The organism is Anabaena sp. TISTR 8404, assembly GCF_056847745.1.
In genome coordinates this window covers 5,904,804-6,020,146 of sequence record NZ_CP180578.1, presented here as the reverse complement: position 1 = coordinate 6,020,146, position 115,343 = coordinate 5,904,804, and the positions used below count along the sequence as shown (strand labels likewise).

Here is a 115,343-nt window from a genome sequence, read left to right as displayed (position 1 = left end):
GTGGTGGTACTGTAGGTTATGGTGATTTAACTAGTGATTACTTTACTAATAACGGCAAAGACAAAACATTCAACCTGAATGAAATCGCTTCAGGAAAATATCTCACTGGTATCTCTTTCTTGACACAAGGAGCAATCACAACACAGCTGTTGAATACTGGCTATGATGCAAGTAAATTCACAGGTTCCCAAACTATTGCCTTTAAATTCAGTAAATCTGCGATCGTGAAAGATGTTCCTGAACCTTCTACCTTGGCTGGCTTAACAATTGTTGGTTTAGCTATAACTGGTAGCCAAATTCGTAAGAAGTCTCAGAATAGTTCCAAGCAAGAATTAGCATAATTACATTTCCCTGCAATAAAATGATTTTTACTAATGCATCTACCTTCTAATGCCCGATATTGTGTTTGCAAAAACAATATTGGGCAAATTTTTTTGTTTCATATTCTAAATTTTATGTGAGGTCAACTCGTCTATATCTACTGAAAGACCAAATATTTCAAACTAGGGGAGGATGTAAGTGATACTCTAGTTTTATAGTGTCTTAAGTAGTGTTGCGTAAAATAGGAGCATATACTCATGCATATATTAATGCAAGCAGCAGATTCAGTAGCAACAGGCGGAGGACATTTTCCCTTTGCTTTTACATTGGTGTATGTAGTTGGCTTTATTGCTGCTGTCACCATTGGTTCTATTGCTTGGTACAATTCTAAACGCCCAGTTGGTTGGGAAAGCAAAGAACGGCCAGATTTTGTACCTAAGGTAGAAAAAGAAGAAACTCCGGGTCTAGGTGAACCGAAGTCATAAGTGGTCAATAGTCAATGGTCAATAGTCAATGGTGAGTCAGTGACGGGTACGTAGGGAGTTTTCCTATGAGCAACTGATGTTAGCGTTAGCGAAGTTAGGAGTGTCACCCGAATGGTCAAAGTTATAGAACTGAGAATCTAAACTTTTGACTTTTGACTCTGGACTTTTGACTATAGACTATATTTCTAATTTTGAACCTCGACCCAACGACGATAAAGCTTTTGAATTTGTTTAAGCAACGCATTATGAACTGGCTGTTGAGCGCAATCATCGTGTTGGGCTAAATCCTGAAGTTTTGTCAGGAGTCTGGCTTCTTCGGTTGCTACTTCACCGTCGCTATAAATTAAGCCGCTAATGGCTTCAATGAGACTTTCGCATTCTTCCAAACTAGGGCGATCGCCCAGATATTCCTTCACCCATGCATAGCACTCTTTTGGTTGCACAGGTACCAATTCGTAAAGCCAAGGCTTAATCTCTGGATCGGTAGCTAAACCTTTTGCTTGCGCAATTTCGCGGAGATATTGTCGTTCTTCTGGCTGAATTATCCCATCAATCCAAGCGGCTCCAATCAGGATTTTAACTAAGTTCTTTACATTGGAATCAGTAACCATTGCTGCCTCCTGTGGTAGATTGGGGCTTCCATCAAATCGTACAATCCCTGGTAGTAATCACCCGGAATCATTAGTTTTTCTTAAGCGCACCATAAAAAAGCCGTCCATATCCCAACGATGAGGCCAGACTTTGAGCCAGCCTTGAGGTGTGGAATAAATAGAATAAGGTGAACTAGCTTCCAGAGGCTCAATTTGCCATTCAGGATTCTCAGCCAAAAATCCCGAAATTACCTCTTCATTTTCTGCTAGATGCAGTGTACAGGTAGCATAAACCAGTACACCACCATTTTTGACAAAATTTGATGTATGTGACAGTAATTGCTTTTGTAGCAGTGAGAGTTCTTGAATAGATTCTGGTGTTTGTCGCCAACGTGCATCAGCGTGGCGATGCAAAGTTCCCAAACCTGAACATGGTGCATCCAACAACACGCGGTCAGCTGCATTGTAAAATTGCGGTAAGTTACGGCTATCGCCAGTACAAATTTCAATTGATTTTAAATTCAGCCGTCGAGCATTTTCCTGGAGTTTACGCAACCGTGAAGGAGTGCGATCGCACGCCCAAACTTTACCTTGATCCTGCATCAATTCTGCAATGTGTGTTGTTTTTCCTCCTGGTGCTGCACAGGTATCAATCACCACCTCACCCGGTTGCGGATCGAGTAAATGACTCACCAGTTGGGCGCTACTATCTTGGACAACCCACCACCCTTCACTAAATCCAGGTAAATTTTGCATCGCCCCGGTACTGCTAATTAATCGTAAAGCTTGGGGTAAATGAGGCATTTTTTGAGCTAAAATCCCCGCAGATTGTAGTGCTGTCTCTACTTGCTCTAGATTAGTGCGTAAGGGATTGATGCGGAGGTCGATTGTCGGTGTTTGGTTCATCCATTCACAGAGTTGTTCCGTTTCTGCAAAACCAATTTGGTCTAACCAAACCTGAATAATCCAGTCGGGGAAACTATATAAAATCCCCAAACGTTCTACTGGGTTTTCTGGTAATTTCAGAGGTTCAGCAGAGTTTTCTGTTAGACGAATGTACTGACGTAACAAACCATTCACAAAACCTGTGAGTCCAGAAAAATGATTTGCTTTGGCGAGTTCCACCGTAGTATTCACCGCCGCCGAGGGGGGAATTCGTTCTTGGTAGCGCAGTTGGTACAAACCTAAATGTAGGATGGTACGCAAATCTGGTGGTTGTTGGTGAGATTTTTTCGTAGCCAGTTGGTTAATTAGTGCGTCTAGAGTGCGTTGTCTTCTGACACTGCCATAAACTAATTCTGTTGCTAGACGGCGATCGCTATCTGGCAATTTAAATTTTTGCAACACTCTGTCTAGGGCTACGTCTGCATAAGCCCCTTTATGAACATCTCGCAAGGCGATAAAAGCTACTTGGCGGGGGTTAGTCATGAAAGCATTTAAACTACGAATATTTATCTACCCCCTATACCTGGGGACACAAAAAATCAGATTTTGAAATTCTAAAAGAATTTATACCCCTTTCCAAAAAGAATGCGACAAATATATAACTAGCGGTGCAAAGCATTGCTCTCTTATAACAATTCAAGATGAATTTTTTAGCTTGGAGTTATCGAATGCTTTTTGGCGAACTACCAGCAGGTTCCCTCATTTTTCCTGGGGTAGCGGTGGATGCAGACGAAGCTTTTCTCTTCCATCAGACAATCGACCAGGGTATTGTCAAACGAACACTGGACTCTGGCAAACTGCTGTGGAATGTCCAAAATCCGGGAGTACCTTTGGCGGTAATTGGACAAAATCTCTGGCTGATAGAAGGGTCAAGTGATCAATTTCGCATCTTGGCGCTGAACACTGAAACTGGCACAACAGTTCATACCTCGACTTGGTTCAATATGTTAGGTTTACCAGCCATCTTTGACTATAACGTTTATCAAGGTCTATCTGTCAATGTGGAAGCTGGCTGGGCTGCTGCAACACAAACCCTGTGGATATTGGTTAATGCTTCAACCCAATACGCTGGCGGAGCCGTTCCTAGCCCAGATATAGAAGCTGCAAGTTACAATGCAGTTTCTATGCTGGTAAAAGTTATTCCCGCAACTGCCAATATCTCGTTAACAAAAACAAATCACATCAATGGCTTCACCAAGTTCATAGAGAAACAGCAAGACAACGAACTGCCAATTGCTTTTCCCAGTGAATGTATTCCTACGCAAGTAAAAGTTAATTCGCGTTTTATTTCCTCCCAGAAACATTGGGTGCTGCGTTCGGCACAACTCTCTAACTACGTTGTGTTGCTGCAAATTTTACCTGTCGATAACTTTAGTTCGTCTTTATTGCTGCTGCGAGTATTTTCGTCAGACCCACAGTACTTGGTTTGGCAGCAGTGCATTGGTAATTATTACGTGGAACCAGCTCGCTGCTAAGGAACTTCCAACTAAAAAGATATAGTATCACTGTGTAGGCAGGGGGAAAAATAAAAATATCCTATCTTGAAAATTGGATATTTTATTTTCTGCAAGTCCCTAACTTTCTTTTGTCACTCTAGGCAGAGGAAAAAGAGAAAAACTCTGACCAAAGGGATAAAAATAGATGATTATGCAAGGTATTCATGATGCTAATCAAGTAAGAAAATCCTGTAGAAAGTTGAGGAATAGGAAATACCTTGAGCCAAGGTTTAATCAAATTGAAAAGGATGAAAGGTTGAACAATCAGACGTAAATTATTTAAAATATTCTTCCAACCATAATTTTCATCCCACAAGGGATGCTCCGCAAATATTTTGAGGATATAGCTATGAGATTCATGGAAGACACTTGAATGAAGGCTGACCATGAGATAGGTACTACAAACTATTTCCCACCACTTTTGAATGTCAGAATAATGGGTCAGCCGAAAATCTGCCCATCCGAGTTCATTTTTACTTTGTTTAAGTCCATATTCTACCCATGTTCGTAAACCGTAAAGATTACCAACTTCTGAATACTTAATATCTGGAACATGGGTCATTAAAAACCACGTTGAATTTTCAGGTAGCTTCTCCGTGTCCGTCGTGACTTGCCAATAACGAATATCGCGCCGCTTGCCGAAGATAATCTCTCTAATATATCGAACTTCTTGTTTACCATTCGAGAAAACACGGTTAAACTTTCGCCATCTGTTATACCTAATTCTTTGCCCTTTTGGCAGCCAAACTCCGTGATTACTACGTATAGCTACAACAAAATTGAGTTGTAATTGATTCAAAACACTAATAAAATTTCCATCACTTTCTCCATACAGGCTATCTGCCAAAACTAATTCAAATTTAAACCCCATTCCTTGCAGTTCTCTGATTAATTCTGCTGCGATTTCTGGCTTGGTTTTATATTTATCTCCTGGCTGCAATCTCTCTCTTGGTTTATAGATTTGAAATGTTAAAGGAAAGGTCATATCCTCAATTATGCCATAGGCTGTTACTACAACTATGCCATTTTCTATTTTGCCTAAGTTCCCAATATACTGCCTTTTCACATAGTCTGTAGTATGACCTTGTTTTTTGTCTCCAGTTTCATCAATTATTAGAATTAATGATCGCCCATTTAATACTCGTAGTATTAGTTCTAATCTTTGCTTCTTTAATGATTCTACTGACCACGGTGATTCTGTTAAAAAATGATGTAATGATTGCTGATTTTCTAATCCCACCACAAGAGCTATTTCTGGTAAAGATTTTCTTTTTATCTCCGATATCATTCCTAAATGTAGGTTTCGGAAATTTTCAAAACTTCTCACTTCTGGAAATAGGTTTTGGTAGATTGCACAATATTCGTCCACAAATTTTATGCTTGGTTTGGGGCTTCTTGGCTGTGTCATAGTCCCCTCCTGCCTTTCAGACCTCTTTTCTGATTTTACTCTTCCCGGAGTGACAAAAGAAAGCTAATCTGAATTACTGCATAATAGCTGAAAATTACAAATTACAAGTTTGTGCAGTATTTTCTCCAGCAAATTCTGCAAAACAGAATAATTCTAAATAATTAGGGTTACGTATTAATTCTTTAGCCAATAAGAAACCTGTAATTGTCCAGGTTTGATATATTCTGGCTGCCTTACCAATTAACATTCCCCTTGCACCATCATAATATTCTGGCCATTGGTCTTCATAAAGACGGTTTTGAGCTAATTCAATGGACTTTTTCGCAATATCTTTTCTGCCTGTTTTTAGAGCAGATGCTGTTAAGCACCACAACAAAACAGGCCAGTTACCAGCATTATGGTAAGACCAAGGAATATTTTTTGGGTCGCAGCCAGTAAAAATTCTGTATTCTTCTTTTTCTAAGGCTGGGAAACAAATTTTCATCGGCATTGTGCCAATTAAATCTTCCCACTGTGCTTCAATGAGATTCATAATTGCTTGTGCTTGCTGTTCACTAGCCAGAGAAGAAATTATTGCCATCAAGTTTCCTAAAGAAAAGAAACGAGTGTCTAATTGTGAAGGGCCGATATTACCTGCAAGATAACCACCATTTCTCGGCAACCAAAGAGCTAAATTAGCTAATGGAATTGACTCAGCATATATATTGAATAAATTAGTTGCAGTTTGTCCATATTCTTCAACTTTAAACCGATAAATAATATTCAACCGCTGAATATCTATCCAATAATGATGACGAATATGACTTTGCAGCAGAGGTAATCGCTTATCAATACCAACAACAATCTCTTCATCACCAGCACAAATTAATAGCTGACGGGCTGCATGTAAGGCTGCATAAAATAAGGCTTGAATTTCTAAAGGATAACCATAAATACCGAGACGACGATGAATCATACAAGCGCCATCTGGAACTAACAGCGTTGGCGACATATCAAACCGGGTTGCCAAGCAGAGTTCCATAATTAAGGCAATTCCTTGCTGAAACTCTGGTTGTAAGGCAAAGCTTAAATCTTTTGTCGCTTTTACATAAGCGTGTAATATAATTATCCACCAGAGACAAGAATCTACTGGTGTAACTCTAGCGATCGCATGTTCACCAAAATCTGCTTCTAAATACTCTGCATTATTTTTTGCTACAACTTTAAAGCTTGCTGGTATCAAACCTTGAGTTGGTGTGTAAGCATCCAATAGTTGTTTTTTAGGCTGTAATTTTAATGTTTCTTCTAGAAAATTACGGACAATATCATATCTACCTTTAATCAGAAATAATAAGGCAGAGGAAGCAAAATCACGGATAAGACAATGGTCGTAATTCAATGCTGATTGTGATTTATCGTTAGCAGCTACAGTACCTACCGGACGACCTTGAAAGTAAATAATCGCATCTTCTAATAATTGCCATGCTTGCTTTTCAATATCATCTACTATCACTATTTCCTCTCTTTGCATTCCAAAAACTTCCAGTTGATCTAGAATTGGTCGTGAATAATACGTTTATTTAGTTATTTCTGCAAAAATTTTATTGTATCTGAGCATATTGCTACATTTTCCACCTAGCAATATGCAAGTAAGTATTTATTAGTAAAAGCAGTAATTTAGCTTTTACCTTTTCTTATATGATATCGTTTTGAGACTTTGGCTGTTAAAAAAATAGAAAATAAAAAGCCCTCTATTATTTATAAAGGGCTTGCCAAATATTGTTAATTCCGAACAATTATGGAAATGTACAAGCAGTATAATTCCATCTCACCCAATAATAACTATCAAGAGCTATAAGGGTCTACACTACTAATTTCAAATTCACATGCTCTCGAAACTAACTCTGGGGGTAATTTATCAAAACTGACTAATGGTAAATGAGAAGAGTCTTTGATTAATTCCTTAGCTAACAAGAAACCGGCAATAGTCCAGGTTTGATATTTTCTAGCTTGTTTACCAATTAGTCTGCCTTTCTTACCATCGTAATATTCAGGCCATTCGTCTTCACCAATCCGTGCTTCAGCAAGTTCAATTGCTTTTCTTGCTAAATTGGTTCTATTAGTTTTGATTGCTGCTGCTGCCAACATCCACATTAAAACAGGCCAGCTGCCAGCATTATGATAAGACCAAGGTATATTTTTGGGGTCACATCCGGTAACAATTCTGTACTCTTCATCTTCTAAAGCTGGGAAACAAATTTTCATCGGCATATCTCCCACTAAATCGTCCCATCTTTCCTCAATGAGAGTCATGATTGCTTGTGATTGTTCTTCTGTGGCTAAATCTGAAATAATTGCCATTAAATTACCCAAGGCAAAAAAGCGAGTATCTAACTGTGATGGCCCGACATTACCTGCCAGATAACCACCTTTCCTGGGTAGCCATTTATCTAATTCATAATAAGGAATAGAGTCTACATAAATGTTAAATAGATTAACTGCTGTTTTGCCATACTCTTCACTTTTAAAGCGATAAATGGCATTTAAGCGATTAATGTCTATCCAATAATGTTGTCGAATATGGGCGCATAACAGTGGTAATCGATTATCAATTGCGGCCACAACATCTTGATTACCTTTACAAATTAGTAGTTCACGGGCAGCCCGCATTGCTGTATAGAATAAAACTTGTATTTCCAAAGGATGACCATATATACCCATACGACGGTCAATCATACAAGCACCGTCTGGAACTAATAGAGTCGGGTACATATCAAAACGATTTGCCAAACAAATTTCCATAATCAACCGAATACCGTTTTGAAATTCTGGTTGATAGGCAATAGAAAAATCTTTTGTAGCTACGACATAAGCACGTAATAAAATAATCCACCAGAGACAAGAATCAACCGGTGTGACTCTGGCGATCGCGTGTTCCCCAAAATCTGCTTCTAAATATTCTTCGCCATTATCTAATACAACTTTGAAGCTTGCTGGTATTAAACCTCTCCCAGGTTTATACGCATCTAGTTGCCTTTCTTTTGGCTGTAACTTTAAAGTTTCTTCCAAAAAATTGCGAACAATATCTGTTCTACCTTTAGCCAGAAAAATTAATGCTGAAGAGACAAAATCTCGAATAAAACATTGGTCATAATTGAGAGCTTCTACAGAGTTGTCATAGGCAGCTACTGTGCCAATTGGTCTACCTCGATAGTAGATAATCGATTTTTCTAGCGCTTCCCACGCTGCTTTTTCTGTAATTTCATTTGTAACTAAATTCTCTATTTGCATTGCTTAAAAAACTCCATACAGGGTGTATTTTGGTAGTAAATGCACTTTATTTTTGTAATTTCTGCCATCCTCATCATAACAAAGAGAATTTATGGAACAGCAGAATGAGTTTATTCTAAAAGTCGGTTTTTACTATTTTAATAATTACATGGTTTCAACCAATTTCAAAGTTAATTATTTTGTTGGTTGAAATTAATTATTCTTTTGGTGAATTGCATTGCTCAATTTTTCACCTCCAGAAATAAAATTGTTTTTTAAAATAGTTATACAAGATATATTTTTAGATTAATTAATTTTCTGTTTTGATGTCTAGAACAATTTAAATCAATCCAAATATATCTCATAACCTATTTCAAGGCTATGTAAAGCTAAAATAGCTTTCAGTATAGTTACGTATAAGGATTTAGTATTGGAAACTACAACTTGAATTTTCCCCTATAAACTAATAATTTATAACCTTTCTTGAGAATATGCAATATAAATTGCTATAAACCTTGAGAAGTCAATACGCCAAAAGAAGTATAAACACCTGACTATAGTTAAATTTAAAAAATAAATAAACACATCAAATTAAGGAAAAATACTCAATCTTTCGCCAAATTCATATTATGAGTTCAGTATGGACTTAAAATATTACTACCACTTCAATCCCACCAATAAGTAACAATAACAGCATCGCGATCGCATTGAACATCCTCACCCCATAGCGCTCCTTCTAATCGAGTTCTCAGTCGGCGCTGAAGCCGAAAACCGTAGTTATCATTCGTCCCATCGGTGACTTCTACCGAATCAGCTTGCCACTTTTTGCCTAAGTCCAAAAGTTGAGACACTTTGGTATCTTGGTTTTCGCTGAGGATGTAAAGTGTGTCGGCAGGATAAGCTACAAAATGAATGATACTAGTTTCCGGCATGGGACGATAATTGGCCATTGCTAAGAGTGTATCGACTACGCCACCAAAGCTTAAACCGTTTTCATCTGGTGCAAAGATTGGTTTGGTAAACAGAAAGCTTGACCATAAATTTAAATGCTGTGAAAGGTCAGTAATCACTTGTTCACCATCAAACTGATTGAATCGACGCTGCCAAACCAAGGCAGCAAAGAGTTCTTGAGGGGAATAGGATTGAGCAATAGTTTGGATTTTGGTTAAGTCAAGCATTGCTATTACCTACTTGCTGGTTTTGTTCGCTTTTATCAAATTGTAAAATGTCAAAATCATATCTAGCTTATTAGTAGTTATTTATGCCTTACCCACCAGTTGAACAACAAATTACTTTTTTATATACCCGTGATTTAAACGCTTCAACACATTTCTATGAAGACAAACTTGGTTTAAAGTTGTGGCTTGACCAAGGAACTTGCCGAATTTACAGTGTTTGTGGCAATGCATACTTGGGATTATGTCAAGTAGAGCCAACATCGACTTCTGCACCTCAAAAGCAATCAAATGTCATTTTTACCTTAGTAACTCAGCAGGTAGATGAGTGGTATGAATGCCTGCAACAACAAGGGGTTGAATTTGAAAAACCACCAACATTCAATCCAAATTACAACATTTACCACTGCTTTTTGCGTGACCCGAATGGTTACTTAATTGAAATTCAACGTTTTGAAACTAACAATCATAACTAGTTAACGTGAGTTCGATGAACCTCTCCTCAAAGAGTCTTTGATGCGGAGAGCGGCTTTAATATTCTTGATAAAGAACAAAAAATTAAGGTTTTGAAGCCTCTCCCCTGATAGGAGAGAGGTTTGGAGAGGAGCCTTTTAAATCTATCGAATTCACGTCTAGTTAAATGCCAAGTTAAATATCGTTTTAGCTGCATAACAAAGTACTGAGGATAAACTTAGTATAAAAATTTACTTAAATAATTAACGACTGTTAATAATTGTTATTGTTGCTGCTGGAGATAAGCCAACACAAGCTGCTAATTCTGCCAATGCGATTTGCTCTTGCGCATTAGTGTTAAGCATTTCTGTGGCTGCTGCTACATAATCAGCATTGGCAAGGCTTTTTAAACTTTCGGGAGGTTTAGTTTGATGATTAAGTCCAGCAATGCGATCACTATTGGTCAAATTTTGCATTCGATAAGCTGCAATTTTGACAGCTTGACGCGCTTGGATATAAGCCAAGTAATGACGAATAACAGCTAATCGTTTTTGTTGCTTGGCTTCAGAGAAACGAGCTTGAAATATCGGTTTTTGTTGGAAAGCACTAATTAACTTAATTGGATCAAGAGAAATACTTAAGTAAAAACTACTTTCACTTTCTTCTGATGCAACAGGGGATTTGTAGTTTGTAGTAGTTAAAGAGGGAGATAACTCTATAGATACAACGTCTTGAAAAGCACGCCATCCTGTGGCTAATTTTGCATCTAGTACTTCAGATGAGTTTCGCTCAGCAATAGTGAATAATTGTTCAATAATTTTGATATCATTTTCTGTAATATTCGTTTGTAAAATTTCTAACTCACTAGCTTTGATTTGCTGATTTTCTGAAGCAATTGCAGGCAAAAAATAACCAAAAATAAAGATAGATAATAAATATGCAAAGTAGCAATTTAAAAAATAATTGAGCTTTGTGTTGAATAGTTTTTGAAGATAAAAGTTATACTGGCAACTCATGCAATAGATATTTAGTTAACTAGTCTAATAAAAGAGATTGAGCAGAATGCAGAAAAAACTTTTAGTTTTCTAAAATAAAATAATTGTAGAGAAGTAAAACCTCTCTACAAATAGCAATATCAAACTTATTAAACTATTAATTTTTACTAGATAACTTTTCCATTTGCTTTCTCAAGCTTAGGGGTCTCATATCAGTCCAAACTTCTTTAATATATTCCAAACATTCTGATTTCAGACCAGTTTTACCTGCATCTTTCCAACCAAGAGCATTTTTTCTGTCAGCAGGCCAAATAGAATATTGTTCCTCTTGATTGACTATAACTTTGTAAATTCCTCTATGTTCTGTAGCTTGTTCATTCATAATTGACTATTTCACTGACTTGCGACAAACAAAATAAGCTGTACCTGCTTCTTGAGTATCACCAAAATCATCAGATGCACTGTAAACACTGATTTCTGTAAATCCTACCTCTTCCAGAGCCTCTACAACTTCATTACCGTAGTATCCTTTAACTAACCAAGTATCATCTAAACGCTGCCACGTTTCCCCAATCAATTGAAATATAGTAATATAAATTTCTCCTATTCTTGTATCAGTGTTATAAATGCGTTTTAAAGCCCAAGCATAATTTTCTTGAACATCACCATCTATAGAATTGTTCCAAGCACCTTGGTACCTTTCATTCAGGCTCAAATCGAACATAAAGCATCCATTTGGTAGCAATGCTTCATAGACATTTTTAAAGACAGACTTTAATTCCTCAATCAATAAGACATGATTTAAACCATAATGAGTAGAAACAACACCATTAAAAGTAGCGGGTAATTCAAAAAAACGCGCATCCTCTAACATTAATTTACTATCAGGCGCATTTATTTTCGCATATTTCAGCATTTCTTCTGAACCATCTAGTCCAGTTAACTGATATCCTTTTTCCTGTAATTTCTGTACGAGTTGACCAGAGCCACAACATAAATCAAGAATATGCCCTCCTATTGGTATATTTTTGAGAAGCAATTTCTCTACAATTGGCATTAATAAATTACTAACTGGCACACCCCAAGATTCGTTATTGATGCGTGCGAAATTATTATATACAGAATAACGAGACGCTGAAATCATTATATTTTACTCCTATTTTAGTAGAGTCTAAAGTGACTAGATTTGATAAATAGTTAAATACAATATCTTTAAGGCAAGAAACAACCTGCTCTTAATTCTTGTACGCTATCTTGTAGAGCCACAAGAATCTGCTCAATATCTGCTGGTGTATGAGCAGTAGATAAAAAACCACCGTCACCTCGGAGCATAATCCCTCTAAAAAGTAAGTGATAATACAACAAATCGAAAACTATAGCAGCATCTTGATTTTTTTCAGCCTCACTATTCGTAACGGCAACAGTCCCAAAAATTGAGCCAAAACAAGTCATTTGAATTAGTAGTTTTTCTTGGGTAAAATAATTATTAAGCTTGGCAACAAAATCTGAAGTAAAACCGTTTAGTTTTTCTTGTAAACCAGCACCTTGACTTTTTAAATAACCAAGAACTGCTTTTGCAGCAGCTAATGCTAATGGATGTTTACAAAAAGTACCAGCAAAAAATGTTGTTTTTCCTTGGGGATAGGATGCGTCTCCATAATCCCAAACACCACCATCAATGGCATTCATATACTTAGCTTTACCAGCAATAACACCAATAGGCATACCACCACCAACAATTTTGCCGTAAGTGGCGATATCAGCCTGAACACCAAACCAAGCCTGTGCGCCTCCTGGATGAATGCGGAAACCAGTCACCATTTCATCAAAAATTAATGGTATATCTAAATCTTCAGTTAATTCTCTTAATTTTTGCAAGAATTCTTGGGGTTGGAGAGCAAGGTTTCTTGTTTGTACTGGTTCCACTACAACGGCAGCTAATTCTAGAGCATGAGTTTTAACTAATTCCAATGATTGATCATTACCATAATCTAATACCAAAACATCTTTCACAAAATTTAACGGTGTACCTGAAGATATTGGTAAAGATTGAAGATTACCATTTATCAGCTTACTTTTAGCTAATGTGCCATCAAAATGACCATGATAAGACCCAGCAAATAAAGCGATTTTACTGCGTTCTGTTGCCGTTCTTGCTAAACGAATTGCTGTCATTACAGCTTCTGTACCTGTATTGCTAAAAGCTACTCTTTCCATACCAGTAAATTCGCAAATTAATTGAGCAACTTCTCCTGCAAGTTCGGCTTGTGGCCCAATTTGTACGCCTTTTTCTAGTTGTGCAACTAAAACTTCTTTAATAAATGCTGGATTGTGACCAAACAAATTTACGCCAAATCCCATTGTTAAGTCTATATATTCATTGCCATCTATATCCAAAATTTTGGCACCGGACGAACTTTGAGCAACTATAGGATAAAAAATTTCTTTTAAAGGCAGATTGAAATCAACAAACTTTTTATTATCAGCCAGAAATGGACGATAATCTTGAGCTAATTTTTTTGATGTTTGTGTACGTTGATTGAAGCGTTCAATAAAACTGCTCAAATACTTTTGTTGTTGTAAAGCTATTGGATTAGTAATTTCTAAGCTGGGCATGGTTCTATTTATTTATAGGTAATTGTTCAAGATGATCTGTATCAACCTTTTTGGCTTAATTTTGGCTGGCTGAGGAACCCAGTACGAGTGAGGTAGGTAAAGTATGTTTGTAACAAATGATGGTTAACTGGTGCACAAGTAATACCAGATTCTGCTAACCCAGCTAGGGTATTTTGATGGTGAGAGTTGTATTTCATAGTATTTTGATTGCTGGATTTTTGAGAACTTTCAGTAAATATTCCAATTAATGGATATAAAGCATTATTGTTTTCTATCTCAGAGATTTGCAGCAATTTATCTCGCCAAGTTTCATAGGAAATTTGTTGTATGGGATAACCTAACTCACAAATTAATTTAGCCATCTCACCCCAAGAAATTGATTGAGGGTTCACTATATCAAAGACTTGACCAAAAGATGATTTTTGTTGAGATAAATAAACGATCGCTTGACTGGCATAATCTACAGGAGTTAAATTTACCATCACATCTTGCTTTGGCGCACTTCCTAATTGAATGCAGCCGCGAATCATTCTAAAAGTATGGTCTTCAGGATTACAAACACCTGTTTTACTATCGCCAGAAATCCGTCCTGGTCTATAAATGCTAATTGGGACTCCTCGTTCGCCAGCAATTTTAATGAGTTTCTCAGCCACCCACTTACTTTGAGTATATCCGTTATCACTCTTTACTTCTTTGTCAGGGTTATCTTGAATTTGTGCTACTCCAATTGTGGAGATAAAATGTACTGGCTTAACTTTAATTTGTGTAGCTAATCGTAATATTTCCTGAGTTCCTAATACATTTGCTGCTTTGAGAACCGAATACGGATAAGTGAAATTTACCCATGCTCCGTTGTGATAGATAACATCAATTTGACTAGCTATTGACTGAAATTTATCGTCACTCAGCCCCAACAATGGTTTAGCTAAATCTCCATTCACAGCAATAATTCTATGGCTGAAGTTCTCATCCCACAGTAAATAAGTTTTTAAGCTATTTATCAGTCTTTCTTGTCCAGATATATTGTTTTTAGCACGTACTAAACAATAAATATTTGCTGATGTTTGTTGCAATAGCTCGTAGAGTAGAAAAGTGCCAATAAACCCAGTAGCACCTGTTAATAATATATTTTGAGAATGACTTTGATATTCAACAGCTACGTTGGCTTGAATATTTGGATCTAAGACAGCTTCATCCAACAAATTTACATTTGCAGCGTGAGTAATAATACCAGCATTTTTCTTTTCAATAATGTGAGCTAAATCAGCAATAGTTGGTGCATCAAATAAATCACGTAAATGTAATTCTATCTGGAAAAATTTTCTAACTTTAGCTAATAGTTGCGTAATTAGTAGAGAATGCCCACCCAAATCGAAAAAGTTGTCGTTAATACCTACTTTTTCCAATCCTAAAAGTTGCAGCCAAATTTCAGCTAACTGTTTTTCTATAGGAGTGCGTGCTTCTACATAAACTTGATTGATTTGCGAACGGTTTTTTCCTAGTACTAGTAATTCTTGGATGTCTACTTTACCGTTTGGAGTTAAAGGTAATGCTTTGAGTGGCACAAAGGCTGATGGCACCATATAATCAGGTAATTTTTGCAGACAAAATCTGCGTAAATCATTGATAAATTTTATCTGCTGATTTTGGTTACAATTTGCTTCAGAGTTCAGAACTATATATGCTACTAAATGCTGATTTTCTTCAGCAATAACCACAGATGCTTGTACCTGAGAATGTTCTTTAAGTGTGGCTTCTATTTCACCTAATTCAATCCGAAAGCCACGAATTTTTATTTGATTGTCAACTCGCCCTAAAAATTCTAAATTGCCATCTGGTAAATAACGAACTAAGTCACCAGTTTTATATATCCGCTGGCTGAATTTTTCTGCTGATAATTGTAAGTTAATCCAGGGATTTTGAATAAACTTCTCCTGTGTTATTTCAGGCCGATGCAGATATCCTCTGGCTAAACAAGCACCCCCGATGTAAAGTTCTCCAGGTACACCCATAGGTACAGGTTGTAATTGTTCATCTAGTACGAACACCTGAGTATTGGGTAGAGGTTTTCCTAAAGGAACTGTTTTAGTTTGAGGATAAGGAAGTTTTACTGGGTAAGTAAGTACACCTACTGTAGTTTCTGTCGGGCCGTAATGGTTGAATATTTGACAGTTGGGAGCTTGTTCTTGAATGGTTTGAATCAAATCCCATGTGCTAACTTCACCTCCTAAAATCAAACAATGGCGGGGTAATATTGACTGGTTGGTAGAAGCAGTTAAAAGTGCAGTTAAATGAGAGGGAACAATTTTCAGACAATCGATAGGATATTGTTGAAAATAATCTGCGATCGCCTGTGCATCAGAAGCTCTTTCTTGAGACAATATATGCAAACATCCTCCCGTACACAAGGCAGCAAACACAACGGTATTACCTAAATCTGCGGCGAAAGTTGAAACAGTGGCAAAACTCGCTGCTGTTGGTAAATTGAGTCTGTCTAAAATGCCATAAAGGTAATTGATAAGTTGTTGATGTTCTATAGCTACAGCTTTGGGTTTACCAGTAGAACCAGAAGTGAAGATGGCATAAACTAAATTTTCTGGTTGTACAGAAATTTCTGGGTTGTCGAAATTTTCTGACGCTATGCTTTCCCAGCCACTATCTAAACAGATAACTTGCGCCGTCGTTTTGGGAAGTTTTTTCACTAACGACTGCTGTGTTAATAAAATGGATGTTTGAGCATCTTGCAGACGAAACTCTAAATTGTCTGCTGGTAATTTTGGATCTAATGGTAAGTAGGCAGCACCAGCTTTGAGAATACCTAAAATACCAACGATAATATCAACAGACCTCTCGACATACAACCCTACTAAAACATCAGCACCAACACCTAACTTTTTGAGGAAATGAGCAAGTTGATTTGCCTTTGCATTTAATTGGGCATAAGTCAAATGTTCACTCTCAAAAACTACAGCAGTATGATCAGGTATCTTTTCAGCTTGCTGTTCAAATAGCTGATGAATACATTGAGAAGTTGGATAATTCTTATGTGTATTATTAGATTCAATTAATAGCTGATGTCGTTCCCGGCTATTGATAATTTCTAATTCACCAACTCTAGTATTAACATTCTTAACCACACTAGAGACTATAGTTAAAAATCTTTCAGTTAAATCATGAATATTTTCAAGAGAAAATAAAGCTTGATTGTATTGTATTTGTAAAACAATTTCTGTGTTTTTCTGTAAACAATTCAGCTTTATTTTAACCGGAGTAAAATAAGAAAAATGATGAAATAAAGAAAATGATACATCACCAACTATAATATCCTCAGGTAACTCCTGGAATTCAAAACCTATGGGTAACCTTTGGTGATTGGCTTCACATTCTACATTGTCTGGCAAAATAAAATATTCTTGCCATTTGTTAATTTGGTGGATATTGTTATTAGTTTGAGTGAGAACTTCTAAAAATTTAAAGTCTTTCTGAAATACACACTGTACAGGTAAGGATTTAGCAGCTAATCCCATGAGGTTTAATAATTCTGTATATTTTCTATCATTCAATATAGTATGAATAACTATATTAGATTGCTGTGTTAGCCGCCAGATCAATGTTTGCCAACAAGTAAGTAAAAAATTAGAAATTGTTGTGTCATACTGAGTAGTAATATTGACGATTCCAGCAGTTAATTCTGAAGAAATTTTTTGATTATAAATTGTAGAAACAATATTACTACCTTCAGATAAATTAGTTTCCCAAGGTAAGATTAAGGGTTGCTGATTTGTCCAATCGTTTTGTTGCCAATACTCTTTTCCTAATTCTGCTTCTTCATCCTCTAATAATTGATTTTGCCATTCAGCAAATTGAATATATTGTATTGCTTCATCTAATAACTGTTTTTTTTCTAAGCATAAAGCATAGGTCTGGCTAATTTCTAAGAATAAATTATTCAGTGTCCAACCATCAGCACATAAGGATGGTAATGTTAGCACCAAAAGATATTGATTTTCAGACAAAACAATTAGATTTAAACTTAAAACATGATCATACTCAGGTTTATTAATAATTTGCGACTCTGTCAACAAATAATTTTCTATTTTTTTGTTTTTTTCATCACTGACATATTTACTAATATCACTGATCTTCCACACATAAATGTTATTGTATTGAATAACTTGCACAGGAATTTTTACACCAGGTAAACATGAAAATTTTGTGCGAAAAATTTCGTGGCGATTAACAACTTCATTTACAGCTTTGTGTAATACTTGAATATTAAGATTACCCGTAATTGAAATTCCAACTTGAGCCACATAATCAGCATTATTTTTTTGCTGTAACCAAAGATGTCTTTGCTGGGGAGATAGACGAAAACCTTCAATAGCTGAAATTGTCATATATTGATTCCTTAATTTTGTTGATGCTGCTAAATTTAATTTTTAACTCTAAGATAACTTCATAGCCTTAGGCTTAATTTGCATTAGCTTTTTGAGTTTACCTTGCTCACTTTTAACTTCGTTAATTAATTGCTGTTGTTTTTGGGTTTCTGTCAGCAATTCTAAATTGCTAATTCTGGCATCTGGGTTAGCTACAATACTGGCAATTATTGCCTCAAAACTTTCCAAAAAGTTAGAAATTTTTTCTGTTTCAAATAAATCTGTTTTGTAATACCAACTGCCTGTAATTCCTGATTCAGTTTCAGCCATGAATAAAGTTAAATCAAACTTAGCTGTTTTAGCTTCTACCGCTATTGGCGACAAAGTTAATCCCGGTAATTGCAAGTTCTGCGTCGGAACATTATCCATCACAAACAACACTTGAAACAATGGTGTATGGCTTAAATGACGTTCTGGTTGTAGTTCTTCGACTAGCTTATCAAACGGTAAATCTTGATGGGCATAAGCCTCTAAACTTACTTGTCGTACTCGTTGCAATAGTTCTCTAAAAGTGGGATAGCCTGATGTATCAGTACGTAATACTAGCAAGTTAACAAAAAAGCCAATTAAATCTTCAGTTTCACCTCGGTTACGATTAGCAACGTCCGTTCCAATTACAATGTCAGCTTGCCCTGTGTAGCGATATAACAATGTTTTTAAAGCAGCTACCATTGTCATAAACAGCGTGACATTTTCTTGATGGCTAAGCGTCTTCAGTGTTTGTGATAATTCTGTTGATAAATTGAAGCCTTGAACACTAGCTTGATTGCTTGGGGTGGCTGCTTTGTTTTGGGTATAGGGTAACTTAAGCACTGGTAAAGCAGCACCTAATTTTTGTTTCCAGTAGGCAAGGTGATTTTCTAATACTTGCCCTTGTAACCATTGTCGCTGCCAAATAGCAAAGTCTGCATATTGAATTGGTAGTTCTGGCAAAGCAAAAGGTTTACCCTCCGCCAAGGCTGGATATATGGCAGCTATCTCTCGAATAATAACAGCCATAGACCAAGCATCAGATATGATGTGATGCATTGTAAATATGACTATATATTCGGTTGAACTTAGTTTGAGAAGAATTACTCTTAATAAGGGTAATTGCTGCAAGTTAAAGGGTTTTTGAGTTTCTTGATTAATAATTTGTTGTACTTGCGTTTCTTGTTCTGGTTTTGAAAGTGCCTGCAAATCAATTTTAGGTAAAGATAATTCTAAATTTGCAGTAACTACCTGGATGGGTAAACCTTCTACTGCAATAAAGCTAGTTCGTAAAGCTTCATGACGTTTAATAATTTGGTTTAAGCTTGCTTCCAGTGCTGGAATATTGAGAGAACCAAGAATACGAACAGCACTAGTCATGTTATATGCAGCATTATTAGGTTGTAATTGTTCTATAAACCACAACCTTTGTTGAGCAAATGATAAAGGCAGATAATTTTCTCTATTAACAGGAATAATAGGAGGAGTTACAAGATTATCCTGTCCTTGTTTGATAGCTTCAACAGCTGTTGCTAAACCTGCTACTGTTGGAATTTCAAAGATTTTCTGGAGAGGTAATTCTATTTGAAAAACTTGGCGTAGTCGAGAAATTAATTGTGTCGCTAATAAAGAATGTCCTCCTAGTTCAAAGAAATTATCGTTCACTCCGATTTGTTCTATACCCAAAACTTTAGTCCAAGTATTAGCGATAATCTCTTCAACAGAATTACGGGGAGGAATATAATTTTGCTCTAAATTTCTATCTGACCAGTCTGGCGTAGGTAAAGCCCGACGGTCTATCTTGCCATTGGGAGTCAATGGAAATGCTTTTAGTAACATAAAAGCTGAAGGTATCATGTAATCTGGCAGCTTTTGTTGCAAAAATTTTCGTAGTTTTGGGGCTAATTCATTGGTAGTTAACTCATTGTGCTTAGGAACAACATAAGCAAGCAAGCGTTTTTCACCTAAATCATCTTCTTTGAGAGCAATTACACTTTCCTGTATCTCTTGATGTTTAGCTAGTAGCGTCTCAATTTCACCAACTTCTACCCGAAAACCACGAATTTTTACCTGATGATCAATACGCCCGAGGTATTCAATTTCTCCATTAGGTAAATAACGGGCTAAATCACCTGTTTTATAAAGTTTTGTACCTGGTTGGCTACTAAATAGGTGAGGAATAAATCTCTCTTTCGTTAAATCAGGACGGTTAAGATATCCTCTAGCAACACCAGCCCCACCAATGTACATTTCTCCAGGTATTCCTACAGGTAGAGGTCGTAAATTTTTATCTAATATGTAAATTTGGGTATTAGCAAATGGTCGTCCGATAGGAACTAGTTGCTCTTTTGGCAAATCTATATTTTTAGATTTAAAATAAGTACTATCAATAGTTGCTTCAGTTACTCCAAAAGAGTTGATCAGCCTTGTTGGAGAACCACATAATTGACAAATTCTTTCATACTCTCTGACGTACCAAATATCAGAGCCACAGACTAGCAAGCTCATAAATTCGAGCCGCTGTTGGCTATCTTCTAGATATTGCATTAAGTTTCGCAATACTACTGGCACAAATTCTGCAAAGTCTACTTTTTCTCGCAGCATGAGACTATAAAGTTTTGCGGGTTCTAGTAAAAAATCACGCGGACATAATACTAGTTTTTTACCTGAACAAAGAGCGCGAACTAAGTCTCCAGAAAAAACATCAAAAGAAAAACTTGCCATTTGTAAGTGACAGGTTGTGCTTGTTCGTAGTTGATAAGCTTCTTCCCAAGCAAAATAAGCATTTACTAGATTGCGATGCTCAATCATTACACCTTTAGCTTGACCTGTAGAACCAGAGGTGTAAATGACATAAGCTAAATTATCTGGTTTAACGTTGTGATTAAGATTGGTATTTATTTGTTGAGAAATTTCGTACCAGTTAGTATCTACACAGAGTATCTGTGCTGAATGATTTGTTAGTTGAGGTAGCAATTTTTTCTGCGTTAGCAGTACTTTAATTTGAGAGTCTGCCAACATATAAGCTAATCTTTGTGAGGGATAATTCGGGTCTAGTGGTACATAAGCACCACCTGCTTTAAGAATGCCAATAATCCCCACTATCATTTCTAAAGAACGTTCAACACAAATTCCTACTAATACTTCTGGTTTTACTCCCAGTTTTTGCAAGTAGTGTGCGAGTTGATTCGCTCTTTGATTGAGTTGTTTATAGGTTAAATATTCATTTCCAAATACTACAGCAATAGCATCAGGTGTTTTCTCTACCTGCGTTTCAAATAATTGATGAATGCACTGGTTTTGCGGATAATCAACTTGCGTATGATTCCACTCTATTAGTAGTTGATGTTTTTCGCTTGTGGTTAATAATTGCAAGTCTGATAGGTGCTGGTGAGGATTTGTGATAATTTCTGCTAACAATACTTGAAAATGCCCTAACATTCGGGTCATTCTATCAGCATCAAATATATCTGTGTTGTATTCTAAATCTCCAGATAATCCTAATTCTGTTTCTTCTAACGAGAGAGTTAAATCAAAGTTTGTAGTATTTTTTTCTGCTTTTAATGGTTCTAGAGTTAATTCTGGCAGAGGTAAAACTTCGGTTGAGGCATTTTGAAGAATGAACATTACCTGAAACAAAGGGCTGTGGCTTAAATTTCGCCCTGGTTGTAGTTCTTCTACTAATTTTTCAAAGGGCAAGTCTTGATGAGTATAAGCGCCTAAGGTGACTTCACGTACCTGCTGTAAAAGTTCTGTAAAAGTAGAGTTATCACTAAGATTTGTACGCAGGACTAAAGTATTGACAAAAAAGCCGATTAATCCTTCTATTTGTGAGCGATTGCGATTAGCAATAGGAGTACCTACGATAATATCTTCCTGATTGGTGTAGCGATATAGCAGCACTTTAAATGCTGCTAGGAGAGTCATAAATAAGGTAACACCTTCCTGCTGTGATAGGTCTTTGAGTTTCTCAGTTAAGGACTTGGATAATTGAAAACGCTGTGTTGCACCGTTATTAGATTGAATAGCGGGTCGAGGCCGATCGCTTGGTAACTCTAAAATAGGTAAATTACCACCCAACTGCTGTTTCCAGTAATTTAATTGAGTTTGCAGCACTTCGCCTTGCAACCATTGTCTCTGCCAAATAGCAAAGTCTGCATACTGAATTGCGAGTTCGGAAAGCGGAGAAGATTGACCCTGAGAAAAGGCTGTATACAGTGCTGTCAGTTCTTTAATGAATATCCCTGTAGACCAACCATCAGAAACTATATGATGCATGGTCAACAACACCACATGGTCTGTTTCTGCTAGTCGGAGTAAACTAGCTCGTATTAGCAGGTCTTGTACTAAGTTAAAGGGTTTTTGTGCTTCTAAAGCAGCCAGATTTAAAACTTCTTGCTGTTTATTCTCTTCCGGAAGTGTCTGCAAGTCTATAACTGGAAAAGTAAAGTTTTCACCTTTGCCAATTACTTGTATTGGTTCGCCATCTACTACAGTAAATGTGGTTCTTAAGATTTCGTGCCGTCTGATAATTTCATGAATACTTTGAGACAATGCAGGCACATTTAGTTTACCTCTCAGTTTGACGGCTACGGGTATGTTGTAAGCACTGCTATTTGGTTCTAGTTGACTAAAAAACCAAAGTCGCTGCTGGGCAAAAGATAAAGGTATATTTCCCTGGCGTGAAACAGTTTGAATCGTTTCTGAGGTAGATTTTAAAGCCTGATTCGCCTGGTTGATAAAAGCTAAAATTTCTGTTTTGCGTGCTGCTAATTCCGCTTTGATATCTGGTGTAAGGGCTTCTTTAGGTGCATTACAACGTAGGCGATCGCCCTCAGCCCATAATTTGATATCCTGGGTGCAAAGGTCAGACAAAAATTCCTCAATTGTTTTCATAGTTCTATTTCCTCTCTGTCTTCTGCCATTTGCATAGGCACAGTTTGCAACTGTTTTACCGCCAGAATTCCCTCTATTCGCTCAACCAGATTTATAACTGTGGGATTTTCAAATAAGCTACGCAAAGGTAAATCAATCTGTAAGACTTCACGTAATCGAGAAATCACTTGCGTAGCTAAAAGTGAATGTCCTCCCAACTCAAAGAAGTTGTCATAAATTCCGATTTTTTCTTGCCCTAAAACCTCAGCCCAGATATTAGCAATTATCTGTTCTGTTGGTGTACGTGGTGCGACAAAATTTATTGCCGTTTCAATTGTTATATCTGGTGCTGGTAAAGCTTTACGGTCTATTTTACCATTGGGATTTAAAGGTAATTTATCTAATATGACAAACACCGTTGGTAGCATATAACTAGGCAGTTTTGCTTGTAAAAATCTGCGAAGTTCAGGAGTATGAATATCTGTCTGTGATTTACGAACTATATAAGCTACCAAGCGTTGATCACCTAGTTTATCTTCACGGACTATCACCACAGAGTTCTGCACAGATGGATATTGACCCAACACAGATTCAATCTCGCCTAGTTCAATGCGAAAGCCTCGCAGTTTGATTTGATTGTCAATCCGACCAACTAATTCAATCTGTCCATTAGGAAGATAACGCCCTAAATCTCCTGTTTTGTAAAGAATATCTCCTGGTTTTTGACTAAATAAATTAGGAATAAATTTTTCAGCAGTTAAATCTGGTCTATGTAAATAACCCCTGGCTACACCTGCCCCACCAATGTAAATTTCGCCATTAACTCCCACAGGTACAGGCTGGAAATAGCTATCGAGGATGTAAATTTGTGTGTTGGTAAAGGGGGAACCAATCGGTACTAATTGCTCAACAGATAAGTCTGTTGTGTGTGTTTCAAAATAGGTACTGTCAATAGTCGTTTCTGTTAACCCAAAGGAATTAATTAAGCGGGTTGACATACCACAAAATTGACGAAATTTTGCATATTCCAGCCCATACCAACTGTCAGAACCACAAATTATTAATCGCATGAAATCTAAACGCTTTTGGTTCTGCTCTAAGTACAGAATTAAATTTCTTAATACTGCTGGTACAAATTCTGCACAATCAATTTCTTCTCGCAGCATTAATTGATAAAGCTTTGCTGGTTCTAGTAATAAATCACGAGGACAAAGTACAAGTTTTCCACCTGAACAAAGGGCGCGAACTAAATCTCCAGTGAACACATCAAAAGAGAAACTAGCCATTTGTAAATGAGAACTAGCAGCAGTTCGCAATTGATAAACTTCTTCCCAGGCTAGATAAGCATTTGTTAGGCTGCGATGTTGAATCATCACACCTTTAGATTGCCCTGTAGAACCAGATGTATAGATTACATAAGCAAGATTTTCTGGGTTGACTTCGGTAGTAAGATTTTCTCTCGATTCTTGAGCTATCAGATTATCTAAACAGATAATTTGGCTTGAGTTTGCTGGTAAATCGGCTACAAGTTTTTGTTGTGTCAATACTACATAAACTTGAGCATCGGTTAACATGAAGGTGATACGCTCTTGGGGATAAGCTGGATCAAGTGGTACATAAGCACCACCAGCTTTGAGAACAGCCAAGAGTCCAACTACCATTTCTAAAGAACATTCTACATATAGCCCTACTAATACTTCTGGTTTAACTCCCAGTTTTTGTAAATAATGTGCTAGTTGGTTAGCTTTTTGGTTTAATTCCTGATAAGTTAATTGTTCATTTCCCCATACTATCGCTACAGAATTAGGTGTTTTCTCCACCTGCGCTTCAAACAATTGGTGAATACACAAACCTTGTTGTAGATGCTCTCCTAATGTCTGATTCTGCCCCCATTCTAGTAATTGGTGTTGCTCATGAGATGTTAATAAAGGTAGATTGTTTAAACGTTGTTCAGCATTTGTAATAATACCTTCTAACAAAGTTTTAAAATGTCCAACTAACCGATTCATTCTTTCTGTATCGAATAGGTCAGTGTTATACTCTAAATCTCCTCTTAAACCTGCCTCTGATTCTTCCATTGTCAGGCACAAATCAAAGCTTGCAGTTTCGCTATTTACATTCAAAACTGACAAATTTAAATCTGGTAGTTCTAAGGTAGTTCTAGGAGCATTTTGCAGCACAAACATAACCTGGAACAAAGGATTATGGCTCAAATTGCGTTCCGGTTGGAGTTCTTCTACTAATTTGTCAAATGGCAAATCTTGATGAGCATACGCCCCTAGCGCTACTTCTCGCACTTGTTTGAGCAAATCACGAAAAGTCGGATTACCAGATAGATTACTACGGAATACTAAGGTATTAACGAAGAAGCCAATCAAATTTTCAATTTCTGCTCTATTACGGTTAGCAATAGGTGAACCAACTAAAATATCAGTCTGATTTGTGTAGCGATATAATAAAGTTTTAAATGCTGCCAATAGCGTCATAAATAAAGTGACACCTTCTTGCTTTGACAGATTTTTTAATTCTTCACTTAAGCTTTTTGGCAATATAAATGATAGAGTTTTCCCTGGGTAAGTCTGAACTGTAGGACGAGAACGGTCAGTAGGTAGTTGTAATATTGGCAGTTCACCAGAGAGTTGCTGCTGCCAATAAGCAAGTTGATTTTTTAATACTTTTCCTTCTAAGCGTTGTCTTTGCCAAAGGGAAAAGTCTGCATATTGTATAGGTAATTGTGGCAAAGGAGAAGGTCTACCACTACATAAATCTGTATACAGTGCAGCTACTTCTCTGATTAATATATCTGTTGACCAAGCATCAGAAACAATATGATGTAGTGTCAATAAAATTACATAATCTTCTGCATCTAATTGCAGCAGTTTAGCCCGTAATAATGGTGCTTTAGTGAGGTCAAATCCTGTTTGTGCTTCTGCTTTGGCTAGATAATATAATTCTGCTTCTCGCTGTTGTTGGGGGATATTTTGTAAATCTACTATTGGTAATTCTAAGTTTATAGAGTCAGAAATTACCTGAATTGGTTGTTTATCATATATGGCAAAACTTGTCCGCAAAATTTCATGTCGTTTAACAATTTCGTTGAGGCTGGCGGAAAGTGCATTGATATTGAGTTTCCCTTGCAAACGTACTGCTCTAGGCAGATTATATGATGGGCTACCTGGTTCAAATTGGTCAAAAAACCATAATCTTTGTTGCGCAAAAGATAGGGGTAAAGTTTGCTTTCTAGAGGCAGAAGTAATGGTTGCAATTTCCTGTTGTTCACCCCGCATTGCAATTTCAATCTGCGCCGCTAGTGCTGCTAAATTGGCAGATTCAAACAGTTGTGGTAAAGGAATTTCTACACCAAAGGTAGTGCGAATGCGAGAAATTACCTGAGTCGCTAATAGGGAGTGTCCACCCAAGTCAAAGAAATTATCATCAATGCTTACCTGTGATACACCCAACAATTGCACCCAAATACTTGCTAATACTTCTTCTGTTGGAGTACGAGGTGCAATAAAGGTTGTATCTCGGCTAACTACATCTTCTGGTGCAGGTAGGGCGTTACGATCTAATTTCCCGTTAGTAGTGAGAGGTAAGGCTTTGAGAATAACAAAGGATGTGGGTATCATGTACTCTGGCAACTTTGCTTTCAGGAAGTTGCAGAAGTCATGATCTGATACTGAATGAGATGTAGGGACTATGTAAGCGACAAGACGCTTTTCTTTTGATATATCTTCCCTGACGATAACTACACTTTCCTTGACTGCTGGGTGTTGATTCAAGGCTGTGGAGATTTCACCTAATTCAATGCGGTAGCCTCTAATTTTTACTTGATCGTCGAAACGACCGAGAAATTCTAGATTACCATCAGACAAATAGCGGACGCGATCGCCTGTTTTGTACAATCGTTGTTCACCATCACTGAAGGGATTAGTAATAAACCTTGTCGCCGTTAACTCAGGTTGATTGAAATATCCCCGCGCTAAAGATTCACCGCCAATATACAGTTCTCCTGTTACCCCTAAAGGAACTGGTTGCAGATTTGCATCTAATACATAAACCTGGGTATTAGCTATTGGTTTACCGATGGGAACTGTTGCGGTTTCCTGAATTTTCTCTCTTACAGAGTAAGTCAGTAAGCCAACGGTTGTTTCTGTGGGGCCATAGTGATTGAGAATTCGACAATTAGGCGCATTCTTTTCTATTGTTTCAATTAGATTCCAATCGGCTGCTTCACCACCGAGAATTAATAACTGACGGGGTAAAATCTCCCAACACTCGGAACTTAACAAAGCAGCTAAATGAGAGGGAACTATTTTCAAGCAGTCGATAGAATGACGACGGAAATAATCAGCTAATGCAGTCGGATCAGATGCGCGTTCCCAAGATACAATATGCAGACATCCACCACTAGACAAACAGGGGAAAATAACGGTATTACCTAAATCTGCGGCGAAGGTGGAAACACTTGCATAATTTGCATTCACAGGAAGTTGTAGTTTTGGCAAAATTCCATATAGGTAATTCAGCAGTTGTTGATGCTCAATTGCAACACCTTTAGGTTTACCAGTAGAACCAGAAGTATAGATTACATAAACTAAATTTTCCGGCTTAGTGTTGTTAATTAGATTGTCTGTACTTTCCTGAGAGATTCTTTCCCAATCAGAATCTAGATTTACTTGTGTAATGTTCAAAAACTGTTCCCTGTTCTCTGTTCCCTGTTCCCTTGTATTTAAAAACTGTTCCCTGTTTCCTGTTCCCTGTTCCCCAATTAATACCGATACTTGCGCATCTTGTAAGCGAAACTGTAACGCCTCTTGAGGTAAGTTGGCATCGAGCGGGAGGTAAGCTCCGCCAGCTTTAATCACAGCTAATAAGGATATGATAAATTTGGGATTTCGCTCTACACAAATTCCTACTACTACTTCTGGTTTAACCCCCAAATTTTGTAAGTAGTGAGCTAATTGATTAGCTTTAAAGTTTAATTTTTGATATGTTATTGCTTCATCATTAAACACCACAGCAACAGCATGAGGTGTTTTTTCTACCTGTTCTTCAAATAACTGATGAATCAATTTCTCTCGCTGGTAATCAGCTTTTGTTTGGTTAAACTCAACTAACAATTGTTGCTGTTCACTGGCGCTGAGTATTCCTAGTTGACTGATAGGTATTTCTGGATTATCGATAATATTTATCAATAAAATTTCAAAATTTTTTGCTAGTTGTTGAATTGTTTTGTCAGAAAAATAATTAATATCATAGTGAAGGTTGGCTATTAAATCCTTGCTTCTTTGTAAACAAGTGAGTTTGATTTTAAAGGGTTCAATAAAGCTGTGAATTTCTTGTAAAGTGAATGTTACTTTTGGATTGTCAAAATTTTCAGAAATATTTGCAAATTCAAAACCAATAGGGAAAGCTATCAAGTTATCTTGCTTTAGAGATTCAAGAACAAAATAATCTTGCCATTCAGCAGCATTTTCTAATGTTTGTGTTACTGATGAAAGGACTTCTTTAAAGTTTAAATTAGGAGTGAACTTAGTTTTGATTGGTAGCCAAGTTGCTAATAATCCTAATGTATCATGAAGCTCTTCATAGTCGCGGCGATCGCTTGCTGTACCAATGACTATTTCTGACTCTCCTGTGAGCCGCCAAATTAGGATTTGCCAACAGGCTAATAAAAAGATATTTGTTGTTTTATTATACTTTTGCGCAAAATAATTAATTTTTCTAAATAATTCTTGGCTAATAATCAACTGATAGCTATCAGTTATAAATTGCTCACCCTTTGTTTGAAGTTCATTAGGTAACTTTAATGCTGATAGTGAGCTAATTTTTTGCTGTTCCCAATATTCTCTAGCTTTTTCTGCATCTTCATCTTCTAGTAATTGATTCTGCCATTCAGAAAATTGTAAATACTGCACATACTCTACACTAAATACCTGACCTAGACAGCATTGAGTGTAGGCTTGATGAATTTGATTACCTAAATTTTTGATTGTTTGAGTATCAGCATACAATGCTGGTAGAGAAATAATTAAAATATGCTGATTTTTGGATAGTTTGATTAAATATAACCTCAGTGGTGAGGCTTGAGAAAGATTTTGCAATGCGAGTTTTGCTTCCCAAAATAATTCTTGAATTTTGCTAGTGATATCTTCTTTTGAGGCATTGCTTAAATCTAAATATTCCCAGTTATATGAAATTTGATCAGCAACAACCATCACTGGATTTTTAACTCCAGGTGGGCGATAAAAATTGGTTCTGAGAATGTCATGACTATTGATAATTTGCTCAATAGCTTTTTGCAGCATCTCTGGTTGGAGATTACCTTCAATCAAAATACTAGCTTGTGAATAGAAAGCTGAACTATTTTGTTGTAAATTCCACAGCCTTTTTTGTTGAGGTGCGAGCCGAAAGCCGCTAATAGTTTCTGTTTGCATATTGAGGGAGGATTTTTTTAACGCAGAGGGGCGCAAAGTCAACGCGGAGTGAACGCAGAGTTTGAGATTTTAGGGAGTCTTGATATCTTTACCGTTAGTCATTTCTCCCATTGCGACAACGATTTTCCGCTGTCCGACAAAGGGGTTTCTGCCGTGAGCAGCCAGCATATTATCTAGCATGATAATGTCGCCTTTTTGCCAAGGGAAACTAATGTGCGATCGCTGATATACTGTATTAATTTCAGCAATTTCGTTTTCTGTAATTGGTGTACTGTCACCAAAGTAAACGTTACGAGGTAATTTTGACTCTCCAAATATAGATAGCAGTGATTCTCTAACGTCTGTATCTAAGTAAGAGATATGGTGTAATTGAATTTGGTTGAAAAATACAGGTTCGCCAGTTTTGGGATGTATTGCTAAAGCTGGGCGAATTTGCCGAGTTACTAAGCCATTATCATCATACCATTCAAACTCCATTCCTGCTTGATGACAGTAATTTTCTACTTCTTTTTTATCTGTAGTTTGGAAGAAGTTTTGCCAGCTTACATCTAAACCTTCAGCAAAATTTCTCACATACATTAACTGTTTGGTAGCTAATTTTTCTCGCAATTGGGAACTGAGTAATTGATAAGCTTTACGACAGTCAACAATTGGTGTTTCTCCACCTTCAGCGGCTGGTTGAACGCAGTAAAACCAAATCTTTAAGGGGAAACAATGTAAATGGGAACTTTCGTTATGGAAAAGTATCGCTTTATCTGCTGGGTAAGGAGTAGAACCATAAACTTTGCCCCCTTCACCTGTGCGGGGTAAATCGCCATATTCAGCAAATAGGTGGTGACAAATTGTTTGAGCAAAATTTTCAAACTCTGAAACTGATTTTACATTAAAATCTCTAAATAAAATTGCTCCATGTTTGAATAATTCTGTGTCTAGATATTCTCGATTATTTTCAGCCCAATAGATTAAATCCAATTCTATGCTATTAGGCTGAATTACAAGCGGAAATTTTGGCTCCTGTTGCAGATAATCTGCTTTAATTAATTTTTCGACTGACAAACTCACTGCTTTAGGAGCAATGCTCATAAATTTTTGTCTTTTTGTAGCTTTACGTTCTTGTTGTTGCATAGTTTTTTGTGATTTCTCTGCTTCTGTGAGCATTTCTAATGTATTGATACGACTTTGAGGTTGAGCCACAATGCTGTTAATTAATGTTTGCCAGTGATTTGTCAAGCAAGTGATAGTTTCTGGGGTAAATAAATCGGCGTTATATTGCCATTTACCTGCTATACTTTGCTCGGTCTCTGTGAGGAATAGGGCTAAATCGAATCTGGTTGTTTTGCTTTCTACTTCTAGTAATTTTAAAGAGATTTCTGGTAATTCTAAGGCGGAGTTTGGTGTATTTTGCAGGACAAATAATACCTGAAATAATGGAACTGTGTTGCTTAAATGGCGTTCTGGTTGTAATTCTCTAACTAACTCGTCAAAGGGTAAATCTTGATGAGCGTAAGCTGCTAATGTTTGAGTGCGAACACGTTGTAATAATTCTTGAAAAGTGGGATTATCACTTAAATCTGTGCGTAAAACTAATAAGTTAACAAAGAACCCTATTAATTGTTCAATTTCTGCTTGATTACGGTTAGCAACATCTGTACCAACAACAATATCATCTTGATTGCTATAACGTTGCAGTAAGATTTTAAAACTTGCCAGCAGCGTCATAAATAAGGTTACACCTGCTTGTTGAGAAATTCCTTTCACTCCCTGCAAAACTGATGCAGGTATAACAAAACTATGACTAGCACCCTGCTTAGTTTTCACCTCAGCACGAGGACGAGTTGTAGGAAGTTGTAAAACAGGTAAGTTTGCTAATTGCTGCTTCCAGTATTTGATTAAAGTTTCTCGTCTTTCACCTTGTAAGTGTTGACGTTGCCAAACTGCAAAATCTGCATACTGGATGGGTAATTCTGGTAAAGGAGAAGGTTCCCCAGCAGCAAAGGCAGTATATAGTGCTGCTATCTCTCTAATTAATACACCCTGTGACCAACCATCAAAAACGATATGGTGGATAGTGAATAGTAAAATGTGTTCATGTTCGCCTAGTTGTAAAAGTGTGCATCTGAGCAATGGTGCTTGGGTAAAATCAAAAGAAAGTTGGAATTCCTTAAAAATCAAATTCTCAATTTCTGCTTTTTGTTCAGTGTTCGACAATTCTTGCAAGTCAACTACAGGTATTCTTAGCTGCACATCGGGAATAATTACCTGTAATGGTTGTCCATTTACAACAGTAAAGGTAGTCCGTAAAACTTCATGACGGCGGATAATATCGTTGATGCTTTGTTCTAATGCTTTGATATTCAATTCGCCCAGAAGACGAACTGCTGCGGGCATATTATAAATATCACTACCAGGATTTAGTTGTTCTAGTAACCATAATCTAGTTTGAGCGAAAGATAAAGGTAAATTTTTATCACGAGGAACAGGTTTAATTGTAGCAGCACCCTGATGACTATTTTGTTGAATATTTTTAGCTAGTTCTGCAATAGTGGGAAATTCAAATAAACGCTGAAGTGATATATCCAAATCTAAAGTTTTACGAATACGAGAAATAACTTGAGTTGCTAATAAAGAATGTCCACCGAGTTCAAAGAAATTGTCATGAATACTAACTTGGGAAATGCCTAAAACTTGAGTCCAAATTTCGGCTAAGGCTTCTTCAAGTGGATAACGAGGTGCAACAAAACTATTAGCTAATTCCCCATTAGTATTTTCGGGTGCGGGTAAAGCACGGTGATTCACTTTACCGTTAGGGGTTAAAGGTAAAGAATTTAAGATGACAAAAGCACTAGGTATCATGTACTGGGGTAGCTTTTGCCTTAAATATTGGCGCAGTTCATCAATAACGGCATTTTCAGCAACTAAATAAGCAACTAAACGCTGATTTCCTGGTACATCTTCCCGCGCCATCACTACACACTGACTTACTGCGGGATGCTGTTCTAGCAATGCTTCAATTTCGCCTAATTCAATGCGAAATCCTCGAAGCTTAACTTGATAGTCAATGCGTCCTAAGTATTCAATGTCACCATTAGCTAAATATCGAGCTAAGTCACCTGTTTTGTAGATGAATGTTTCTGGAATAAATGGGTTAGGAATAAATTTTTCTTGAGTTAATTCTGGCTGGTTAAAATAACCTCGTGCTAACCCCGCGCCACCAATATAAAGTTCTCCAGGAACACCTACGGGAACAAGTTGCAAAGACTTATCTAAAATATAAATTTGAGTATTAGCTATAGGACGACCAATAGGAACTATAGCTTCACGCTCATCTACTAAATGAATCGTAGACCAAATAGTCGTTTCTGTAGGGCCATATAAATTCCAAATACTAGCCGCTCTTTGACGTAACTGTAAAGCTAAATTGTAGGGTAAGGCTTCACCGCCACAAAGAACTTTGAGTTGAGAATTTCCTTCCCAGCCTGCATCTAATAACATTCGCCAAGTTGCAGGTGTAGCTTGCATAATGGTTACAGCCGAATTATTCAGTTTTTGTAATAACTGAATACCATCTGTTGCAACTTCCCGACTGACTAAAATTAATTTAGCCCCTGTTGTTAAGGGAAGGAAGATTTCTAAAACCGCAATATCAAAAGATAGGGTAGTTACTGATAGTAAGCTGTCTATATTTGTTAACTGCAACTTCTGCTGCATCGCAGTCAAGAAATTTACTACACTGTGATGGGTAATTTGTACACCTTTAGGTTTACCTGTAGAACCAGAAGTATAAATTGTATAACTTAAATTACTCGAATTAACATTGCTGTTAACCAAGTTTTGTTGATGTGTGGCGATGCTTTCCCAGTCACTATCTAAACAAATAGCTTGGGCGTAGTGAGATAGAAGAATTTTTAATAAATGTTGTTGAGTTAATAAAATTGAGATTTGTGAGTCTTCCAACATATACGCCAAGCGTTCTTGAGGATATGTAGGATCTAGTGGTATGTATGCACCACCTGCTTTGAGAATTGCTAACAGAGCAATTATCATTTCTAAGCTTCGCTCTACACAAATCCCTACTAATACCTCTGGTTTTACTCCCAGTTTTTGCAAGTGATGAGCAAGTTGATTTGCTTTGGCGTTTAGTTCCCGGTATGTTAATTGCTGATTTTCAAATACCACAGCAACAGCATCAGGGGTTTTCTCAACTTGGGCTTCAAATAGCTGATGAACACATTTGTCTTGGGGATAGTCAACTTGTGTATTATTCCATTCTTCTAATAATTGATAACGCTCACTATCTGTGAGTAAGGGCAATTCACCAATACGCTGTTGTGGATTTGCCACCATACCTAATAGTAGAGTTTGCAAATGTCCCAACATACGAGCGATTTTATCATCGCTAAAGCGAGTGCGATCGCTAAAAATTTCCAGTGTTAATTCAGAATCTACTTCGACTGAAATATTAAGTGGATAGTGAGGATGAATAGAACTATGAATATTAGATATTTGAAGATTATCTATCGACTTTTGTAAGGCAGAATTTATCGGGTAATTTTGAAAATTAAATATACTTTCAAATAAAGGTTGTCCAGATGTAATTTCACTCCATTTTTGAATCTCTATTAATGGAGTATATTCGTATTTCCGTACTTCATTTTGCTGTAATTGTAATTGCTTGAGCCAAGGTAGGAAAAATTCTTGAGGATTTAAATTGATTCTGACTGGCAAAGTGTTGATAAACACTCCCATCATTGATTCTACGCCCGCTAACGTGGTGGGGCGACCAGAAACAACCCCTCCAAAGACAATATCATTCTCACCACTGTAACGACTGAGAAGAATTGCCCATGCTCCCTGCAATATGGTATTTAGTGTTAGTTGTTGTTGCCGAGCAAAAGACTGCAACGTAGCTGTTTTTGCATTTGATAAGCGCAATATGTGTGTAGTGTAATTTTTGTTTTCACTAATTTGGTTACCAAAACTCTGGTCTACACCCAAAGAGGTGACTGTGGTAAAACCTTTGAGATATTTTCTCCAAAAAGCCTCTGATTTTGCTAAATCTTGCTTTTGTAGCCAAGCTATATAGTCTCGATAAGGACGAGGTTTTTGTAATTGTATATCTTTATCTTGTTTTAAAGCTTGATAGTAAGCAAATAATTCTTGAAGTAGTAAGGAAGAAGACCAACCATCCAATAGTAAATGATGATGAGTCCAAATAAATTTGTAGTGATTTTCCGCTAACTGGAGTAGCATTAAGCGCATCAATGGTGCTTGATTAATTTCAAAACCTCGTTCTTTTTGTGTTGCTAAACAAGTCTCGATTCGCTCTTGCTGTGCAGTAAATTCTAAGGTAGATAAATCTTGTTGCTGCCAAGGTAATTGCACTTGTTTATACACTACTTGGACAGGCTCTTTAATTCCTTCCCAAATAAAAGAGGTTCGCAAGATTGCATGTTTGTCAACTAATTGCTGCCATGCTTGTTGAAATAAAGCAATATTTAAATTTCCCTGAATATCACAACTTAATTGCTCAACATATACTCCTGATTTTGGGGCATAAAGTGTATGGAACAGTATGCCCTGCTGCATTGGTGATAGTGGATAGAACTCCTCAATATTCTTCATGATTTTACAATTTTTACCTTTTATTGATGCGTGTCAGAGAGTTGCCGAATTTATTTTTATAGCTTTGTTGGATCATCAATGGCGGGAAATTCTAATTCCAACTCCGCTAATGATTTTATACCTATTTCTTGTAATAATTCAGGTCTTAAAGTGTTATTTTCTACTACATTACCTGGTGCAGTGTTATCTCCTTTGTAAATAAAAATTTGATTGCGGTAAAAATGTATCCCGACAATATGCTTGTCAAAATAATTAGGAGTGTATCCTGGATGAATAAATTCTTGGTGGCTCAAGCAATCAACTAGCCTTTTAAAAAAATTTATCATAGTTTTTTGGTCATATAAATCCAGACTCCCACCATATTCAGCCCAATGATGAGCAACATCATCGCTGCAAAACTTTGACCAATTTTCGTAACTTGGTATATAAGATGTATGGGTATCTTCGACTACATATATACCGCCATTATTCAATTCTGGAAACAAAATTTTAAATGTTTTAATTACATGGTCATTTCGATGACTACCATCATCAATAATAATGTCAAATTTTCCAACTTCAGCTACAATTTTTTTGAGGAATGCTTCATCATCTTGGCTACCTTGGAAAATTTTAATGCGGTCTTCTTCCAAAGCGCATTTGTCTACAATATCCATCCCATAAATCATACTTTTAGGAAAATATTGCTTCCACATTCTCAAGGAATCGCCACCAGAATAAGGGTCTTCGTAACCTCCTACACCAATTTCTAAAATATTCAATTTTTTATTTTTCAGTGGTGCAAAATGCTCTTGGTAATGCTGACCAAATAAATGAGTGTTCCATTTACTGCCATAAAGAGGTAGTAACTTTTTTAAATCATTCCGGTAGAGGAATGACATAAATTGATGGTGCAATTTTTGGAGAAAAGGAGTTGGATTTTTTGCTACTAACATACTATGGTTTTTACGTTCATAATTATTTAACTTGTCACTTGATTAATAGCTGCCAAAATATTGTCAATATCGTCTTGACTCCATTGGCTAGATTCAAATTCAGCAAAGTCTGAAGGTGTGTAGTTTGGTAGTGTAGAAGACTGACTACTAGTGAGTAGAGAAAGTAAAGCTGTTTTAAAATCTTGAGCTAAATTCTCGATTGTCTGCCTTCGATGGACATTTTGGCTGTAAATCCAATCGATTTTGAGTTGGTTTTGCACTATTAAGGCATTAATTTCTATGAGATGGCTGCGTTGCGCACGTGAACTACGGGATAAACCACTAGATTTTGGCGATAACTTGAATAAAGAAGATTCAGGTACAGTTTGCTCATAGTTACCAAGGTAAAGGAAAAGTACTTCTGCTTGTTGTAGCGATCGCAATTTTTCGGTAATAATTTCATCACCACTTAAGTACCGCAAAACACCATACCCCAAACCTTGATTCGGGAAACTACGGATTTGCTCTTTCACTTGCTTTAAAATTTCCCCAGTTTGTTCAGCTTCTCCAATGTCCAATAGCATGGGGGCAATATTAGTAAACCAGCCTACTGTCCGGGATAAATCAATATCATCGAAGATTACATCTCTACCATTGCCTTCTAAATCTACCAGAAGCGATCGCTCTCCCGTCCATTTACTAAATGCTTGCGCTAAAGCAGCAATTAATACATCATCTGTTTGAACTCGATAAGTTGTAGCAATTTCTTCCTGTAATGCTTGCGTTTCCGACACACTCAAGGTTACAGAAATAGTTTCAGCAGACTCTACAGTGTTAGCACCATCCACATAATCAACAGGTAAAGGTAATACCCAGTCACGTTCAGCAGCTAACCAATAAACTTGTTCTCTTTGTAATTCAATCGACTGGGCGTACTCAGTTAATCGCAAAGCCCACTGTTTGAATGAAGTTGTCTTCGGTTGTAGCTTAATTGTTTTTCCTTGATTTATTTGTTGGTATGCAGTTTCTAAATCTTCCAACAAAATTCCCCAAGAACCAACATCAATGGCTAAATGGTGAATTGCTAACAGTATGCGGCTTGGTTGATGTGTTCCAAAATTAAACAAGACAACCCGCACAATTGGGCCAGAAGTAAGATTTAAACTTGCTTGAATTTCTGTACTTAATATTTCAAATTTCTGTTCTTGCTGCTGTGGTGATAGTTTTGATAAATCTATTTCTTCAAATGGTACAACTTCATCAGGACTAGCATTTACCTGCTGCCAACCAGATGCTTCTTCTGTAAAACGCAGACGCAAAGCATCATGATGAATCAGTAAATGTTGAACCGCCTGTTGGAACAGTAGCGTGTTCAGAGATTGTTGCACCTCTAGCACGACTGTTTGATTCCAATGGTGTGCGTCAACTAAATTCTGTTCAAAAAACCAGTGCTGAATTGGAGTTAAAGGTAATTCTCCTTCAACTAATCCCTGTTCGCTCAAAACAGTTTGAGTTCTGCTTGCTATTTCTGCTAATTGTGCAATAGTTGGGTATTCAAATAAATGCTGATTAGTAAACCTCAGTCCGTCTTTGTTGGCTCTAGCAGTAATCTGAATACTGAGAAGTGAATCACCACCTAATTCTAAAAAATTATCTTCAATACCTATCGGTTCAATTCCTAGAATTTCTTGCCATATATTAGCAATATTTTGCTCAATTTCATTTCTGGGAGCAACATAAATATTCTGCAAAAATGGTCTGGAGTGTAATGTTAGTGAATTAGGTTGATTAATGATTTTTGAAGGCTTAATCCACTGTTCAATCCTAGCTTGTAAATCAGTTGTTGAGACAACTACCTGATTGACTTTAGTTAAAGACAAGACTCGGTAAAATACCTCAACACCTTCATGATTACTCATGAAAAACTCAGTTGAGATTTCTGGTTTATTTGCCAATTCTGTAACTAATTGACTAGTTAACCAGTTATCCCAATTCACACTCATCCAAGGTGTAGAGTTTGTCTGGTTATGTTTATAAACAAAGGCATCGGTGAAGTGATGGGCGGCTGGATAAGCTGCCATTCCTAATGCACCTAAAACAGATGATAACGAAGATATTAATACACAGAAATCAAGCTCTATTCCTTGCAATGCTGCTTCTAAAATATACAGTCCATGACCATTGGCTCTCAGTTGTTGTTCGCATTCGCTTTTAGTAATTTCTTGAACTGTTCTAAACAGTTTAATTCCAGCAGCATGAATCACACCATTTATCTGACTAAAACGGTCTACAGCCTGAGTAATAGCTGCTTGCATTTGGTCTGAATTAGCTACATCAGCACTCAGAGTTAGAATCTCTGCACCCAGATTTTCTAGTTTCTGTAATTTTCGGATTTTACTACTGAATTTATCTTCTTCTTCGTGAGTTTTCAGCCATTGCTCCCATTCATCTTTATTAGGAAAAACTGAAGAATTAACCAGTACTAATTTTGCTTTTACTGTCTGCGCTAAATACTCAGCAATTTCTAGACCAATACCACCTAAACCACCAGTAATGAGATATACTCCTTCTTGCCGCAGCTTGGGTGATTGGTTGTTATTTAGCCGTAGTGGCTCATAAGATTGTACCCAGCGATGATGACCACGATAAGCGATCGCACTCTCAAATTCTTGAGCATTTAACTCTGCTAAAAGTTGGTCTAATAATTGACTTTCTGCAACAGTCCCATCTTTAGGAAGCACAATATCAACGCTACGACAAGAAATATTTACATACTCTTGTGGAATAGTTTTACACATTCCTAAAACCGTTGCTTTCTCTGGACATAATTTTTCCAGACCTGTCACATCGTATATATCATTGGTGACAACCAAGATATCTATAAGTTGAGTAATATTTTGCTTACTCAAAGACTGTGCTAAAAATAACAAGCTATAAAAACCTGTGTTTTGGCAACTGTCAAGAAGCTCAATTCCCGATGTTGTTTGTTCAGTAGGTGTGATACTCCATAGGTGTAGAATCGCATCTGGAATTTGCCCGAAAAATTGCAATTCTTCAATTAAAGAATCATAATCATCAGGCTGGTTGGGATTGATAATATATTCTCTTTCACTGAGTTTGCTAAACTGTTCTCCTTGCCAGATAGTAATAACATTGTTACCCTCACCTTCTAGTCGTTTGACTATTTGTGAACCGACTTGACAAGTATCAGCAAATACCAAAACCTGTTTTTCAGATTTTACAGCTTGGGGTGCGTTCGCGAAGCGTCCCCGAAGGGGAATCGCTTGTTTCCAAATTGGTAGATAAAACCAATCTGCTATGTCAGGCTTTTTCTGGTTACCAGCAAGAGATACACTAGATTTTTTCTCAGGTTCTATCCAATAACGTTGACGTTCAAAAGGATATGTCGGTAGAGGAATACGATAACGGCGTTCAGAGGCATAAAAGCTCGACCAATCTACAGAAACTCCGAAAAACCAGAGGCGACCAAGGGTATTTAGCAAGAACACAACATCAGCTTGTTCTTCTTTGGGATGTCGTAACGAAGACAGTATCGGCTGTTGGTTGACTCCAGTTTGTTGTTTGACAAATGTACACAAAGTCCGCCCCGCCCCTACTTCTAGAAGAATTCGGTTTGGCTCTTGCAGTAACACAGACATACCATCTGCAAACCGCACTGTTTGGCGTAAATGATTTGCCCAGTAATGCGGATTTGTTGCTTCTTGTGCCGATATCCAAGTGCCGGTGAGATTGGAAATAAAGGGGATTTGCGGTGAATTTAATGTAACTTTCTTAACTTCCGCAATAAACTCCTGCAAAATCGGTTCCATCATCTGAGAATGGAACGCATGAGAAGTATGCAGACGACGGCTTTGTATTCCTTGGGCTAAGAGTTTCTCAGACAGTGCATCTATCGCTGTATGGGTTCCTGATACGACACAAGAAGACGGTGCATTACTAGCAGCTAGAGATAAGTTGTCGTTTAATAAGGGTTTAACCTCTGCTTCTGAGAGGGGAATCGATAGCATACTCCCACTGGGCAATTGCTGCATTAATCGCCCACGCATCACCACAAGAGTTAATGCGTCTTCTAATGACATAACACCAGCAAGACAAGCTGCCACATATTCTCCAATGCTATGACCAATCGTCGCACTAGGAGAAATGCCCCACGATATCCACAACTGGGCTAAACCATACTCGATGACAAATAATGCTGGCTGGGCAAGGGATGTTTGCGTGAGTTTTTCTTGTGCAGTTTCAATATCAGATTCTTGGGGATAGATGACTGTACGTAAATCTAAATCTAATAATGGTTGAAGTATCGAACAGCAACAGTCTACAGATTCACGAAAAACTGACTCTGTTTGATAGAGTTCTTTGCCCATGTTGACATACTGACTACCCTGCCCAGGAAACATGAAAGTAATCGGGCGATCGCATGGTTCTTGGTAGTGTGTAAGTACTCTTTGAGAAGCTCTGTTTTGCAAGGCATTAATCGCATCTTGAATATCGTCGCACACCAATATGCGACGATAATTAAACTCTTTGCGCCCGACTTGCAGAGTGTAAGCAACATCCGCCAGATGGAGATCAGGATGCTGCATCAGATGTTGTACCAGATTGTCAGTAGCAGTTTCTAATGCAGATTCAGTCTTGGCAGAAATGACTAACAGTTGCCAAGGGCGAGAGTGTAGAGACGCGAAATTTCGCATCTCTACAATCGGGGGTTCTTCTAGAACAACATGAGCATTCGTTCCCCCCATCCCCAAGGAACTAACACCCGCACGACGCGGAGATAGTTCTGATTTCCATTCGGTCAGTTGTGTGTTGACGTAAAAAGGACTATTGGCAAAATCAATCTGGGGGTTGGGCTGTGTAAAATTCAGGCTGGGTGGTATTTGTTGATGTTTGAGGGCTAAAGCTGTCTTGATTAATCCGGTGACTCCGGCTGCTGCATCGAGATGACCGATATTTGTTTTCACAGAACCGATTGCACAGAAACCTTTTTTGTCTGTACTGGCGCGAAAAACTTTGGTTAAAGCTGCAATTTCAATGGGATCGCCCAAAGTTGTACCAGTACCATGCGTTTCAATATAGCTGATGGTTTCTGGTTCAACACCTGCTAACATGATGGCTTCGGCGATCGCTTCGGCTTGTCCATCAATGCTAGGCGCTGTATAACCGACTTTCACTGAACCATCGTTGTTAATTGCCCAACCTTTAATGACTGCATAGATGTGATCATTATCGGCGATCGCATCTTCCAACCGCTTAAGCAAAACAACTCCCACACCATTACCCACAGTTGTACCTTGGGCTTGAGCATCAAAAGCCCGACAATGGCCATCAGGAGATAAAGTTCCGCCTGGTTGATATAAATAACCTGTTTTGTGCGGAACTCGAATCGAAACTCCTCCCGCCAAAGCCATATCACATTGATAATTCATTAAACTTTGGCAAGCCAGAGTGATTGCTACTAATGAAGTAGAACAAGCTGTTTGAACAGTTAGACTTGGCCCAGTTAAATTTAATTTGTAAGAGACACGGGTAGACAGGAAATCTTTATCATTCCCAATTAATTTTTGATAAGACTTTGCCGAACCAACTTGGTCACTATTTAAATCAAAAGATAAATAATTATTTAAACTAGCACCAGCATAAACTCCTATCCGACTCTCACATCTATTAGAGTCATAACCAGCACTTTCTAATGCTTCCCAAGCACACTCTAAAAATAACCGATGTTGTGGATCTGTAATTTCTGCTTCTTTAGGATTAAAGTCAAAAAATGCAGCATCAAATAAATCAATATCTTCTAAAACACCGCTTGCTTTGACATAGTTACTATCATCTAAACAGCTAGAAGTAACACCTGCTGCTAATAAATCTTCATCTGTAAGCTGAGAAATTGATTCGATTCCAGCTTGTAAATTTTGCCAAAATTCTTCAATATTATTGGCTCCAGGGAAACGTCCTGATATGCCAATAATTGCTATGCCTTCTATTGATATGTCAAATTCTGTATTACCCATTTTCTCGTACTTGGGTTAGATAAAAATAATTTTTTTCACGCAGAGAGAGTTTTTGATTATTTCATGTAACTGAGGAGAGAGTAAATTCTGCGTTTTCTATCGGCAAATGACCGACGACCATGTAGAAATCTAGAATTATCAATCATCACCAAATCGCCTGACTGCCAGGGTATAACCTCAGTTAAATTATTCATCACTTGCTGAATTTGGTTGATAACTGTTGATGGAATTGGTGAACCATCTGCAAAAGTTACAACTCCTCTAGGATTTTTGTACTCGGCAATTAAGCTATTAGCAAATGCGTCTTGATGCCCATATTTTGTTTTAACTACAGCCGAACAAACATATTCTATAGAAATAGACTGGTCTTCATTAATTTTGTAGCTTAATCCAGGAATACCGTTGAGGGTGCGGTTGACATCAGCTAAAGTAGCACCTACTCCTAAAAAACGCTTCCAGTCAGCAGCCGGAAATTTCTGAAAGAATTTGATTTTTTTAGCAATGAATAACTGCCTTATTTCTTCATCTAATTCTTGCCATACTCGCACACCATCCCAATATAAAGTTTCTCCACCTTGAGCAGCAGGCACACCACAGCAAAACCAGATGACATCAGGGCGAAAGGGAGAGTTAGCATTCTCACAATGAGGGCTAACGTAGTGCATTCCTGGGTCTACTAAAGTGACATATTTATTGCATGGATCAACTATTGGTCTATCTTTATCTAAGACAAATCTCGAACTGAATTTTTCGGCAAATGTCTTCATCTGTTCATAGTTAACACCAAAATCTCGAAATAGTAAAACACCATATAATTTAAAGCAGTCTAAAGTTTCTTGCACAGGTAATTGCAAAATTGATTGAGAAGTATTGTTGTGAATAATTTTTGCACTGCTAATTAATAATGTATCAGTTTCAACCATTATAGTCTGAAGCTCCTAATTTCACTGCTTGGTATTTTGTGGATTAAGCAAAATATTTAATTATTTATTTCGATTTTTACCACGTTCCATCAAGATTTTCTGTCTGTTTACAGCTTGTCTTTGCTTTTGAATACGGTTGTTTAAAGATTCAAAAGTTGATGTTTCTTTTGAATTGAAATTTATATACTTAGACAAAGATTTAATAGTTGGGTGTTGGAACATCTCTACAACTGAAATGTCGCAGTGCAGGATTTCTCGTAATTTATGATTTACCTGAACCATTAATAATGAATTGCCACCCAGGTCAAAAAAGTTATCATTAATGCCTACTGTTTCTAAGTGTAATATTTCTATCCAAATTTTAGCGATCGCTCTTTCTATTTCAGAGTTTGGTGCTTCATACGCCTCTTTTAAATCCAGGCGTTGAACTTCTGGTAAAGGTAAAGCTCGACGGTCTATTTTACCATTAGGTGAAAGTGGTATTTTATTTAATTCCACAACAACAGAAGGCACCATATAATCAGGTAATTTATCTTTGAGATAATCCCGTAATTCCTGTGCAGAGAATGTTGTTCCTGAATGAAGAACTACATAAGCTACCAAGCGCTGATTTTTGGGGATATCTTCTCTAGCTACTACTACCGTTTCTCTAATTTTTGGGTGCTGTCCTAATACAGCTTCAATTTCTCCTAGTTCAATGCGGAAACCACGAATTTTAACTTGATAGTCAATTCTGCCTAAATATTCAATATTCCCATCAGAACGATATCGTGCTAAATCACCTGTTTTGTATAATAACTTTCCTAATGCAAATGGACTAGAAATAAACTTTTCTTGAGTTAATTCAAGTTTATTCCAATAACCACGCGCTAATCCTACGCCACCGATATGTAACTCACCACTTACCCCAATAGGAACAGGTTGTAAATGTTTATCTAAAATATATATCTGTGTATTGGCAATTGGATGACCAATCGGAACTATTTTCTCATGACTATTGCTTTGACAAGCCCAATAAGTTACATCTATAGCCGCTTCTGTCGGGCCATAAAGGTTATGTAATTGGGCATTTAATCTTTCAAAGAAGCGTTGTTGTAAGTCAAAAGATAGGGCTTCGCCGCTACAAATTACCTGCTTAATACTACCACATTTCTCTAGTTCTGTTTCTTCTAGAAACACTTGCAACATTGAGGGAACAAAGTGAAGTGTAGTAATTTTTTCTTGAGCAATTAGTTGAACTAGATATCTACTATCTTGATGTCCACCTGGTTTGGCTATCACTAAACTTGCACCTGTTAACAAAGGCCAAAAGAATTCCCAAACCGAGACATCAAAACTGAAGGGTGTTTTCTGTAAAACTTTGTCGTCTGCGGTGAGTTGATATGTATCTTGCATCCACAGTAAGCGGTTGCATAAGCCTTTGTGAGTGTTCATTGCACCTTTGGGCTTGCCTGTGGAACCGGAGGTGTAAATCACATAAGCTAGGTTTTCTGCTGTAACTCCACTAGTTAGGTTTTCAGATTTATAAGCAGCAAATTCTTGACACTCAGAGTTAATACATACTACTTGTGCTTGGTGTGGTGGTAGTTCTAGGACTAGATATGGTTGCACTAATAGTACCGATGCTTGAGCATCTGCCAACATAAATGCTAAACGCTCTTTCGGATAGGTAGGATCTAAAGGTACATAAGCACCACCTGCTTTGATAATTGCTAATATCCCAATTACCATTTCTAAAGAGCGTTCCATGCAAATACCAACCAATACATCTGGTTTCACACCCAGAGTTTTGAGATAGTGAGCAACTTTGTTAGCGCGTTCGTTTAACTCTCGGTAGGTAAGTTTTTGATTTCCAAAGATGAGCGCAGTAGCATCTGGCGTGCGTTCTACTTGCTGCTCAAATAATTGGTGGATGCAATGGTTTTGGGGATAGTTCCTCTGAGTATTATTCCATTCAACTAGTAACTGATGTCTTTCAAATTCTGTTAACAACGGCAATTCTACAATATTAGTATTAGGCTCGTTAACTATAGCTTGTAGTAGTGTTTGGAAATGTCCGAGCATCCGATGAATGGTATCGGTATTAAATAGTTCAGTATTGTACTCTAATGTTGCGACTAATCCCTGTTCTCTGTCTTCTATAAACAGAGTTAAATCAAACTTAGCCGAGCCGTTATCACCTTCGCTAAAAGTTAGGGAAATATCTGATAGCTGTGGATTTGGAATTGGCACATTTTGGAGAACAAACATCACCTGAAATAGCGGGTTGTGGCTGAGATCGCGTTCAGGTTGTAATTCTTCTACTAATTTATCGAAAGGTAAGTCTTGGTGAATGTATGCTTCTAAAGCTGTGGATTTGACTCGTGCAAGTAACTTTTTAAAACTAGGTTGCTCAGATAAATCAGTCCGCAAGACTAAAACATTAACAAATAATCCTATCAATGATTCAACTTCAACAGAGTTACGACTAGCAACTGGCGAACCTACTAAGATATCCGTTTGTCCTGTGTAGCGGTACAGCAGAGTTTTGAAGGCTGCTAACAAAGTCATAAATAAAGTAGCGCCTTCTTGATGACTCAGTTGCTTTAATGAGTCTGTAAGATTTTTGGGTAAGGCTAGTTGAACTTTAGCACCATTGAAGGTTTGTACAGGCGATCGCGGATAATCGCAAGGTAAATCCAATACAGGCAGCTTACCACTTAATTTCTGTTTCCAGTATGCAAGTAGCGTTTGAATGCGTTCTGGATGTAAATTCTTTCGTTGCCAATAGGCAAAATCTACATATTGAATTGGTAATTCAGTAAGTGGAGAGGGTTTTTCCTTAGCGAAGGCTTCATATAGTGCTGCCAATTCTCGAATGAACACCCCAATAGACCAACCATCTGCAACTATGTGATGGAAGGTAATTAATAGTTTATATTCATTGTCTGTCAAGTGTAGTAATAAACTACGCAATAGCGGTTGAGAGGACAAATCAAATTTATGTTGAGCTAAATCTTTTGTGAGACGTTCTACTGCAACTTTCGCATTATCTTCTGACAACTCCCGCAAATCTTCTATTGGTAAGCCAAAGTCAACAGTCGGATGAATTACTTGAACAGGTTGTCCATCAACTAATACAAACTGAGTTCGTAAGACCAGATGACGTTGGATAATTTCATTGAAGCTTTGTGTCAGTGCTGCAATATTTATCTGTCCTGTTAAATTAATCACAATAGGAATATTGTAAGCCGAAGTATTAGGTGCTAACTGATGAATAAACCAAAGTCCCTGCTGTGAAAAAGATAAAGGATGATAATCACTGCTGTTCTCAACTTTAGCCAAAGTTAGTAATGGCACATTACCCGCAGTAATTTCTGCTAGGATTTTTACTGCCAATTCTTGAATACTCAAACCTTCAAAAAAGTCTGCTACAGATACCGCAACTTCTAGATAGTTTTCAATGCAGTTTTTTAACTCAAATACTCTTAAAGAATCAAGTCCTAAACTACTTAAAGGCTGTTTATTATCAACTTGCGAGGGTGTGATTTTCAGCACTCGCGCTACTTGCTCTAGTAAATATGCTTCCAATAATAGTTGAGATTCGGTCGGAGATAACGACAAAATAGTTGCGCGATTCAGCTGGAGATTATTTTCTGTTTCTGTAAAATTAGTACTTTCACTAATACTGCTATTTATTACCTGTAATTCACTAGCCAGAAACTCTGCTTTCGTAGCACGGCGTTGAATCTTTCCACTAGAAGTTTTGGGAATAGTACCTGGTTTAATCAGAACCACTCCATAAACCTGCACCTCATGTTCTTGAGTTATTGCTTGACGAATTGCAGCTGTCACCTCTTCTAAATTTGGTTTGGCGCGAAATTCTAATTCTTGCACCACTACTAATTGTTCTTGATGATCAACTTCTACACAGAAAGCTGCATTACCACCAGCACGCAAAGATGGATGAGAGCGTTCTGCGGTGAGTTCAATATCTTGCGGGTAAAGGTTGCGACCCCGAATAATAATTAAATCTTTGGCTCTACCTGTTATAAAAAGTTCGCCATTGTCCAAAAAGCCTAAATCACCTGTGCGGAGAAAAGGGCCTTCTTTTGTATCTTGCAAAAAGGCGTGAAAAGTCTCTTCTGTTTCTGTATGACGATTCCAATAGCCTTTGCCAATGCTAGGGCCAGATACCCATATTTCCCCAACTTCTTGATCCTGACAGCGAGTTAAAGTTTCTGGGTTAGCAATGATAACTTGTTGTTGTGGTACGCTGCGACCACAGCTAACTAATGCTATTGAATTATTCTTGTTTGTAACAGTCTCAATTATATGGTTGCTTTCTAAAGCGTTTTTATCTATATACTTGCTTTTTACTAACGCAGATTTGACGCTACCAGATACCATCAAAGTGGCCTCTGCCATACCATAGCAAGGATAAAAAGCTTCTGGACGAAAACCACATTCAGCAAAGGTGGCGACAAACTTCTCTAGAGTCTCGTGACGAATTGGTTCAGCACCGTTAAAAGCCACACTCCAACTGCTTAAATCTAGGTTTGAGCGTTGTTCGGGGGTAATTTTTTCAATACAAAGTTCATAAGCGAAGTTAGGCGCACCGCTAGTAGTTCCTTTGTAATCAGAAATCGCCTTTAACCAACGGTAAGGACGCTGAAGAAAGGCAGCTGGTGGCATCATAATACAGGGAAAACCGCCATACAAAGGTTGCAGTACGCCGCCAATCAGCCCCATATCATGATAAACAGGTAGCCAAGTGACGAACTTACTACTAGAAGTATGTTCCATATACTGGCGTGTCACCTCAGCATTGTGTAGCAAGTTGCCATGAGTAAGCATGACACCTTTGGGTTTACCAGTAGAACCGGAAGTATACTGCAAAAATGCCAAAGTATCTATATTGATCAAAGGCTCTTGCCAAGCTTTTTCTATACCTGGTGTGAGGTTGTCGGTAGTGAGCCAGTGGATATTATCTATATCAAATTTATCGGCCAGCAAAGACTGCAACTGACTCAGAATTGCTGTTGTTGTCAGGATTACGGCTGTTTGTGCATCTTGTAAAATTGCCAAGATTCTGGGGGTGTTGCGTTGGTTGCGTGGTGGGTAAGCTGGGACTGCTACTACCCCTGCATACAAACACCCAAAGAAGGCGGGTAAGTAATCTATGCCAGGTGGATAGAGAAGTAATGCACGCTCACCGCTTAAACCTAATGTTTGCAGTTGAGATGCGATCGCTCTACTTTGTCTGTCTAACTCTTGATAAGTTAAAGTCGCTGCTTGGGTTTCACCATCGTACAGAAAGGTAAAGGCTTCAGCATTTGCTTTTTCCATAGACCTGAAACGCAGCAGTTCTACCACCGTCGAACACTTACCGACCATTTCTTCTAAATCATTGACATATTGAGTCATTGCACTTTCACAGCCCTGACGCACAGAACGAATTCTTAGAAATAATTAGCAATAGTATCCTTGTTGCAAGCGATCGCACGCGTTTACGCCGTTCCATCGGTATCACATTAATTTTGAGTCTTGAACAAGTCCACTAAGTTATTGCTATTAATTTTCAATTAATTTGTAGCATAAAACAACTTAACTCAGATAGCAAGCAACTATTGGTCTTAATCAAGAAGACTTATCATCCTTTCATCACAATACCAACGTAAATATACATCAAATATACGTCTACAGAGGCATGACAAATTTTAATTTTTTCAACCGCTGTTGCCAAAAATCCTGATAAAACCTTACTAAATGGTTGTTTTACAAGACTTTCATGACACAAGGGTAACTCAGCACTTGCAGTTGGTAAGTTTCATTAAATACTTGCTTGCATAGGAAGTTTATGATAATGTTTCCTGATAGTTTCGCAATTAGCTGCGAATAATTTGCAGCTAATTCTTGAGAAATTTTAAAGATATGATGCCAATCATTATCGCTAAAGTATCGCGTCATTTATTGAGACGTGAAATTTTTGTGTGGATGTGAAGAGTGGAGAGAAGTATCAAGATGCAATTAGAACCGTTAGTTAAAAGCCTGTTATTTAAAGGTTTAGTTTCAGGAGCAATACGAATGAAGTCTGGATTGATGAGTGATATACGTTCGGTAGGGTTGGCATTAGCGGTAATTAGCAGCTTGATACAACCATCTCATGCCGGAACATCAACACCAGAACTATCAACTATTGATGAGCAAAAATCTCACTCTTCCAACTCAGCACAATTGCTAGTGCAAAATACTAGTAGTGCGGTTATTAAAGTTACAGGTGTTAAAGTCAATTCTACAGATAAAGGCATCGAAATTATTTTAGAAAGTGCCAACGCAGAAGCACTTAAACCAACAAATAATACTCAAGGCAATAGTTTTATAGCGGATATACCCAATGCAGTGTTAGCACTGCCCAACGGTGGAAACTTTACCCAAAACAATCCTGCACCAGGCATTGTATCTGTTAGTGTTACTCAAACTGATGCAAATACTGTTCGAGTCACAGTCACGGGTGAAGGAGATTTACCAACAGCAGAGTTATTTGATAGTGATGAAGGTCTAATTTTTGAACTTGCACCTGTTGCTTCCGTCACACAACCATCACAGCCAGAACAACCAACGAGTGAAACACCACCAGAACAACCAACTGCGGAGAGTGAAACACAGCGATCGCAACCAGAACAGCCAACCAGTGAAACCCCACCAGAACAACCAACTGCGGAGAGTAATGAACCAATTGAATTGTTGGTGACAGGTGAACAAGATGGGTATCGTGTACCTACAGCTACTACCGCAACTAAAACAGACACACCCTTACGTGATGTACCCCAAGCAATTCAGGTAATTCCTCGACAAGTACTGCAAGACCAACAAGTCAGACGTTTGAACGAAGCTTTACGAAATGCACCGGGTGTCATATCCGATAACTCAGAACGTTCTGTTTTTGAAGGATTTACTATTCGTGGTTTTAGTAACAGCAATATCATCCGCAACGGTTTGAGAGACGATACTAATAATACGAGTAGCATCAATACTGGCAATATCGAGCAGATAGAAGTTTTGCGAGGGCCAGCCTCAGTTCTATTTGGACAAGGGGGCGCTGGAGGTACGATTAATATCGTTACGAAAAAACCCCAAAGTACTCCTTTTTATTCTATTGAGGGTACTATTGGTAGCTTTGATACCTATGGTGGCTCTATAGATATTACAGGGCCGTTAAATGATGACAGAACTTTTTTATATAGATTAAACGCATCTGCATTCACAACAGACACATTTATTGATTTTTTTGAAACAGAGCGTTACTTTGTTGCGCCAAGCTTTACTTGGCTGATAGGTAAGAACACCGAATTAACGGTAGAAGCCGAATATTCAAACCAAAAACAACCCAATGACCGGGGTTTACCTGCTGTGGGTACAGTCTTACCTAACCCTAATGGTAAATTACCAATTAATCGTTTCATCGGTGAACCTTTTGATGAAATCGACAAAAATAATCGTGAATCTCTGCGGATTGGTTACAATTTTGAACATCGTTTTAATGAAGATTGGAAGTTCCGCAATAACTTTAATTTTTCATACCTGAGTGTGGCACAAAATTCTTTGTTCCCAACAGGACTTTTAGATGATAATCGCACTCTTGAACGAGGTTTGTTTGTTGCTGAATTTGCCCAACAAACTTACAACGTAGATACAAGTGTTGTTGGTAATTTCAAAACAGGTAGCATTGATCACAAACTCTTAATTGGTGTTGACCTATCGAGAAATCTTTCTTATCAAGAAGGAAGAAACTTTTCTCAAGAACTTGGCCCTATAGATATTTTTAATCCTATTTATCGGCGTGAAAGTCTAGGTGTAGCTAGTGAACCAGAGCCAGATGCACCCACAATATCGGAAGGTTTAGGAATTTATTTACAAGACCAAATTGCATTTTCAGACAATTTTAAATTGGTTCTAGGTGGAAGATTTGATATTGTCACCCAAAAAATAGAAGATTCTTTGGGAGAAACAACTGCTTTTCAACAAGATGAAGCATTTAGCCCTCGTGTTGGGATTGTCTATCAACCGAGCCAAGCTATTTCTCTCTACGCTAACTATAGCCGTTCATTTCAACAGGTGACAGGAACAACTTTCGACAACAGACTATTTGAACCAGAACGGGGTACTCAGTATGAAGTGGGTGTGAAAGTAGATTGGACAAATAATCTTTCTTCAACTCTAGCTTTATACCAAATTACTCGCTCAAACGTTCTGACTACTGATTTTAGAGATCCAAGTGGAAATTCTTCTATCCAGACAGGAGAACAAAGAAGTCGGGGTATTGAATTAGATATAGCAGGTGAAATTTTACCAGGATGGAAAATTATTGGTGGCTATGCCTACACCGATGCACAAGTAACTGAGGACAATAGTATTCCAGTTGGAAACCGCATTAACAATGTGCCAGAACACGCTTTTAGTTTGTGGAGTACCTACGAGATTCAAAAAGGTAGTCTACAAGGCTTGGGATTTGGCTTAGGACTGTTTTATGTAGGAGAAAGAGAGGGAGATTTAGAGAATAGCTTTCGCCTACCAAGTTATGTCCGCACTGATGCAGCCTTGTTCTACCGCAGAAATAACTTCCGCGCTGCTTTGAATGTGCAGAACTTGTTTGACAATGAGTACTTTGAAAGTGCTGACAACAGCTTGCGCGTTTTTCCTGGCGCACCGCGCACACTAAGATTTACATTGGGTTGGCAATTGTAATCAAGAAAAGAAGTATTTTTTGATAGATTAGTTAGCCCGATTAGGATTTAAGTACAGCCCTTTATTTCCCGTAGGGCTGCTTTATTTTCAAATTTATCGTTGAATTTCAATATGATAAAGAAAAACTGGTATAAACATATCAATTTATTCTTGATAATCGTCATAAGTGTGATATATTTCAAAGGTTGTTCTAGCTTTTTACCTGCAAATACTGATTTATTCAAAGCAAAGTCAAGAGTATCAGAATGCCGGTTAGTTAAGCATGAATTAGGAGAAAGGTGTATTCCTATCAATCCTCAACGGATAATTGCGACTGATCAAGAAAGTTTAGAAATATTAGTAGCCTTGGGTTTAAAACCAATTGCAGCAACAACAGCCAATAGAGTGGGTAATAAGACGCGTATATTGGAGGGAAAAATTAATGGAATTGTTGATTTAGGCAAGGAAAGCCAGCTAAATATTGAAAAGATTGTTAAATTAAATCCTGATTTAATTATAGGATTCTTTATCAGTCCGCAAAATTATAATTTATTTTCTCAAATAGCCCCAACTGTTTCAGTAGATTATACACAAACTACTTGGAAGAAAACATTACAGCAGCTTGGTGAAATAGTTGGTCAAAGTCAAGAAGTAGAAAAATTACTGGCTCAATATCAACAAAGAATTGAAAAATTCAGATTAGCACTTGCTCAAAAAACAGAAAAACCAGAAATTTCTGTAATGAGATTTTATACAGAAATGAAATTTACGCAGTTTATGAATCAGTTCTCTTTTCCTGTGAGTATTTTAGAGGAATTAAACTTATCTATACCTCTTGTACAACGCCAGATTAATAGTTCAATTTCAGATGCAAGTTATGTCAATGTTAGTTTAGAACGTGTTGATTTACTAGATGCAGATGTAATGTTTATAGCGTTAGATCCAGGTTCAGAGGATAATTTTAAAAAATACCAGAATAGCCCTCTCTGGCAAATGTTAAACGTAGTTAAACAAAATCGAGTATATACTGTTGATTCAAGTTACTGGATTTTTGGAAATATTCTGTCAGCTAATGCGATTTTAGATGATATCTGGAAGTATTTAATTGAAGCATCATAACAATCATATACAGCGTTTTTTATTTGAGTAAAGTACATCTTGATAGAGAGAAAGAGGCTAGTGTGTTGTACTTCATTTAGATAAAAAATGCTGTAAATCTATTCATTTCGCCAGGGAAATAGATCATTTTTTGGGTAAATGAGGTACGAGGGTAAAACCCAAAACTATGTAGAGACGTTACATGTAACGTCTCTACAGTATTCCACGAATATGCAAACTGCTGTAATATTTTGAATACCATGATTATTTCAACTGGCTATACTCTGTATCATGGTCTGGCACAATAGTTTCTACATTCCGCAGTATACGTACAGAAAACCCAATCACACCAACCAATAACATCCACACGGCACAAATCACATACAAAAGGGATATCCCTGCACCAGTACCAGTCCCGAATAATCCTCCCAACATAGCAACTAAAATACCTTCTGATTGTAAGGCTGGTGTAAACACATGATCTGCCAGTGGCCCTGCTATTAAGTAGCCTACCGCAGAAGCTATCTGTAAAAGTAGCGATCGCGCCGCAAAAACTCTTCCTTGTACATTCGGAGGTACTTTCGCTAACCAAATAGCACTATCCGAACTACCATTTAAAGGAAAATTTAACGAGGAGCAAAATTGTGCTGGAATCCAAACCCAAGGGGTTTTACCCAAACCAAACACAATTTTACTTAAGCCTGCACCAATCATCCCCAACAAAACGCCTTTGATTTTACGTCTAAAACCGCCCCAAGTGCTAAGAATTATTGCTCCCATGACACCGCCAAAACCAGCAGCTGATGCTAAACTACCCAGCACCACAGCATCATTATTTGTTCTGGATAAAATCATTGGTGAGTATAAGGCATCACCAATGTCATGGGGTAGCCAAAATAATAAGTTAACTACTAACAATGCTAATAAACTTTTTTGGCTACTAATGTAATGCCAACCAAATCCCAAGTCTTGCCAAATATGGGGGATTTTTTCATTGTTATTAGTTGGTGCTGGTTGGGGAATACTAACTAACAGTAAGCTACTAATTGCGATCGCAAAAGTAAACATATCAATTAGCCAGATTCCTAAAAAACCAATGATTGTATAAAGATATCCAGCTAATGCGGGTGCAATAATATTGCTGCCATAACCAGACAAAAATTGTAAACTACTAGCGCGAGTATAGTGTTTTTTCGGAATCATCAGTGATACTGATGACGAGTAGGCTAACGACTGAAATTGATTGAAGGTTCCAACAATAGCGCCTGTTAGATAAAAATGCCAAATTTGTAAATGATTAGTGAGATGTAGCAGAACAATACTAATAGTAGTGAAAACTGCTACTGTATCACCAACCATCATCAATAATTTCCGGTTAAAACGGTCTACAATGACACCACTGATGGGGGTAATAATAATACTGGGAAGCAAACTAAAAAAACCTACCAAAGCAAGAGTAGTTGCTTTACCTGTAATTTCCCATGCCCAAATTTCAATCGCAAAACTGGTCATACTGCTACCAATAGTAGACACTAGCTGACCAAGCCAGACGATCATAAAACTACGCATACTGGCAGAATTTGGTTGTTGTGGCATTCTATTTTGACAAAATGATTAGGGAATAGTGAAGTGGGGAGTAGGATTTGACTTTTCACGATATCAGGAAAACCTCTCTCCAAACCTCTCTCTTAAGAGGAAAGAGGCTTTGACTTCTCCCTTATAGGGAACTCTGCTGGGGGGTTAAGTGGAGAGTGAGATTTTCCAGATGATATGACAAGAGTCGGAGAGTAGGAAAGGTGAAAGTTTATCCTTCTATCTCCTACATTCTTGTACTAATCTAATTTCAGCTATCTTCAGCTAAATTTTGTTTGATGATTGCAATTCGTTCCTGGGTGTCTATCATAGGACAGTTAGGACACTTTTCATTGTATGGAGGAATGAAAGTATATAAGCAGCAAGTGAGTCGAACTGTATATTGGCTAGGTAAACCTGGTTCATTGAGTTGTTCGGTGCGTACCAAACTATATAGAGGATTGCGACCTGGCATTATTGAACTATAAGGCTGTTCATACAAGACTGAATAATCTGTTTGTATTGCTTCTGGGCTAGTGTATTGGCTGAGTTCAGCAAACTGTCCTTCAGAGGCGTTAACTGCATTACCCCACATAGTTTTTTTGGATAGTTTGGTTAAACTATGAACGCGGTCAATCATTGGTGCGAAATTCCGTTGAAACAAGCCAGTAAAGACGGCTTGGTGTAAAGCATCAACGCTGTTGACTATTTTTCCTGGATAGTCTTTAGGGATTGGGATAGGCGATCGCTTAGGATAAATTACAGTACGACTCAGATCATGAATCCATAGTGCCTTGGGTTGACCGTCTTCTAAAACAAAACTCACATTCTCCAGCCCTACATCTAGTCCTACGCCAGCCCAAGTCATCAAAGCTAAAACACCTGGTAATGTTTTCCAGCTATAAACTTTGTTCCAGATAGATGCAGCAATACGAATATCTTGGGTTTTTTCATATTCAGGCCTGACTTTAATAACAGATAAAAGTTTTTCTGGTTGTAAGTAATCGTTAAGTGCAATCACCTCAGCATTATCAGGAGGCTGAGTTAAGATGATGCAATCAGTGTAAAAACTATCTAGAGTACATTGAGCATGTGTGAATATTTCTGTTATAAAATCACGCACATTGGTGGTAATTAGTGGTTGTGACATTTATAAACTTCCTATATAACTCCGAATCAATATCTTTTTGTAATGCTGACAATAAATATTTCCTAAGTCATTTACAATAGTATTTGCTGATAAGATATAGCCAAAAATTCATTAGTCGAAATAATCTAATTTTAATAATTTTTCCTTGGTTTACGTCCTATTGGTACACACATTGGTGTTCCTACAACTGGGTCAGGAACAATGTGACACTCTAAGCCGAAAACCTGTTGTACCATTTCCTCTGTCATTACTTGCTGTGGTTCGCCAGCAGTAAAAATTCGACCTTGTTTAACAGCAACTAAATAATCGGCATAACGACAAGCTTGATTTAAATCATGCAGCACCATGACAATCGTTCTTGCTTGATTTTGGTTCAATTCATACAACAAATCTAAAACTTCTATTTGATGAGCCAAATCCAAAAAAGTAGTCGGTTCATCTAATAGTAAAATCTCTGTATCTTGTGCGAGTGCCATTGCAATCCAAGCTCGCTGCCTTTGTCCACCAGATAATGTGTCGAGCGCTCTATCTGCCAACGACCAAATATCTGTAATTTCTAGCGCCTGTTGGACGATTTTTTCATCTTTATCTGACCACTGCTGCAACCAGTTTTGATAAGGATAACGTCCTTGTGCTACTAAATCTCGTACTGTTAACCCTTCTGGTGCAACTGGACTTTGGGGCAAAATTCCTAACTGTTGTGCTACTTCTTTGGTAGAAAGATGCAAAATTGATCTGCCATCAAGATATACCGTACCACCACAGGGTTTGAGCAATCTGGCTAATCCTCTTAATAATGTTGATTTACCACAACCATTAGCACCAACTAAAGCACTAATTTTTCCAGTTGGAATTGCTAAATTTAAATCATGGATAATTGAGACACCATCGTAAGCTAAAGATAGACTTTTGGTTGATAATCCTTTCATAAGTGATATTTTACAAGTTGATTTTTTGTAGTTATGAATTAGCAAATACAGAAAATCATGAATAATTACTTCATGGTGTAGTTGATTATTAACAATTAACAATCAACTACACCATTAAATAGTTCTTCTTTAAAAGACTGTGCGCTCCTCCAAATGGTCTGTAATTTCCTGTCGGGTTCGCCAAACTGGACGCAATTCCTGACGAGCAAACAATTTTAGTTGATCGCCGACATGGGATGAATGAGGTTGAGTAGCATTACCATAGCTGGTTAGAGCCTTTGCTTTGACTGGTTGGGAAAACTCCACAGCAGCAACGTAAGAATCTCCATGAACGGCTTGAAAGCGTCCATCACCTATTGGGGCAAAACTCAAAACGCGGAAAACCCCTTTATCATCATCGCCACCATTAGCAGGTAAGTCGAGTTTGCCATACCGTAATCGGAAAACCTCACCCCAAGCTACATCTAGGGTTCCATAACTCTTTTCGATTTTGGCTGCGACCTCTGCTAGTGTTTTCACTGCACTTTCAGGGTCAGCCAAACCGTCAGGTGTGGTGCGGGGTGATTTTTCATCCCAAGGAATGCTAAATGCTTTATCTAAATCTAGATTGTCTGCCCAAAAGTCAAACAGTACAGCACCTTTACTATCTGCATTCACTTTTCGATCCCACGCTGCTAGAACTTCAGCCGCCCGTCGTGCTATGTTGTTCCCTTGCTTTTGTGCAGCCGGAATCAAATCATCAAGAATTCTCTGTGCCAATTCCATGTGCGTAGAATGCTTATAGGCAATCATTTCCTCAAAGGAAATACTTTCATCATCAGCTAACATGTTGGCAGAATGCTGCGCTCGGAAATCCATTGGCCCCCTCGGTGCCATATAGGATGGATAGTTGTCGGCTTTGATAACGGTGGGAAATGTTGTAGTCCAAGGTGGGTCATTGGCATTTTGTAACCAACCACTGGGTGGATCAATTACTTTAGGCAAATCTTGATATGGGTGAGTTTTCGTCCACAGAGTTTGCGATGTATCACCAGGGATGATGTTTTGCCAGTATGTAAAGTCTCCTTGTTTGCGTACTGGAACTAGGCCGTTGAAGAGGTGCATAATATGCCCTTCACGGTCAGCATACATAACAGTAAACATGGGCAGTTGCAAGCGTTGCAATGCCTTTTGAAATTGAGTGAGATTTTTGGAACGTGCCATATCCCACCACTGTTCTAAAATACCAGGTTGGTGTTGACCGACGACGCGCAGTGCTACGGCTTTTCCTTCTTGAGCGCTAACTACAGGCCCATGAACAGAACTTTTGACTGAGAAGATTTGCTCTTTGAATAAGCCATTTTTTTGCTTGATTTTTAAGGAAAAGTTAGCTGTTTCAAAGGGACGAACTTTGCCATCGAAAAGATAGCCGTTTTTTTGCAGGTTGAGTTCGTAAACATCCCAACCATCGTGAGTATTGACGGTATGAGTCCAACCTAAATGATCGTTGAAAGCGATCGCTAAAACCGGAATACCTACTAATGTTGCTCCATAAGCATCAATTCCTGGGGCGGTAATTTGCGCTTCGTACCACAAAAATAAATCTCCCCAAGGCAAGTGGGGGTTAGCCAATAACATTGCTTTGCCACTAGCAGATTTTTTGGGTGCGATCGCCCAACCATTAGAACCTGGGGCAGATGTTTTTTTGGTCATATCTGCTACTCTTCCAGGATCAACAACAAAAGTAAAAAGCATTACTCTTTGCAAATGGCTAAGTACATCCTCTGCTGTCACAGGCAATACTACTTTGACTTTCGGGTCAATTAAATCAGGATGCTTTTTGGCATAGTCATTAATTCCTGTGGCAAAAGCATTTAGATAACTACGAAATGCAGGGCTTTGGGCTTTGTACCAAATTTTAGTGCGTTGAGGTACGCCCATTGTCAGCACCCATTTATCTGATTCGAGATAATCTTCTCCCCAATATTCCGCAGCTTTTCCTCGCGCTTGTCCGTATAAGCGCAACAACAAGTTCCCGTGACTTTGCATTTGCGCCCAACCAAAGGCTTGAAAAGCATCTGGGGTTTTATTACCGTAAATATGAGGTATGCCGTAAGTATCCCAAAGAATTTCTGTAGTTTTGGGTGCAGAGCTGAGACTCTGGCTACTTACGACCAAAACAAATATGATGCTGAAAAGAAACGGTAAAAATCTTTTGAATTGTTTCTGCCAGCCCAAAAGAACAGTAAAAAACATCTTATTTGAAGTAAAAATAAAGACTGTCATCACTCAGCAGATATCAGCAAAACATCAGTCAGCGATCGCGGTAGCCTGACAAACACATCCGCCCAATACTTCAAGCGATCGTCACTGCACTCAAATTTAGTAATGGCCTCATCCCTAAACAGTTTGCTGATTTTCATCTACTAACCCTTAAACAAGTTAAAAACCTACTTTCATACGAACTGTACTTTTCTACATAATGAAATATATTGGCAATAAACATTAAAATAGAATCTATGTCAAGTTTGCAACTAATTATCACTTTAGATAACCGTTCTTTTCCTTAGCCATAAGAAGTCATAGCTACACAAACTTTTGCTGTCTAGCCTATGAAAATGGCAAAGCCGAACGCAGACTAAAAAATAGAAGAGGTAATTTAACTGGATTTGTTATGACTGACAAAAGCAAAAAGAAGATTTAATGATAATTACGATATCACTAATTTGAGAAAATTTCTCATTATTTTTGAAAATATCTTGACAGTAGATATCAATCAGCCCAGGATTTGGCCGATACTATAAATCTGCAAATTTTTTCTTGTTAACTGTCAACAGTCAACCATAGTAAGAAATCTGTTCCTTGTTCCTTATCGCCTTACTGTTGACATTAAGCTATGTAAACGTCAAGCTAGTCCACAGGACTATCGACTAGCTGCTTGGTAATTACCGCCAAAAACTACTAGTCGTGGAATAAACTAGTAAAGTACGTAAGTTTTACGTACATTTTTTACGATTTTGAGGAACTTATGACCGCAACTTCTCCCCGATTAAAGCACGAGGTTAAAGACCTCGCCCTCGCTCCCTTGGGAAGACAGCGTATTGAATGGGCGGGACGGGAAATGCCAGTTTTACGGCAAATCCGCGATCGCTTTGCTCAAGAAAAACCTTTTGCTGGGCTTCGCCTTGTGGCTTGCGCCCACGTCACCACCGAAACAGCACATTTAGCCATTGCGCTCAAAGCTGGCGGTGCAGATGCAGTTTTAATTGCAAGTAACCCCTTGTCAACTCAAGATGACGTAGCTGCTAGTCTTGTTGTTGATCATGAAATTCCCGTCTTTGCGATCAAAGGCGAAGATAACGAAACATATAATCGCCACGTCCAAATTGCTTTAGACCACCGTCCTAACATTATTATTGACGACGGTAGTGATGTGGTTGCAACCTTAGTTCAGCAACGCCAACATCAAATTGCCGATTTAATTGGTACTACAGAAGAAACCACAACCGGAATTGTGCGCTTACGCGCTATGTTCAACGATGGCGTTCTTACCTTCCCAGCGGTGAACGTTAACGACGCAGACACCAAGCACTTCTTTGATAATCGCTACGGTACAGGACAATCAACCCTGGATGGGATTATCCGCGCGACAAATATTTTGCTGGCTGGTAAGACAATTGTTGTGGCTGGTTATGGCTGGTGCGGTAAAGGTACAGCATTACGCGCTCGTGGTTTGGGTGCAAACGTGATTGTTACCGAAATTGACCCCATCAAAGCGATTGAAGCTGTGATGGATGGCTTCCGCGTTCTTCCGATGGCTGAAGCTGCACCCCAAGGTGATTTGTTTATTACCGTAACTGGTAACAAGCACGTCATTCGTGGTGAGCATTTCGATGTTATGAAAGACGGTGCGATCGTTTGTAACTCCGGTCACTTTGATATCGAACTTGACCTGAAATATTTAGCTAGTCAAGCTCAAGAAATTAAGCTAGTACGTCCGTTTACCGAAGAATATAAACTGAAGAATGGTAAATCAGTGATTGTTTTGGGTGAAGGACGCTTAGTCAACCTCGCCGCCGCCGAAGGACATCCTAGCGCGGTAATGGATATGAGTTTTGCAAACCAAGCGTTGGCTTGCGAATATTTGGTGAAGAATAAAGGTAAATTGCAACCTGGTTTGCACTCCATCCCCACCGAGGTAGATCAAGAAATTGCTCGGTTGAAGTTGCAAGCTATTGGTATTAGCATCGATACCTTAACACCAGAGCAAATTGAGTACATCAACTCTTGGACTAGTGGAACTTAAACTCAGTGTTAGAGTTTAAGCGATAGGATATGTTGACGGGATAGGTTAGCCTATCCCGTTTTAGTAAATGTTTATTTGCCTCATGCAAAGAAGCACTAGTAGGTTGGTTCAGGCGCACAAGAAATATTTATATTGCGCTGTAACCCAACACCAAATTATGGAATTTTTAGAGAAGATTTCAACGTGCAATTTCAATGACGATTAGCTTATCAGTCATGGTTGACTTTGCTAATAATTCGCTTTCTCAGTTCGTCGGCTATTAAGATGAACGGCGGACAGAACAGCAATATTAGCCAGTAAGAAGGTTGTAATGGTGCAGTTGAGAAGATTGTTTGCAGGGTAGGAGAATAAATAATTGAGAGAATGAGAAACCATTCCACAGCAATTCCTATCCAAATTAAACGGTTAGTAAAAAATCCTAAGCGCAAAATAGAAAAGCGTTCGGAACGACAGGCGAAAACGTTACCATCTTGGCAAGCGACAATTACGGCTAAAGTCATGGTTGTGGCTTGATGATAAATCGCCATTGTGGCTGCACTGGCTGAGTGAGATAAAATGTTGGGGCTAATGGCTTGTAATTGGGGAATGTTATAGCCATTTGTCCACCACACAAAGAAAAATCCTGCCATACCTGCTAAACCTTCCAGGAGTCCTAAGAAGCAGTAAGCACGTAGCAGTAAGGGTTTATCTAACAGTGCTTGGGATTTTTTGCGGGGTGGTAATTCCATTGAACCGACTTCTGGTTTTTCTGCACCTAACGCTAGTGCGGGAATCATATCTGTGCCTAAGTCAATAGCTAAGATTTGCAAAATTAACAGGGCTGGGGGTATTTTCAGAAACACCATTGCGAGGAAAGGGAGAAATTCTGCCATGTTGGAGGCAAGAATATAAGTCATGAATTTGCGGATGTTTTGATATACTGCCCTACCCTGTTCAATGGCAGAGACGATAGTTGCAAAATTATCATCGATGAGAACAATATCCGCAGCTTCACGGGCAACATCTGTACCACTCATTCCCATTGCGATGCCGATATTCGCAGCGCGTAAAGCGGGGGCATCGTTAACACCATCACCAGTCACAGCGACTACATGACCAAGGGTTTTGTATGCATCGACTAACCTGAGTTTCTGTTCTGGCATGACTCTGGCAAATACTAACCCAGTTTTGTGCTTGTGGAGGATTTGCCGTAATTGTGTATCTGAAAGATGTCCTAATTGTTCGCCTGTGATGGTTCTAACTTTGCCATTAACTAAACCAATGCGTTGGGCGATCGCAGCTGCGGTTAACCCATAATCGCCTGTAATCATTGTGACTTGAATTCCAGCACGATGACAAAGAGCGATCGCATCGGCAACTTCGGGGCGTGGTGGGTCTATCATGGCCACCAATCCTAAAAAAGTCAAATCCTGTTCTAATAAATGATCATCTGGCTGGTTTAATTCTGCACCACCTTGTCTTGTGGCTATTCCCAGAACGCGATAACCTTGACTTGCTAATTGATCATTCGCTGCGACAATTTCCTCGCGCTGAGTTTCTGTTAATTCCTGCTTTTCCCCCTTGTGCCATAAATACCGCGAATGTTGCAATACATCTAATGGTGCGCCTTTGGTAAAAATGAGATACTGAGAATTTTCCGTATCTTCCAAGGGCAATTGTCCTTCTAATAAAACCGTCATCATCCGGCGGTGAGAATCAAACGGGATTTCTCGAACTCTGGGCGCTTGGTGTTGCAACTCTTCTAAATTCAACCCAGCTTTGATTGCAGCTACTAATAACGCTGCTTCTGTAGGATCTCCGACTGCTTGCCATTGATTAGAATTGGGGGGATGATTTAACCGCGCGTTAGAACAAAGTGCTGCACCAGCCAACATTAACCGCACTTGAGATTCATATTCAGGAGATGGAATTTCGACTTCTCCTTTGGGTTCATAACCTACGCCAGTCACATTAATTTGCGTGTTGGGAACCCACAATTGACGGACAGTCATTTCATTTTTCGTCAAAGTCCCAGTTTTGTCGGTGCAAATTACCGTTGTCGCACTGAGAGTTTCCACCGCAGATAAACGCCGCACTAAAGCATTCTTTTTCGCCATACGCCTGACACCAATGGCTAAGGCTAAACTCACGGTAGGGAGTAAGCCTTCAGGGACAAATGCCACAATAATCCCAATGGCAAAAATGAAACTTTCGCGTAGTTGCATTCCCACCAGCAACTTAGTCAGGAGAAATATCACCACACCCATACCCAAAGCGATGATGGTAATAATGTGAACAACTCTGGAAATCTGCACTTCTAAAGTACTGGCTTCCCGTTGCACATTGGCGGTGAGATGGGCGACCTGACCAAATTCTGTGTGTGTACCTGTGGCGTATACCACTGCTAGTCCGCGACCAGAAGCAACGCTAGAACCTGCAAATACTAAGTTACTGGCTTCGGAAGCATGAATATTGAGTGCGGTGACGGGTTCACTAATGCGAGGAACTGGTAAAGATTCTCCAGTGAGGACAGAGACATCGACATATAAAGATTGACTTTCGACAAGTCTGGCATCTGCGGAGATTTTATCACCTTCTTCTAACTGCATCACATCGCCGCTAACTAACTCACGGGCAGGAATCACAGTTAATTTGCCATCACGATAAACTTTAGCTTGGGAAGGTAAGATTTTTTTCAGGGCTGCTAAAGCTTTTTCGGCTTGAAACTCCTGCCAAAAGCTAAAAATAGCGTTAATCCAAATCACTGCCCAAATTGCCCAGCCTAATTCCGGTGTTTGGGAAATAAAAGCTAAAATCCCCGCCACCCACAACAGCAATGCCATGAAATGGGTTAATTGATCAATGAAACGCAGAATTAACGGGCGGGTTTGCGGTTCGGGAAGTTCGTTATAACCAGATTGTTTTAATCTTAAATTAGCTTCTGCCTCGCTGATCCCTTGGGGAGTTGTGGTGAGAGTTTTGTAGACATCTGTAGGTGTCAGCGTCCAAATATGAGAGTTTCCATGAGAATTTGCATTCATCCTAAACCCGTTCCTACTCTCAATAGCATTCGGTTTTCGTATCTTAGATGCTGAGTCTACACCGCTTCATCTGCCTGAGAGTAATTTTGCAAGAAAAATTATACGCAAATGCGATCGCACAAACAATTATCTGACTTTTCACGGTATCTGGACAACCCCTCTCCAAACCTCTCCCCTGCAAGGAGAGAGGCTTTGATTTCTCCCCCTTCCCTAGTAGGGAAGGGGGCTGGGGGGTTAGGTTTTGCGTTAGCTTTTCCACATGACATGAAAAGTCAGAAACAATTAGGAGTCGCGCAAAAATAACTTGAACACTTTTGATTGAGAAGTAAAGCTAACAGTTTATTACAGATTAAATTCGTACAACTTATTTTTGCCTGATGCCTTATCCATTATGTGATCATTCTGAATACTCGTGAATGAGTCTTTGATACTCGTAGACGAGTGTTTGATATTTGTGGGCGAGTCTTTGATATTCGTGAATGAGTATTAGAACTTCATTAATGAATATTTGATATTCGCGGAAGAGTATCGGAACTCCATTCATGAGTGTTTGATACTCGCGGATGAGTGTTTGATACTCGTGAATGAATCTTTAATACTCGCGGATGAGTCTTGAATACTCGTGGATGAGTCTTTGATACTCGTGAACAAGTCTTGAATACTCGTGGATGAGTCGCTGATACTCACTCAGCATTTTGCCATATCACGGATTGAGGAAATAGAATTTTAATCTCAGTCTAATTTTTGCAATCTGTAGTGGTATTAAAATAAACCTCAGCCCTGGCCACGACTTACTGCGATGCACTTCAAATTCCGCAAATATGCCCTCATTGCCTTGCTGACTACAACTCTCAGCATCAACTTAGATTTACCCAAACTCAATTTTCTCCTCAACTCCAACTTAGCCGCTTCAGCACAAACCCCAGACTCACGTAAAGCCGAAGCAGATAAACTGTTACAGCAAGGTATTCAACAGTTTCAAACTAGTCAAGTTGAAGCAGCGTTACAGTCTTGGCAACAAGCACTAATTATTTATCGTGAAATCAAAGACCGTAAAGGTGAGAGTAATGCACTAGGCAATCTCGGTGTTGCTTACAATTCAATGGGAGATTACCCCAAAGCCATAGAATACCAGCAGCAGAGATTAGCCATCGCCCGTGAAATCAAAGACCGTAAAGGTGAAAGTGCAGCACTAGGCAATCTCGGTGTTGCTTACAATTCACTAGGAGATTACCCCAAAGCCATAGAATACCAGCAGCAGAGATTAGTCATCGCCCGTGAAATCAAAGACCGTAAAGGTGAGGGAAAGTCACTCGGCAATCTCGGTCTTGCTTACTATTCATTAGGAGACTACCCCAAAGCCATAGAATACCAGCAGCAGAGTTTAGCCATCACTCGTGAAATCAAAGACCGTCTCGATGAGGGAAAGTTACTCGACAATCTCGGTAATGCTTACAATTCACTGGGAGATTACCCCAAAGCCATAGAATACCAGCAGCAGAGTTTAGCCATCGCTCGTGAAATCAAAGACCGTCTCGGTGAGGGACAGTCACTCGGCAATCTCGGTCTTGCTTACTATTATCTAGGAGACTACCCCAAAGCCATAGAATACCAGCAGCAGAGTTTAGACATTGCCCGTGAAATCAAAGACCGTCTCGATGAGGAACAGTCACTCGGCAATCTCGGCCTTGCTTACTATTCATTAGGAGACTACCCCAAAGCCATAGAATACCAGCAGCAGAGATTAGCGATCGCCCGTGACATCAAAGATCGTCTCGGTGAGGGACAGTCACTCGGCAATCTCGGTCTTGCTTACAATTCATTAGGAGACTACCCCAAAGCCATAGAATACCAACAGCAGAGATTAGTGATCGCCCGTGAAATCAAAGACCGTCTCGGTGAGGGACAGTCACTCGGCAATCTCGGTCTTGCTTACAATTCACTAGGAGATTACCCCAAAGCCATAAAATACCAGCAGCAGAGATTAGCGATCGCTCGTGAAATCAAAGACCGTATCGGTGAGGGACAGTCACTCGGCAATCTCGGTCTTGCTTACTATTATCTAGGAGACTACCCCAAAGCCATAGAATACCAGCAGCAGAGTTTAGCCATCCTTCGTGAAATCAAAGACCGTCTTGGTGAGGGACAGTCTTTAAATAATTTAGGAGCTACTTTCTACAGATATGGTAATCTCCCCGTAGCAGAGAAAACGCTGTATGAAGGAATTAAAGTTTATGAATCTCTGCGAGATAAAAAATTAAATGACCCCAACAAAGTCTCAATTTTTGAGACACAAAGAAACACATACAATACTTTACAACAAGTTCTCATTGCCCAAAACAAAACCGATGCAGCTTTAGAAATATCCGAACGTGGACGTGCTAGGGCATTTGTTCAGTTACTCTCATCTCGCTTGAATAAAGCTAATAGCGATATGAAATCGCTCTCTGCGCCAACAATAGGCGAGATGAAACAAATTGCCAAACAGCAAAACTCTACCTTAGTGCAATACTCAATTATTTACGATGACTTCAAAGTAGAAAATCAACAACAATATAAAGAATCAGAACTTTATATTTGGGTAATCAAACCTAACGGTGAAGTCACATTTCATCGCCAAGACCTTAAACCATTGTGGCAAAAACAAAATACTAGTCTGGCAAATTCAGTTAAAAGTATTCTCACCACTAGCAGGTTTGCATGGAATCAACCCCTCAAACAACTCCATGAAATTCTCATCCAACCAATCGCCCAAGAATTACCCAAAGACCCTAAAACTCATGTAATTTTTATACCTCAAGAATCCTTATTTTTTGTGCCTTTCCCAGCCTTAAAAGATGCAGACAATAAATACCTCATTGAAAAACATACCATCCTCACCGCACCATCAATTCAAGTATTAGATTTAACCCATAAACAACGCATCCAAACACGAAACGCATCTAAGCAAAATGCCTTAGTTGTCGGTAATCCCATCATGCCCCGTGTCGCTTTAAATGGCGATAAACCAGAACAATTAGAAGCTTTACCCGGTGCAGAAATCGAAGCCAAAGAAATTGCGCGGCTATTAAATACCAAAGCCATCATCGGTAAAGATGCAACCAAAAATCAAATTTTAAAACTCCTACCACAAGCCCGAATTATTCATTTAGCAACTCACGGATTGGCTGATGATACTTACGGTTTAGGAAGTTGGATTGCATTAGCACCAAACCCAAAAACTCAACAAGAAACAGGTAATGGCTTACTAACTGCTGAAGAAATCTTAGATTTAAAACTGCAAGCCGAATTATTTGTCATCAGTGCTTGCCAAACTGGACGGGGACGCATCACGGGTGATGGTGTGATTGGTTTATCGCGTTCGATAATTTCTGCTGGTGTTTCCAGTGTGTTAGTTTCCCTGTGGGTAATTCCCGATGAAGATTCTCAGTTACTCATGAGGGAGTTTTATCAAAATCTGCAAAAGAATCCAGATAAAGCCCAAGCATTACGTCAAGCCATGCTAGGCAGAATTAAAGAAAAATCTCTACCAATTAACTGGGCAGCATTTACACTAATTGGTGAAGCGGAATGAGGCAAACTTTGTCACTCAATATACAAGGTTGCTTTCGCAGGATGGAGGAATGACGACGCGATCGCAAGTGTTCTCTTTCAATCAACGTGAGTTCGATTAACCTCTCCCCAACCCCTCTCCGACGCGGAGAGGGGCTGAAATATCCTTAATTACTAACGAAAAATTAAGCTTTTAAAGCCTCTCTCCTTATAGGGGAGAGGTTTGGAGAGGGGTGTTAAAATCCGTCGAACTCACGTTAAATCAGATAAAAAATTATATTACTGCTGTTTTACAGAGATTATTCATGTGAAAACCGATACTATCTTTTATCAACTATTCCAAAGCTTTCCCGGCATTTTTTTTGAACTGATTAACCAATCTCCCAATATGGCGATCGCTTATCAGTTTTCATCCGTGGAAGTTAAACAACTCGCCTTCCGCATCGACGGTGTATTTCTTCCTAAAAATCAGGACATATCACCACCAATTTATTTTGTTGAAGTCCAATTTCAACCAGATAGAAAATTTTATTCCCGCTTTTTCACTGAAATATTTCTTTACCTCGATAAAACTGAATTACCAAACAATTGGCGTGGTGTTGTAGTGTATCCAAACCAGAGTATTGATACAGCAGCCAGAGAAAGATATATTGAATTACTCACCAGTGAAAGAGTAAAGTGTATTTATCTCGATGAGTTAGACTCGGTAGAACCATCAATTGGGATTGAGACAGTAAAATTAGTAATTGAGCCAGAATCAACTGCTGCCAGAAAAGCTAGAGAGTTAATTGAACTTGCTAAACAACAAGTAGCCGATGAATTCAGTCAGCGGGAAATTCTACAATTAATAGAGACGATTATTATATACAAATTTCCCCAAATGAGTCGAGAGGAGATAGAAAAAATGTTAGGTTTAAATGAATTGAAACAGACTAAGGTATATCAGGAAGCTAAAGAAGAAGGGAAGTTAGAAGGCAAGTTAGAAGGTAAGTTAGAAGGTAAGTTAGAAGCAGTTCCTTTTATGCTGAGTTTAGGCGCAACTATAGAACAAATAGCAGAAGCTTTGAGTTTAGATATCGAGCAAGTTAGACAAGTAGCTCAAAATAGTCAGTCAAATCAGAGTCAACCTGACTGATGGTTCACTCTCGCTATATGAGCGATCGCACCTTGTTGAGGACTACTATAGCTGAGATGTGATCGCTCTAAAAATCTTTGAGAAACTTTATATTCACTATTTCCTCTGCTGTCTAACCGGGTTCATCCATACTTCTAATTTGCTAAATGCTTGAGAAGAAAGCAGTGTCAAGCATAAATAAACCAAGGCTACGGCGGCGTAAATTTCAAAGGCGCGGTAGTTACCAGCGACAATTAATTGTCCTTTGCGGAATAATTCTTCAAAACCGATAACTGCAACTAAGCTGGTATCTTTTAATAAGCTAATAAATTCATTACCCAAGGGTGGAATCATCCGCCGAAAAGCTTGGGGAAAAATTACATAGCGCATGGTTTCTGTTGAACTTAAACCGAGTGATTGTGCGGCTTCGGTTTGTCCTAATTCAATAGATTGAATCCCAGCACGGACAATTTCGGCAATATAGGCGGCGCTGTTTAAACTTAAAGCGAGTACTCCAGCAACTAAGGGATTAAAGTTAAAAGTAAAACCAAGTTGTTGTGCGATCGCTGGTATACCAAAGTAAATCATAAAAATTTGTACCAGCAAAGGCGTGCCGCGAAAGAAATCTACATAAGCTCGTGCTAACCAACGCACAGGTTTAATATAAGAAAGGCGGACAATCCCTATTAAAGAACCACCAACTAAACCTAAAACTACAGAAAGAATTGTTAATTGCAGTGTTACCAATGCACCTTGTAAAAGTATGGGCAAAGCACGCCAAATTACACTTAATGAAGTGAATACATTTGCGTTGCTACCATTAGCCTGATTTTCAAAGGGAGATTTAACGGGTAATGTAGGTGGTTCAGCTTTAAACCATTTTTTGTAGATTTGCGAATACTCACCATTTCGCAGCACTCTATCCAAACCATCATTAATGAGTGTTAAATTAGGCGAGTTTTTGGCTGTGACAATTCCGTAATATTCTTCTGTTAGTAATTGCTGAATAACTTTAATTCCCTGGAGATTTCCTGTATTAATGGCATACAAAGTTACAGGTGCATCGTTAATTACCGCATCCACATTACCATTCAGCAATTCTTGCAAGGCTAAAGGTGCAGAATCAAAACTGCGAATTTCTACTCCGGGAATACCTTTCGCCTTTTCTGCGCCAGTTGTACCAATTTGGACGGCAATTTTTTTATTCTTGAGACTATCTAAGCTAGTAATATCTTGATTGTTACTCCGGACTGCGATCGCCAACCCAGCCTTAAAATAAGGACGGGAAAAATCAACTGTTTTGGCGCGTTCCTCGGTAATTGTGATCGAACTAATCGCCGCATCGATGGTTTTAGCTTGGACTGCGGGGATAATGCCATCAAAAGGGATGCTTTGAAAATTTACTTTAAAATTAGCAGCAGAGGCGATCGCATTCATCAAATCAATGGAAAAACCTTGTAATTGTCCGCCTGCGCCTTGAAACTCAAACGGTGGAAAGGCTGGTTCAGTCGCTACCCGCAATGTTTTTCCAGCGTCAGAGTTGACACTACAGCCAGTCAGTAAGATACAACTCAAACTAATTACCAACAACCCACGCCACCAACGCCTAAAATTTAATCTAATCATCTTCTGTTAATGGGCTATGAAAAATTCTAACCCTATCATTATTTTTGAAAATATTGAAAAAAACTTTGGTTCCCTCAAAGTTCTTAAAGGAATCACAGGCGAAATTCAGCAAGGGGAAGTTGTGGCGGTGATTGGGGCTTCCGGGTGTGGTAAAAGTACATTACTGCGATGCTTCAATCGTTTAGAACGTATTGATAACGGTTCCTTGGTAGTTAATGGAATTGAGTTATCTAAATCTAATTTCAACAGTCAACAACTGCGCCAACTGCGAACTCAAGTAGGGATGGTTTTTCAACAATTTAATTTGTTTCCCCATCTCAGTGTGTTAGAAAATCTGACACTTGCGCCGCGTAAAGTTTTAGGCAAAACTGCCAAAGAAAGCGCCCAACTCGCAGGATTATATTTAGAAAAAGTTGGTTTATTTGATAAAGCCTCCGCTTATCCCGAACAACTATCTGGCGGACAAAAGCAAAGAGTTGCGATCGCTCGTAGCTTATGTATGAATCCCCAGATTATGCTATTTGATGAACCTACCAGCGCCTTAGATCCTGAACTTGTCGGTGAAGTTTTACAAGTGATGCAACAATTAGCCGCCGAGGGAATGACAATGGTAGTCGTCACCCATGAAATGCAATTTGCGCGGGAAGTTGCCCATCGAGTGATATTTATGGATAAAGGCGTAGTAGCAGAACAAGGTTCAGCTTACGAAGTGATCACAAATCCGCAAAGCGATCGCCTGCGTACTTTTCTCAGCCGCCTCTACAAAGTATGAAGTATGAAGTGTGAAGTATGAAGTATGTAGACACCCTTTGGGTGGCTTCCCATAGGGTAATTTTATTTATTCTCCTGCCTCCTGCCTTTTAACCAATAACAAATGACAAATGACTCTACAAATATTCACGCAAGAAATCAAACGGATCATCTTCCCAGCAAGGTTCAGGTGTCATCAAGTGCAAATTGCTGTTGATGTCAGCTTCAATTTCGTCGCCATCTTCCCTGTCAAACAGTTCTATCAACGCTTTCCAGTCGCGTTGTCTGAGGGAATTTAACGCAGGTGCATACATCTGTAGATTGATTAGGGATTTCACACGCAAGATTTGAGTTAAAGGCTGTAACAAATTTGTCGCTTTGTTGGTCAACCACCATATTCTAACTTGGTTATATCCATAACTCAGTTAGATTGATGGATACTAAGTAATATTTCAAACAAAATCAACTGTTACCAGAAAAAAATTATTAAATTGCCATTATTGGGTGGATTCCACAATATCAACACCAAACACATCTGCAAAACATTGGACAATATGAGGACGTACCTGTTCACAGGTAATACCCGGAATCCATTCAGCTAAACAGGCGACTGGTTTATCAGCAATACCACAGGGGACAATATGTTGAAAGCCTGTCATATCAGGGCAAACGTTTAAAGCAAAACCGTGCATAGTAATCCAACGGCTGACTTTAATCCCAATAGCTGCAACTTTGCGATTTTCTAACCATACACCAGTAAAACCAGTCAGGCGATCGCCTGCCAAACCATAAACAGCCAACACCCGAATGATCACTTCTTCCAGTTGACGCAAGTACCAATGCAAATCTTTACGATGACGTTGCAGATTTAAAATGGGATACCCCACCAGTTGACCGGGACAATGGTATGTTACTTCGCCACCACGTTCAACTCTGTGGACATCAAAATTACTGTGATCAAGGTCAAACTTGAGAAATTCTGGTGTAGCGCCTTGACCCAAGGTATAGACGGGAGGATGCTCTAGCAAGATTAACACATCATCAAGGCTAGGGTCTTGAATACGTTCGCTAAGAAGCGATCGCTGCCATGCGTGTGCATCTATGTAAGGCATCAATTTTTGGTTATATAACAAACAGCGGTTGCGTGGTGGTCTATTACTACGGATCATGCCAAAAATCAACTGAGAGAATAATGAAATATATTGCAACTTCGATAGTTGCACAAAACAATTGTCAAGCTATGCAAAGGATTTTAAAGGAACATCAAGGGAACCTGCTATGTAAATTACAAAGTGCTAGTTTGAATATATAACCGCAATGGTCTTAGGAGGAATTCTCTGCAATAAGCATCACGCCAAAACAACCAGAAAGAATGAACTGGCTGATGACTCTAATAATATAGAATGCATCTTTAACTAAAAGAAACTTGTACAAAGAGTTGTGTGATCAACTAACAACAAGCCAACCTATGAGAATACATACAAGTTGCTTGAATGTACAAGATAGTTAAGATAGCAGTTGCTCAAAGTTAGATACTTAAGAATTCTGCGGCTCAAACCAATTGTTTAGCAGCAATCGGAAAAAAAAGCGCAGACATCCACTAAGGATATCAATCAAGGGAACGCGTAAAAATTGAAAGCAGCAAATTTAGAGCAAGCTCAGCAGTACATTAAATTACAACAAAACTTGTTTTGGCGACAGTCATAGACCTTACCGCAACTTCCTTTCTCACAAAACCAACTCACATCACACATCAAATATAGAGCGGGAGAGTTTACATGAAGCTTGTCATCCACGGCAAAAATATTGAAATCACCGAAGCAATTAGGGATTACGTGCATCAAAAAATAGAAAAAGCGGTTAGTCACTTTCAGAACATTACAAATGAAGTGGATGTCCACCTAAGCGTAGCTCGCAATCCCCGAATTAATCCAAAACAAGCAGCTGAAGTCACTATCTATGCAAATGGTAGTGTCATCCGTGCCGAGGAAAGCAGCGAAAACTTATACGCCAGCATTGATTTAGTGGCAGATAAAATTGCCCGTCAATTACGCAAATATAAAGAACGGCGGCAAGATAAGAAAACTCATGCTCAACCTACAAACGAAGTAGTTGTACCAGAACCAGTTGTACCAGATTTAATAGGCGATCGCACTCCCGAATTACCCAGCGAAGTTGTACGGACGAAATATTTTTCCATGCCACCGATGACTCTAGCAGAAGCATTGGAACAATTACAACTAGTGGGACATGACTTTTATATGTTCCGCAATGCCGAAACTGGAGAAATTAACGTTATTTACGAACGCAACCACGGTGGGTACGGCGTAATTCAACCCCGCAATAATAACGGCCATACCAACGGCAAAAACGGTAAGGTAGCTCACAACAACATTATTGTTCAGGAGAAATCACACTCAGCTAAATAAATAGTATTAGGGTGGGACTTGCCCACCCTTCAAACCTCAGTTAACTAATTTTGGATTTGCAAACCCTCAAGACCAGGCTGTTTCTCCAACGCACTCAGCACTCAGCACTCAGCACTTACTTATTGAGAGCTTGCAGAGTTTTCAGCGCTTCTGTAACGTGTCCTTGAAAGTTCAACATCGAATCAAAGACATACTGCACTACTCCTTGTTGATCGATAACATAAGTCACCCGACCAGGAAACAAACCAAAGGCAGCAGTTGCACCGTATTGCTTACGTACTTGGTCTCCTTTATCACTCAAGAGAGTGAATGGTAAGTTGTATTTCGCTGCAAATTTTTGGTGAGATTCGCTGGAATCACCACTTACACCAATCACTTCAGCGCCAGCACTTTTAAATACTTCGTACTGGTCGCGGAAAGCACAAGATTCGGCTGTGCATCCAGGTGTATCGTCTTTGGGATAAAAGTACAACACAACAGCTTTTTGACCACGAAAGTCTCTCAAGCTGACAGTGGAACCATTTTGAGCAGGTAGAGTGAAATCAGGAGCAATATCTCCAACTTTAACAGCCATAGATTTGTGAATAATTGCGATCGCACATTTTGAGCTATGAATGATATTATGCCGTTTTAAGATGTATTGCCGAAATAGTTAGTACGGCTTATTGAGCGAATCACTCAATTGAGTACCTGTGTAATTGGGAACCCAACCTTCTGCTGATGTGAAATAGCGCACGGCTTTAAAATTTAATGATGCTGTTAGACTACACCAATGCTCAACCCCTGCTGGGATAGAAATGTAGTCTTGAGCTTGAACTAAAAGCTGTACTTGGCTACCATCTGGTCTAACAAAACCAAAAATTATTTCTCCTGCTAATACATACAAAGGTTCCGCCGCAGTATGAGTATGGTAACGACTATAAGTATCTATCAGCATCTGAAGATTAGGTACGCCTGGATGCACATTCAGCAAGTCACACCAGAGAGAACCATTTTCTTTTTGGAGAAATTCAAAGACGCTGTTATGCAATTCTACAATGTAGTTCTTTTCTAAAGCTGTCAAAACGTCCTGCTCTAGGAGATTAGCGAAAAGAAGAGATGTTCCTGGGTCAAAGTGTTTGAGATACACACCAACAGGAGCTAGTTCTCGTACTATCTCACTTAAATCGCTCTCGACTGCACCATCTTCTAGTAATAGGATCGCCATGACAGAAAAATTTATAATTAAATGTTAAAAAAAGTATACTCAAAATTGGAGCAATAAGCCACAATTGCCGATAGGCATACTGGAGTATATATCTCAGTTATATAACTATACATCAAGCGCGAACCATTCTCAATTTGTGATTTAAGCAGCCAAATCCATCTTTAGTAAGTCAAGTTCAAGAAAATCACAGGATATTAGATGAGTAGGACTACTTTAAAGTCATTATCTCTGATTTTTGAGCATTAAAACTTGCAATATTTTGATGGCGATATCACGAGGAATATCTAAAGCCTGGTACAAGTCATTTAAAAAATTTTTTTCTTCTTCAGTGACTATGCTTTCAGTCATTACTAAATCAGCAGCTACAGCAAAAGCGGCTTCTCGTAGTTCTGGTGATAAAGATTCTTTAGCTGCATTAAATAAAGCATTAAAACCATCGCGTCGAAGAATGCTTAGGTTTTTTTCTAACAGCTTGTTTATGAGTTCTTCAGAATAACTGCTAAAAAGTTTGAGCCGCGACAGTACAGAAGAAATACTACGCGCTTGTTGTTCTGAAAGCACAGCATCTGAAGTCATAGCTACCAAAGCAATAGCAGCAAAAGCTTCGGCTGATGTCAATACCTCTGGGGCTTGGTTTTCTTTGCCCAGGATTGTGTTTAATAAATTCATGATTTTTGCTCCTGGATTGGGGTCTCAGTAGCGTACAGTTACCTGTATGTTGCTTAACTTGCAGGTAGTTCTGCAACGCTGTGAGACTTTCAAAGTTTAGTGTTCCCAGGATTTCTTGACGGCGAACACCTACCTGCACTCGGCGGTTTGCAGCAAGTAGGACACCTTTAAGCTCTAAGTTAGCGTTCTCCTGTTTTTTCAATTGTTTCTATCACTGCCAATCCTATACCAGAAGCTGCAATTAGCAGTACTGCTGATAGCAAATAGGCGTTAGTAAGCATCCGAAGGGCATCATCAAAGAAAATATAGGTGGTCATTGCATCACCTTTGAACTCTATATAGCTAGTACTACTTATTTCTCAACATGCTGACTCATGATTCCCGTTGAAAAATTCCTAGCAATTGCATCTTAACAAAACTTTAGCTCCTAAATAATGGTTTTCTAATTTTTTATTTCTGAAGATTCTATGAATTTCAGCAGAATTTGGTAAATAAAAAGACGGAAAATTTTTCATGGATAAAATTAGACATTCTAAGTTACCGCAAAATTGGCTATTTAGTTAGTAAATTAAATAACATAGAATTTTATTGAACCTCTATTGTCTAACTGAAAAATCCTAACAAAATGCTTATTGTTAAAGCAGTATAGACAGAACTACTAAATATATTGTCAATTGAATACTGATGAGAAAAGTTTTTGTAAATTGATTTTTAAAGTTTAAACTGTTTTTTCAATAATTTTTTTGATTAGTTAATCATTACTCCGGGTAGAAAATATGGTTAACGTGCTAGTCAACATAGAGAGCTAGTTTTGTAACGAATTGTAAATAAAGCTGAGATCATCTGTTGCGTATCTCAATTGCAGGTTTTTTTGTTGACTGTTTGTTAACCGTCAGCAGTCAACTAGTAATAGTGGCTCGGTTTGGATGATGTGCGTTACATTGAAGCGGTAAACCGGGATTTGCTAAGATTTCCAGTGCGTAAACTTTTGCAACAGGGCAACTCTTCACTACCATGCCAACATCGACAATTGACGGTAAAGACGCAGTAGCTATCCAAGCTGTAAAAGAAGGGGTGGCTGTGTGCGATCGCTCTTTTTGGGGACGCATCCGGGTTTCAGATGACGATCGCATCCGCTTTTTACACAATCAAAGTACCAACGATTTCCAAAGCCTCAAACCAGGACAAGGCTGTGATACGGTGATGCTGACATCCACAGCCCGCACAATTGACTTGGTGAGTGCATATATTCTGGATGATGCGGTGCTGCTGTTAGTTTCGCCTAATCGTCGAGAGTTTTTAATGCAATGGTTAGATCGCTACATCTTTTTTGCTGACAAGGTGCAGTTAACCGACGTAACAGAAGAAACTGCAACCTTCAGCCTCATCGGCCCAGATAGTGATGCAATTGTCGAAAAATTGGGTGCTGGGGCAATTATCGGTCAACCCGATGGCCATCATTTGTTAATTGATGGTGGGATAATTGTGGCCGTGGGTAGCGGTTTAGCTTTGCCTGGATATACGCTCATTCTACCAGCGGCCGAAAAACAGAAAGTGTGGCAGCAAATTTTAGGCTTAGGCGCAGTAGAATTGAGCGATCGCGCTTGGGAAACTTTACGCATTATCCAAGGTAGACCAACCCCAGATGCAGAACTAACAGATGATTACAATCCCCTAGAAGTTGGTCTATGGCAGACTATTTCTTTCACTAAAGGTTGTTACATTGGGCAAGAAACCATTGCCCGGTTAAATACCTATAAAGGTGTGAAACAATACCTCTGGGGAATTCGCCTTAACGCTCCTGTGGAAGTTGGCAGTGCGATCGCTCTTGGAGATGAAAAAATTGGTAAACTCACCAGTTATACCGAAACTAGCGACGGTTACTTTGGACTCGGATATATCCGCACCAAAGCTGGTGGTGTTGGCTTAAAGGTACAAGTGGGAGAAGTTGAGGGTGAAATTGTCGAAATCCCCTTTGTTTCCCATGAGTATCCACAATAATCAAATTATTGTGCGATTGTTATGAACAACGACGTAACTGTGTTAACAACACAACAATCTCATCCATTGCTTGCCGAATAGTGCTGGCTGGTTGTTCAGATTGATTCACCATAATACTAAAAGCTAACGGTTCATACTGAGGTGAATCAATATATCCTGATAGAGAAATTGCACCTCTTAATGTACCTGTTTTGGCTTGGACAATTCCCTGAGCCGATGTATTGCGAAAGCGATTTGCTAAAGTTCCACTAACTCCAGCTACAGGTAAAGAAGCGCGAAAAACTTTGGCTTCTGGGGATGCGGCCATGACTTGTAAAACTTGTACCAAAGCTTCTGGAGTAATTAAATTCTTCCGCGATAAACCGGAACCATCCACTACGCTATAACTGCTGGGGTTAACTTTTAATTGAGTTAAAGTTTCTTGCATCACTTGTAACCCAACATCAGCAGTACTTTGATTTTTTGCTAATTCTTTTTTGTGGGCTAAAGTTCTTAATAAAGCCTCAGCAAACAAATTATCACTATTTAAATTCATCTCCTTAATCAACTCAGATAAAGGTGGAGATTCAATTGCGGCAACTTCTCGTTCATGACTACCACCATTAGCGCTAATTGTTTGTTTAACAGAAATTCCTTCTGCGGCTAAACTTTGACGAAAGTAGCGTAAGAAATTTTGTGTAGGGTCAAATACAGCGATTCCAGTAACATCCGGTAGTGAATTTACAGGAAGTTGTCCTTGTATATGCAGCACAGCACCTTTTAAATCACGCCGAACTTCTACTAACCCTGGTTCATCTTTTTGAACAGTTACAGTATTGTTTTCCACTCGCCACTGATATGCTTCTGTAGGATCAGCCCACTTAATTTGTAATGGCTTTCCTACAGTTTGAGGCAACACTGTTAAAACAGCAGCATTTTCATTCAAAATAAGGCTGTTGACTGGTGCGCCATAATCAGCTTGGACATCTTCCCATTGCCAACTGGGATTAATCACTTCTCCTTGAAAATAACTATCATCAGCAATTAATTTATTAATTTGAGTAATACCCTGTTGGCGTAACTGTTTTGCTAATAGTGTTAATTGAGGATTTTTGAAACTAGGATCTCCTTTACCAACTACACGCAAACTTCCATCAGCATCTTGATAAACAGAGGTACGAATGCGAAAATCTGCTCCTAATTGCTTGAGTGCTGCTGCTGTAGTTAACAACTTAGTATTAGAAGCAGGAATAAAATATTTTTCAGCATCATGACTGTAAAGAGTTTGAGTAGAAACTAAGTTTTTCACTAAAATTCCCCAGCGGGCGCGACTGAACAAAGGGCGATTAATTGTTGCATCTATAGATGTCCCTAGTTGAGCAGGGCAAAGTGATTTTGTGGGAGTTGCTGGAGGAACTGGAGTTTGCGCTGTAACTGCTTGTTGGGTAATACCAATATGAGTCCCAAGAAACAATAGCATCAAACTCAGGGAAATTTTTTGATAAAACATACTCAAACTTCTACATTGAGAACTGACAGTGATATTAAGCTGTCACCGATTTAACTTGCACATTTTTTGGTTTGCTGTTGACTGCTGGCTGTTGACTGTGAACCGTCAGCAATCAAAGAACCTGATGATTAATTGTGTAATTAAAAGGTGCTGTATTTTACCATCAATCTCACAGCCATGCAATATTGTAAAATGGAGGCGATCGCAGTAGTTAATATCTCAGCAATCGCAAACCGTTAAGAGTAACTAGCACTGTAGAACCTTCATGGCCAATTACACCAAAAGGTAAGTTAATATTCCCCAAAAAGTTAGCCAGCATTAGCAAGGTAATTGATGTCAGCGCAAAGGCGATGTTTTGTTTGACTACAAATTGCGATCGCTTGCCTAATTCCATTGCCGCTACAAGTTTTTCTAATCTATCTGCTATTAAAACAATGTCTGCTGTTTCTAATGCAACATCATTACCTGCACCGCCCATTGCTATACCTACAGATGCTTGGGCTAAAGCTGGGGCATCATTAATACCATCTCCCACCATCGCCACAGTCTGATATTGTTTCTGCAAGCTACGGATGAGGTTTAGCTTATCTTCGGGTAGCAATTGGGCGTATATCTGAGTAATACCTATAGCTTGGGCCACACTTTCGGCTGTACGTTGGTTATCTCCGGTAATCATGACAATTTGTTCGACTCCCAGCTGACGCAAACGGCGAATAGTTGCGGCGGCTTCTGGTCGAATCATATCTGCAATTGCGATCGCACCCATTATTTCTGTTTCTTGTGCAACCCAAACAACAGTGTTACCTTCAGATTCCCAAGTATGAGCCAAATCGTTTAATCTTTGGGGTAATTCATTAACATACTGTTGAATGAAAGTGGCATTTCCCAGAGTGATTTTTTGATTTTTAACATAACCGACAATACCTTGTCCTGGTATGGCTTGCACATCCACACCACGTTCCCAGTTGAAATCACCCGCTGCTTGAACAATGGCTTTAGCAATGGGATGCTCAGAAAAAGCTTCTAAAGCTGCTGCTGTTTTTAATACATCTGCTTGTGTATATGCCTCAGTAGGAATTACCTGAGATACTTGCACTTGTCCTGTTGTTAAAGTACCAGTTTTATCAAATGCGATCGCCCGGACTTTGCCCATATTCTCTAACTGTGCGCCATTTTTAAACAAAATCCCTTGTCTTGCACCGTTGGCAATTCCCGACAACAGTGTTGGCATAATTGCAGCCATCAGCGCACAGGGAGAAGCTACCACCAAAAAAGTCAAAGCGCGATAAATTGTTGTTTCCCAGTCCCAACTCCAAATAAACGGCGGCAAAATTGCCAACAATATGCCAGCAATCACAATTACCTTGGCATATCCCCGCTCAAATCTGGCGATAAACTCTTGGGAAGGTGGCGCTGATTCTTGTGCTTCTTCTACTAAACGAATTACCCGCTGAATCAAATTACTGGCTGCTGGCTTGTGTAATTTTAACTTTAGCGCCCCATAACCGTTGAGTGTTCCAGCAAAAACTTCATCACCTACTGTTTTTTCTACAGGTAAAGATTCACCAGTAATCGCTGCTTGATTGATAGTGCTGTAACCAGACAAAATGATGCCATCAGTCGGAATTAACTCTCCTGGTTTGACAACAATTTCATCCCCCACCTTTAGCTGACTGATGGGTAGCATCTGTTCTTGTCCTTGATGCAAAACCCTAGCGGTATCTGGTGTCAAACTCATCAAACTGCGGATACTTCGTTCAGTGCGCTTCATAGCATAGCCTTCTAATGCGCCGCTAATGGCAAAGATGAGAATTAAAATTGCCCCATCAATAATTAAGTAATATTCGCCGCGCCATAAACCTAAACCAGCTGCACCAATGGCAGCCACAATCATCAATAAATCTACATCTAGTTCTTTCTCTTTAATTAAAGTCGTTAATCCCTCACGGGCGCTTTCGTAACCACCAATAACGTAAGCAGCAGGTAACAAAAGCATTGCCCATCCCAACCAACCCAGATGTAAGGCGAACCATCCGAGAAATAATAACAGTCCACAAAACAAGGCTGCTAAGATATCGGCGTGTTGTTTAGTGAATTTGGTTAAATGCTGTGGGTAAAGCATGACAGTGAAATCATTGACAACTGATCTCACGTTAAACTTTGACATTAATGTTAATGTCAAGCAATTATTATTCCACCAGGAGGCATTGTGAATGGCACGCTTAAATAACAAAACCGCTGTAATTACAGGGGGGACAACAGGCATTGGTTTTGAGACTGCTAAACAGTTTGTGGCGGAAGGTGCGCGGGTAATTATTACTGGACAAGATGAAGAACGTTTACAAACCGCAGTCAAAGAACTTGGTTCTGGTGTAATTTCTGTGTTGGCAGATGTGCGATCGCTTGCTCAACTTGATACTTTGGCAGAAAAAGTAAAATCAGAATTTGGCAGTCTTGATATTTTGTTTGCCAATGCTGGTATCGGATTTTTTGCACCTTTAAAAGCAATGGACGAAACGTTGTATGATCAGCAATTTGATATCAACGTTAAAGGTATCTTTTACACTGTACAAAAACTATCTGGATTACTGAATGAAGGCGCAAGTGTCATCTTAAACGCTTCATCGGTAAATGAAAAAGGTATGGCGATGGGCAGTGTGTATTGTGCAACTAAAGCTGCGGTTCGTTCTTTTGCGCGGACTTTAGCTGCTGAATTAGGAAGCCGTCAAATTAGAGTTAACGCTATTAGTCCTGGTTTAATCCCTACTAATTTTCAGAAGAAGATGGGATTATCACCCGAAGCCCTCGACGATTTTGGCAAGTATATTAAGCAAACAGTACCATTGGAACGCTTTGGTAAACCAGAAGAAATTGCTGCGGCTGTTGTTTTTCTCGCCAGTGATGAGTCATCTTACATGACTGCGATAGATTTAGTTGTTGATGGTGGCTACATGAACGTCTAGTTTCGTGACACGGCTAAATCAGCAAAATATAGACCAATAGCTTTATCGCAGGTTAACCCAACTTTGTTAGAGATGTTGGGTTTCATGTTTCCATCCAAAATTGTATAAGCTTTGGCAATTAACATCCAAGAATAGCTTCTTACTATATCAAATGTTATATGCAGAAGTTTGCACACTCACATAAAGCAGGCAGTGGCAGAAGTTGTCACTCTATAAAAAGAGCGAATTTAGCTAACAACTTATGATGAGTAAACCTCTGTCTCAGGAACGTTTTAGTTCAGTAGTGAAATCCAGTAAATCTGATAATGCTAAAACTAAATGAGACGAGACTCTATGCAACTAAATTATTTGATGAAACGGCTTTCTTTTATTGGCAGTTGGATAGCTACAACAGTTCTTTGTTTATCTGCGATCGCTTTTATTTGGCAAGGGGCATTTTTCTCTAATAATTCGGCAATGGCGGCTCCTGCTGTTAACTTGATTGCATCATCAGACGCAGGCGATAAAGTACAAGAAAAAGCCCGTGAAGATGCTGGACGCGCCAAGAATTTTATTCGAGATACCGCAAATAAAGTTGAGCGCACCGCTAATAAAAATGCTGCGCGAGTTGAAGACGCTACAGATAACAGTGGTAACTTTATTGAGCGCAAAGCCAAAAGCGATCGCAACACAATTGAGAAAAGAGCAGAGGAAGATGCTGCTCGGACTCAAAAAGCAGTAGACAACACAAAGAATGCTGTTGAACGCACAGTAGATAGCATCAAGGATACTTTTGGCAAGTAGAAAATTAACATAATAATCTTGCTGAATTTGTAAGATTTTTTATGTTGTCTGTTCTTAGTTATTCCTCACAAACGCTTTAGGAATACTTGCCTATTAAAAAATCAATGTACATTAAACCCCTCTCCAAACCTCTCCCCTGTAGGGAGGAGCCACTGCGTTGCGCGAGTAACCCGCGTTGTAGCAAGTGACGTAGAGGCTTTGATTGTTACTCCCCTTCCCTACAAGGGAAGGGGTTGGGGGTTAGGTTTTATGTTAGCTTTTCCACATAGCGTGAAAAGTTAGATTTAATTCAGGTTATTTACTTGATATTAAACTTGCAATGTACATTGATTATGTCTTAATAATTTTATTTGGTAGTAATGCAATGTATAGTCACAATTACAATTCAAATGCCATACAAAACAATGGTAATTTTTGGCAAAAGAAAATAACTCTGATCACACTGCTAATTAGTGGATTGACTGCTTGTGCTTCTGAACCAAAGCAACCTGATGTTGTTGTCGTTCCTACACCGCAAGCAACAGTTACTGTCACCGCGACTCCTGCACCAACAACTACTGTAGTTGTCACTCCGAGTCCGCAAGTAACAACCATTGTTCCAACTGAACCAATTACAGATTTATTAGTAATTACCAACGCCAACAAACAGACACTTGTCAATAGACCAGTAAATTTTCAAAATGTTAATGTTCAAAGTGTAGTAGGCGATCGCACTTTTTGGGTTGGTTCAAGTAATACTCAAAGATTATTTGTAGTATTAGCCCCGAATCTAGATGCAGGAACGGCGGAAAATAAAGTTGTTGTGAAAAAAGGACAACTATTAGATTTAGCAGGTGTACTCAAACCTGTTCCCAGTGTTAAACAAGCCCAACAGCAATGGAAGGGTTTAACTGCAACTGAGGCGCAAGGACTAAAAAACCAAATCATTTATCTTGAAGCCAATCAAATTAAATTTAAGTCAAGCTGATAGTTATTTAACAAGTTTTAGGTGATAGTGGTTATGGCAAAAAAGACTGTGATGACCTATTGCCGAGTTATCCTCTTTGTCGCCTTAGTGCCATTTCCAACCATCACCGCGATCGCATTTATTGATAAAGTATCTTTGTCTTGATTGGATTTTTGCTCAAAAATCTTATAATTATGGCAAAACTTACCGTTTACGGAACTCCTCTCAGTACTTATGTTCGTACTGTCCGGTTGCTGCTTGAGGAAGCAGGTGTAGACTATACCCTTAAAGACATTGATATCTTCACAGGTGAAAATAAGTCGCCAGAGTACCTCGCCAAAAATCCTTTTGGTAAAGTGCCAACACTGGAAGTAGATGGAGAAGTAATTTACGAAACTTCAGCAATTACTGACTATCTAAATACAGTCTTTGCCAATAATCAGTTCAGCTTATCTGAGCCGATGCTTCAAGCTCGGATGCGTCAGATTACTACAATTATTGATAGCTATTTTTATCCTGCGGCGATTGGGACAATTGTCATTCAACGTATGATTGTACCTATGCAGGGAGGCAAAACAGATGAGGATAAAGTAAAAAATGCGATCGCACCTGCACAAACCGCCATACAAGCAATTGAATCGATAACTGTTGGTAGCCCATATCTACTCGGTAGTCAACTAACTATTGCCGATTTTTACCTCATTCCTGTTTTTATTTACCTTTCCCAAACTCCAGAATACGAGACAATTACTGCTCAAACTCCAAAACTGCGGGCTTGGTGGGATGCAGTCAACCAACTTCCAAACGTGAAAAAAGTCTGTGCATAACCGCAGTTCACTAGTAACATCGGATATTCTTACTGCTCAATAGTTTTCTCGGATGGGTATCTTGCTTGTTGTATTGTTCAGGCAGGCAAGATGCCCATACATTAATAATGCAAGGCGACACATTAACAATGTAAGGCATCGCATTAACAATGTGAGGTGACACATTAACAATGCAAGGCGACACATTAATAATGTGAGGCAACACATTAACAATGTCAGGACTATTAACTTAGCTTATCTTTTGTTTGCCATTGAGAGTTGCTTGTTTGAGCAAAGTATTTTGAGGCAAATTGCCAGTCCATAGCCATTGATTCATATCTGTTGGAGTTTGAACGCGTAATAATTGCGATCGCAGTTCTTGTCCTTCTAAAACTTCTTTTTCTAATAAAGCTTCTGCTGTCTCGATTAATAACTGGCGATTTTCGTCCAAGATTGTCAAAGCAATATGGTGTGCGCCATCAACAATTTCTTTAACTTCGTTGTCAATTTCTTCGGCAAGCCTGGGACTAACTGCTCGTCGCGGATTGGTTAAACTATCGATAAACTGTTGTTGAATTTTCTCAAATGCGATCGGCCCCAATTCATCACTCATACCGTAAAGAGTGACAAATCGCTCTGCTAAATCGGTAGCTTTTTGAATATCATCACTCGCACCAGTAGATGACCTACCAAAAATTAATTCTTCGGCAGCGCGTCCGCCTAAAAGTGTGACAATTCGACCGCGAATTTCATCTTCTGTCATCAAAAAGCGGTCTTCTTCAGGTAGTTGCAATGTGTAACCCAAAGAACCGACACCACGAGGAACAACAGAAATTTTTTCAACAGTACCAGCACCAGGCATTAAAGCACCAATCAGTGCGTGACCAACTTCATGATAAGCAACTGTTTTTTTCTCCGTTTCATTGAGAACCCGTGATTTTTTCTCTAACCCGGTTAACACTCGTTCAATCGCTTCGTTAAAGTTAGCCATTGTCACGGCATCATTATTATTCCGGGCGGCTAACAGTGCGGCTTCATTTACCAAGTTAGCTAAATCTGCGCCTGCAAATCCTGGAGTTCGGGCTGCTAACTTTGACCAATCTACATCAGGCGCTAGTCTCACATCTTTAGAATGAATTTTGAGAATTGCTTCTCGACCAATTTTATCTGGGCGGTCTACGACAATTTGACGGTCAAAACGACCAGGACGACGCAAAGCAGAGTCAAGAACTTCGGGGCGGTTGGTAGCAGCGAGAATAATTACTCCGGTGTTGGCATCAAAACCATCCATTTCTGAGAGCAATTGGTTGAGTGTTTGCTCTCGCTCATCATTACCACCCAAGATTGTGCCGCCACTAGCGCGTGATTTACCCAAAGCATCTAACTCATCAATAAACACAATACAAGGCGCTTGCTTCTTGGCTTGCTCGAATAAATCTCTAACTCTAGCTGCACCAATGCCGACAAATAACTCAATAAATTCCGAACCAGAAATACTAAAAAAAGGCACACTAGCTTCACCAGCGATCGCTTTTGCCAGTAATGTCTTGCCTGTTCCTGGCGGCCCCACCAGCAACACACCTTTGGGAATTTTCGCTCCTAAGCGAGTGTATTTGGCTGCGTTTTTGAGGAAATCTACAATTTCTTGCAGTTCTGCTTTCGCTTCATCTACTCCAGCCACATCATCAAATTTTACCCCTGTAGTTCCTTGGGAATAAATTCGTGCATTACTTTTACCAACAGTTAAAGCAGCAGGGCCACCAATTTGACTGCGACTCAGCAACCAACCCCAAACTGCAAAGAAAATCACAGGCGGTAAAATCCAACTGAATAAAGTAGAAATCCAACCTGTGCGACTGGGTGGGGCGGCGGAAAACTCAACTTGATGTTCCCGCAGAATTTTAGGTAACTCTAAATCCATTGGCACAGGTAAGGTGACAAAAACTCGATTGAGTTGAGTACCTGTTTTTGGTGTAGTTGCTTCTGATTTCAGTTCATATTCAATGCGATCGGAACTGATGACGGCACGAGAAACTTTACCCGCTTCTACCTGAGCCACAAAATCGCTGTAGGGTACTCTGGGATAGCGAGGTTCGCTAAAGAAAATCAAATTTAAACAGATAATTAATGCCAACCAGAGCAGTAAACCTCCGCCAAATTGCCTGGGTTCAGGTGATTGAACTTTGCGTTCGCCATCAGTTTCTACTGGCATGGTGAATTACTCCTTCATGAAAAAGTTAATTCAGCGACATACTTTGTAAATCTATTTCTCCTGGCTGAGATGGTTTGAGATAGTGTTTAAACCATTGACTTGCCAAGCGTGCTACTTCTTCTAAGGCTCCAGGTTCGCTAAACTGATGAGTCGCACCAGAAATAATCTCTAGTTGTTTGTTGAGTGCCGGAATATTTGCCAGTGCATCCTGATTCATTGCTACGATAGGCAAATCGTTGCCACCAACAATTAACAAAGTCGGGGCTTGTACACAAGCTATAGCTTCATTAACTAAATCAGTTTGTCCACTCCGAGAAACAATTGCTCTCACAGCCATCGGGCGTGTTGCGGCGGCTAGTAATGCTGCGCCCGCACCTGCATCTGCACCAAAATAGCCGAGTTTGAGATGGCTGGTGAAGGGATTTTCTAATAACCAGTCTGTTACAGCAACTATGCGGTTACAGAGGAAGCTAATATCGCTACGAAAATGTTTGGTACGCTGATCGATAGCTTCTTCTTCTTTGGTGAGTAAGTCTATCAATAGAGTTGCTAGGCTGGCTTCCTGACGTAATACATGGGCGAGATAGTGGTTGCGAGTACTGTAGCGACTACTTGCACTGCCATGCGCAAACAATACAATACCTTCCGCACCAGTAGGTACAACCAATTCGCCTTTGAGCCTAAAGTTTTCGCGTTCGACAATGACTATTTGCTCTTCAGTGTTCAGTAATAATGTGGTGTTCATAACTTTACCCTGATGATGAATTTCAATAGAACTTATGCAACAAGATTCTTGATTTTGATATGCTTTATTTTTCCTGTTTATACATAAGTTTTATCTGTATTAGTATTGATAGCTGAATGTCTTGCAAGTAAATCGCGTACTTCTGCGTCGGTTGTTTGCGAAAAGTCTTCATACCAAAGACCGATCGCATACAATGACTCTGGCATGACTAAACAAACTACTTCGTCTACTTCGGCTTGTAATTGTTCGCAGGTTGAAGGTGGTGCGACGGGAACAGCTACAATAAGGTATTGGGGTTGCTGTTTTTGAACTATGGCAATGGCAGCAAGCATGGTTGAGCCTGTAGCAATGCCATCATCTACTAAAATCACGGTACGGTTTTTGATTTCTGGCGGGAGTTTATCCCCTCGATAAGCGCGATCGCGTCGCTGCAATTCCCGCAATTCTTTGGCTGCTACTTCATCAATTGTGCGACTGTCGATACCCAAATTATCGACGACATCGTAATTTAACACTCGCACACCACCTGAAGCGATCGCACCCATTGCTAGTTCTTCATGATCAGGTACGCCCAGTTTTCTGACTAAACATATATCTAGTGGTGCATTGAGACTGGTGGCGATTTCATATGCTACTGGTACACCACCACGAGGCAAACCCAATACTAACAAATCTTGGCGGTTAGCATAAGCTGTTAGTCTTTTTGCTAACATCTTGCCTGCTTCATGGCGATCGCAAAATTTACTTGTCATAATTTTCAGATCCCGTGGAGAGGGACGCATAACTGACATGGATACAGAAAACTTGCCATTGTGTTCACCCTTGTTTAGTCATAGGATGAAAATTGCAAATTGCTAGTTCAAATCAAAATTTATCCAATCCAGTTTGTTTAATTCAGCAATAATTGAAGAGATATCTTGAAACTATTGCTCAATATCTAGGCAAAAAATATCTCTTGCTCTCCCCACACTCTTATCTGAACCAGCTATCTGCTTTTATATTTAGAAGTTAATTTTGAGGTACTTGTGAATCTAGGTAATTATCACTTGCTCATTGCAATAAAACTTAATGCTATTGATTGGCATTTTTCACCTTGTTATCACCTTTTACTTCTACCTTTATATTAGCGCCGTATGGTATTAATGTTTCAAATAGATACAAATTAGCCAAAAATTTTTATATGCTTAAACAATATCAGCCAAATGTAGTACTGTAACCTTGATGAACAACTGAATTCTGCTTTTAAAATTAATTTCTGACTATTCTATTTAATATATTTAACGATTTACCTCTATGAACTCTGTAATTGAGGTTATTTTTGCAATTAGCTTAGGAGCAGTGCCAGGTGCGCTAAGCCGCTATTACCTAACTATATTGTTTGCGCGTAGGTTTGGCATAGCATTTCCCTATGGCACCTTATTTATTAATGTGACAGGAGCTTTTTTGATGGGATTTTTTGCTACTCTTATATCTAAGTTAGCAATTGATTCTAGTTTATCCTTGTTAATCACAGTAGGATTTTTAGGTTCTTATACAACATTTTCAACTTATGCTCTCGATACCTCTAATCTCCTAAGAACGAGAGATTATAAAGCGGCAATATTTTACTGGGTTGGTACTCCCATTTTAGGATTTTTAAGTATAGAACTAGGAATTTTATTGACCAAGATGATTTAAAAATCCTATTTGAATAGAGGCAAAAAGCAAAAAATAGAAAGTAAATTAGTTTGTAATTTACTGAGGATGATTACATGAATACCCTAGAGCGTTTAACCATTTATGTTGGCGAATCAGATCACTGGCAAGGAAAGCCCGCGTACATTGCTTTAATCGAGGAAGCCCGACGAAGAGGAATGGCTGGAGCAACTGTAACTGGAGGATTAGCAGGTTTTGGCAAACATCAACAGCTGCATACCGCAAGAATTTTGGAATTATCCTCTGATTTACCGATGGTGGTGACAATTATCGATACAGCAGAGGCGATCGCTGCCTTTGTGCCAACTGTACAACAAATGATAGCTGGAGGTATAGCTATTCAAGATACAGTCAAAGTGATTCATCATGCACCAATAACAATTCCTCAAGCCTGAAGCTCGATTAAATGGAGAAGATGCTAGAGGCGATCGCTTTCTGTTGAGTAAATACAGAGTTGCTTTTAGTAATTTTGGTTAGTCATCATTCTTCCTTAATACGAATCAATTCAGCGAGAGCATTTCCTAAAAAAAGGCTCAAAAGAGCAAACATAGAACTACTTAACCAGTAAACTAAATCAACTTCAAAGCTGCGTTGTTGAAGTAACCTAGCTGTATCTAACTCATAAGTTGAGAAAGTAGTATAAGACCCTAAAAAACCTGTAGTCACCAATAATCGTATCTCAGGATGAATTGTGATTAATGATCCTAGTGCTAGGCTTGTAAAAAAACCCATAACAAAACATCCGCTAATATTAATGATCAGCGTATTGTAGGGAAATGCTACACCAAAAAGCTGAGTCAACCATAAACTTAGGTAATAGCGGGAGAGTGCGCCAGCAATTGCACCTAAACTGATACCAACAGAGGTACGAACCGCAGAGTTTTGCAGCATAATCGCTAGTTCAAAGAGATTAATTACTAATCCGATCATCCTCAACTAAAATGACAGGAATTAAGCTGGATTCCAATACTGCTTGGGAGACAGAACCCACCAGAACCTCATTCCAAGGCTGATGTCCTCGCTTGCCCATGACAATCTCAGCAACTTGATAGTCTTGGGCAACACGAACAATTTCTTCTGGAATTGAGCCTGCAATAGCAATGAACTTATGGCGTATGTCTGCTAAAAGTCGTTGAGATTTTTCTCGTAAATGCTCTACTCCATGAGGATCGTTGGTGCGGATGATATGTAATACAATCACTTCGGCATCACTACGACGGGCAAGATCGGCGGTTTTAGTCAATACCTGAGTAGCTAGAGGTGAGGTATCAACGGCAGCTAGGATGACAATCCGCCGGGCGATCGCTACCTTTGTGGGATCAACTTCACCCTTCTCTAACAATTTTGGTGCAAAGGTAGGAATTGCCCAAGCTCCCAAAGGTGCAGTCACTAGGATAGATAAAGCGGCAACAGCTAAAATTGTCTCTCCTCCCTGAATACCTTGTGCTAAGGGAATCGCCCCGATTGCCGCTTGGACAGTCGCTTTAGCAGAGTTACCTGGTAGCAAAAATAGTCGCTCGCGCCATTTCCAGTTACTCCCCAAAGTAGACAAATACCATCCCAAAGCGCGGCCAATCAGCGTTCCAATTCCCAGAATCACCAATCCTGGTAGCAATGTTTTCTCTAACACTTGTAGTTGAATACTTGCGCCTAGCAATACAAACAAAATGATTTCTGCCACAACCCACAAGCTATCGAAACCAGAACGCAACCGTCGTGCTAAAGGTGCATCTAACTCAATCAAGAAAAATCCTGTGGCCATGACTGCCAGATAGCCGGAGAAAAAGGGGAATTTTTCTGCCACCACTACCAACAACAAAGCTAAACTCGCTGCCACTAGGCTATCTTGCACCGCATTTTGAGTCCAGTTCTGCTTCGTCAGCAACACAACCAAAAGCCGTGCTGTTACTAAACCCAGGACGACTCCTAAAACAATTTGGCAAATAATTTGCAGAGGTAAAAGTTGAACTGCACTCAGGGTGATACCTAAAGGTAATACGACAGAAGAAGTTGCGCCTTGTGTCAAAAAGTTTAGTAACAAACTAAACACCAGTAGTAGTAACACATCTGATAGGGCGCTGCCAGTGAGGATAGCATCAGGAATTCCTTTGGTAACTCCCCAACCTAAGCTTTTCAGCCGCAGCATTCCTGGTACGATCACAGCTGGCGACTCCGCTCCAATAATGCAACCCAGCAGTAACCCCGTGGGAAAGTCGAACTGGAAAATCCAGATAGCAGCTATGGCAATCACTACAGCTTCACACGCTGCTGGTAAAAAACCTAATCGCAGTGCTACTGTTCCTTGTTGTACCAGTTTCTCTCGGTCTAAACCTAACCCTGCCTTCATCAAAATTACCATGACAGCGATCGTTCGCAAAGAAGCAGATGCTGCCAGTACATCAGGGCTGATTCTGTTGGCAACTTGAGGCCCCAGTATAATTCCCACTACAACCATACCAACTAGTGCAGGGGCTTTCAGTCTTCGAGCAATCTGTCCTACGAAAAAGCCGATTAGCAAAATTAAGATAAAACTTTCTAGCATCACGCAGTTTTTCAATGATCAACGGCTAAGCGTGACTTGCTAAAGGAAGTTAACAGCAAACAGCTCTATCCTTCCTTAGCAAATCGGAAGAATAGGAGCTATCAGCCTTGTTATCAAGTTTAAGTTTGCAAGCTTGATCAGGCGGTTGTGGCGAGCTCCATCGCCTTATGATTACTTTACAATCAAATTGTGGTGTTGAAAAGCATTTTTTCATCCCTTCACTTCGATAACGCTGGTAAAAGTAACTGACTGATATCTTTCCTGAAAATAGCCCTAACAAAACTACACTTCAATCTCAGGTCTATTCACTATGACATCAAAGTAGTATTAACTTTTAACTAACAAACGCTGTAATTGTATAAAAATTTATAGCGTTTTTATAGCATTTCTCAGTACAAAATGTTAATTTCTTAGTAAAATTGTATTCTTGTTCCTCGTTACCCAAAGTTAGAAGCCTTGGGCTAAACACACGCAGTTAGCGCTCAAACTTGCATCTTTCGTAAGTTTGTATTTGCAGAGTTAGCGAAAGTGCTACAGGATACACATCTGTAGTCTAGTTTGAGTTGCTCCTAAACATCTGCAAAGTTGATCAGTTTACTTTGGCTACAAAAGTCCTTAACTTTTACTTAATCTTGGGTATTCTCTAATTATGGATACACTTGCTTACCTGCATTTAGCAGAAACCTACGAAGCATCTGTTAGTTCAGAACAGGAAAATATTGCCGATTCTGATTTATGCTATCCGGAACTAAACTGGCTACCAGAGCGGCGAGGAGCTTTCATGCTGTTCATTTCTTGTGCTTTTGGTATTAGTTCTTTGGGTTGGGCTAACCCGGCTCAGGCTCTCAAAAAAGGCGAAAAAAATTCACAAGTAGCGGCGCTACAACAAAAACTGCAAGCAGCAGGATACTTTAAACAAGCAGTTACGGGGTATTTTGGCCCGGTGACCGAGGCTGCTGTTATCAAATTTCAAAAAGCTAATAAATTAAAAGCTGATGGAATTGTTGGTTCTCAGACATTAGCTGCACTAGAACTTGGTTTGGGAACAGTGACTCCATCATCCCCAGCAAAAACACAGCCTTCTATCACTAATGCGGAGAAGTCCCCATCACCCAGTTCTCAGGTAATTTTGCAAAGAGGTGATCTCAGCTATGAAGTGATGTCACTTCAACGAAAATTACAAGCAGCAGGATATTTTGACCAACCAATCACAGGAGATTTTAATGCAGCGACAGAAGCAGCTGTGATGAAATTTCAGAAAGCTCACGGACTGGTTGGTAATGGGCTTGTTGACTCTCGGACATTAACAGCATTAGAAACTGGTGCAAGTATACAAGCTACTGCACCGTCTCAGCCTACCATCCCTGCTGTAGTTAATGCACCAAAATTGCGATCGCCTCATACTTCCCTGTTACGCAGAGGTGATACCAGTTCTCAGGTCAAATCTATCCAGCAACAACTGCAAGCATCTGGATATTTTGAACAATCAATAACAGGCTCTTTTGATGCAGCCACAGAAATAGCTGTGGTTAAATTCCAAAAAGCTCATGGACTGATTGCTGATGGAATTGTTGGGCCGAAAACATTAGCAGCAATGAAATCTCAATCTATTAAATCGGCTTCGCCAACCTCTCAACCTGCTCACCAAAATTCTGTAGTTCTAGATAAATCTAAACAATTAAAAACTCCAACTAAAGAACAAACACCAGTACCAAAAGCTAATTCTATAAAATTCGCGTCCGATTCCACTCAAACCATAAAGGAAAATTCTCTAGTTACAAATCAGCCTTCGCAATTAGAAAAACCAATCACAGCAAGTACACTAACTGCATCAAAAGATGATTTCACGCAAACCGCCAGTGAAAATTTGCAACTAGAAACTTCTGTTCCAAAAGATAATATTCAGAAAACTACTCCTAGTCATCCTCATAAGATGACACTCAAAAAAATTATTTCTGGTAAGATTTCACCAAAATCCGTTGTACATTCAGGCAATGGGCTATTTTTTGCTCAAAACATGATGTACAACCATACAATAACCGTCTACAACCGGGAGCATAAATTAGTCAAAGTTATTCCTGACAAAATTGATTTATCGAAATTTGGTTACTCCAAATTTAAAGGTAATTATCAAGGCGCACCAGTTGAAGCTAGTTTTTCTCCAGATGGGAAGTACGCCTGGATTTCTAATTACCAAATGTATGGCCCAGGATTTAATAACCCTGGGAGCGACAAATGTAATCCCTCCCAAAAAACTGACAAGAGTTTTTTGTATCGCATCAATACTGACACTTTGGAAATTGACCACGTTGTTCAAGTTGGGTCTGTGCCTAAATTTATTGCCACAACTAATGATGAACGATTGGTGCTAGTTAGTAATTGGTGTTCTTGGGATTTGAGTGTTGTAGATACTGCCAAAAATCGAGAAATTAAAAGAATTAAACTTGGCCCTTATCCGCGTGGTATTGCAATAGATGCAGCTTCAAATAAAGCTTATATTGCCGTTATGGGTTCTTATGATATTGCTAAAGTTGACCTGAAAAACTTTTCAGTGAAATGGCTAAAAAATATTGGTAATGCACCAAGACATTTAAATATAGCTCCCACAGGGGAGTATCTCTATGCTTCCTTGAATGGTGAAGGTAAAATCGCCAAAATTAACTTACTTCAAGGCAAGTTAATCAATAAAGTTTCCACAGGTAATGCACCACGTAGCATGGTTCTCTCGGATGATGGAGAACGGCTGTATGTTGTTAACTACGGCGACAATACAATTAGTAAAATTCGCACTAATGATATGAAAGTCTTGCAAAAGATTTCTGTTGGTGCTAACCCGATTGGAATTACTTACGACCCACAAACACGAGAAGTTTGGGTTGCATGTTACTCCGGTAACATCATGGTGTTTCAGGATTAAGTGACCGTCAGGATTAAATTTTCACTGTCTCTCCCTGCTAAATGTTAATAGCTACTATAGTCAGGAGAGACAGCTTCTTAAAATTGCCATTTGAGATTAATTGAAGAAGACTTCAGAAGCCAGAATTCAGTAGCGATGTCCTGAGCGTAGCCGTTCGCGCAGCGTCTACGACAGGAGAAGGGCTTGTCGAAGGGTCAATTACTGGGGGATTCAAACCCACAAGTAATTGAAGACTACTAAATCTTCGATTTAGTGTGGTGTTTCACCACTTATTCATCCGCCAATCATGCTGAGGTAAATTCAACAATTCTGGCTCTTGACTCCTGAATTCTGTTTTGATAACAAAGCTGGTAGAATGAGTACATAAACTCATCTCTTCAATTCTTAAAAAAAGAATATATTAGCTAAATCTATTCAAGCAAAAAATAAAAATATTTTTACAAAACTTAATAGAAAAATATATATATTTTCAAATATATATATTACTTTACTTAGGTAAAATCAGAATTTACACGGTTATTTCCTAAGTTAAAGTTGTTTAAGATGATCTTAATAAGATTTTAAGGCTGAAATTAGCAATCCACTTTTAAATAATTAGCTTGGATAGAGAGAAAGTAGAGAAAAATTTTGATTAGAAGCTTTTTCTACTGATCAAGTTTTTTGTCTTACTGCTTTTATAACTCTGCCCAATCTGTTGTAGGAAAGCTATATAGAAATACTCATAGAATAGGCACATAAAAAATTAGGTTGCAACTAAACTTTGTAAGCTTCTAAATTATTGCTAATTACTATGTGGCTAATATGGGTTTTGGCAGGCTGACTTGTGCATTGTAGAAAAAAAGTATGACTCACCCGGAACTAATGGTATCAAACAACATAATTAATGAATTTAAAACTTGCACTCAGTTGCAATACAATGGGCAACTGAATATCAAAAGTGCTAAAGGACAAAACTGGTCTTTTTATTATCGCCTAGGGAGAATGGTTTGGGCAACTGGAGGCGCTCATCCTTTTCGACGCTGGCGCAGATATATGGCACAGTATTGCCCACAAATTGATGTGGATAAAATGCAGTTTCGCCAACAAGATTTAGCAATTAATTACTGGGATTATCGCTTATTAGAAATTTTATATAAAAGGCAAAAAATTCAAAGAGAGCAAATTCAAGCGATAGTAGAAAGTACGATCGCTGAATTGTTGTTTGACTTAGCACAACATACAGATTTTGTCTCTATCAGTTGCGATCGCAATCAAGATGCCATTTTAGACACACCAATGAGTTTCACGAGTGCAGATTTATCTGTCAAACAGATGCAAGACTCTTGGAAAATGTGGTCAGAAGCAGGCTTAGCAAACTTTTCTCCTGACTTAGCACCAGTTCTGCGGAGGCCAGAACAACTCCAGCAACAAGTAAGTCCATCTGTTTATAAAAACTTTGTCAGTTTAATCGATGGTAAACAGACACTGCGAGATTTAGCAGCGAAAATGAAGCAGAATGTTTTACCTGTAACTCGCTCGTTACTTCCCTATATTCTCAAAGGTATCATTGAATTAATAGAAGTACCTGACTTACCTTTGATTGTTTCGGAAGCTAACAATAACCCTGTTTCCACTCAACCAAAGAAATCTCATATTCCATTGGTTGCCTGTGTAGATGATAGCCCCCAAGTTTGTAAAATGTTAGAGGAGATTGTTACTGCTAATGGACTAAGATTCATTAAAATTCAAGACCCAGTACAAGCACTCCCAACTCTCATTCAAAATAAACCAGATTTGATTTTTTTAGATTTAATTATGCCAGTCGCTAGTGGTTACGAAATTTGTACTCAACTGCGACGAGTATCTGCCTTTGCTAATACACCTGTAATCATCTTAACAGGCAACGATGGTTTATTAGATAGAGTCCGCGCTAAGGTTGTTGGTTCTACCGATTTTGTAACTAAACCTGTAGCTGCGGATAGAGTAATGAGTGTGATCCGTAAATATCTGCCAGTGCAGACACCATCAAAAGTGACACCATCAAAAATTCAGAATAAATCTAGTTTAGAAGTATCTTTAGGTCATTAGTAAGCAACTAAAGATTGCTACTTTGAGAAAAATTGCGGATGGCTAGTTAAACCGGATATATATACATTTATCCAGCTTATTCTAGTAGTTTTAGTAAATAAATTTTAATCAATTTTAAAAATGTGACTTTCTCCAAATCTAAAGAAAGTATCACATTTTTTTATATCTAAGTTTTTCAAAAAAATTCTAAAAGTAAGTGTTTTTTCTATAACATTTACCAAAATAATCAATCAAAATTATATCAAGGCAAAACTCATATTCATCTGTGAGTACATATCTTAGAGATTTTGTTTCTATCTGTAGGTGAATTTACCAGGGAATTGATATGAATACTGTTTTAGTTGTTGAAGATGGTTTGACTGATATGGAAATACTCAGCCGTTACTTGCAACAGGCTGGCTATTCTGTAATGAGTGCCACAAGTAGTGAAGAGGCTCAAACTAAAATACACGGAACTAAGCCGGATTTGATATTTCTAGATGTGATTTTGCCAGGAAAAAGTGGATTTGAAATTTGTCGTGAACTAAAAGCTAATCCTGAAACTAGCAAAATACCTGTTGTGTTTTGTTCTACTAAAAATAGTGATGTAGATAAAATGTGGGGCAATATGTTAGGCGCAGAGGCTTATTTATCTAAGCCGATTGATAAAGAAGAATTAGTAAAAATACTGAAGCAAATACTGCATTAAAACGGTTTGAATATGTCATTTAGATGCTCAGTAGCAGGCAATAACTAATAATTTGCTCTAAATAAAAATATTATGCACTAATTAGAGGATTAATTAACCTTGGAAACACAGCAAAAATTTTTAAGTTTTACTTTAGGCAGCAACGATAAAGCAGTCATTTCATTGCAACATATTACAGAAGTGTTGCAAGTATCATTAACAGATATATGTGGCGTACCTCAAATGCCTAGTTGTGTTTTAGGTATATACAATTGGCGGGGTGAGATGCTTTGGTTAGTTGATTTAGAGGAAATGCTAGGTTATCCATCACTTTTGCAAAGAGTCAATATTCTTGCCAAAATGATGGCTGTGATTTTAGAAATTGATGGCAAATATCTGGGATTTTTAGTACGCAATTTGATGGATATCGAGTGGCTAGATACTCATCAAATGAAGCTACCATCTGCTGATTTCTTCTCACCGAAAATCTCGGCTTTTCTCCAAGGTTACTTTATAAATGCTGTTGAAGAGATGGTATTCAGCCTCGATGCAGCAGCAATTGTTAAATCTCCTATGCTGGTTAGCCAGAATTAAACTCAATATGTAAATATTTGCTGCAAGTAAAGACGGTAATTCACCAATTATTAATTAAAAAATTGAGGGGTTGAGAAATGACGATCGCATATCATAACGGTAGAGAAGAAAATGAGCAAATACTGACTGAAGTTACCGATTTAGAAAAAATCACTAATATTTCTCCTAATGAAGTATCTCTAGTAAGTACAGTTTCTCAAGAATTTAAAATGTGGCGGCAACAGTTACAAGCCATCACAAATTTGATGCGTCAAGCTACAGATGTAGATACACTACTTAAAGTCACGGTAACGCAAGTTAGAGAAAAAATTACAGGCGATCGCGCCTTAATTTATCAGTTTACTTCTATTGATTCTGGGACTGTTTTAGCCGAGTCAAGAACACTTGGTTGGACACCAATGTTAGGTGAAAATCTCCCAGGAATGTTGTTTGGTTTATATAATAATCAAGATTATTTAGAATCGGTAGTGATTGAGGATATCAACCAAATCCAAGTTACACCTTATCAAAAACAACTACTTGATAAATACCAAATTAAAGCAAGTTTAAGTTTGCCAATTGTCATTGAAGGCAAAGTATGGGGATTACTTGCAGTTAATACTTGTTCTAGCACTAGACAATGGCAAGAAGCAGAAATTACTTTTCTCTCGCAAGTCACCACCGAGTTAGCTTACAAATTACAAAGCTTTGAATTCCATAGGGAATTACAACTGAGAACTCAAGCTAAAAAATCTGTAGCTAAAGTTATTGAAAAGATTATTCGCGTCTCCGACATTGATAATATTTTTCAGAAAACTACTCAAGAAATCCGGCAATTATTAAAATGCGATCGCGTTGCTGTATATCGCTTTAATCCTGACTGGAGTGGCCAATTTGTCGCAGAAGCAGTTGGTCATGGTTGGGTAAAATTAGTCAGTCCAGATATTAAAACTGTTTGGGAAGATACCCACTTACAAGAAACTCAAGGCGGTCGCTATCGCCACCATGAAAGCTTTGTAGTCAACGACATTTATAAAGTAGGTCATTTTCAGTGCCATATTGAGATTTTAGAGCAATTTGAAGTCAAAGCTTATGTGATAGTTCCTGTATTTGCTGGGGAAAAATTATGGGGTTTATTAGCAGCTTATCAAAATTCTGGCCCCCGGAATTGGCAAGAGTGGGAAGCTAACTTTTTAGAGCAAATTGGCTTGCAGTTTGGTGTAGCGATTTCCCATGCAGAATATCTCGAACAAATGCAAGTACAATCGCAACAATTAGTCCAGATTGCGGAACAAGAAAAAGCCTTAACCAAGATAGTCAACCGCATCCGCCAATCTCAAGATGTAGAAAGTGTTTTTAGAACAACTACTCAAGAAGTCAGACAATCATTAAGATGCGATCGCGTTGCTGTTTATCGTTTCAATCCAGACTGGAGTGGTGAGTTTATCGCTGAGTCAGTAGGTCATGGTTGGGTCAAACTTGTCGGCCCAGATATCAGAACAGTTTGGGAAGATACCCACTTACAAGACACTCAAGGCGGTCGTTATGCCAAAGGTGAAAACTTTGTTGTTAATAATATCTACCAAGTAGGCCATGCTCAATGCCACATTGAAGTTTTAGAGCAATTTGAAGTCAAAGCTTATGTTATTGTTCCTATCTTTTTTGGGGAACAATTATGGGGTTTATTAGCAGCATATCAAAACTCTGAAACCCGTGAATGGCAGCCTTGGGAAGTCAACTTTTTAAATCAAATAGCTTTGCAATTTAGCATAGCTAAATCACAAATAGACCATTTAGAGCAAGTGCGAGTTAAATCAGAAAAATTAACTCAGATAGCAGAACAAGAAAAAGCTTTTACCAAGATAGTCAACCGGATTCGACAATCTTTAGATGTAGATGAAATCTTCAAAATTACAACTCAAGAAGTGCGGCAATTATTACGATGCGATCGCATAGCTGTGTATCGCTTCAATCCAGACTGGAGTGGTGAGTTTATTGCTGAGTCAGTTGGTCACAATTGGGTCAAACTTGTAGGACTAGATATCAAAACAGTCTGGGAAGATACCCATCTCCAAGAAACCCAAGGAGGACGATACGCCAAAGGTGAAAACTTTGTTGTCAATGACATTTACCAAATAGGTCATGCTCAATGCCACATCGAAATTTTAGAGCAATTTGAAGTCAAAGCTTACGTAATTGTTCCTATCTTCTTTGGTGAAAAATTGTGGGGTTTATTGGCAGCTTATCAAAATTCTGGAACTCGTGATTGGGAAGAATCACAAGTCAGTTTGTTAGCCCGTATTGGAGATCAATTAGGACTGGCATTACAACAGACTGAATATCTGCAACAACTACAGGCGCAGTCAGCCCAACTAGCAGAAGCAGCCGCACGGGAAAAAGCCGCCAAGGAATTACTGCAACAAAGATCTATTCAACTGTTAATGGCACTCCGCCCTGCTTTAAATGGAGATTTAACAGTCCGTGCACCCATCACAGAAGATGAACTAGGCACAATTGCTGACGCTTACAATAACACTCTGCAAGCACTGCGGCAAATCGTTATTCAAGTGCAAGCCGCAGCCCAACAAGTAGCGCAAACTTCTGCCACTAGCAATGCTTCCCTGGCTGGACTAAATAACTTAGCACAACAACAGTCTGAAGAAATTACTTCTGCTTTGGGCGATATTCAACAAATGCTAGATTCTACGCAAGCGGTGGTGGCTAACGCTGAGTTGGTACAAGTAGCGGTACAAAAAGCTAATCAAACAGTCGAGTCTGGTGATACAGCAATGAACCAGACTGTCAAAGCCATTGAAGCAATTCGAGAAACCGTTGCCCAAACTAGTAAGAAGATTAAACGCCTGAGTGAATCTTCGCAAAAAATCTCGAAAGTGGTGAATTTGATTAGTAACTTTGCCACCCAAACCAACGTTTTAGCACTGAATGCAGCCATTGAAGCAACCCGTGCTGGAGAGTATGGTAAAGGCTTTGCAGTTGTAGCTGATGAAGTGCGTTCTTTGTCTCGTCAGTCAGCCGCCGCAACAATTGAAATTGAAAAATTAGTTCAAGAAATTCAAGCCGAAACTGGAGAAGTTGCACTAGCAATGGAAACAGGTATTCAGCAAGTTGTAGAAGGCACAAATTTAGTGAGCGAAACCCGGCAAAACTTAAATGCAATTGTTGCTGCAACTGCTGAAATTAGCCAATTAATTCAACAGATTACCACAGTCACTCAAACACAAATGGGTCAATCTGAAACTGTTACTACATCCATGCAAGATGTAGCAGAAATTGCTAACAAAACCTTTGCTGAATCTCAAGAAATTGCTGCTATTTTCCATGATTTATTAGGAATGGCACAAGCACTATTAACCACTGCCAGTAAATTCAAAGTTAATTAAAGGGAATAGGGAGTGATAAATTATAAAACTTTTATAATTTATCACTCCCAACTCCCAACTTATCACTCCCAACTCCCAACTCCCCAATTATGATTACAGATGCTGAAATTCGTGAACAAGGTTATATTTATTTCCTAGCAGAAGCCCCAGAGTTATTACAAACAATTGAACAGGAACTTTTGAGTTTTACAGAAGAAGAAGGTAATAGAACTCCTAAAGTTCATACTTTAATGCGGGCAACTCATACACTTAAAGGTGGTGCAGCTACGGTTGGGCTACAAGCAATTCAAATAATTGCCCATTCTCTCGAAGATGTGTTTAAAGCTTTATATAAGCCAGAGATAGTTATTGATGCTGATTTACATACACTTTTACTTAAAGCTTATGAGTGTTTGCGTTTAGCCTTAACCGCAGAATTAACCAGCAATACCATTAATGTTGACGAAATTATTGAACGAGCAACTGCTATTTTTGCACAGTTACAAGCAAAACTTGGTGATGCGTTTGGTGCTGATAATTATATTCCGACTTCTCAAGAATTAGGATTTGATGTTGTTCGCTCAATTTTTGAAGTAGGAGTTCAACAACGCATTGAAAGTATTGCTGAAACTATTAATAATCCTCCTGATGATGCCGAATTTAGAGATTTTTTAAATTCCCAAGCAGAGGTATTTCTTGGCCTTGCAGAATCTTTAGATTTACCTGGATTAGGAGAACTAGCGCAAAAAATTATGGTTGCGTTGCAAGCAAACCCTACGCAAGTTCAGCAAATTGCCGAAGTTACCCTGCAAGATTTACAAGCAGTACAAACAGCAGTATTATCAGGCGATCGCACTTTTGTTGCTACAATTTCTCCAACTTGGCAAAACTTTGCACAAGTAGCTCAACAAGAAGAATTATCTTCAGAGTTTCAAGATAATTCTCCTACTTGCCATTTACTAAAAAGTGCCGAAGAATTTTACCAATTTTTAACTACATCAGGAAACAACAATCATGAACGGATTAAGCCAACAACTGCTAAGTTATATATCAAGTTAATTCAATATATTTTCGGTTGGTTTCACAACCAAAAACAAGTTCCTAAGCAAGAGCTTAATTTATCTCTTTTAATTCCCCAATTAGATAGAGAAAATCAAATAAATTATATTGAAAAATGGTTAAAAACCTTTTTAAGTTTTGTACAAAATCCAGAAGACAGTTATAGTCTTTGCCTTTATCGCCAGGGAATTATTTTAATCGTGCTTCTGGCAGTGGCTAAATTTGAGTATGGTAATGATAAGAGTGAAAATTACGTTCTCTTAACCCAAAAATTACAAAAACAAATTCTGACACTAGCAAAAGAATATAAAAATTATCCGCCTGTTAATAGCCAAGAAAAAAATTGGTTAGATCATCCCAAATTACAAACTCTTTTAGTTTTTAGTGAAACGTCAAAACCTATTTTGCTAGAAACAGATAATCTTTTAGAATCAATTTGGGGAGGAGAATCAGAAGCTATAATTACCCAAAATGAACAAGTATTTCAAGTTGATGAGATTGATAAAGTACCTATTGCAGAACAACCCATTGTAGAGCAAATTAACGCAGCAGTCAGTCATATCAATGGGCAGTTAGAAGATAAAAATAACCAATTTATCAAAAATCAAAATTTCCGCCAACCTTCATTTGTTCGTGTTGATGTTGAAGGGTTGCGAGACCTCAATTATCTAGCAGGAGAATTGCTAATTCATCAAAAGAAACGTACAGCCTATGATGAACAAATTCAAGAGGTGATTGAGCAATTATTACAACAGATTAATCGACATCAAAGAGTTTTAAATCAGTTAAGAGATGTACCATTACATTTGCAAACTGTTAATGCTCAATCTGTACAAAATTTTGCAGCAGTGAAATTTGACTCTCTGGAAATGGATATATATACAGAGTTTAATTTATCACTCCATGCCGCACTAGAAGAAACTCTACAACTACAAGAAACCACAGAATCTCTAGATTTAATTATCAAACAAGGCGCTCAGATTGCTGATAAAAAGCAAAATTTGATTTTCACTATTATCGATAATTTAGTAGAAGCAAGGATGTTACCTTTAGGTGATATCTTAAATCGTTTTCCGCCAATGGTGAAAAAACTCGGCAATATTTATGACAAAAACGTAAAGCTAGAACTGACTGGTACTGAAGTACTAGTTGATAAAGCGATCGCCGAAAAACTTTATGAACCACTATTACATTTAGTACGTAATGCTTTTGATCATGGTATTGAACCTCCACAATTGCGTCGAGAACGGGGTAAACCAGAACAAGGTTTAATTACAATCCGAGCCTATCATCAAAGTAGCCAGACTATTATTGAAGTTCAAGATGATGGACAAGGATTAAATCTAGAAAGCATTCGGAAAAAAGCAATTGAGATGAACCTGGCTACATCTCATGAAGACGAATCACAATTATTAGATTTGATGTTTGCGCCGGGATTATCCACGGCTGAACATGTGAGTAATATTTCAGGACGCGGGATAGGGTTGGATATTGTGCGTTCTCAAATGGAAGCGCTGCATGGTTCAATTTCTGTTCAAACTGTGCCACAACAAGGCACAAAATTCACACTCAAAATACCTTTTTCTATGACTACTGACCAATTGATGCTAGTTCAAGCGGGAGGCGTTGTTTATGCGCTATTGTTAGACAGTGTAGAAAAAATCGTAATTCCTTCCCCGCAACAAATTAAAGAATTTGAAGGTAAAAAAGTTTTACACTGGAATACAGACCAAGATGAAACTTTGATAAGTTTACATCAACTTTCTGATTTGATGTCTTATAACTATTCTTGTGTTAACAGTAATCATCTCAATAATACTCAAACTACTCTTGACACAAGATTAATGAATAATCCTGTGTTGATACTCAAACGCAATCAAAGTGTTTTCGGATTAGAAGTTGACCAAATCATCGGTGAACAAGAATTAGTAATTAGACCTTTAGGAAATGCGATCGCGCCACCAAAATATGTTTATGGTTGTAGTAGTTCTGCTAATGGTAATCTTATTTTAGTTATTGATGGCGCTCTCTTATTGGAATCCATCAATGTGCAAGCCACACCTGAAATTGCAGCACTACCAATAATTTCTGCTAATCAATCAGCTTTGGCAACAGCAGAAGATTTGCCTACATCTACGCCTACAAATACTATTGAAACATCATTAGTTCAGCATCTAGAACCTAATTACCAATCTCCCAAGGTAGTTTTGGTAGTAGATGATGCTATTAGTTTGAGACAAACTTTGTTTTTGACACTGCAACGAGGCGGCTATCAAGTCATTCAAGCACAAAATGGTGTAGAAGCTCTAGAACAACTACAAAAATATCCAGATGTGCAAGTGATTATTTCAGACTTAGAAATGCCGCGAATGAATGGATTTGAATTATTAACTAATATTCAACAAACTCCAAGTTTTGCCAAAATTCCTGTAGTAATTTTATCTTCTCGTAGCGCGGAAAAACATCGTCAACTTGCTCAAGAGCTTGGCGCTAAGGCTTATTTGACTAAGCCTTATTTAGAGCATGAATTTCTCTCTACTGTTGCGTCTTTAGTAAATAAAAAAGATAGTGCAAATAATTTGGTAATGGAGGTTATCTAACTGCCCATTTTTAACCAATTAAGAGTAGTAGCGATATTCATAGCTCTGTAAATTGGGGTTTAATGTCTATAGATTTAGTTTATCGGCTGGGTGTTGGTTCACCAAATTTAATCAAGAAGGCGATCGCTACACTTACCGCTAAAATTAATGTCATACTCAACGCTGAACCAAAACCCCAATTTTGGGTGACTCCAAGAAATTGGTTGTAAACTAACCGCGCCGCTGTCATACTCGACGCACCACCTAGAAGTTCTGGGTCAATAAAATCTCCGAGTCCTGTAATAAAAACCAGCATTGAACTAGCTGTAATTCCTGGTAAAACTTGGGGTACTGTTACCTTCCAAAAAGTCTGCACAGGATTTGCACCTAAATCAGCAGCGGCTTCTAGCAAGCGCTTGTCTAATTTTTCTAGAGAAGCATATAAAATTAATACCATGTAAGGCAATAAGCTGTAACTCATGCCAATTAATACAGCCGGAACGCGGTTAAGTATTTCTAAAGTTGGTAAGCCTAAATTACTCAGAATACTATTTAATAACCCAGTGGGACGTAAAATCGTAATCCAAGCATAAGAACGAAGTAAAGAGGAAGTCCACAAAGGTAAAACAAAAGCTAGTAACAGTAGATTTCGCCATTGTTTTGGTGCAATTTGTGCTAACCAGTAAGCCACAGGAAAACCTAATATTAAACAAATTATAGTTGTCCCCGCTGCTAACCATAGCGATCGCCAAATTACTTGTAAGTAAAGAGGGTCAAATATGCGAAAATAGTTATCTAAACCGCTAGGATTGACCAAATCCCCTGGTCTAATGTTGGGAACTAAACTCAGTTGAAAAATTATCAGTGTTGGTAGTACTAGTAATAATAGTAACCAAATTCCTGCTGGGGCTAGTAATACTAAGGGTTGTATAAAGTTCCATTTAGGGCGATGTAATTGTTCAAGCTTAGGAATATCGCCTGATTCATGTATTTGAGAAGAATAATTTTTTGTAGACACAAGCTTAATATTAATATAGAGTTTAATTTAACTGCTAGTTAATTGAGTCCAATAGCGGTCGTAAATTTCTTCAAAGTCACCTAGAGGCGTAATACGCTCGCACTTTTCTAAAAGCGCTGCTGGTGGAAATAAATTCTGATTATTTTTGAGTTGTTTTGGTAATTGTTCAAATCCTGCACTATTAGGAGTAGAAATATTTAAATTTTGACTAACAGTTGCTGCGACTTCAGGTTGCAAAATAAAGTTAATCCAAGCATAAGCACCATCTAAATTCGGTGCAATTTTTGGTACTACAATTGTATCAGTCCACAAAGAAGAACCGCTGCGAGGAATTATATATTTAAATTTAGAATTTTCTTGAGTAATCCGAATCGCATCTGCTGAGTAACACATAGATAATACTAAATCTCCAGCTAAAAGTTGGTTTTGCCAAGCATCAGTATTAAATGAAGCGATCGCAGGTTTTATTTCTTGTAATTTGTTATAAGCTTGTTGCAGTTCATCTTCTTCTTTTGAATTATAGGAATAACCCAACATTCTTAATACTCCTCCCATAACTTCTCGGACATCATTTAGTAATGTCACCCGCTTGTTGAGTATTTCCCGATTTTGCCAGAGATAATCCCAATCTTCTGGTGCTTTTTTGAGAACTTCCGAATTGTAAATTAAGCCTGTAGTTCCCCAATTGAATGGTAGACTATAGCGGTTATTAGGGTCGTAACTAGGATTTTTAAATTGCGGAAATAAATTATCTAAACCAATTAACCGATCGTGATTTAATTCTGTTAATAATTTTTTTTCTACCATCTTCTGTACCATATAGTCAGAAGGGTAAATTACACTGTAAGCATCACCACCTCCAGCTAATAGTTTTGCTAACATTTCTTCATTAGAACCATAAGTATCTACCAGCACTTTCATACCTGTTTGAGTGCTAAAAGTTTGCAGTAATTTTTTATCTGAATATTGTGTCCAAGTATAGAGATATAATTTATCGCTGCGAGTAGATTTACTAGCAGCACGGACATTAGCCAGTCTCCAGCCACAACCAGTTAAAGATAAGCTAGAAAATGCTGCTAAAATTTCTAAAAAATTCCTTCTATTTGTCATTTGTCAATGGTCAAAAAGTAATTAATCTTCAGATATATTGCCGATTGATTTGAGGTAAGCATTTAATTGTGGTGCTAGTTCGTTAATCATGCACTTGAGTATCTCTACTTGTTCAATTGTTAATAAATTACGGCAGTAGGCTCTTCTGAGCCAATGTTGAGTTTCATTTAATGAACCTCTTGCCATTCTGACAAAACGTCTATTATCTTGATAGCTACCTCTACCAACCCCCTCTGCTATATTTGCCCCAATACTATCTGCTGAACGTACCATTTGTGTACCCATTGTATTTTTGGCAAACATATCCCATTCATTAACTATTTGCCAAATTTCATCAGCTAATTTTTCTGATAATTTATAAACCCGTAGTTCTTTAAAATACTTACTAGACATCTCATCTATATAAATATGGACTATTAACCATTGACTATTGACTAATAGCTAAACAATCACTTTCTGCCCATAAAACATAAATAGGTGTGTCTCTGTCTGGCAAATTGCCAAAGGTATTAGGTTGCAAAACATTGATATTTATCCCATTTGTTAATTCCACAACGTATGTAACGTGGGTTCCCAAATACATAACGTTAACTAGTCTGCCTTCAAAGGAGTTAGTTGGTAAATTAGGCGGATATAGTGATAGTTGAATTTTTTCTGGGCGCACACTTACTACTACAGATTGTGATAATTCTGTTGGTGTGTCTTCGTAGCGCGTGACGATAATTTTCAGCCCAGTTTTTGTTACAACTTGTATACAATCAGCTTCGACAGCAGCAATTTCACCACTAAATAAATTAGTATCACCAATAAAATCAGCCACAAAAGCGGTTTGAGGACGTTCGTAAATTTCGCTAGGAGTGCCAATTTGCTCAATTTTGCCTTGATTCATCACCGCAATGCGATCGCTCAAAGATAATGCTTCTTCCTGGTCGTGAGTGACTAAAATAAAGGTTAAGCCTAACTTTTTATGTAAGTTGGATAATTCAACTTGCATTTCTTTACGCAGCTTTAAATCTAAAGCGGCTAAAGGTTCATCTAACAGCACCACAGCCGGGTGATTTACTAACGCCCTAGCTAATGCTACCCTTTGCTGTTGACCACCAGAAAGTTGATTGGGAAAGCGCGATCGCAAACTTTCCATTTTTACAAGTTTTAAAGCTTCTGTAACTCGACTTTCGATTTCTGATTTGCGGAGTTTTTTCAAGTGCAACCCAAAGGCGATGTTATCCCAGACATTCAGGTGATTGAACAGTGCATAACTTTGAAATACAGTATTCACTGGTCGCCGATAAGGCGGAACATTAGTCATAGACTGACCCTGAATCAATACCTTACCTGCATCAGCTGATTCAAATCCTGCAATTAAACGTAATGTTGTTGTCTTGCCACAACCAGAGGGGCCTAAAATGCTAAAAAATTCCCCTTTGCGGACATCCAAATCTATTCCATGTACTGCCGGTTCTTGCTTGAAAAACTTAAACACATTACGTAGTTCCACATCTAGTGGTTGAAACGACGTAACCCCCCTCTGATTCTGCATGACAGTTTGAGCCATAATTCTCAGTAGAATGCGGTGATGTAACCTGATTGTTTCCGTGAATGTAGCCTATTAAGCAGACTTAAAGAACACTTTGGTCAATTGTATCCGCCAAAAACCCTAGATCGGGAATATACGTTTGTGATTGTTACAAGCTTAATATCCAGCATAAGTTTCGGGCATTCTATACCAAGTACCTTATTTCAGAATTTTTACTTATATGTGACCAATGGTTCCTGAATGGAACAAGCCCCAGATATATCTGGGGGATCAATCTAAAATCTAAAATCTAAAATTATTTGACCTATGGCTTTATTTCCATCATCTTTACCGAATAGCAGAAAAGATACACGTACTGTTGGACGCAGTGTACAGTCAATCTTCTTGATTGGATTTACTTTATTAGCTCTCGCTGGGATTGAAGCACGGTTAGCATATTTACAAATCGTAGAAGGATCTCAACTGCGGAAACGTGCTGAGTCTAACCGCGTTCGCACAATTCTCAAACAACCAGAACGAGGCAATATTTTTGACCGCAATGGTAAGTTGTTAGCCACGACTCGGTATCCTCACTCTGTATATTTGTGGCCGATGGCACATACTAAACCATCTTGGTCAGTTGTGGGGCCACGTTTATCTCAAATTCTCGGTATCCCTCAAGACGAAATAGAAAAGAAGCTAGAAGCAGCTGGTGCTAACTCTGCTTCACTGATTCGGATTGCCCGTGATGTTAGCGATGCTCAAATAACAGCTTTAAAAGAATATGAAAGTGAACTAAAAGATGTAGAAATTAACACTGATGCAGTACGCTACTACCCACATGGTCAAGAATTAGCTCACGTACTGGGTTATACACGGGAACTGACCCCCGAACAGTTAAAAGATAAGCAGAAAGAAGGCTACCGTCTGGGAGATGTAATTGGCCAGATGGGAATAGAAAAAGCTTATGAGACGACCTTACGCGGCGAATGGGGTGGTCAGCAAGTAGAAGTGGATGGCGCAGGTCGTCCGATCCGAATTTTGGGCAACAAAGAAGCCAAATCTGGTAAAGATTTACACTTAACTATAGATTGGGAACTGCAAAAAGCGGCAGACAAAGCTTTAGGTAAGTATCATGGTGCAATTGTCGCCCTTGATCCTAGAACGGGTTCAGTTTTAGCGATGGTGTCTCATCCTGGGTTCGACCCGAATATTTTTTCTAAGCAAAAACTCTCGCAGAAAGATTGGGAAAGTGTTCAAGGTAAAGACCATCCTCTAGTCAATCGGGCTTTAAGTGGCTTTCCACCTGCTAGTACCTTCAAGATTGTTACCACAACTGCTGGGTTGGAATCTGGTAAGTTTTCCCCTGGTACAGTTTTGCAAACTTATGGTTCTTTGACTGTCGGTGGGGTAACTTTTGGGGAATGGAACCATGCAGGATTTGGGGCTATAGGATTTCCTAGAGCAATAGCAATGAGTAGTGATACATTTTTTTATCAAATTGGTAAAGGAGTTGGTGGCCCGACTTTAATTGAATGGGCGCGTAAGTACGGTTTTGGTCAAAAAACTGGGATTGAGTTTCCCACTGAAGAATCCAGAGGTTTGGTTCCCGATGAAAATTGGAAACAAAAAGCTTGGAAGATACCTTGGACTGTAGGCGACACAATTAATATGTCTATTGGTCAAGGTGCTTTGCAGGTGACACCACTGCAATCAGCAATTATGTTTTCTGTCCCCGCTAATGGTGGGTATCGTGTGAAGCCGCATTTGCTGAAAGACAACGAAGAAGCAAAAAGCTGGCGTGAATCTTTAAATATGAAGCAGTCAACTGTCAACGTGCTGCGCGATGGACTACGAAAGGTAATTACTGAAGGTACAGGTAGGAGTTTGAATCTGCCAACGATCGCCCCAGCATCTGGTAAAAGTGGTACAGCCGAGGCTGGTATTGGTCGTCCTAATCATACTTGGTTTGGTGCTTATGCCCCTAGCGATCGCCCAGAAATTACCGTTGTCGCTTTTGGGGAAAATTCCGGCGATCATGGTGGTACAATCTGCGGCCCAATGGTATTACAAGTGTTGGAAGCGTATTTCCAGCACAAATATCCAGGTAAGTACCAAAAACCAGAATCAGCAAATTCTCAAAATGCTAGTGGTGGTAACGGCGATTAATACAGAATTAGTCATTGGTCATTTGTATTTACAAAAGACAAAGAACAAATGACCAATAACATTCTCCACCAGAGAATTAGCATTCAAAGGAGCGTGACGATGAAAAAAGTAGCAGTGTTTGGCAATGCTGGAGGCGGTAAATCAACTCTCAGCAAGAAATTATCCCAAATCACTGGTTTGCCACTTCACGTCTTGGACAAAATTAAATATCAATCAGGAGGTGCTGAGGTTCCCCATGAAGATTATCAGTACGCCCATCAGCAAATTTTAACTGCTGACAAATGGATTATTGATGGGTTTGGCAGTATGGAAACCCTCTGGCCACGACTGGATGAGGCGGATACTCTAGTTTATGTAGATTTACCGCTATATGTACATTTCTGGTGGGTAACTAAAAGATTCCTCACAGGTTACTTTCAACCGCCTGAAGGCTGGCCTATAAACAGTCCAATATTGAGGAGTTCCCTGAGTAGCTACCGTGTGCTTTGGTTATGTCACAAATATTTGACTCCAAAATATCGTGAGTATATCAAGCAAGCTCAGAGTACCAAAAATGTATATCATATTCGCTCGACTAAACAGATTTCGCAATTTTTTGAATTAATTGAAAATGAAACTAAGTTTAAAGATGGTGCATCAGCCTAATATTCCCAAGCACTAACCATAGAAAAACTCTTAAGAATTTTCTCTGTGATAAGATTCTAAAATTCCACTACGAACCATGAGTTTTGGCCAAATAAATACAAAAAAGCCCATCCAAGTGAGTACAGGAATGGACACCAGAATTGTTAGCCAAATAATTTTAAATAGTAACCAGCTTCCACTAATCAAAATTATAGATGTCAGGATGATAGACCAAGGCTGACACCACCAAGGTTTATAGTCCCAAGGATTTAAAGGCTTTTGTTCAGTCATATAGTAGTAAACAGTTAACAGGAATTATGCTGCGAGATCCCCGACTTCTTTAAGAAGTCGAGGATCTGACCACATTCACTTATTAGTTTACAAATCAACCATTCACAATGTAAGGCGAGTTAATCGCAGCTACACGACCAGCATCGACTAAAGCTTGATAAACCATGACTGCTACCTCCGCCCGTGTTGCATCGCGGGTAGGATTGAGTTGCTTCAGGTTGGGATGATTGACGATAATTCCCTTGTCTATAGCTTTTGCTACCTCATCTTTGGCATAGTCAGGAATTTTAGCTTGGTCATCGAAAATTTTGATAGCGTTGGCGACATTACCAGATGTACCTAGCCCTAATCCATTGACTAGAGAAACTAGAACTTGTACACGCTGGATATTTTGATTGGGGTGAAAGGTATTGTCTGGAAACCCAGAGAGAAATTGACCTTGATATGCTTGCTGAATTACCTTAGATGCCCAGAAGTTTGTTGGTACATCTTTAAATTGGGCTGCTGCACGCTTGGGCTGCGGGGTAAAAGCTTTGACAATTAATGCTGCATACTGCGCCCTCGTCATTGTCGCATTTGGTTTAAAGGTACGGTCTGGAAAACCGCTAACTATATCTTGTCTGACTAATTCCCGAATAAAAGCAGCTGCCCAATGATTATCAATATCAGTTAAATCAATAGGAGTGGGCTTTGGTGTGGGTGTTGGCGTAGGTACAGGAATGGGTGTGGGCTTTGGTGTGGGTGTTGGCGTAGGTACAGGAATGGGTGTGGGTGTTGGTAGAGGTTCTGGTTCTGGCTCAGGTTCTGGTGTTGGCGTAGGTATGGGTATAGGTACGGGTACAGGAGTGGGCGTTGGTGTTGGATTTGGTACTGGTGTAGGTGTGGGTGTTGGGTTTGGTACTGGCGTTGGTGTAGGCGTTGGAGTCGGTATTGGCGTTGGTGTAGGTGTTGGAGTCGGTATTGGCGTGGGCGTGGGTACTGGAGTGCTGGCAAACTCGATATTCCCGCTTACTTTGCTGGGGTCGATTTGATTACCGATGGAAATTAGTTTGTTGGAACTGGCATTTTGTAAATCGAATTTAGCGTTATTACGGAAAATGTTACCGCCAGGAGTGGAAGCATTGCCTAAATCTGGTAGGGCTGTGGCAATTACAGTCAGACCATCGTCGGTATTATTTTCACTGACATTGTTGCGTAGTATGGGGCGGGCGCTACCAGAAACCACGATGCCAGAACGGTTTTCAGTAAATTTGTTATTTACTAAGGTGGGTGAGGCTGTATCACTTATTGCTATGCCGAAGCCTGTTTTAAAGCAGGTATTGTCTTGAATTTGACCTTTGGAATTTTTAGCGATCGCAATTCCATTGGCGGCATTTTCTGTAAATACATTACCCTGAATCACTGGGTTAGCATCACCAGTGGCAAATACTCCCTCTCGCTTACAATTTTGGAAGGTGCAATTTGCAATAATCGGAGTCGTTGATTCCGCCCACACACCAGTACCACGACTGGCCGGGTTTGTGACAGCCACACCTCTCAGTTCCGCACCATCCAGCATGACAAAGGTGACGTTTTGGCCAGCAAAAGTCCGACTGAGATAGTTACCACTACCTTCAATTAAAATACTGCTGCCTTTGTTGGCTTCGTTACCAATGACTTTGACACCAGAGGGAATTGTTAAGGGAAAGACTTCTCCACTAGCTACGCTGTAATTTCCATCGGTTAGTTGAATTGTGGTATCTGGTGTGGCAACCTTAAGAGCTTGTGTAATTGTTTTAAATGGCGCTTGTTGGCTACCAGGGTTAGTACTATTTCCTGTTAAGGGGTTTACGTAAAACTTTTGAGGCATATTTATACCGCTAAAACATAGTCATACTATTAGCGCTAACTTTGCGAATGGCTAGTTATCGCTAAAATTTGCAACATTGACTACCAAATTCAGCGGGGAAATTCCTGAAAGCTACAATTGACACAACGATTTAATCTTTACAAAACTAAATTTATTTTGACTGGCTCATTACTAAAGTCATCAAACTATCTAGCAGGCGATCACGTGACAAAGAAGAAAGTTCTTTACCATACAGCATTTCCTGTACAATCACGTAAGAAACTAACGAACCGATGAAAATGTGAGCGATCGCTTCTGGATCGGTAATACCTAATTCTGGATGAGATGTAAAATACTGACTCAGTAAAAACCGACCACGTTGCACAACTGTTTGATTATAAAGTTTGGCGAGTTCAGGAAAGTTTTGCGCTTCAGTCATAATCAAGCGCAGTAGCGCCAAATAATCAGGATTATCGGCAACTTTGGTTAAGTAAGTTTCGCCAACTTGACGCAATAAACTTGCAGGTTCACCTTGCAATTCTGTGTTAGAAAAAATACTTTGAAAACAAGTAAGCGTTAACCTTTCCATTAATGCTTTAAACAGTTTTTCTTTGTCTCCAAAGTGACTGTAAATCGTTTGTTTAGAAACTCCCGCTTCTGCACTTACCCTATCCATACTGGTTCTGGCATAACCTTCTCGCAAAAATACCCGAATCGCTCCTTGCAAGATTTGCTCCTGTTTTTGCGTAATCGCAGGTAACGCAGCTTCCAGTTGAAAAGCAGAGGTTTTAGCCATAAAAAGTAAATTTTTTTGCTTATCTCTTGCTATATCATACTAGACAGTCTAGTATGATAACCAAAATATTTTTTACAATCCAGGATGCTAATATGACTCAGACTGCCCCAATTCCGCCGGAAAGTCTTACAAATGTCCCAGTATCCAAGCAACAGCGCCACAAGAAACCGATTCCTTTACTGATTGGCGGTTTTTTAGTAATTGGTGGTATCGGTTACGCAGTCTGGCGCAGTCAACCCCAAGGTACAGCAGATGCGCTAAAAGTTAGCGGTCGGATTGAGGGTTATGAAACTGAGATTGGCGTGAAGCGTTCTGGCAGAATTGAGTCAATTGCCATGCGAGAAGGGACAGCAGTCAAAAAGGGGCAAGAATTAATCAGGATGGATGACAGCGATGATCAACTCCTGCAAGACCAATTGCGCGGTGCGGAAGCGAGAGTTTCATCGGCTCAATCAGATGAACAGCAAGCAATTTCAGATGTGGAGCGAGTAGAAAGAGAAATTCAGGAAATTACCAGCCAAATTAACGAAGCTAAACTTAATTTGCGGCAGTCTCAAGGCGATACCCAAGGCAGAATTGAGCAGGCGCAATCAAACGTTGCAGCCGCCAAAGCTTCATTAGTGCAGGCTCAAGCCCAAGTTAAACAAGCAGCAGCAGAAGTAAATTTAGCAAAAATTAACCGCGATCGCTATGCCAAATTGGTCAAAGAAGGTGCTATCAATCAACAACAATTTGACCAAGCACAAACCACCTTTGATACAGCCGTCGCCACCTTAGAAGCACGACAAGCAGCAGTTAACACCGCACGTCAGCAGTTAAGTGCAGCCGAAGGAGTGCTAACTCAAGCTAAAACCACAGGCTTTAATCCTGACATTCGCAACGCCCAGTTAACAGCCTTAGTTAGAAGGCAGCAGCAAAGCTATGCTCAACTTAAATCTGCACAAGCTAAAGTCAAATCTGCGCAAGCCAAAGTCAAAGATGCCCAAGCTGCAAAACAACAAATCATTACCCAAATTGCCGACTCTAAAAAAGATTTAAACGTCCTCAGTCCCATAGATGGCGTAGTCACAGCCCGGAGTGCCGAACCAGGGGCAGTAGTTAATAGTCAAACGAAGATTTTGACAATCGTTGATCCCAAAACATTGTATTTTCGCGGTTTTATTCCCGAAGGTGATATTGGCAAAGTGCGTTTAGGACAAACAACTAAAATTATCCTGGATTCTGCACCAGACAAACCTTTGCAAGGTAAAGTCATTGCAATTGATCCCCAAGCTTCCTTTACACCAGAGAATATTTATTTTCAAAAAGATAGAGTCAGACAAGTAGTAGGAATTCGCGTCGAAGTCAAAAACCCAGATGGTTGTTTTAATCCTGAAAATCCCTACGCTGAATCAGATTTACCCTGCGCCAAAATTGGGATGCCAGCTGATGCAGAGATTCAGTTGAAGAAAGTAGGGAGTAGGGAATAGGGAGTGGGGAAAGACGCTTTTTTGCAAACCTCCAATAACTCTC

The 115,343-nt window shown here is 38.9% G+C and carries 72 protein-coding genes and 1 riboswitch (1 of these 73 only partly in view); of the genes, 27 read left to right on the top strand and 45 right to left on the bottom strand.

Going from position 1 to position 115,343, the window contains the following annotated elements; translation table 11 throughout:
* Positions 1-341, top strand: the 3' end of a protein-coding gene (locus ACMX3D_RS26095; RefSeq protein WP_482748689.1) for an XDD3 family exosortase-dependent surface protein. The gene continues 610 nt to the left of window position 1, outside the view; only the last 341 of its 951 coding nucleotides appear in the window; its start codon lies off the left edge, out of view; the stop codon is at positions 339-341.
* 237 nt (positions 342-578) lie between these two features.
* Complete coding sequence (gene psb35 / locus ACMX3D_RS26090) at positions 579-806, top strand: photosystem II assembly protein Psb35 (RefSeq protein ID WP_482748688.1); 228 nt, start codon at positions 579-581, stop codon at positions 804-806.
* 185 nt (positions 807-991) lie between these two features.
* Here psb35 and ACMX3D_RS26085 read toward each other — a convergent pair whose 3' ends face one another.
* Positions 992-1,417, bottom strand: coding sequence for a tellurite resistance TerB family protein (locus ACMX3D_RS26085; RefSeq protein WP_482748687.1), 426 nt, complete (start codon positions 1,415-1,417; stop codon positions 992-994).
* Positions 1,418-1,474: 57 nt separating this feature from the next.
* The gene (locus tag ACMX3D_RS26080; protein ID WP_482748686.1) at positions 1,475-2,824 is read right to left on the bottom strand and encodes a 16S rRNA (cytosine(967)-C(5))-methyltransferase; all 1,350 of its coding nucleotides are present in this window, start codon (positions 2,822-2,824) and stop codon (positions 1,475-1,477) included.
* Between the two features lie 158 nt (positions 2,825-2,982).
* Between ACMX3D_RS26080 and ACMX3D_RS26075 the strand changes: the two genes are divergently transcribed.
* Positions 2,983-3,816: a hypothetical protein gene (locus ACMX3D_RS26075; protein WP_482748685.1), complete on the top strand. Its 834-nt coding sequence runs from the start codon at positions 2,983-2,985 to the stop codon at positions 3,814-3,816.
* A gap of 118 nt (positions 3,817-3,934) precedes the next feature.
* On the opposite strand, the gene ACMX3D_RS26070 is transcribed toward ACMX3D_RS26075, so the two are convergent.
* The 4 genes from ACMX3D_RS26070 to ACMX3D_RS26055 form a co-directional block, all read right to left on the bottom strand.
* On the bottom strand, positions 3,935-5,245 hold the full coding sequence (locus ACMX3D_RS26070; RefSeq protein ID WP_482748684.1) for an IS701 family transposase: 1,311 nt from the start codon (positions 5,243-5,245) through the stop codon (positions 3,935-3,937).
* A 94-nt stretch (positions 5,246-5,339) separates the two neighbouring features.
* Positions 5,340-6,755 carry a glycoside hydrolase 100 family protein gene (locus ACMX3D_RS26065; protein ID WP_482748683.1) on the bottom strand — a complete coding sequence of 472 codons (1,416 nt, stop codon included), beginning with the start codon at positions 6,753-6,755 and terminating at the stop codon, positions 5,340-5,342.
* Between the two features lie 314 nt (positions 6,756-7,069).
* A complete protein-coding gene (locus ACMX3D_RS26060; protein WP_482748682.1) occupies positions 7,070-8,515 on the bottom strand; it encodes a glycoside hydrolase 100 family protein in 1,446 nt (481 codons plus the stop codon).
* Between the two features lie 644 nt (positions 8,516-9,159).
* Positions 9,160-9,672: a hypothetical protein gene (locus ACMX3D_RS26055; RefSeq protein ID WP_482748681.1), complete on the bottom strand. Its 513-nt coding sequence runs from the start codon at positions 9,670-9,672 to the stop codon at positions 9,160-9,162.
* A gap of 83 nt (positions 9,673-9,755) precedes the next feature.
* Between ACMX3D_RS26055 and ACMX3D_RS26050 the strand changes: the two genes are divergently transcribed.
* Positions 9,756-10,145, top strand: a complete 390-nt coding sequence (locus ACMX3D_RS26050) for a VOC family protein (protein WP_482748680.1) — start codon at positions 9,756-9,758, stop codon at positions 10,143-10,145.
* A 240-nt stretch (positions 10,146-10,385) separates the two neighbouring features.
* On the opposite strand, the gene ACMX3D_RS26045 is transcribed toward ACMX3D_RS26050, so the two are convergent.
* The 12 genes from ACMX3D_RS26045 to ACMX3D_RS25990 all read right to left on the bottom strand — a co-directional run bounded on the left by ACMX3D_RS26045 (position 10,386) and on the right by ACMX3D_RS25990 (position 48,354).
* On the bottom strand, positions 10,386-11,027 hold the full coding sequence (locus tag ACMX3D_RS26045) for a hypothetical protein (RefSeq protein ID WP_482748679.1): 642 nt from the start codon (positions 11,025-11,027) through the stop codon (positions 10,386-10,388).
* Between the two features lie 247 nt (positions 11,028-11,274).
* Positions 11,275-11,499, bottom strand: coding sequence for an MbtH family protein (locus ACMX3D_RS26040; protein ID WP_482748678.1), 225 nt, complete (start codon positions 11,497-11,499; stop codon positions 11,275-11,277).
* A 6-nt stretch (positions 11,500-11,505) separates the two neighbouring features.
* On the bottom strand, positions 11,506-12,261 hold the full coding sequence (locus ACMX3D_RS26035; protein WP_482748677.1) for a class I SAM-dependent DNA methyltransferase: 756 nt from the start codon (positions 12,259-12,261) through the stop codon (positions 11,506-11,508).
* Between the two features lie 68 nt (positions 12,262-12,329).
* Positions 12,330-13,733, bottom strand: coding sequence for an aspartate aminotransferase family protein (locus tag ACMX3D_RS26030; protein WP_482748676.1), 1,404 nt, complete (start codon positions 13,731-13,733; stop codon positions 12,330-12,332).
* 41 nt (positions 13,734-13,774) lie between these two features.
* Positions 13,775-18,130 (bottom strand): non-ribosomal peptide synthetase family protein, encoded by a 4,356-nt coding sequence (locus ACMX3D_RS26025; RefSeq protein WP_482748675.1) that lies wholly within the window; start codon positions 18,128-18,130, stop codon positions 13,775-13,777.
* 48 nt (positions 18,131-18,178) lie between these two features.
* Positions 18,179-23,035 carry an amino acid adenylation domain-containing protein gene (locus ACMX3D_RS26020; protein WP_482748674.1) on the bottom strand — a complete coding sequence of 1,619 codons (4,857 nt, stop codon included), beginning with the start codon at positions 23,033-23,035 and terminating at the stop codon, positions 18,179-18,181.
* On the bottom strand, positions 23,032-29,454 hold the full coding sequence (locus tag ACMX3D_RS26015) for an amino acid adenylation domain-containing protein (protein ID WP_482748673.1): 6,423 nt from the start codon (positions 29,452-29,454) through the stop codon (positions 23,032-23,034). Before ACMX3D_RS26015 ends, ACMX3D_RS26020 begins: the two co-directional genes overlap by 4 nt.
* Before the next feature lie 69 nt (positions 29,455-29,523).
* Positions 29,524-35,076 (bottom strand): TauD/TfdA family dioxygenase, encoded by a 5,553-nt coding sequence (locus tag ACMX3D_RS26010; RefSeq protein WP_482748672.1) that lies wholly within the window; start codon positions 35,074-35,076, stop codon positions 29,524-29,526.
* 56 nt (positions 35,077-35,132) lie between these two features.
* Entirely contained in the window at positions 35,133-36,011 is an 879-nt protein-coding gene (locus ACMX3D_RS26005; RefSeq protein WP_482748671.1) for a hypothetical protein, read from the bottom strand.
* 26 nt (positions 36,012-36,037) lie between these two features.
* Positions 36,038-42,025, bottom strand: a complete 5,988-nt coding sequence (locus tag ACMX3D_RS26000) for an SDR family NAD(P)-dependent oxidoreductase (protein WP_482748670.1) — start codon at positions 42,023-42,025, stop codon at positions 36,038-36,040.
* Positions 42,026-42,081: 56 nt separating this feature from the next.
* Positions 42,082-42,948 carry a TauD/TfdA family dioxygenase gene (locus ACMX3D_RS25995; RefSeq protein WP_482748669.1) on the bottom strand — a complete coding sequence of 289 codons (867 nt, stop codon included), beginning with the start codon at positions 42,946-42,948 and terminating at the stop codon, positions 42,082-42,084.
* A gap of 60 nt (positions 42,949-43,008) precedes the next feature.
* Entirely contained in the window at positions 43,009-48,354 is a 5,346-nt protein-coding gene (locus ACMX3D_RS25990; RefSeq protein WP_482748668.1) for an amino acid adenylation domain-containing protein, read from the bottom strand.
* Between the two features lie 597 nt (positions 48,355-48,951).
* Between ACMX3D_RS25990 and ACMX3D_RS25985 the strand changes: the two genes are divergently transcribed.
* A complete protein-coding gene (locus tag ACMX3D_RS25985; protein ID WP_482748667.1) occupies positions 48,952-51,675 on the top strand; it encodes a TonB-dependent siderophore receptor in 2,724 nt (907 codons plus the stop codon).
* Positions 51,676-51,786: 111 nt separating this feature from the next.
* Entirely contained in the window at positions 51,787-52,773 is a 987-nt protein-coding gene (locus ACMX3D_RS25980) for an iron-siderophore ABC transporter substrate-binding protein (RefSeq protein ID WP_482748666.1), read from the top strand.
* 243 nt (positions 52,774-53,016) lie between these two features.
* On the opposite strand, the gene ACMX3D_RS25975 is transcribed toward ACMX3D_RS25980, so the two are convergent.
* The 5 genes from ACMX3D_RS25975 to ACMX3D_RS25955 all read right to left on the bottom strand — a co-directional run bounded on the left by ACMX3D_RS25975 (position 53,017) and on the right by ACMX3D_RS25955 (position 58,805).
* Positions 53,017-54,348 carry an MFS transporter gene (locus ACMX3D_RS25975; RefSeq protein ID WP_482748665.1) on the bottom strand — a complete coding sequence of 444 codons (1,332 nt, stop codon included), beginning with the start codon at positions 54,346-54,348 and terminating at the stop codon, positions 53,017-53,019.
* Positions 54,349-54,595: 247 nt separating this feature from the next.
* Positions 54,596-55,474 carry an IucA/IucC family C-terminal-domain containing protein gene (locus ACMX3D_RS25970; protein ID WP_482748664.1) on the bottom strand — a complete coding sequence of 293 codons (879 nt, stop codon included), beginning with the start codon at positions 55,472-55,474 and terminating at the stop codon, positions 54,596-54,598.
* Between the two features lie 131 nt (positions 55,475-55,605).
* Entirely contained in the window at positions 55,606-56,403 is a 798-nt protein-coding gene (locus ACMX3D_RS25965) for an ABC transporter ATP-binding protein (RefSeq protein ID WP_482748663.1), read from the bottom strand.
* A 129-nt stretch (positions 56,404-56,532) separates the two neighbouring features.
* Positions 56,533-58,638, bottom strand: coding sequence for an acylase (locus tag ACMX3D_RS25960; RefSeq protein ID WP_482748662.1), 2,106 nt, complete (start codon positions 58,636-58,638; stop codon positions 56,533-56,535).
* 29 nt (positions 58,639-58,667) lie between these two features.
* The gene (locus ACMX3D_RS25955) at positions 58,668-58,805 is read right to left on the bottom strand and encodes a hypothetical protein (protein ID WP_482748661.1); all 138 of its coding nucleotides are present in this window, start codon (positions 58,803-58,805) and stop codon (positions 58,668-58,670) included.
* Between the two features lie 605 nt (positions 58,806-59,410).
* Here ACMX3D_RS25955 and ahcY point away from each other — a divergent pair.
* Positions 59,411-60,688, top strand: coding sequence for an adenosylhomocysteinase (ahcY, locus tag ACMX3D_RS25950; protein WP_482748660.1), 1,278 nt, complete (start codon positions 59,411-59,413; stop codon positions 60,686-60,688).
* A 209-nt stretch (positions 60,689-60,897) separates the two neighbouring features.
* Here the strand turns inward: ahcY and ACMX3D_RS25945 are convergent, their stop codons facing one another.
* The gene (locus ACMX3D_RS25945) at positions 60,898-63,708 is read right to left on the bottom strand and encodes a cation-translocating P-type ATPase (protein ID WP_482748659.1); all 2,811 of its coding nucleotides are present in this window, start codon (positions 63,706-63,708) and stop codon (positions 60,898-60,900) included.
* A gap of 799 nt (positions 63,709-64,507) precedes the next feature.
* Between ACMX3D_RS25945 and ACMX3D_RS25940 the strand changes: the two genes are divergently transcribed.
* Positions 64,508-67,282 (top strand): CHAT domain-containing tetratricopeptide repeat protein, encoded by a 2,775-nt coding sequence (locus ACMX3D_RS25940; protein WP_482748658.1) that lies wholly within the window; start codon positions 64,508-64,510, stop codon positions 67,280-67,282.
* Between the two features lie 285 nt (positions 67,283-67,567).
* Positions 67,568-68,395 (top strand): Rpn family recombination-promoting nuclease/putative transposase, encoded by an 828-nt coding sequence (locus tag ACMX3D_RS25935; RefSeq protein WP_482748657.1) that lies wholly within the window; start codon positions 67,568-67,570, stop codon positions 68,393-68,395.
* A gap of 96 nt (positions 68,396-68,491) precedes the next feature.
* On the opposite strand, the gene ACMX3D_RS25930 is transcribed toward ACMX3D_RS25935, so the two are convergent.
* A complete protein-coding gene (locus ACMX3D_RS25930) occupies positions 68,492-70,000 on the bottom strand; it encodes an ABC transporter permease subunit (RefSeq protein WP_482748656.1) in 1,509 nt (502 codons plus the stop codon).
* A gap of 16 nt (positions 70,001-70,016) precedes the next feature.
* On the opposite strand from ACMX3D_RS25930, the gene ACMX3D_RS25925 reads away from it, so the two are divergent.
* Positions 70,017-70,772: an amino acid ABC transporter ATP-binding protein gene (locus ACMX3D_RS25925; protein WP_482748655.1), complete on the top strand. Its 756-nt coding sequence runs from the start codon at positions 70,017-70,019 to the stop codon at positions 70,770-70,772.
* A gap of 115 nt (positions 70,773-70,887) precedes the next feature.
* On the opposite strand, the gene ACMX3D_RS25920 is transcribed toward ACMX3D_RS25925, so the two are convergent.
* A complete protein-coding gene (locus ACMX3D_RS25920; RefSeq protein WP_482752462.1) occupies positions 70,888-71,118 on the bottom strand; it encodes a hypothetical protein in 231 nt (76 codons plus the stop codon).
* 129 nt (positions 71,119-71,247) lie between these two features.
* The gene (lipB, locus tag ACMX3D_RS25915) at positions 71,248-71,919 is read right to left on the bottom strand and encodes a lipoyl(octanoyl) transferase LipB (protein ID WP_482752429.1); all 672 of its coding nucleotides are present in this window, start codon (positions 71,917-71,919) and stop codon (positions 71,248-71,250) included.
* A gap of 609 nt (positions 71,920-72,528) precedes the next feature.
* Between lipB and hpf the strand changes: the two genes are divergently transcribed.
* Complete coding sequence (gene hpf / locus ACMX3D_RS25910) at positions 72,529-73,179, top strand: ribosome hibernation-promoting factor, HPF/YfiA family (RefSeq protein WP_482748654.1); 651 nt, start codon at positions 72,529-72,531, stop codon at positions 73,177-73,179.
* A 115-nt stretch (positions 73,180-73,294) separates the two neighbouring features.
* Here hpf and ACMX3D_RS25905 read toward each other — a convergent pair whose 3' ends face one another.
* From ACMX3D_RS25905 to ACMX3D_RS25890, 4 genes are all read right to left on the bottom strand, one after another.
* Complete coding sequence (locus ACMX3D_RS25905) at positions 73,295-73,753, bottom strand: peroxiredoxin (protein ID WP_482748653.1); 459 nt, start codon at positions 73,751-73,753, stop codon at positions 73,295-73,297.
* A 78-nt stretch (positions 73,754-73,831) separates the two neighbouring features.
* Entirely contained in the window at positions 73,832-74,386 is a 555-nt protein-coding gene (locus ACMX3D_RS25900; RefSeq protein ID WP_482748652.1) for a 1,2-dihydroxy-3-keto-5-methylthiopentene dioxygenase, read from the bottom strand.
* 222 nt (positions 74,387-74,608) lie between these two features.
* A complete protein-coding gene (locus ACMX3D_RS25895; RefSeq protein WP_482748651.1) occupies positions 74,609-75,055 on the bottom strand; it encodes a tellurite resistance TerB family protein in 447 nt (148 codons plus the stop codon).
* 179 nt (positions 75,056-75,234) lie between these two features.
* Positions 75,235-75,372, bottom strand: a complete 138-nt coding sequence (locus tag ACMX3D_RS25890; RefSeq protein ID WP_062294792.1) for a hypothetical protein — start codon at positions 75,370-75,372, stop codon at positions 75,235-75,237.
* 697 nt (positions 75,373-76,069) lie between these two features.
* Between ACMX3D_RS25890 and ygfZ the strand changes: the two genes are divergently transcribed.
* Complete coding sequence (gene ygfZ / locus ACMX3D_RS25885) at positions 76,070-77,056, top strand: CAF17-like 4Fe-4S cluster assembly/insertion protein YgfZ (RefSeq protein WP_482748650.1); 987 nt, start codon at positions 76,070-76,072, stop codon at positions 77,054-77,056.
* A gap of 19 nt (positions 77,057-77,075) precedes the next feature.
* Here the strand turns inward: ygfZ and dacB are convergent, their stop codons facing one another.
* Complete coding sequence (gene dacB / locus ACMX3D_RS25880) at positions 77,076-78,545, bottom strand: D-alanyl-D-alanine carboxypeptidase/D-alanyl-D-alanine endopeptidase (RefSeq protein WP_482748649.1); 1,470 nt, start codon at positions 78,543-78,545, stop codon at positions 77,076-77,078.
* 211 nt (positions 78,546-78,756) lie between these two features.
* Entirely contained in the window at positions 78,757-80,667 is a 1,911-nt protein-coding gene (locus ACMX3D_RS25875) for a heavy metal translocating P-type ATPase (RefSeq protein WP_482748648.1), read from the bottom strand.
* A 91-nt stretch (positions 80,668-80,758) separates the two neighbouring features.
* Here ACMX3D_RS25875 and ACMX3D_RS25870 point away from each other — a divergent pair, with 91 nt between their 5' ends.
* From ACMX3D_RS25870 to ACMX3D_RS25855, 4 genes are all read left to right on the top strand, one after another.
* Positions 80,759-81,508: a glucose 1-dehydrogenase gene (locus ACMX3D_RS25870; protein ID WP_482748647.1), complete on the top strand. Its 750-nt coding sequence runs from the start codon at positions 80,759-80,761 to the stop codon at positions 81,506-81,508.
* Positions 81,509-81,841: 333 nt separating this feature from the next.
* Positions 81,842-82,291 (top strand): hypothetical protein, encoded by a 450-nt coding sequence (locus ACMX3D_RS25865; protein WP_482748646.1) that lies wholly within the window; start codon positions 81,842-81,844, stop codon positions 82,289-82,291.
* 364 nt (positions 82,292-82,655) lie between these two features.
* Positions 82,656-83,258: a hypothetical protein gene (locus ACMX3D_RS25860; protein WP_482748645.1), complete on the top strand. Its 603-nt coding sequence runs from the start codon at positions 82,656-82,658 to the stop codon at positions 83,256-83,258.
* 173 nt (positions 83,259-83,431) lie between these two features.
* Positions 83,432-84,064 carry a glutathione S-transferase family protein gene (locus tag ACMX3D_RS25855; protein ID WP_482748644.1) on the top strand — a complete coding sequence of 211 codons (633 nt, stop codon included), beginning with the start codon at positions 83,432-83,434 and terminating at the stop codon, positions 84,062-84,064.
* A gap of 229 nt (positions 84,065-84,293) precedes the next feature.
* Here the strand turns inward: ACMX3D_RS25855 and ftsH are convergent, their stop codons facing one another.
* The 3 genes from ftsH to ACMX3D_RS25840 all read right to left on the bottom strand — a co-directional run bounded on the left by ftsH (position 84,294) and on the right by ACMX3D_RS25840 (position 87,752).
* Positions 84,294-86,255: an ATP-dependent zinc metalloprotease FtsH gene (gene ftsH, locus ACMX3D_RS25850; RefSeq protein ID WP_482748643.1), complete on the bottom strand. Its 1,962-nt coding sequence runs from the start codon at positions 86,253-86,255 to the stop codon at positions 84,294-84,296.
* 25 nt (positions 86,256-86,280) lie between these two features.
* Positions 86,281-87,000, bottom strand: coding sequence for a dienelactone hydrolase family protein (locus ACMX3D_RS25845; protein ID WP_482748642.1), 720 nt, complete (start codon positions 86,998-87,000; stop codon positions 86,281-86,283).
* A gap of 77 nt (positions 87,001-87,077) precedes the next feature.
* Positions 87,078-87,752 (bottom strand): phosphoribosyltransferase, encoded by a 675-nt coding sequence (locus ACMX3D_RS25840; RefSeq protein WP_482748641.1) that lies wholly within the window; start codon positions 87,750-87,752, stop codon positions 87,078-87,080.
* A gap of 541 nt (positions 87,753-88,293) precedes the next feature.
* Here ACMX3D_RS25840 and crcB (ACMX3D_RS25835) point away from each other — a divergent pair.
* Both crcB (ACMX3D_RS25835) and ACMX3D_RS25830 read left to right on the top strand, forming a co-directional pair.
* A complete protein-coding gene (gene crcB / locus ACMX3D_RS25835; RefSeq protein ID WP_482748640.1) occupies positions 88,294-88,677 on the top strand; it encodes a fluoride efflux transporter CrcB in 384 nt (127 codons plus the stop codon).
* A 74-nt stretch (positions 88,678-88,751) separates the two neighbouring features.
* Positions 88,752-89,090, top strand: a complete 339-nt coding sequence (locus ACMX3D_RS25830) for a DUF190 domain-containing protein (protein ID WP_482748639.1) — start codon at positions 88,752-88,754, stop codon at positions 89,088-89,090.
* Positions 89,091-89,175: 85 nt separating this feature from the next.
* Here the strand turns inward: ACMX3D_RS25830 and crcB (ACMX3D_RS25825) are convergent, their stop codons facing one another.
* On the bottom strand, positions 89,176-89,586 hold the full coding sequence (gene crcB / locus ACMX3D_RS25825; RefSeq protein ID WP_482748638.1) for a fluoride efflux transporter CrcB: 411 nt from the start codon (positions 89,584-89,586) through the stop codon (positions 89,176-89,178).
* 19 nt (positions 89,587-89,605) lie between these two features.
* Positions 89,606-91,237: a cation:proton antiporter gene (locus ACMX3D_RS25820; RefSeq protein ID WP_482748637.1), complete on the bottom strand. Its 1,632-nt coding sequence runs from the start codon at positions 91,235-91,237 to the stop codon at positions 89,606-89,608.
* Between the two features lie 85 nt (positions 91,238-91,322).
* Positions 91,323-91,411: riboswitch (Fluoride riboswitch) on the bottom strand.
* Positions 91,412-91,886: 475 nt separating this feature from the next.
* Here ACMX3D_RS25820 and ACMX3D_RS25815 point away from each other — a divergent pair.
* The 6 genes from ACMX3D_RS25815 (at position 91,887) to ACMX3D_RS25790 (ending at position 104,500) form a co-directional block, all read left to right on the top strand.
* A complete protein-coding gene (locus tag ACMX3D_RS25815) occupies positions 91,887-94,154 on the top strand; it encodes a peptidoglycan-binding protein (protein WP_482748636.1) in 2,268 nt (755 codons plus the stop codon).
* 843 nt (positions 94,155-94,997) lie between these two features.
* Positions 94,998-96,221 carry a response regulator gene (locus tag ACMX3D_RS25810; RefSeq protein ID WP_482748635.1) on the top strand — a complete coding sequence of 408 codons (1,224 nt, stop codon included), beginning with the start codon at positions 94,998-95,000 and terminating at the stop codon, positions 96,219-96,221.
* Positions 96,222-96,546: 325 nt separating this feature from the next.
* Positions 96,547-96,909 carry a response regulator transcription factor gene (locus tag ACMX3D_RS25805; protein WP_482748634.1) on the top strand — a complete coding sequence of 121 codons (363 nt, stop codon included), beginning with the start codon at positions 96,547-96,549 and terminating at the stop codon, positions 96,907-96,909.
* A 99-nt stretch (positions 96,910-97,008) separates the two neighbouring features.
* Positions 97,009-97,482: a chemotaxis protein CheW gene (locus tag ACMX3D_RS25800; protein ID WP_482748633.1), complete on the top strand. Its 474-nt coding sequence runs from the start codon at positions 97,009-97,011 to the stop codon at positions 97,480-97,482.
* Positions 97,483-97,559: 77 nt separating this feature from the next.
* On the top strand, positions 97,560-100,862 hold the full coding sequence (locus ACMX3D_RS25795; RefSeq protein ID WP_482748632.1) for a GAF domain-containing protein: 3,303 nt from the start codon (positions 97,560-97,562) through the stop codon (positions 100,860-100,862).
* Between the two features lie 89 nt (positions 100,863-100,951).
* Positions 100,952-104,500: a hybrid sensor histidine kinase/response regulator gene (locus tag ACMX3D_RS25790; protein WP_482748631.1), complete on the top strand. Its 3,549-nt coding sequence runs from the start codon at positions 100,952-100,954 to the stop codon at positions 104,498-104,500.
* A 79-nt stretch (positions 104,501-104,579) separates the two neighbouring features.
* Here the strand turns inward: ACMX3D_RS25790 and ACMX3D_RS25785 are convergent, their stop codons facing one another.
* The 4 genes from ACMX3D_RS25785 to ACMX3D_RS25770 are packed head-to-tail and all read right to left on the bottom strand — an operon-like array spanning position 104,580 to position 108,162.
* Positions 104,580-105,470 (bottom strand): ABC transporter permease, encoded by an 891-nt coding sequence (locus ACMX3D_RS25785; RefSeq protein ID WP_482752428.1) that lies wholly within the window; start codon positions 105,468-105,470, stop codon positions 104,580-104,582.
* Positions 105,471-105,524: 54 nt separating this feature from the next.
* Entirely contained in the window at positions 105,525-106,607 is a 1,083-nt protein-coding gene (locus ACMX3D_RS25780) for an ABC transporter substrate-binding protein (protein ID WP_482748630.1), read from the bottom strand.
* A 21-nt stretch (positions 106,608-106,628) separates the two neighbouring features.
* Positions 106,629-107,000 carry a four helix bundle protein gene (locus tag ACMX3D_RS25775; protein ID WP_482748629.1) on the bottom strand — a complete coding sequence of 124 codons (372 nt, stop codon included), beginning with the start codon at positions 106,998-107,000 and terminating at the stop codon, positions 106,629-106,631.
* Positions 107,001-107,034: 34 nt separating this feature from the next.
* Positions 107,035-108,162 carry an ABC transporter ATP-binding protein gene (locus tag ACMX3D_RS25770; protein ID WP_482748628.1) on the bottom strand — a complete coding sequence of 376 codons (1,128 nt, stop codon included), beginning with the start codon at positions 108,160-108,162 and terminating at the stop codon, positions 107,035-107,037.
* Between the two features lie 288 nt (positions 108,163-108,450).
* Between ACMX3D_RS25770 and mrdA the strand changes: the two genes are divergently transcribed.
* Positions 108,451-110,292, top strand: coding sequence for a penicillin-binding protein 2 (gene mrdA / locus ACMX3D_RS25765; protein ID WP_482748627.1), 1,842 nt, complete (start codon positions 108,451-108,453; stop codon positions 110,290-110,292).
* Positions 110,293-110,391: 99 nt separating this feature from the next.
* Positions 110,392-110,937 carry a P-loop NTPase family protein gene (locus ACMX3D_RS25760; protein WP_482748626.1) on the top strand — a complete coding sequence of 182 codons (546 nt, stop codon included), beginning with the start codon at positions 110,392-110,394 and terminating at the stop codon, positions 110,935-110,937.
* A gap of 30 nt (positions 110,938-110,967) precedes the next feature.
* Here the strand turns inward: ACMX3D_RS25760 and ACMX3D_RS25755 are convergent, their stop codons facing one another.
* The 3 genes from ACMX3D_RS25755 to ACMX3D_RS25745 form a co-directional block, all read right to left on the bottom strand.
* Positions 110,968-111,207, bottom strand: a complete 240-nt coding sequence (locus tag ACMX3D_RS25755; RefSeq protein WP_482748625.1) for a DUF6737 family protein — start codon at positions 111,205-111,207, stop codon at positions 110,968-110,970.
* Positions 111,208-111,301: 94 nt separating this feature from the next.
* Positions 111,302-113,056, bottom strand: a complete 1,755-nt coding sequence (locus ACMX3D_RS25750; protein WP_482748624.1) for a DUF1565 domain-containing protein — start codon at positions 113,054-113,056, stop codon at positions 111,302-111,304.
* A gap of 151 nt (positions 113,057-113,207) precedes the next feature.
* Entirely contained in the window at positions 113,208-113,831 is a 624-nt protein-coding gene (locus ACMX3D_RS25745) for a TetR/AcrR family transcriptional regulator (protein WP_482748623.1), read from the bottom strand.
* A gap of 92 nt (positions 113,832-113,923) precedes the next feature.
* On the opposite strand from ACMX3D_RS25745, the gene ACMX3D_RS25740 reads away from it, so the two are divergent.
* Positions 113,924-115,300 (top strand): HlyD family secretion protein, encoded by a 1,377-nt coding sequence (locus ACMX3D_RS25740; RefSeq protein ID WP_482748622.1) that lies wholly within the window; start codon positions 113,924-113,926, stop codon positions 115,298-115,300.
* Positions 115,301-115,343: the final 43 nt, after the last annotated feature.

Bases quoted from the DNA above. Each gene is read 5' to 3' on its own strand.
- psb35 (WP_482748688.1), top strand. From the start codon at position 579: ATGCATATATTAATGCAAGCAGCAGATTCAGTAGCAACAGGCGGAGGA.
- ACMX3D_RS26085 (WP_482748687.1), bottom strand. From the start codon at position 1,417: ATGGTTACTGATTCCAATGTAAAGAACTTAGTTAAAATCCTGATTGGA.
- ACMX3D_RS26080 (WP_482748686.1), bottom strand. From the start codon at position 2,824: ATGACTAACCCCCGCCAAGTAGCTTTTATCGCCTTGCGAGATGTTCAT.
- ACMX3D_RS26075 (WP_482748685.1), top strand. From the start codon at position 2,983: ATGAATTTTTTAGCTTGGAGTTATCGAATGCTTTTTGGCGAACTACCA.
- ACMX3D_RS26070 (WP_482748684.1), bottom strand. From the start codon at position 5,245: ATGACACAGCCAAGAAGCCCCAAACCAAGCATAAAATTTGTGGACGAA.
- ACMX3D_RS26065 (WP_482748683.1), bottom strand. From the start codon at position 6,755: ATGCAAAGAGAGGAAATAGTGATAGTAGATGATATTGAAAAGCAAGCA.
- ACMX3D_RS26060 (WP_482748682.1), bottom strand. From the start codon at position 8,515: ATGCAAATAGAGAATTTAGTTACAAATGAAATTACAGAAAAAGCAGCG.
- ACMX3D_RS26055 (WP_482748681.1), bottom strand. From the start codon at position 9,672: ATGCTTGACTTAACCAAAATCCAAACTATTGCTCAATCCTATTCCCCT.
- ACMX3D_RS26050 (WP_482748680.1), top strand. From the start codon at position 9,756: ATGCCTTACCCACCAGTTGAACAACAAATTACTTTTTTATATACCCGT.
- ACMX3D_RS26040 (WP_482748678.1), bottom strand. From the start codon at position 11,499: ATGAATGAACAAGCTACAGAACATAGAGGAATTTACAAAGTTATAGTC.
- ACMX3D_RS26035 (WP_482748677.1), bottom strand. From the start codon at position 12,261: ATGATTTCAGCGTCTCGTTATTCTGTATATAATAATTTCGCACGCATC.
- ACMX3D_RS26030 (WP_482748676.1), bottom strand. From the start codon at position 13,733: ATGCCCAGCTTAGAAATTACTAATCCAATAGCTTTACAACAACAAAAG.
- ACMX3D_RS26025 (WP_482748675.1), bottom strand. From the start codon at position 18,130: ATGACAATTTCAGCTATTGAAGGTTTTCGTCTATCTCCCCAGCAAAGA.
- ACMX3D_RS26020 (WP_482748674.1), bottom strand. From the start codon at position 23,035: ATGAAAACAATTGAGGAATTTTTGTCTGACCTTTGCACCCAGGATATC.
- ACMX3D_RS26015 (WP_482748673.1), bottom strand. From the start codon at position 29,454: ATGCAAACAGAAACTATTAGCGGCTTTCGGCTCGCACCTCAACAAAAA.
- ACMX3D_RS26010 (WP_482748672.1), bottom strand. From the start codon at position 35,076: ATGAAGAATATTGAGGAGTTCTATCCACTATCACCAATGCAGCAGGGC.
- ACMX3D_RS26005 (WP_482748671.1), bottom strand. From the start codon at position 36,011: ATGTTAGTAGCAAAAAATCCAACTCCTTTTCTCCAAAAATTGCACCAT.
- ACMX3D_RS26000 (WP_482748670.1), bottom strand. From the start codon at position 42,025: ATGGGTAATACAGAATTTGACATATCAATAGAAGGCATAGCAATTATT.
- ACMX3D_RS25995 (WP_482748669.1), bottom strand. From the start codon at position 42,948: ATGGTTGAAACTGATACATTATTAATTAGCAGTGCAAAAATTATTCAC.
- ACMX3D_RS25990 (WP_482748668.1), bottom strand. From the start codon at position 48,354: ATGACTCAATATGTCAATGATTTAGAAGAAATGGTCGGTAAGTGTTCG.
- ACMX3D_RS25985 (WP_482748667.1), top strand. From the start codon at position 48,952: ATGCAATTAGAACCGTTAGTTAAAAGCCTGTTATTTAAAGGTTTAGTT.
- ACMX3D_RS25980 (WP_482748666.1), top strand. From the start codon at position 51,787: ATGATAAAGAAAAACTGGTATAAACATATCAATTTATTCTTGATAATC.
- ACMX3D_RS25975 (WP_482748665.1), bottom strand. From the start codon at position 54,348: ATGCCACAACAACCAAATTCTGCCAGTATGCGTAGTTTTATGATCGTC.
- ACMX3D_RS25970 (WP_482748664.1), bottom strand. From the start codon at position 55,474: ATGTCACAACCACTAATTACCACCAATGTGCGTGATTTTATAACAGAA.
- ACMX3D_RS25965 (WP_482748663.1), bottom strand. From the start codon at position 56,403: ATGAAAGGATTATCAACCAAAAGTCTATCTTTAGCTTACGATGGTGTC.
- ACMX3D_RS25960 (WP_482748662.1), bottom strand. From the start codon at position 58,638: ATGTTTTTTACTGTTCTTTTGGGCTGGCAGAAACAATTCAAAAGATTT.
- ACMX3D_RS25955 (WP_482748661.1), bottom strand. From the start codon at position 58,805: ATGAAAATCAGCAAACTGTTTAGGGATGAGGCCATTACTAAATTTGAG.
- ahcY (WP_482748660.1), top strand. From the start codon at position 59,411: ATGACCGCAACTTCTCCCCGATTAAAGCACGAGGTTAAAGACCTCGCC.
- ACMX3D_RS25945 (WP_482748659.1), bottom strand. From the start codon at position 63,708: ATGAATGCAAATTCTCATGGAAACTCTCATATTTGGACGCTGACACCT.
- ACMX3D_RS25940 (WP_482748658.1), top strand. From the start codon at position 64,508: ATGCACTTCAAATTCCGCAAATATGCCCTCATTGCCTTGCTGACTACA.
- ACMX3D_RS25930 (WP_482748656.1), bottom strand. From the start codon at position 70,000: ATGATTAGATTAAATTTTAGGCGTTGGTGGCGTGGGTTGTTGGTAATT.
- ACMX3D_RS25925 (WP_482748655.1), top strand. From the start codon at position 70,017: ATGAAAAATTCTAACCCTATCATTATTTTTGAAAATATTGAAAAAAAC.
- lipB (WP_482752429.1), bottom strand. From the start codon at position 71,919: ATGATCCGTAGTAATAGACCACCACGCAACCGCTGTTTGTTATATAAC.
- hpf (WP_482748654.1), top strand. From the start codon at position 72,529: ATGAAGCTTGTCATCCACGGCAAAAATATTGAAATCACCGAAGCAATT.
- ACMX3D_RS25905 (WP_482748653.1), bottom strand. From the start codon at position 73,753: ATGGCTGTTAAAGTTGGAGATATTGCTCCTGATTTCACTCTACCTGCT.
- ACMX3D_RS25900 (WP_482748652.1), bottom strand. From the start codon at position 74,386: ATGGCGATCCTATTACTAGAAGATGGTGCAGTCGAGAGCGATTTAAGT.
- ACMX3D_RS25895 (WP_482748651.1), bottom strand. From the start codon at position 75,055: ATGAATTTATTAAACACAATCCTGGGCAAAGAAAACCAAGCCCCAGAG.
- ACMX3D_RS25890 (WP_062294792.1), bottom strand. From the start codon at position 75,372: ATGACCACCTATATTTTCTTTGATGATGCCCTTCGGATGCTTACTAAC.
- ygfZ (WP_482748650.1), top strand. From the start codon at position 76,070: ATGCCAACATCGACAATTGACGGTAAAGACGCAGTAGCTATCCAAGCT.
- dacB (WP_482748649.1), bottom strand. From the start codon at position 78,545: ATGTTTTATCAAAAAATTTCCCTGAGTTTGATGCTATTGTTTCTTGGG.
- ACMX3D_RS25875 (WP_482748648.1), bottom strand. From the start codon at position 80,667: ATGCTTTACCCACAGCATTTAACCAAATTCACTAAACAACACGCCGAT.
- ACMX3D_RS25870 (WP_482748647.1), top strand. From the start codon at position 80,759: ATGGCACGCTTAAATAACAAAACCGCTGTAATTACAGGGGGGACAACA.
- ACMX3D_RS25865 (WP_482748646.1), top strand. From the start codon at position 81,842: ATGCAACTAAATTATTTGATGAAACGGCTTTCTTTTATTGGCAGTTGG.
- ACMX3D_RS25860 (WP_482748645.1), top strand. From the start codon at position 82,656: ATGTATAGTCACAATTACAATTCAAATGCCATACAAAACAATGGTAAT.
- ACMX3D_RS25855 (WP_482748644.1), top strand. From the start codon at position 83,432: ATGGCAAAACTTACCGTTTACGGAACTCCTCTCAGTACTTATGTTCGT.
- ftsH (WP_482748643.1), bottom strand. From the start codon at position 86,255: ATGCCAGTAGAAACTGATGGCGAACGCAAAGTTCAATCACCTGAACCC.
- ACMX3D_RS25845 (WP_482748642.1), bottom strand. From the start codon at position 87,000: ATGAACACCACATTATTACTGAACACTGAAGAGCAAATAGTCATTGTC.
- ACMX3D_RS25840 (WP_482748641.1), bottom strand. From the start codon at position 87,752: ATGACAAGTAAATTTTGCGATCGCCATGAAGCAGGCAAGATGTTAGCA.
- crcB (WP_482748640.1), top strand. From the start codon at position 88,294: ATGAACTCTGTAATTGAGGTTATTTTTGCAATTAGCTTAGGAGCAGTG.
- ACMX3D_RS25830 (WP_482748639.1), top strand. From the start codon at position 88,752: ATGAATACCCTAGAGCGTTTAACCATTTATGTTGGCGAATCAGATCAC.
- crcB (WP_482748638.1), bottom strand. From the start codon at position 89,586: ATGCTGCAAAACTCTGCGGTTCGTACCTCTGTTGGTATCAGTTTAGGT.
- ACMX3D_RS25820 (WP_482748637.1), bottom strand. From the start codon at position 91,237: ATGCTAGAAAGTTTTATCTTAATTTTGCTAATCGGCTTTTTCGTAGGA.
- ACMX3D_RS25815 (WP_482748636.1), top strand. From the start codon at position 91,887: ATGGATACACTTGCTTACCTGCATTTAGCAGAAACCTACGAAGCATCT.
- ACMX3D_RS25810 (WP_482748635.1), top strand. From the start codon at position 94,998: ATGACTCACCCGGAACTAATGGTATCAAACAACATAATTAATGAATTT.
- ACMX3D_RS25805 (WP_482748634.1), top strand. From the start codon at position 96,547: ATGAATACTGTTTTAGTTGTTGAAGATGGTTTGACTGATATGGAAATA.
- ACMX3D_RS25795 (WP_482748632.1), top strand. From the start codon at position 97,560: ATGACGATCGCATATCATAACGGTAGAGAAGAAAATGAGCAAATACTG.
- ACMX3D_RS25790 (WP_482748631.1), top strand. From the start codon at position 100,952: ATGATTACAGATGCTGAAATTCGTGAACAAGGTTATATTTATTTCCTA.
- ACMX3D_RS25780 (WP_482748630.1), bottom strand. From the start codon at position 106,607: ATGACAAATAGAAGGAATTTTTTAGAAATTTTAGCAGCATTTTCTAGC.
- ACMX3D_RS25775 (WP_482748629.1), bottom strand. From the start codon at position 107,000: ATGTCTAGTAAGTATTTTAAAGAACTACGGGTTTATAAATTATCAGAA.
- ACMX3D_RS25770 (WP_482748628.1), bottom strand. From the start codon at position 108,162: ATGGCTCAAACTGTCATGCAGAATCAGAGGGGGGTTACGTCGTTTCAA.
- mrdA (WP_482748627.1), top strand. From the start codon at position 108,451: ATGGCTTTATTTCCATCATCTTTACCGAATAGCAGAAAAGATACACGT.
- ACMX3D_RS25760 (WP_482748626.1), top strand. From the start codon at position 110,392: ATGAAAAAAGTAGCAGTGTTTGGCAATGCTGGAGGCGGTAAATCAACT.
- ACMX3D_RS25755 (WP_482748625.1), bottom strand. From the start codon at position 111,207: ATGACTGAACAAAAGCCTTTAAATCCTTGGGACTATAAACCTTGGTGG.
- ACMX3D_RS25750 (WP_482748624.1), bottom strand. From the start codon at position 113,056: ATGCCTCAAAAGTTTTACGTAAACCCCTTAACAGGAAATAGTACTAAC.
- ACMX3D_RS25745 (WP_482748623.1), bottom strand. From the start codon at position 113,831: ATGGCTAAAACCTCTGCTTTTCAACTGGAAGCTGCGTTACCTGCGATT.
- ACMX3D_RS25740 (WP_482748622.1), top strand. From the start codon at position 113,924: ATGACTCAGACTGCCCCAATTCCGCCGGAAAGTCTTACAAATGTCCCA.